At 59.1% G+C, this 112,773-nt stretch carries 105 protein-coding genes, 2 tRNA genes and 2 pseudogenes; 58 read left to right on the top strand and 51 right to left on the bottom strand.

All coding sequences use genetic code 11. The features are described from left to right. Positions 1-92: 92 nt before the first annotated feature. From MMG91_RS10535 to MMG91_RS10520, 4 genes are all read right to left on the bottom strand, one after another. Entirely contained in the window at positions 93-446 is a 354-nt protein-coding gene (locus tag MMG91_RS10535; protein WP_310659539.1) for a DUF1493 family protein, read from the bottom strand. Next, positions 443-676, bottom strand: coding sequence for a hypothetical protein (locus MMG91_RS10530; protein ID WP_310659538.1), 234 nt, complete (start codon positions 674-676; stop codon positions 443-445). The genes MMG91_RS10535 and MMG91_RS10530 overlap by 4 nt, the downstream gene beginning before the upstream one ends. Before the next feature lie 113 nt (positions 677-789). Next, on the bottom strand, positions 790-1,089 hold the full coding sequence (locus tag MMG91_RS10525; protein WP_310659537.1) for a hypothetical protein: 300 nt from the start codon (positions 1,087-1,089) through the stop codon (positions 790-792). 399 nt (positions 1,090-1,488) lie between these two features. After that, positions 1,489-1,782 (bottom strand): hypothetical protein, encoded by a 294-nt coding sequence (locus tag MMG91_RS10520; protein WP_007939527.1) that lies wholly within the window; start codon positions 1,780-1,782, stop codon positions 1,489-1,491. A gap of 310 nt (positions 1,783-2,092) precedes the next feature. On the opposite strand from MMG91_RS10520, the gene MMG91_RS10515 reads away from it, so the two are divergent. The 4 genes from MMG91_RS10515 (at position 2,093) to MMG91_RS10500 (ending at position 6,679) form a co-directional block, all read left to right on the top strand. Continuing rightward, positions 2,093-2,596 carry a polysaccharide deacetylase gene (locus MMG91_RS10515; RefSeq protein WP_310659536.1) on the top strand — a complete coding sequence of 168 codons (504 nt, stop codon included), beginning with the start codon at positions 2,093-2,095 and terminating at the stop codon, positions 2,594-2,596. A 249-nt stretch (positions 2,597-2,845) separates the two neighbouring features. Then, complete coding sequence (locus tag MMG91_RS10510; protein ID WP_305447785.1) at positions 2,846-4,780, top strand: ATP-dependent DNA helicase RecQ; 1,935 nt, start codon at positions 2,846-2,848, stop codon at positions 4,778-4,780. 166 nt (positions 4,781-4,946) lie between these two features. Then, the gene (locus tag MMG91_RS10505; protein ID WP_310659535.1) at positions 4,947-6,173 is read left to right on the top strand and encodes a 3-hydroxyacyl-CoA dehydrogenase NAD-binding domain-containing protein; all 1,227 of its coding nucleotides are present in this window, start codon (positions 4,947-4,949) and stop codon (positions 6,171-6,173) included. A 74-nt stretch (positions 6,174-6,247) separates the two neighbouring features. Next, positions 6,248-6,679 (top strand): thioesterase family protein, encoded by a 432-nt coding sequence (locus tag MMG91_RS10500; protein WP_310659534.1) that lies wholly within the window; start codon positions 6,248-6,250, stop codon positions 6,677-6,679. A 69-nt stretch (positions 6,680-6,748) separates the two neighbouring features. Here the strand turns inward: MMG91_RS10500 and MMG91_RS10495 are convergent, their stop codons facing one another. The 4 genes from MMG91_RS10495 to MMG91_RS10480 all read right to left on the bottom strand — a co-directional run bounded on the left by MMG91_RS10495 (position 6,749) and on the right by MMG91_RS10480 (position 11,616). Further along, positions 6,749-7,231, bottom strand: coding sequence for a glycine zipper domain-containing protein (locus MMG91_RS10495; protein ID WP_123721694.1), 483 nt, complete (start codon positions 7,229-7,231; stop codon positions 6,749-6,751). 219 nt (positions 7,232-7,450) lie between these two features. Then, the gene (locus MMG91_RS10490; protein ID WP_310659533.1) at positions 7,451-9,799 is read right to left on the bottom strand and encodes an FdhF/YdeP family oxidoreductase; all 2,349 of its coding nucleotides are present in this window, start codon (positions 9,797-9,799) and stop codon (positions 7,451-7,453) included. Then, on the bottom strand, positions 9,796-10,635 hold the full coding sequence (gene fdhD / locus MMG91_RS10485; protein ID WP_310659532.1) for a formate dehydrogenase accessory sulfurtransferase FdhD: 840 nt from the start codon (positions 10,633-10,635) through the stop codon (positions 9,796-9,798). Before fdhD ends, MMG91_RS10490 begins: the two co-directional genes overlap by 4 nt. Before the next feature lie 93 nt (positions 10,636-10,728). Further along, positions 10,729-11,616: a LysR family transcriptional regulator gene (locus MMG91_RS10480; RefSeq protein WP_305447789.1), complete on the bottom strand. Its 888-nt coding sequence runs from the start codon at positions 11,614-11,616 to the stop codon at positions 10,729-10,731. Positions 11,617-11,753: 137 nt separating this feature from the next. On the opposite strand from MMG91_RS10480, the gene lysM reads away from it, so the two are divergent. Then, positions 11,754-12,194, top strand: coding sequence for a peptidoglycan-binding protein LysM (gene lysM / locus MMG91_RS10475; RefSeq protein WP_310659531.1), 441 nt, complete (start codon positions 11,754-11,756; stop codon positions 12,192-12,194). Between the two features lie 125 nt (positions 12,195-12,319). On the opposite strand, the gene yrfG is transcribed toward lysM, so the two are convergent. Further along, complete coding sequence (gene yrfG / locus MMG91_RS10470; protein WP_305504113.1) at positions 12,320-12,982, bottom strand: GMP/IMP nucleotidase; 663 nt, start codon at positions 12,980-12,982, stop codon at positions 12,320-12,322. 90 nt (positions 12,983-13,072) lie between these two features. Between yrfG and nudE the strand changes: the two genes are divergently transcribed. Together nudE and cysQ are read left to right on the top strand one after the other, a co-directional pair. After that, positions 13,073-13,639 (top strand): ADP compounds hydrolase NudE, encoded by a 567-nt coding sequence (gene nudE / locus MMG91_RS10465; protein WP_310659530.1) that lies wholly within the window; start codon positions 13,073-13,075, stop codon positions 13,637-13,639. Beyond that, positions 13,636-14,469, top strand: coding sequence for a 3'(2'),5'-bisphosphate nucleotidase CysQ (cysQ, locus tag MMG91_RS10460; RefSeq protein WP_310659529.1), 834 nt, complete (start codon positions 13,636-13,638; stop codon positions 14,467-14,469). Before nudE ends, cysQ begins: the two co-directional genes overlap by 4 nt. Positions 14,470-14,573: 104 nt before the next feature. Here cysQ and MMG91_RS10455 read toward each other — a convergent pair whose 3' ends face one another. The 5 genes from MMG91_RS10455 to MMG91_RS10435 form a co-directional block, all read right to left on the bottom strand. Beyond that, positions 14,574-15,029, bottom strand: a complete 456-nt coding sequence (locus MMG91_RS10455) for a thioesterase domain-containing protein (protein ID WP_310659528.1) — start codon at positions 15,027-15,029, stop codon at positions 14,574-14,576. 40 nt (positions 15,030-15,069) lie between these two features. Further along, positions 15,070-16,464, bottom strand: coding sequence for a sigma-54 dependent transcriptional regulator (locus MMG91_RS10450; RefSeq protein WP_305504115.1), 1,395 nt, complete (start codon positions 16,462-16,464; stop codon positions 15,070-15,072). Further along, positions 16,461-18,269, bottom strand: a complete 1,809-nt coding sequence (locus tag MMG91_RS10445; protein ID WP_310659527.1) for an ATP-binding protein — start codon at positions 18,267-18,269, stop codon at positions 16,461-16,463. Before MMG91_RS10445 ends, MMG91_RS10450 begins: the two co-directional genes overlap by 4 nt. 106 nt (positions 18,270-18,375) lie before the next feature. Further along, positions 18,376-18,921, bottom strand: coding sequence for a dTDP-4-dehydrorhamnose 3,5-epimerase (rfbC, locus tag MMG91_RS10440; RefSeq protein ID WP_007895246.1), 546 nt, complete (start codon positions 18,919-18,921; stop codon positions 18,376-18,378). 134 nt (positions 18,922-19,055) lie between these two features. Further along, positions 19,056-19,580, bottom strand: a complete 525-nt coding sequence (locus tag MMG91_RS10435) for a DUF3916 domain-containing protein (RefSeq protein WP_310659526.1) — start codon at positions 19,578-19,580, stop codon at positions 19,056-19,058. A gap of 220 nt (positions 19,581-19,800) precedes the next feature. Here MMG91_RS10435 and MMG91_RS10430 point away from each other — a divergent pair, with 220 nt between their 5' ends. From MMG91_RS10430 to MMG91_RS10415, 4 genes are all read left to right on the top strand, one after another. Then, positions 19,801-22,713, top strand: a complete 2,913-nt coding sequence (locus tag MMG91_RS10430; RefSeq protein ID WP_310659525.1) for an aminotransferase — start codon at positions 19,801-19,803, stop codon at positions 22,711-22,713. Positions 22,714-23,018: 305 nt separating this feature from the next. Further along, positions 23,019-23,897, top strand: a complete 879-nt coding sequence (gene aguB, locus MMG91_RS10425) for an N-carbamoylputrescine amidase (RefSeq protein WP_008068730.1) — start codon at positions 23,019-23,021, stop codon at positions 23,895-23,897. A 3-nt stretch (positions 23,898-23,900) separates the two neighbouring features. Next, positions 23,901-25,007, top strand: coding sequence for an agmatine deiminase (aguA, locus tag MMG91_RS10420; protein WP_310659524.1), 1,107 nt, complete (start codon positions 23,901-23,903; stop codon positions 25,005-25,007). Between the two features lie 245 nt (positions 25,008-25,252). Continuing rightward, positions 25,253-25,465 carry a hypothetical protein gene (locus tag MMG91_RS10415; protein WP_030129326.1) on the top strand — a complete coding sequence of 71 codons (213 nt, stop codon included), beginning with the start codon at positions 25,253-25,255 and terminating at the stop codon, positions 25,463-25,465. 194 nt (positions 25,466-25,659) lie between these two features. Here MMG91_RS10415 and MMG91_RS10410 read toward each other — a convergent pair whose 3' ends face one another. Further along, positions 25,660-27,753: a TonB-dependent siderophore receptor gene (locus tag MMG91_RS10410; RefSeq protein WP_310659523.1), complete on the bottom strand. Its 2,094-nt coding sequence runs from the start codon at positions 27,751-27,753 to the stop codon at positions 25,660-25,662. Positions 27,754-28,007: 254 nt separating this feature from the next. On the opposite strand from MMG91_RS10410, the gene MMG91_RS10405 reads away from it, so the two are divergent. The 7 genes from MMG91_RS10405 to MMG91_RS10375 all read left to right on the top strand — a co-directional run bounded on the left by MMG91_RS10405 (position 28,008) and on the right by MMG91_RS10375 (position 33,064). Further along, on the top strand, positions 28,008-28,679 hold the full coding sequence (locus MMG91_RS10405; protein ID WP_310659522.1) for a DsbA family protein: 672 nt from the start codon (positions 28,008-28,010) through the stop codon (positions 28,677-28,679). A gap of 17 nt (positions 28,680-28,696) precedes the next feature. Beyond that, positions 28,697-29,092, top strand: a complete 396-nt coding sequence (locus MMG91_RS10400; RefSeq protein ID WP_305447802.1) for a nuclear transport factor 2 family protein — start codon at positions 28,697-28,699, stop codon at positions 29,090-29,092. A 236-nt stretch (positions 29,093-29,328) separates the two neighbouring features. Further along, positions 29,329-30,615 carry an OprD family porin gene (locus MMG91_RS10395; protein WP_223569486.1) on the top strand — a complete coding sequence of 429 codons (1,287 nt, stop codon included), beginning with the start codon at positions 29,329-29,331 and terminating at the stop codon, positions 30,613-30,615. 233 nt (positions 30,616-30,848) lie between these two features. Then, complete coding sequence (locus MMG91_RS10390; protein WP_008005252.1) at positions 30,849-31,595, top strand: 2OG-Fe dioxygenase family protein; 747 nt, start codon at positions 30,849-30,851, stop codon at positions 31,593-31,595. Between the two features lie 46 nt (positions 31,596-31,641). Beyond that, the gene (locus MMG91_RS10385) at positions 31,642-32,055 is read left to right on the top strand and encodes a GNAT family N-acetyltransferase (protein WP_185047222.1); all 414 of its coding nucleotides are present in this window, start codon (positions 31,642-31,644) and stop codon (positions 32,053-32,055) included. Beyond that, complete coding sequence (locus tag MMG91_RS10380) at positions 32,052-32,768, top strand: AzlC family ABC transporter permease (RefSeq protein ID WP_310659521.1); 717 nt, start codon at positions 32,052-32,054, stop codon at positions 32,766-32,768. Before MMG91_RS10385 ends, MMG91_RS10380 begins: the two co-directional genes overlap by 4 nt. After that, positions 32,747-33,064 (top strand): AzlD domain-containing protein, encoded by a 318-nt coding sequence (locus MMG91_RS10375; RefSeq protein ID WP_253547140.1) that lies wholly within the window; start codon positions 32,747-32,749, stop codon positions 33,062-33,064. The genes MMG91_RS10380 and MMG91_RS10375 overlap by 22 nt, the downstream gene beginning before the upstream one ends. Here MMG91_RS10375 and MMG91_RS10370 read toward each other — a convergent pair. After that, positions 32,981-33,907, bottom strand: coding sequence for a LysR family transcriptional regulator (locus MMG91_RS10370; RefSeq protein WP_305447805.1), 927 nt, complete (start codon positions 33,905-33,907; stop codon positions 32,981-32,983). The genes MMG91_RS10375 and MMG91_RS10370 overlap by 84 nt on opposite strands. A 615-nt stretch (positions 33,908-34,522) precedes the next feature. On the opposite strand from MMG91_RS10370, the gene MMG91_RS10365 reads away from it, so the two are divergent. The 4 genes from MMG91_RS10365 to MMG91_RS10350 all read left to right on the top strand — a co-directional run bounded on the left by MMG91_RS10365 (position 34,523) and on the right by MMG91_RS10350 (position 36,801). Then, entirely contained in the window at positions 34,523-34,933 is a 411-nt protein-coding gene (locus MMG91_RS10365) for an MbcA/ParS/Xre antitoxin family protein (RefSeq protein ID WP_123361087.1), read from the top strand. Continuing rightward, on the top strand, positions 34,933-35,610 hold the full coding sequence (locus MMG91_RS10360; protein WP_310659520.1) for an RES family NAD+ phosphorylase: 678 nt from the start codon (positions 34,933-34,935) through the stop codon (positions 35,608-35,610). Before MMG91_RS10365 ends, MMG91_RS10360 begins: the two co-directional genes overlap by 1 nt. A gap of 158 nt (positions 35,611-35,768) precedes the next feature. After that, complete coding sequence (locus tag MMG91_RS10355) at positions 35,769-35,990, top strand: 4-oxalocrotonate tautomerase family protein (RefSeq protein ID WP_305447807.1); 222 nt, start codon at positions 35,769-35,771, stop codon at positions 35,988-35,990. Between the two features lie 100 nt (positions 35,991-36,090). Next, positions 36,091-36,801, top strand: a complete 711-nt coding sequence (locus tag MMG91_RS10350) for an SDR family oxidoreductase (RefSeq protein ID WP_310659519.1) — start codon at positions 36,091-36,093, stop codon at positions 36,799-36,801. Positions 36,802-36,867: 66 nt separating this feature from the next. Here the strand turns inward: MMG91_RS10350 and MMG91_RS10345 are convergent, their stop codons facing one another. From MMG91_RS10345 to MMG91_RS10310, 8 genes are all read right to left on the bottom strand, one after another. Beyond that, entirely contained in the window at positions 36,868-37,191 is a 324-nt protein-coding gene (locus MMG91_RS10345) for a hypothetical protein (protein ID WP_305447809.1), read from the bottom strand. 225 nt (positions 37,192-37,416) lie between these two features. Next, positions 37,417-37,492: transfer RNA gene (locus tag MMG91_RS10340), tRNA-Thr, on the bottom strand. A 78-nt stretch (positions 37,493-37,570) separates the two neighbouring features. Next, a complete protein-coding gene (locus MMG91_RS10335) occupies positions 37,571-38,395 on the bottom strand; it encodes an FkbM family methyltransferase (protein WP_310659518.1) in 825 nt (274 codons plus the stop codon). 343 nt (positions 38,396-38,738) lie between these two features. Further along, positions 38,739-39,968 carry a methyltransferase gene (locus MMG91_RS10330; protein WP_310659517.1) on the bottom strand — a complete coding sequence of 410 codons (1,230 nt, stop codon included), beginning with the start codon at positions 39,966-39,968 and terminating at the stop codon, positions 38,739-38,741. After that, on the bottom strand, positions 39,949-40,638 hold the full coding sequence (locus tag MMG91_RS10325) for an ABC transporter permease (protein ID WP_123498398.1): 690 nt from the start codon (positions 40,636-40,638) through the stop codon (positions 39,949-39,951). Before MMG91_RS10325 ends, MMG91_RS10330 begins: the two co-directional genes overlap by 20 nt. After that, a complete protein-coding gene (locus tag MMG91_RS10320) occupies positions 40,635-41,330 on the bottom strand; it encodes an ABC transporter permease (RefSeq protein ID WP_305424152.1) in 696 nt (231 codons plus the stop codon). Before MMG91_RS10320 ends, MMG91_RS10325 begins: the two co-directional genes overlap by 4 nt. 78 nt (positions 41,331-41,408) lie before the next feature. Further along, positions 41,409-42,155: an ABC transporter substrate-binding protein gene (locus tag MMG91_RS10315; RefSeq protein ID WP_305447812.1), complete on the bottom strand. Its 747-nt coding sequence runs from the start codon at positions 42,153-42,155 to the stop codon at positions 41,409-41,411. Between the two features lie 13 nt (positions 42,156-42,168). Next, the gene (locus MMG91_RS10310; RefSeq protein ID WP_007897462.1) at positions 42,169-42,942 is read right to left on the bottom strand and encodes an ABC transporter ATP-binding protein; all 774 of its coding nucleotides are present in this window, start codon (positions 42,940-42,942) and stop codon (positions 42,169-42,171) included. A gap of 553 nt (positions 42,943-43,495) precedes the next feature. Here MMG91_RS10310 and gabP point away from each other — a divergent pair. Next, positions 43,496-44,890: a GABA permease gene (gabP, locus tag MMG91_RS10305; protein WP_310659516.1), complete on the top strand. Its 1,395-nt coding sequence runs from the start codon at positions 43,496-43,498 to the stop codon at positions 44,888-44,890. 70 nt (positions 44,891-44,960) lie between these two features. Here gabP and MMG91_RS10300 read toward each other — a convergent pair whose 3' ends face one another. The 4 genes and pseudogenes from MMG91_RS10300 to MMG91_RS10285 all read right to left on the bottom strand — a co-directional run. Next, the gene (locus tag MMG91_RS10300; RefSeq protein ID WP_310659515.1) at positions 44,961-45,413 is read right to left on the bottom strand and encodes a hypothetical protein; all 453 of its coding nucleotides are present in this window, start codon (positions 45,411-45,413) and stop codon (positions 44,961-44,963) included. 6 nt (positions 45,414-45,419) lie between these two features. After that, a complete protein-coding gene (locus MMG91_RS10295; protein ID WP_305447815.1) occupies positions 45,420-45,836 on the bottom strand; it encodes a hypothetical protein in 417 nt (138 codons plus the stop codon). A 37-nt stretch (positions 45,837-45,873) separates the two neighbouring features. Beyond that, on the bottom strand, positions 45,874-46,848 hold the full coding sequence (locus tag MMG91_RS10290) for an alpha/beta fold hydrolase (protein ID WP_310659514.1): 975 nt from the start codon (positions 46,846-46,848) through the stop codon (positions 45,874-45,876). A gap of 69 nt (positions 46,849-46,917) precedes the next feature. Continuing rightward, a pseudogene (locus MMG91_RS10285) lies at positions 46,918-47,328 on the bottom strand (PDDEXK nuclease domain-containing protein); the annotation flags it as partial. Between the two features lie 168 nt (positions 47,329-47,496). Between MMG91_RS10285 and MMG91_RS10280 the strand changes: the two are divergent. After that, a complete protein-coding gene (locus MMG91_RS10280; protein ID WP_310659513.1) occupies positions 47,497-47,940 on the top strand; it encodes a carboxypeptidase regulatory-like domain-containing protein in 444 nt (147 codons plus the stop codon). A 370-nt stretch (positions 47,941-48,310) separates the two neighbouring features. On the opposite strand, the gene MMG91_RS10275 is transcribed toward MMG91_RS10280, so the two are convergent. The 7 genes from MMG91_RS10275 to MMG91_RS10245 form a co-directional block, all read right to left on the bottom strand. Further along, the gene (locus MMG91_RS10275; RefSeq protein ID WP_305447818.1) at positions 48,311-49,102 is read right to left on the bottom strand and encodes a TSUP family transporter; all 792 of its coding nucleotides are present in this window, start codon (positions 49,100-49,102) and stop codon (positions 48,311-48,313) included. A gap of 72 nt (positions 49,103-49,174) precedes the next feature. Further along, positions 49,175-50,254 (bottom strand): hypothetical protein, encoded by a 1,080-nt coding sequence (locus tag MMG91_RS10270; RefSeq protein WP_310659512.1) that lies wholly within the window; start codon positions 50,252-50,254, stop codon positions 49,175-49,177. Positions 50,255-50,585: 331 nt separating this feature from the next. Beyond that, positions 50,586-50,661: transfer RNA gene (locus tag MMG91_RS10265), tRNA-Phe, on the bottom strand. Between the two features lie 103 nt (positions 50,662-50,764). After that, positions 50,765-51,037: an oxidative damage protection protein gene (locus tag MMG91_RS10260; protein ID WP_007939458.1), complete on the bottom strand. Its 273-nt coding sequence runs from the start codon at positions 51,035-51,037 to the stop codon at positions 50,765-50,767. Beyond that, on the bottom strand, positions 51,034-52,101 hold the full coding sequence (gene mutY / locus MMG91_RS10255) for an A/G-specific adenine glycosylase (protein WP_310659511.1): 1,068 nt from the start codon (positions 52,099-52,101) through the stop codon (positions 51,034-51,036). The genes MMG91_RS10260 and mutY overlap by 4 nt, the downstream gene beginning before the upstream one ends. Next, on the bottom strand, positions 52,098-54,308 hold the full coding sequence (locus tag MMG91_RS10250) for an AsmA family protein (RefSeq protein ID WP_310659510.1): 2,211 nt from the start codon (positions 54,306-54,308) through the stop codon (positions 52,098-52,100). The genes mutY and MMG91_RS10250 overlap by 4 nt, the downstream gene beginning before the upstream one ends. 77 nt (positions 54,309-54,385) lie before the next feature. Beyond that, positions 54,386-54,790, bottom strand: a complete 405-nt coding sequence (locus MMG91_RS10245; RefSeq protein WP_310659509.1) for an acetyl-CoA sensor PanZ family protein — start codon at positions 54,788-54,790, stop codon at positions 54,386-54,388. A gap of 258 nt (positions 54,791-55,048) precedes the next feature. Here MMG91_RS10245 and MMG91_RS10240 point away from each other — a divergent pair, with 258 nt between their 5' ends. The 7 genes from MMG91_RS10240 (at position 55,049) to MMG91_RS10210 (ending at position 60,782) form a co-directional block, all read left to right on the top strand. Further along, positions 55,049-56,710, top strand: coding sequence for an OFA family MFS transporter (locus tag MMG91_RS10240; protein ID WP_310659508.1), 1,662 nt, complete (start codon positions 55,049-55,051; stop codon positions 56,708-56,710). 193 nt (positions 56,711-56,903) lie between these two features. Continuing rightward, entirely contained in the window at positions 56,904-57,497 is a 594-nt protein-coding gene (gene hisB, locus MMG91_RS10235; RefSeq protein ID WP_007939452.1) for an imidazoleglycerol-phosphate dehydratase HisB, read from the top strand. Continuing rightward, positions 57,497-58,135, top strand: a complete 639-nt coding sequence (gene hisH / locus MMG91_RS10230) for an imidazole glycerol phosphate synthase subunit HisH (RefSeq protein WP_008068774.1) — start codon at positions 57,497-57,499, stop codon at positions 58,133-58,135. The genes hisB and hisH overlap by 1 nt, the downstream gene beginning before the upstream one ends. Further along, positions 58,136-58,393, top strand: a complete 258-nt coding sequence (locus MMG91_RS10225; protein ID WP_046045558.1) for a DUF2164 domain-containing protein — start codon at positions 58,136-58,138, stop codon at positions 58,391-58,393. It abuts the gene before it with no gap. A gap of 42 nt (positions 58,394-58,435) precedes the next feature. Beyond that, positions 58,436-59,173, top strand: a complete 738-nt coding sequence (gene hisA / locus MMG91_RS10220) for a 1-(5-phosphoribosyl)-5-[(5-phosphoribosylamino)methylideneamino]imidazole-4-carboxamide isomerase (RefSeq protein ID WP_305447824.1) — start codon at positions 58,436-58,438, stop codon at positions 59,171-59,173. 9 nt (positions 59,174-59,182) lie between these two features. After that, entirely contained in the window at positions 59,183-59,953 is a 771-nt protein-coding gene (hisF, locus tag MMG91_RS10215) for an imidazole glycerol phosphate synthase subunit HisF (RefSeq protein WP_084318197.1), read from the top strand. Between the two features lie 73 nt (positions 59,954-60,026). Further along, complete coding sequence (locus tag MMG91_RS10210; RefSeq protein WP_310659507.1) at positions 60,027-60,782, top strand: ABC transporter substrate-binding protein; 756 nt, start codon at positions 60,027-60,029, stop codon at positions 60,780-60,782. A gap of 38 nt (positions 60,783-60,820) precedes the next feature. Here MMG91_RS10210 and MMG91_RS10205 read toward each other — a convergent pair whose 3' ends face one another. From MMG91_RS10205 to gpmI, 5 genes are all read right to left on the bottom strand, one after another. Next, positions 60,821-62,239, bottom strand: coding sequence for a trypsin-like serine protease (locus MMG91_RS10205; protein ID WP_310659506.1), 1,419 nt, complete (start codon positions 62,237-62,239; stop codon positions 60,821-60,823). A gap of 186 nt (positions 62,240-62,425) precedes the next feature. Next, complete coding sequence (locus MMG91_RS10200; RefSeq protein ID WP_310659505.1) at positions 62,426-63,223, bottom strand: divergent polysaccharide deacetylase family protein; 798 nt, start codon at positions 63,221-63,223, stop codon at positions 62,426-62,428. A gap of 1 nt (position 63,224) precedes the next feature. Beyond that, positions 63,225-64,544 carry a S41 family peptidase gene (locus tag MMG91_RS10195; RefSeq protein WP_310659504.1) on the bottom strand — a complete coding sequence of 440 codons (1,320 nt, stop codon included), beginning with the start codon at positions 64,542-64,544 and terminating at the stop codon, positions 63,225-63,227. A 34-nt stretch (positions 64,545-64,578) separates the two neighbouring features. Beyond that, positions 64,579-65,877, bottom strand: coding sequence for a murein hydrolase activator EnvC (locus tag MMG91_RS10190; RefSeq protein WP_310659503.1), 1,299 nt, complete (start codon positions 65,875-65,877; stop codon positions 64,579-64,581). Between the two features lie 228 nt (positions 65,878-66,105). After that, positions 66,106-67,635, bottom strand: a complete 1,530-nt coding sequence (gpmI, locus tag MMG91_RS10185) for a 2,3-bisphosphoglycerate-independent phosphoglycerate mutase (RefSeq protein ID WP_310659502.1) — start codon at positions 67,633-67,635, stop codon at positions 66,106-66,108. Between the two features lie 154 nt (positions 67,636-67,789). Here gpmI and MMG91_RS10180 point away from each other — a divergent pair, with 154 nt between their 5' ends. From MMG91_RS10180 to secB, 3 genes are read left to right on the top strand one after another with little or no spacing between them, the layout of a single operon-like run. Next, positions 67,790-68,203 (top strand): rhodanese-like domain-containing protein, encoded by a 414-nt coding sequence (locus MMG91_RS10180; RefSeq protein WP_123361124.1) that lies wholly within the window; start codon positions 67,790-67,792, stop codon positions 68,201-68,203. 1 nt (position 68,204) lies between these two features. Next, a complete protein-coding gene (grxC, locus tag MMG91_RS10175) occupies positions 68,205-68,459 on the top strand; it encodes a glutaredoxin 3 (RefSeq protein WP_007939440.1) in 255 nt (84 codons plus the stop codon). A 55-nt stretch (positions 68,460-68,514) separates the two neighbouring features. Then, a complete protein-coding gene (secB, locus tag MMG91_RS10170) occupies positions 68,515-69,000 on the top strand; it encodes a protein-export chaperone SecB (RefSeq protein ID WP_007897410.1) in 486 nt (161 codons plus the stop codon). Between the two features lie 143 nt (positions 69,001-69,143). Here the strand turns inward: secB and MMG91_RS10165 are convergent, their stop codons facing one another. Beyond that, on the bottom strand, positions 69,144-69,599 hold the full coding sequence (locus MMG91_RS10165; RefSeq protein ID WP_008068783.1) for a tRNA (cytidine(34)-2'-O)-methyltransferase: 456 nt from the start codon (positions 69,597-69,599) through the stop codon (positions 69,144-69,146). Here MMG91_RS10165 and MMG91_RS10160 point away from each other — a divergent pair. Continuing rightward, positions 69,598-70,038 carry a hypothetical protein gene (locus MMG91_RS10160; protein WP_310659501.1) on the top strand — a complete coding sequence of 147 codons (441 nt, stop codon included), beginning with the start codon at positions 69,598-69,600 and terminating at the stop codon, positions 70,036-70,038. The two genes, MMG91_RS10165 and MMG91_RS10160, sit on opposite strands and share 2 nt — an antisense overlap. Positions 70,039-70,582: 544 nt before the next feature. Here the strand turns inward: MMG91_RS10160 and ntrC are convergent. The 6 genes from ntrC to glnA all read right to left on the bottom strand — a co-directional run bounded on the left by ntrC (position 70,583) and on the right by glnA (position 76,742). Then, a complete protein-coding gene (ntrC, locus tag MMG91_RS10155; RefSeq protein ID WP_305447832.1) occupies positions 70,583-72,019 on the bottom strand; it encodes a nitrogen regulation protein NR(I) in 1,437 nt (478 codons plus the stop codon). Then, positions 72,016-73,101, bottom strand: a complete 1,086-nt coding sequence (gene glnL, locus MMG91_RS10150; protein WP_310659500.1) for a nitrogen regulation protein NR(II) — start codon at positions 73,099-73,101, stop codon at positions 72,016-72,018. The genes ntrC and glnL overlap by 4 nt, the downstream gene beginning before the upstream one ends. A 326-nt stretch (positions 73,102-73,427) precedes the next feature. Then, a complete protein-coding gene (locus MMG91_RS10145; protein WP_310659499.1) occupies positions 73,428-74,039 on the bottom strand; it encodes a DUF4124 domain-containing protein in 612 nt (203 codons plus the stop codon). Next, a complete protein-coding gene (locus MMG91_RS10140) occupies positions 74,036-74,551 on the bottom strand; it encodes a DUF4124 domain-containing protein (protein ID WP_310659498.1) in 516 nt (171 codons plus the stop codon). The genes MMG91_RS10145 and MMG91_RS10140 overlap by 4 nt, the downstream gene beginning before the upstream one ends. 101 nt (positions 74,552-74,652) lie before the next feature. Further along, positions 74,653-75,201: a chorismate mutase gene (locus MMG91_RS10135; protein WP_310659497.1), complete on the bottom strand. Its 549-nt coding sequence runs from the start codon at positions 75,199-75,201 to the stop codon at positions 74,653-74,655. A 134-nt stretch (positions 75,202-75,335) separates the two neighbouring features. After that, positions 75,336-76,742 (bottom strand): glutamate--ammonia ligase, encoded by a 1,407-nt coding sequence (glnA, locus tag MMG91_RS10130; RefSeq protein ID WP_310659496.1) that lies wholly within the window; start codon positions 76,740-76,742, stop codon positions 75,336-75,338. 330 nt (positions 76,743-77,072) lie between these two features. On the opposite strand from glnA, the gene thiI reads away from it, so the two are divergent. Further along, positions 77,073-78,527 (top strand): tRNA uracil 4-sulfurtransferase ThiI, encoded by a 1,455-nt coding sequence (gene thiI / locus MMG91_RS10125; RefSeq protein WP_310659495.1) that lies wholly within the window; start codon positions 77,073-77,075, stop codon positions 78,525-78,527. A gap of 139 nt (positions 78,528-78,666) precedes the next feature. Next, positions 78,667-80,487 carry a translational GTPase TypA gene (typA, locus tag MMG91_RS10120; RefSeq protein ID WP_007907857.1) on the top strand — a complete coding sequence of 607 codons (1,821 nt, stop codon included), beginning with the start codon at positions 78,667-78,669 and terminating at the stop codon, positions 80,485-80,487. A 231-nt stretch (positions 80,488-80,718) separates the two neighbouring features. Here typA and MMG91_RS10115 read toward each other — a convergent pair whose 3' ends face one another. Next, positions 80,719-81,159, bottom strand: coding sequence for a YkgJ family cysteine cluster protein (locus tag MMG91_RS10115; protein WP_305449735.1), 441 nt, complete (start codon positions 81,157-81,159; stop codon positions 80,719-80,721). A 259-nt stretch (positions 81,160-81,418) separates the two neighbouring features. Here MMG91_RS10115 and MMG91_RS10110 point away from each other — a divergent pair, with 259 nt between their 5' ends. The 5 genes from MMG91_RS10110 to MMG91_RS10090 all read left to right on the top strand — a co-directional run bounded on the left by MMG91_RS10110 (position 81,419) and on the right by MMG91_RS10090 (position 90,933). Then, complete coding sequence (locus tag MMG91_RS10110; RefSeq protein WP_310659494.1) at positions 81,419-83,869, top strand: glycogen/starch/alpha-glucan phosphorylase; 2,451 nt, start codon at positions 81,419-81,421, stop codon at positions 83,867-83,869. Positions 83,870-84,103: 234 nt separating this feature from the next. Beyond that, positions 84,104-87,691 (top strand): DUF2339 domain-containing protein, encoded by a 3,588-nt coding sequence (locus MMG91_RS10105; RefSeq protein WP_310659493.1) that lies wholly within the window; start codon positions 84,104-84,106, stop codon positions 87,689-87,691. Beyond that, positions 87,688-89,055, top strand: a complete 1,368-nt coding sequence (locus MMG91_RS10100; protein ID WP_310659492.1) for a DUF3999 domain-containing protein — start codon at positions 87,688-87,690, stop codon at positions 89,053-89,055. The genes MMG91_RS10105 and MMG91_RS10100 overlap by 4 nt, the downstream gene beginning before the upstream one ends. A gap of 261 nt (positions 89,056-89,316) precedes the next feature. Further along, the gene (locus tag MMG91_RS10095) at positions 89,317-90,327 is read left to right on the top strand and encodes a class 1 fructose-bisphosphatase (protein ID WP_007933966.1); all 1,011 of its coding nucleotides are present in this window, start codon (positions 89,317-89,319) and stop codon (positions 90,325-90,327) included. Between the two features lie 3 nt (positions 90,328-90,330). After that, positions 90,331-90,933 (top strand): DUF924 family protein, encoded by a 603-nt coding sequence (locus MMG91_RS10090; RefSeq protein ID WP_310659491.1) that lies wholly within the window; start codon positions 90,331-90,333, stop codon positions 90,931-90,933. Between the two features lie 121 nt (positions 90,934-91,054). On the opposite strand, the gene MMG91_RS28965 is transcribed toward MMG91_RS10090, so the two are convergent. Together MMG91_RS28965 and MMG91_RS28960 are read right to left on the bottom strand one after the other, a co-directional pair. After that, on the bottom strand, positions 91,055-91,819 hold the full coding sequence (locus MMG91_RS28965; RefSeq protein ID WP_405046532.1) for a methyl-accepting chemotaxis protein: 765 nt from the start codon (positions 91,817-91,819) through the stop codon (positions 91,055-91,057). Positions 91,820-91,912: 93 nt separating this feature from the next. After that, positions 91,913-92,935, bottom strand: a pseudogene (locus MMG91_RS28960) (cache domain-containing protein); the annotation flags it as partial. A 291-nt stretch (positions 92,936-93,226) separates the two neighbouring features. On the opposite strand from MMG91_RS28960, the gene MMG91_RS10080 reads away from it, so the two are divergent. Both MMG91_RS10080 and MMG91_RS10075 read left to right on the top strand, forming a co-directional pair. Further along, positions 93,227-93,481, top strand: coding sequence for a hypothetical protein (locus tag MMG91_RS10080; RefSeq protein WP_007907841.1), 255 nt, complete (start codon positions 93,227-93,229; stop codon positions 93,479-93,481). A gap of 33 nt (positions 93,482-93,514) precedes the next feature. Next, positions 93,515-94,084 carry a lipocalin family protein gene (locus MMG91_RS10075; protein ID WP_305424101.1) on the top strand — a complete coding sequence of 190 codons (570 nt, stop codon included), beginning with the start codon at positions 93,515-93,517 and terminating at the stop codon, positions 94,082-94,084. Between the two features lie 120 nt (positions 94,085-94,204). Here the strand turns inward: MMG91_RS10075 and MMG91_RS10070 are convergent, their stop codons facing one another. Next, positions 94,205-95,569, bottom strand: coding sequence for a formimidoylglutamate deiminase (locus MMG91_RS10070; protein WP_310659489.1), 1,365 nt, complete (start codon positions 95,567-95,569; stop codon positions 94,205-94,207). 200 nt (positions 95,570-95,769) lie between these two features. On the opposite strand from MMG91_RS10070, the gene hutC reads away from it, so the two are divergent. The 14 genes from hutC to MMG91_RS10000 all read left to right on the top strand — a co-directional run bounded on the left by hutC (position 95,770) and on the right by MMG91_RS10000 (position 112,759). Next, positions 95,770-96,438: a histidine utilization repressor gene (hutC, locus tag MMG91_RS10065; RefSeq protein ID WP_244858324.1), complete on the top strand. Its 669-nt coding sequence runs from the start codon at positions 95,770-95,772 to the stop codon at positions 96,436-96,438. Positions 96,439-96,448: 10 nt separating this feature from the next. Next, a complete protein-coding gene (locus tag MMG91_RS10060; RefSeq protein WP_310659488.1) occupies positions 96,449-97,018 on the top strand; it encodes a HutD family protein in 570 nt (189 codons plus the stop codon). 450 nt (positions 97,019-97,468) lie between these two features. Beyond that, positions 97,469-99,157: a urocanate hydratase gene (gene hutU, locus MMG91_RS10055; protein WP_305447845.1), complete on the top strand. Its 1,689-nt coding sequence runs from the start codon at positions 97,469-97,471 to the stop codon at positions 99,155-99,157. Positions 99,158-99,313: 156 nt separating this feature from the next. Then, positions 99,314-100,786 (top strand): cytosine permease, encoded by a 1,473-nt coding sequence (locus MMG91_RS10050; protein ID WP_305504153.1) that lies wholly within the window; start codon positions 99,314-99,316, stop codon positions 100,784-100,786. Positions 100,787-100,854: 68 nt separating this feature from the next. Next, positions 100,855-101,823 (top strand): ABC transporter substrate-binding protein, encoded by a 969-nt coding sequence (locus MMG91_RS10045; RefSeq protein ID WP_310659487.1) that lies wholly within the window; start codon positions 100,855-100,857, stop codon positions 101,821-101,823. Between the two features lie 70 nt (positions 101,824-101,893). Next, the gene (locus MMG91_RS10040) at positions 101,894-102,745 is read left to right on the top strand and encodes a proline/glycine betaine ABC transporter permease (RefSeq protein ID WP_123499998.1); all 852 of its coding nucleotides are present in this window, start codon (positions 101,894-101,896) and stop codon (positions 102,743-102,745) included. Next, the gene (locus tag MMG91_RS10035; RefSeq protein ID WP_008005095.1) at positions 102,742-103,572 is read left to right on the top strand and encodes a glycine betaine/L-proline ABC transporter ATP-binding protein; all 831 of its coding nucleotides are present in this window, start codon (positions 102,742-102,744) and stop codon (positions 103,570-103,572) included. The genes MMG91_RS10040 and MMG91_RS10035 overlap by 4 nt, the downstream gene beginning before the upstream one ends. A gap of 135 nt (positions 103,573-103,707) precedes the next feature. Beyond that, positions 103,708-105,231: a histidine ammonia-lyase gene (hutH, locus tag MMG91_RS10030; protein ID WP_310659486.1), complete on the top strand. Its 1,524-nt coding sequence runs from the start codon at positions 103,708-103,710 to the stop codon at positions 105,229-105,231. Between the two features lie 111 nt (positions 105,232-105,342). Next, complete coding sequence (gene hutH, locus MMG91_RS10025) at positions 105,343-106,881, top strand: histidine ammonia-lyase (protein WP_305447848.1); 1,539 nt, start codon at positions 105,343-105,345, stop codon at positions 106,879-106,881. Between the two features lie 149 nt (positions 106,882-107,030). Continuing rightward, entirely contained in the window at positions 107,031-108,440 is a 1,410-nt protein-coding gene (locus MMG91_RS10020) for an amino acid permease (RefSeq protein ID WP_305447849.1), read from the top strand. A 17-nt stretch (positions 108,441-108,457) separates the two neighbouring features. Then, a complete protein-coding gene (hutI, locus tag MMG91_RS10015; protein WP_310659485.1) occupies positions 108,458-109,663 on the top strand; it encodes an imidazolonepropionase in 1,206 nt (401 codons plus the stop codon). A gap of 10 nt (positions 109,664-109,673) precedes the next feature. Continuing rightward, a complete protein-coding gene (gene hutG, locus MMG91_RS10010) occupies positions 109,674-110,477 on the top strand; it encodes an N-formylglutamate deformylase (RefSeq protein WP_305447851.1) in 804 nt (267 codons plus the stop codon). Positions 110,478-110,721: 244 nt separating this feature from the next. Next, positions 110,722-111,669 (top strand): choline ABC transporter substrate-binding protein, encoded by a 948-nt coding sequence (locus MMG91_RS10005; protein WP_305447852.1) that lies wholly within the window; start codon positions 110,722-110,724, stop codon positions 111,667-111,669. 169 nt (positions 111,670-111,838) lie between these two features. Continuing rightward, the gene (locus MMG91_RS10000) at positions 111,839-112,759 is read left to right on the top strand and encodes an alpha/beta hydrolase (protein ID WP_305447853.1); all 921 of its coding nucleotides are present in this window, start codon (positions 111,839-111,841) and stop codon (positions 112,757-112,759) included. Positions 112,760-112,773: the final 14 nt, after the last annotated feature.

The following is a 112,773-nucleotide window of genomic DNA, read 5'->3' as shown; positions in this document are numbered from 1 at the left end:
CTGATTCAGTTCCCTTGAGGCGTAACTGGCAATATTCCCGCAGTAAACACGCAAAACAGCCAGAATAATGCCACTTCTGTTGCGCTGATCTGCTAGACCTCTTCCACTCCCTGCGTGTCCCACCGTTGCTTCTTGACTGCTTGGTAGAGCATGCCAATGGTCAGCGGGACTTTGTCGCCACGACCCTTCGCGCGGCGTTTGAGAAACACATCAAACCCTTCCGGTTGAAAATACCGATACGCGTCGTAGTCGACGAAATCGATGGCGAACTGTTCCTCCAGTGCTTCCATCAGCTGCCGCGCATCGGCGCCATCGCAACCCAGGTCGAAGTTGATCGAGGTGGTGAGGCTGATGGTTTTTCGTTCAGGCAGGCCGAGTTCTTCGTGCAGCAGCTGCATGAGCAGGTGCATAGCGTGGTCGTCGGGGAAGTTGGGGGCGAGGTTCATGGTGCATCTACCGTTGGGTGTATATCGGTGAGACTGATTAAGCCTGACTTTACGTCGAGTTGGACGTCGATCAACGCTGCGAACTTGGCCTGAGTCAGATCGGTAGTCTTACGAATTTCCTGGACTTGCAACGCATCAACATGAAATTCGCGGGAAGGCTCCCGCCCACCGCGGATGATTTCGTTCATCTGTTGCACGCCTTCCATTAGCTCATCAAAAAACTTGCTCATGATTATCTCCAGTGTTCGATGACGGCTTTCGGCGCTCGGTGTCCCAAGAGCCGAACGCGGAGCGTCCGTAGAGGCATTCCCACGCGGAGCGTGGGAACGATCTTCACTCAGCATCAGGCAGGTGCTTTCCAGCCCATCATGCGTTGCTGGGCGACTTGCAGCAGGTCGCAGCCGTCCTGGGTCAGCAAGAAGAGCGCGTGGGTGATGTGGGGGATGTCTTCTATGTCGCCGTGTTTGAAGCAAATGCAGTGCAGGGTTTTGAGGAGGTCGCTGGAGGCTCGGATGCGCTGTAGGGCGGCTTCGAGGATGTCTTGCGGGTTGGCCTCTGTGTCGATGATTAGGGGTAGGGAGTCGGTGAGGTTGGTTTGCAGCGGAAGGTAACGATCGTTGGTGAGCGGATTCCATGTCTTCATTGGTTTTAGCCTCAAATGCATCAGGAAGAACCGCCGCCACCGTGACCAAGCGATGGGAGGCGGACTGTGTTCGGGTTGGTCAACCGATGAGGCTCACATCCCGGCACGCCCGAAGGCGTCCCAAACACAGCCACCATATAGCGTGCAGGCACTTGAAGTGTCGGCAGCATACAACGGACGCGTAGATATGAGCCATTCGGGTGACCAAGCCCGAGCCGCTGATTTGGCAGCGACAATCCGACTATAGGTGTGAGCTGCCGGGTTGCGATAGGCGACAAGGTGTCTGTGCTTGTAGGACCGGGATGAAGCTTTGATAGGTCGTTACCTACGGACTTATCTCTTTTGCAACTTGTCTCGTTTGATTGCCATCAGACGTTTGGCTCCCACAGGGATTTCCATTCAAACCGCTGTGGTACTCGGCAGACGTTGCCGGGCGATTTCGAGCAGTTCGTTGCCGTCCTGGGTCAGCAGGTACAACGCGGTGACGATGTTGGGGATGTCTTTCACGTCGGCCTGTTTGAAGCACAGGCAATAAAGCGTTTCGAGCAGGTCGCTGGCGGCGCGGAGGCGTTGTCGGGCGGCGTCGAGAATCTCGTAAGGATTGGCTTCGGTGTCGATCAGCAGCACGGGGGTATCGCTGTAGCTGGTTTTGAGGGGGCGATAGCGGTCTGTTAACGAGTGGAACGTGTTCATCAAAGTCAGTCCTGTGGGAAGTCGTGCAGTTTCACCGGCAGGCCGACACAGTGTTTTCAGCCGCGCCGAAAACTATAGAGGGCCACGGCGAGGCGTCGCAAGGTGGCGCAAATGGACAGGTTTTGTAGGGGGTTTACCGTCGATGTCGCCCTTTGCCTACGCATACTCCGACTATTTTTTAAGCTTTTCCTTTGGCGGTCGATATTCCTACGGGCCTGTCAGGCTTAACGCATCAAAGCTCTGTATGGTGCGCGCCAGAATTTGTAGGACGTTTCGAAGCGTCTGAGTCGACTCTTAAAGGGAATTAGGTATGCAATGGCTACGTATAGCCTCGATTTTATTGTTGTGGGCGGGTGTTTGTCGGGTGGTGGGCGCTGCCGACGTCGTTCATTCGCTAGCCCTCGCCAACATGGACCGCACCGGTTGGCCACAGGCGTTGACCACTCAGGCAGACGTCGACACTGCGTCCCGCGCCGAGGTGTTGATGGTGGGCAAGGCGCTGTTGGCCAGCGAAGCGCTGGATGAACAGGGTCTGAAACAGCGACTGGGTGTGCAGGCTGTGAAGCTCAAGTCGGTCAGGCAAGTGCGTGAGGGGTTGTGGGATCGGTTGCTGATTACCTACCGCAACGCCAGTCAGAACTGTGACGGTGAACCCTTTTGCCCCCGTGTGCGAAGTGTCGCGGATTTGCGTCAGTTGGCGGCGGCGTTCACTGGCGAAATCAGCCCGGCTTACGCGGTTTGGGCGAGCAAGAGCCAGGTGTTTCATGAGCAGGCGCTGGATGAGCAGTTGCGGGTGGCGGTGTTGAGGCCTTGAGTTCGCTGGTGGTTGATTGATCGTTCCCACGCTCCTGCGTGGGAATGCAGCCCGTGACGCTCTGCGTCGCATTCAACGGCTGGAACGCGGAGCGTCCCTTGAGGCATTCCCACGCAGAGCATGGGAACGATCATCCTCCCGACTATCCGCTGTATCATCCCGTATCGTTTTTGCCCCCGACCTTTTCTCGACTCGCTGCGTTCGCCGGCTAGGCTTTGGGCTTCGCAGCGGTCAACGGAGTGACAGCTTATGCACAACACCCTGGAACAGGTTTTCGGTTATCCACAGTTTCGGCCGGGTCAGGAGGCGGCGGTCAGTGCTGTGTTGGCCGGGCGCTCGGCGGCGGCGATTTTCCCGACCGGTTCGGGCAAGTCTCTTTGCTATCAACTGCCGGCCTTGCTGCTGCCGCACCTGACGTTGGTGGTCTCGCCTTTGCTGGCGTTGATGCAGGATCAGTTGGCGTTTTTGCAGCGCCACGGCATTGCGGCGGGCAGTATCGATTCGGCCCAGAGCCGCGATGACGCCAGCGATGTGATGGCGCGGGCAAAGTCCGGCGAGCTGAAGATTTTGATGATTTCCGTGGAGCGTCTGAAGAACGAGCGCTTTCGCCATTTCTTGCAGCAGGTGCCGATCTCGTTGTTGGTGGTGGACGAGGCCCACTGCATCTCCGAGTGGGGCCACAACTTCCGCCCCGACTACCTCAAGCTGCCGGACTATCAGCGCCAGTTCAACATCCCTCAGGCCCTGCTGCTGACCGCCACCGCGACACCTAAGGTGATCGCCGACATGGAGGCCAAATTCGCCATCGCCCCCGAGGACGTGGTGACCACCGGTTTCTACCGGCCCAACCTCAATCTGTTGGTGGAACCGGTGCGTGGCCAGGACAAGCGCCGCCGCCTGGTCGAGTGGATGAGCCAGCGTCCCGGCCAGCCGAGTATCGTCTACGTCACCCTGCAGAAAACCGCCGAGCATATCGCCGAACATCTGGGGCGCAATGGCATTCAGGCCGAGGCCTATCACGCCGGTTTGCCCCACGAGCAACGGGAAGCGATTCAGCGCCGGTTCATGGGCGGGCAGTCCAATTGCATCGTCGCCACCATCGCCTTCGGCATGGGCATCGACAAAAGCGATATCCGCAACGTGGTGCATTTCGACCTGCCCAAATCCATCGAAAACTACAGCCAGGAAATCGGTCGCGCCGGGCGTGACGGGCAGCCGTCCGATTGCCTGGTGCTGGCCAACCGCGACAGCCTCAACGTGCTGGAGAACTTCGTCTACGGCGACACGCCGGAACGGGACGGCATTCGTTGTGTGCTCGACGAGTTGCAAGCCGCCGCGCCTGAGGGGCAGTGGGAGTTTCTGCTGGGGCCTTTGGCCGATCAGAGCAACATTCGCCAGTTACCGCTCAAGACCTTGCTGGTACAGCTGGAGTTGCGTGGGCTGATCGCTCCGCGCTATGCCTATTACGCCGAATACCGCTTCAAGTATCTGCAGGAGCCGGAAGCGTTGCTGGCCCGTTTCGAGGGTGAGCGCAGGGACTTCGTCTCGGCGATCATCCAGACTTCCAGTCGCGCACGGACCTGGGCCACGGTGAATTTCGACGCACTGTATGAACAGCATTCCGCCGAGCGCAGTCGGGTGGTCAAGGCACTGGATTACTTCCAGGAAAAGGGCTGGGTCGAGGTCGAAAGCAAGCAGATGACCGAGGTCTACAGCCTGCTGCAAGCGGACTTTGATTCCCAAACCCTGAGCGCTGAATTGCACGCCTATTTCACCCAACACGAGCGCACCGAGATCGCACGGATTCACGCCATGCTCGATCTGTTCGCTACCGACCACTGCCTGGGCTATCGCCTGGCGGAATACTTCGGCGACGAAAACGCGCCCCGGCAGTGTGGGCATTGTTCGGTGTGTCACGGTCAGGTGGCACGATTGCCGGCACCGCCGGAATTGCCTGCGCTTGTGGATAAAAATTTCGAGGCGCTGTGTGATGATTTTATCCACAGGCACGAACAGCACACGGGTAACGTCCCTTCGGCTGAACGCGTAACAAGATTTCTTTGTGGAATCAGCGTGCCGCTGTTCACCAAGCTCAAGGCGCGATCGATTTCGGGGTTCGCGGCGTTGGAGGATTATCCGTATGGCGACGTGCGCGACTGGGCTCAAGCGCACCTGCCAAGTTGAAACACCGTCAATGTGGGAGCAGGCTTGCCCGCTCCCACAGGGATATCAGTGCTTTTGAACGCACATCCATCCGCTGAATGTCGCTCATCACAGGAATAAATTTCAAAAAAGCCCGGCGCCTGACTATGGTGAGGACTGTCTTTGGATCGCTAAAAAGAGAACAACCATGAGCCAGACACCGTTCGATATTCAGCGCGCCGCCGTGATCGGCGCGGGAACCATGGGCCGCGGCATTGTCATGTGCCTGGCCAACGCCGGGGTGCCGGTGCAATGGGTCGAGAACAATCCGCAGATGCTTGAGCAGGCGCTGACCAGTGTGGCTGAGACTTACGCCCACAACGTGCGTCAGGGGCGGATTGATCAGGCCGAGGCGGATGCGCGCATTGCACGGGTGACGGCTGCTGCTGATTACGCAGCGATCCGCGATGTCGATCTGGTCATCGAAGCGGTCTACGAAAACCTCGAGTTGAAACAGAAAATCTTCCGCGAGCTCGACGGCCTGATGAAACCTGAAGCGATTCTGGCCAGCAATACCTCGGCGCTGGACATCGACGCGATTGCTGCTGCCACTCGTCGCCCGCAGCAGGTCCTGGGCCTGCATTTCTTCAGCCCGGCGCACATCATGAAATTGCTGGAGATTGTGCGTGGCGCCCAGACGGCGCCGGCGGTGCTTGATGCGGCTCTGGAGCTGGGCAAGCGCATGGGCAAGGTCAGCGTGGTGTCGGGCAACTGCCACGGCTTCATTGGCAACCGCATGCTGCATCCGTACGTGCTCGAAGCGCGCAAGATGCTGCTGGAGGGTGCTTTGCCTTATCAGGTGGATGCGGCGCTGCAAGGTTTCGGTTTCGCCATGGGGCCGTTCCGCATGTACGACGTGGTCGGCATCGACCTGGAATGGCGCGCTCGGGAGCTGTCTGGCAAGGGCCAGGATGCGCCGGAGGTTCAAGTGGACAACCGCTTGTGCGAGCTGGGGCGTTTCGGTCAGAAGAGTGGCGATGGGTATTACCACTACGAACCGGGCAGTCGTCAGGCTGAGCACGATCTGGAAGTCGACGCGCTGGTACTGGAAGTCAGCAAAGGATTGGGGTTCCAGCGTCGCCAGATCGGCCCTGAAGAGGTTCTGGAGCGTTGCTTGCTGGCGCTGGTCAACGAAGGGGCGAAGATTCTTCAGGAAGGTATTGCGACGTCGGCGCATGATATCGACCTGGTGTACCTCAATGGTTATGGCTTCCCGGCAGAGAAGGGCGGGCCGATGGCCTGGGCGGATCAGCAAGGGTTGGAAGATATTCATCAGCGGTTGATGGCACTGGAGACCCGGCAGGGTGATCACTGGGCGCCGGCGCGGTTGATTGGTGAACTGGCGGCAGAGGGTAGAGGCTTTGCTGATGTGTGATTTTATATGGTGTCTGAAGGGGGATGACGCGGTTTCACCTTAAACTAGCCGTTCAACCCCAGGAACCAACACTGATGTCCAGCCCGATGCCCCAACGCACCGACTACCCTCACTTCCAGCCCATCACCACTCGCTGGCACGACAATGACGTCTACGGGCACGTCAACAACGTCACCTACTACAGCTTCTTCGACACAGCGGTGAACACCTACCTGATTGAAGTCGGCGGCCTGGATATCCATGACGGCGAGGTGGTGGGTTTTGTGGTGAGTTCGGCCTGCGACTACTTTACCTCGATCGCTTTCCCGGACCGGATCGAGATCGGCTTGCGGGTCGGCAAGTTGGGCAATAGCTCGGTGCAATACGAGCTGGCGGTGTTCAAGTCAGGCGAAGATGACGCCTGTGCGGCCGGGCGCTTCGTGCATGTGTTCGTGGATCGGGCGTCGAATCAGCCGGTGGCGATTCCTGCCGGATTGCGCGGTGCGTTGGAGCGACTGGCGATCTGAAGGGCAAAAAAAAACGCAGCCCGAAGGCTGCGATTTTTTGATCTACCGGTAAGCGAGGCGATTCAAGCCTCAGTCGCGATAGCGATGTTTATGCTTGCGATGGCCATAGGCATGGCCACGACCTGGATGGCCGTCACGGTAGTAGCGACGATCATCACGGTCACGATAGGAACGACGATCATCGTCGCGATCGCTCTCTCTGCCCATGTAGTTACCCAGCGCTCCACCGGCGCCGCCGCCTGCTGCGGAGCCGATCAGGCTGCCGGTGGTGCCGCCCATGCTGCGGCCGACCACGTTACCGCCTGCTGCGCCCAACGCACCGCCAATGGCGGCTTCGCCACGGCTGCGTTTGTCTGCGCCGACCGCGCTACCACCCGCGCCGCCCAGGGCCGCGCCAATGGTTGAACCTGTATTGCCGCCTAGCGATTGACCGACGACCGAGCCAAGAACCCCGCCCAATGCGCCGCCCACACCCGCTTCGGTGGTGCCGCCTGCAGAAGCGAAGCCACTGACCAGGCCAAGGGACAACAAGAGAATCGAGGAGAACTTCATAGAGGAACCTCAAGGGGATGACGGCGCGATCCTGAGGCTGTGTCATGGTTGTGACAACCGAAATCCGACGAGTAACACGACTTGAACACAATTCTATAAGTTACTGTTTTTTGGGCGGAACTTAAGTGTTTTTCGCCGGTCTTTAATTACTTCGCAAAGGCCGTTTCCATACAGAAACGGCCTTTTTTGTGGGCGATTGGAAAGTGTTCGCGATCAGGGTCAAGCCGACTTGGCCATGATCAGCCCGGTCTCACTGGCGGCTTCCAAACGGATCGCCACAAACTTCGACGTCGGCGTATGGCTGCCATCCCCGGTGCTTTCCAGCGGCACCAGCGGGTTCACTTCCGGATAGTAAGCAGCCGCTTGCCCGGCAGGAATATCAAACGCCAGCAGCGTAAAGCCCTTCACCCGCCGTACACGGCCATCATCCCAGATCGACACGATGTCAGCCTTCTGCCCTGGTTTGAAGCCCAGGCGAATGATGTCGGCCTCATTGACGAACAACACATCCCGCTGACCTTTCACCCCGCGATAACGGTCATCAAGACCATAAATCGTGGTGTTGTACTGATCGTGGGAGCGCATCGACTGCATGATCAGGTCCGGCAATATGCCGGTGGCGCGGGTGCGTTCGTGCACCAGATCTTTGGGCAGCCTGTTCGCACGGAAGTTGGCTCGACCCGATGGGGTATTCCAGCGACGTGCGCGGGCGCTGTTACCCAGGTGAAAACCACCCGGGTTCTGGATTTTCTCGTTGAAGTCCCGGAAGCCCGGGATGGTGTCGGCGATCAGATCGCGGATGCGGCTGTAATCGGCCACCAGCCAGTTCCAGTCCACCGGTTTGCTGCCCAGGGTCGCGGCGGCGATGCCGGCGATGATTGCAGGCTCCGAGCGCATCTGGTTCGACAGCGGCTGCAGCTGACCGTTGGAGGCGTGGACCATGCTGAACGAGTCTTCCACGGTCACCGCTTGGGCGCCTTCGGTCTGGATGTCGATGTCGGTACGGCCCAGGCACGGCAGGATCAGCGCGTCTTTACCATGGGCCAGATGGCTGCGGTTGAGCTTGGTGCTGATCTGCACGGTCAGGTCGCAGTTGCTCAAGGCCTGGAAGGTCCGTGGGCTGTCCGGGGTGGCTTGGGCGAAGTTGCCACCCAGGCCGATGAAGACTTTTGAGCGGCCGTCGGCCATGGCGTGAATCGCCTCGACCACGTTGTGGCCGTTTTCACGCGGCACCTTGAACTGGAAGCGGCGCTCCAGAGAATCGAGGAACGCCACCGGCGGACGTTCGTTGATGCCCATCGTCCGGTCGCCCTGCACATTGCTGTGGCCACGCACCGGGCACAGACCGGCGCCCGGCCGGCCGATGTTGCCGCGCAACAGCATCAGGTTGGCGATTTCCTGGATGGTCGGCACCGAATGACGATGCTGGGTGATGCCCATGGCCCAGCACATGATCACGTTCTTGCCTTTGGCGTACATGCGCGCCGCTTGCTCGATCTCCACCAGAGTCAGGCCGGATTGCTCGACGATCTGCTCCCATGGGGTGTCGTCGATGACGCCCATGTATTCCAGCACGTTGACCGCATGTTCATTGAGGAAATCGTGATCGAACACCGCCGGGGCGCCAGCTTTCTGCGCGTCGCGTTCCCATTGCAGCAGGAATTTCGCCATGCCGCGCAGCACCGCCATGTCGCCACCCAGTGCCGGGCGGAAGTACGCGGTGTTGGTTGGCTTGTCGCCGTTGGTGAGCATTTCCAGCGGATGCTGCGGGTGCTGGAAGCGTTCCAGGCCGCGTTCTTTCAGCGGGTTGACGCACACCACCTGAGCGCCGCGTTTTACTGCTTCGCGCAGAGGTTCGAGCATCCGCGGGTGGTTGGTGCCGGGGTTCTGGCCCCAGACGAAAATCGCATCGGCGTGTTCGAAGTCATTGAAGGTCACGGTGCCTTTGCCGACGCCGACACTTTGCGCCAGAGCCACACCGCTGGCCTCGTGGCACATGTTCGAGCAGTCGGGAAAGTTATTGGTGCCGTAGGCGCGCACGAACAACTGGTAGAGGTATGCCGCTTCGTTGCTGGCGCGGCCCGAGGTGTAGAACTCGGCCTGATCCGGGTTCGGCAGGTCGCGCAGATGCTTGGCGACCAGGGTGAAGGCATCATCCCAGCTGATAGGTTGGTAGCGATCGGTTTCGGCGTTGTAGCTCATCGGCTCGGTCAGACGACCTTGATATTCAAGCCAGTAGTCGCTCTGTTCCAGCAGCGAGGTGACGCTATGTTTGGCAAAGAATGCAGCGTCGACACGGCGTTTGGTCGCTTCCCAGTTCACCGCTTTGGCGCCGTTCTCGCAGAACATCACCATGCCCTTTTCCGGAGAATCGCCCCAAGCGCAACCCGGGCAGTCGAAGCCGCCGTTCTGGTTGGTCTTGAGCATTATGCGCAGGTTTTTCAGCGCGTTATCGCTGGTCAACCAGGCCTGGGCGACGCTGATCAGCGCGCCCCAGCCACCGGCTGGGCCTTTGTAGGGCTTGTAGCGGGGGACGGGTTTCTGGTCGGCTTGACGGTGTTGACTCACGCTTGATTCTCCAACGCTGGGCTGTAGACCCGCGGTGCACTTTTCTGCGGCAGGTGGATGAGGTTGAGGTTGTGGCGACGGGCCCATTGCACGGCAAGGCTCGTGGGCGACGACAAGCTGACCAGGGTCTGGATGCCGGCGCGTAAAACTTTCTGGATCAATTCAAGACTGCAACGACTGGTGACAATCGCCAGGCCGCCAGTGGTCGGGATCTTCTGGCGGACCAACGCGCCGATCAGCTTGTCGAGGGCGTTGTGCCGGCCGATGTCTTCGCGGCCCAACAGCAATTCGCCGTTGCCGTTCATGAACACCGCCGCATGCACTGCGCCGCAATACTGGCCCAGGGGCTGGAATTCGCCGATGCGCTGGCGCAGACCGTCCAGCCATTCAGCCGGGGGCAGCGGGGTGCCGGGCAGTACTTTGAGATCGGGCAGTGCTTGCTCCACCGCTTCCACGCCACAGAGCCCGCAACCGCTGGTGCCGGCCAGTTGCCGACGCTGCTGCTTGAGGTTCCAGAAGGCGCGGTTGGCGATGGTCACTTGCGCGTACTGCGCCGACCCCGAGCCGCTGAGTTGCAAATCGTAGATATCTGAAGCGTCTTCGATAATACCGCTGCCAAGGCTGAAGCCGACGATGAAGTCTTCCAGATCCGTTGGCGTCACCAACATGACCGCCTGGCTGATGCCGTTATAGGCGATCGCCAAGGCGACTTCCTCGGCCAGCGCGGCGCTGGCCGATTCGGTGTATTCAAGGTTGCAGTAACTGTATGTCTGGCTTGCGGCGGGCGCGGGCGTTTCAATAGCAGGCGCCGCGCGGACAGGGCGCTTGGCGTTCATTAGGGTCACCAACGGTTTGGTCAGCTTTAAGCCTAGGCGCGTCAACTTGTCGCGTCTAATTGCTATTACTGATCTGCTGATAGATGACGTCGATCAAGAGCCTGTCGGTGATTTCTGATAGATCGCGAAACAGGCTTCTGCAAGCGCCGAACGCGGAGCGCTGCGACGCATGATCAGCCCTAGCCGGGCGAGGGTCTGGGCGCTTTCTATGGGTTGCAGGCGCAAGTGATCGGTGAGGTTTTCCAGGCCTCCGTCCAGCGGCATTACCGCGCAACACAGGCCGCCGTGTACCGCTTGTAACAATTGGTGGACTGAATCGGTTTGCAGTAATGGCTGTGGCATCAGGCCGCGGCTATGGAAGTTATGGTCGATGGACTGGCGAAAATGCATGCCACTGGTGAGCATGCCCATGGGGAGTTCGATCAGCGAATCCCAGCTCAGTGGCGCCTCGCCGAAACTGAAAAAGCGCTGATCGTAGAGCAGGCCCATGTGGGTTTCGCTGAAAGCCAGGGAGTCAAAACGCTCGCCGTCCAGGCGTTCCAGGTAGGAAACGCCGAGGTCGAGGCGATTGTTCGCCAGTTGTTCGAGGATCTGTTCAGAACTCAGTGCCGAGAGTTCGAAACGCAGGTTCGGGTGTTCGGCGTGCAGACGCTGCATCAGCGGTACCGGGTCGAAACTCGACAGCGGCACCACGCCCAGACGCAACGTCCCCACGAGGTTGCCGCGACAGGCTGCCGCTTCGGCCTGCAAACCGTCGTAGGCCGCCAGCACCGTACGTGCCCACGCCAGCACCCGCTCACCCGGTGCGGTGAAACCTTCGAAGCGTTGGCCACGGTTGACCAGCGGAAGCTCGAGCTCTTCTTCGAGGCTGCGCAGGCGCATGGACAGGGTCGGTTGGGTGATGTGACAACGCGCGGCGGCCTGGCCAAAGTGCCGGGTTTCGTCGAGAGCGATGAGGAATTTGAGCTGCTTGATGTCCATCTTCGCTCCAGGGCGCTGGCAAGGTTTGCGATTCTACCGCCTGTGCGGGGTTGGGTCATTGGTCGGCTGGGAACCGGGCTTCGCTTGGCTGGTCTAGTCTTTGGCGTCTGGAACCTAAACCCCAAGGAGAGTGCACCATGAGTATTTTTAGCTTTGTGAAAGAAGCAGGCGAAAAAATTATCGATCTGCTGACACCTGGCAATGCGAATGCCAGCGAGCAGTTGAAGGAACACATCAGCAAGGTCGGCTTGGGTAATCCGAATGTTCAGGCGACCATCGAGGGCGACAAAGTCATCATCACCGGTGAAGTGGCGAGTCAGGAAGAGAAGGAAAAAATTCTGTTGGCCGTGGGCAATATTGCCGGTGTCGGCAGTGTTGATGACCAGATTACTGTGACCGGGCCGGTGGCAAAGGCCGCTCGTTTCGTTACCGTAAAAAAAGGCGATACCCTCAGCGCGATTTCCAAGGCCGAATACGGCGACGCGAACAAGTACAACAAAATATTCGAGGCCAATAAACCAATGCTTTCGCACCCGGACAAGATTTATCCGGGGCAGGTGTTGCGGATTCCAGAGTAAGGTTCGAGACCGTGTGATGGCCTTCGCGAGCAAGCCTCGCTCCTACAGGTCTCTGTCGTGCGCATATTCCGCGAACGACCAGGACGTGTAGGAGCGAGGCTTGCTCGCGAAGCAGACGACTCGGTCTAAAGCCCGGCAATCAACTCCCGATAATCCTCCACCGCCGCAAACTCGGCCGTGTCCTTCGGCCCTTTGCGGCTGTCCGGCTCGCTCACGGCCAGCAGATGTGCCACGCCAAAATTGCGTGCACTGCGCAGAATCGGCAACGTATCGTCGATAAACAGACTGCGTGTCGGGTCGAAGCCGATGTCGGTCTGCAAGGCATCCCAGAACTGCGGGTTTTCCTTGGGGAAACCGTAATCGTGAGAGCTGATCAACCGCTCGAAATACGGCGCCAGTTCAATTCGCTCCAGCTTCAATGACAGCGAGTCGCGGTGGGCGTTGGTGATCAGTACCACGCGTTTGCCGGCCCGTTTGATCGCCGCTAGAAAAGTGTCCGCATCCGGACGCAGCGCTATCAAGTGCGCAGTTTCGAGTTTCAGCTCACGCACCGACAGCTTCAGCTCGGCGCTCCAGAAGTCCAGGCAGTACCATTGCAACTGACCGGCATTGCGTTCGAACAGTGGCTGCAACTCCAGCTCCGCCATGGCCCGGCTCACCCCATGCAGCTCGGCATAACGCTGGGGCAGGTGTTCCATCCAGAAATGGTTGTCGTAGTGCAGGTCGAGCAGCGTGCCGTCCATATCCAGCAGTACGGTATCGATGTCGCGCCAGGGCAGCAGGGACATAAAAAACTTCTCCAGCGGTAAAAAAGATATCCGAGATAAACAATCAGGATAGGCCGGGTATAGTAACGCGTTCACGCCAAGGAGCTTCCCATGCGCCAGAAACCCACCGTACTCGCCCGCGAGATCGTCGCCACCAGCCGTTTGTTCTGCGTCGAAGAGCTGAAGTTGCGCTTTTCCAATGGCGTAGAGCGCACTTACGAGCGTCTGGTCAGCAAAGGCACTGGTCATGGCGCGGTGATGATCGTGGCGATGCTCGACGCGGATCACGCGGTGTTGGTAGAGGAATACTGCGGTGGCACCGATGAATATGAACTGTCCCTGCCCAAAGGTTTGATCGAGCCGGGCGAAGACGTGTTGGCGGCGGCCGAGCGGGAGCTCATGGAAGAGGCCGGGTATGGCGCGCGGCAGCTGGAACATCTGACCGAGTTGTCGTTGTCGCCCGGCTATATGAGCCAGAAGATCCAGGTGGTGCTGGCCACCGATTTGTACGAGGAACGCCTGGAAGGTGACGAACCTGAGCCGATGGGGGTGGACAAGATTAGCCTGCGTGAATTGTCGTCTTTGGCGCAAAACCCGCGATTCACCGAGGGCCGTGCCTTGGCGGCGCTGTATCTGGCCCGTGACTTACTGACTCAACGTGGGGTGTTTTTGCCGTGAACTTGAATTTTCCCCATCCGTTGATGGCGCCGGTCGTTGAACTGGCTTTGAAGGCTGGCGAGGCGATCCTGCCGTTCTGGCGCGTCAACGTTGCCGTGACTGCAAAGTCCGATGATTCCCCGGTCACAGCCGCTGACATGGCCGCTCATCATGTGATTCTGGCCGGGCTGACAGCGCTGGATCCGAGCATTCCGGTGCTGTCCGAAGAGGACGCCAATATCCCCCAGAGCGTGCGCGCCGGCTGGCAGCGCTGGTGGCTGGTCGATCCGTTGGACGGAACCAAGGAGTTCATCTCCGGCAGCGAAGAGTTCACCGTCAACATTGCGTTGATTGAGCAGGGGCGTGTGGTGTTTGGCGTGGTGTCGATGCCGACCAACGGGCGCTTTTATGTCGGCGGTGCCGGAATGGGTGCCTGGCGTGGCGATAAAGATGCCGAGCCGTTACCGATTCAGGTTCGCGAGGTTCCGGCGGCGGGCGAAGCCTTCACGGTGGTCGCCAGTCGTCGACATTCAAGCCCTGAGCAGGAGCGGTTACTCGCGGGGTTGAGCGACAGTCTGGGTGAACTGCAACTGGCGAATATCGGCAGCTCGCTGAAATTTTGCCTGCTGGCGGAAGGGGCGGCGGATTGTTATCCGCGGTTGGCGCCGACGTCGCAGTGGGACACGGCGGCTGCGCAAGGTGTGCTGGAAGGCGCGGGGGGGGAGGTGCTGAATTTGAATGGTGAGCCGTTCTGTTATCCGGCGCGGGAGTCTTTGCTGAATGAATTCTTTCTGGCGCTGCCGGCAAAGGCTGCGTGGCGGGAGAAGTTGCTGGCTTTGGCTCGCAACTAAGATCGTTCTCATGCTCCGCGTGGGAATGCCTCTAGGGACGCTCCCGGTCCAGTGACGCGGAGCGTCACGGGCTGCATTCCCACGCAGAGCGTGGGAACGATCTGTCATCGGTGGAGGACGTACTGCCCGGTAAATCGCACCGCATCCTCTTCACTTCCGGTATTGACGATCCGTGAGTGCAGCGTCAACCGCGCCCGCCCATACCGCTCATACATTGCCAGAAACTTCTTCCATACCGCCGCACTCGGTGCCTGGCAAATCGCCGTCGCATCCATGGTGACCGGCAGCGGGTAGCTGATCTGCCCTTCCTGAATCACGATGTGCCCGTCTTCGATGCCTTCTTCACGCAACCGCAAATGCAGCCAGCCCCAGCCGGCCAGTACTGCGCCGCAATACAGGCTGCCACCGAACATGGTGCTCTTGTGATTGACGTTGGCCTCCAGCGGCAGATGCAGGCGCAGTTGTTGATCGTGCCAGTCGAGCACTTTGAGGCCCATGTCCCGCGTGAGGGGGATGTCGTGGTGGAGGATCGATTCCAGGTGACGACAGTCGCGGTTCATTCAAAAGCCTCTTGTTTGAAGATGATGAGTTGACGGTAGCTCAATCGATATCGTCAGTGGGGTTGCCGGCACCGCCGTCGGCGAAGTTCAGACCATGCTTGCGCAGTTTGTCATGCAAGGTTTTGCGTGGAATGCCGAGCGCTTCGGCGAGGCTGCGCACGGAGCTGTGCGAGCGCGCCAGTTCGGCGGCAATCAGGCTCTTCTCGAAGTTCTCCACTTGCTCGCTCAGACCGCCGCTGACCACTTCAATCGTACTGCCTACGCCGCCATTCGGCGCGCTATTGTCCAGCGCCAGTTCCAGGCCCAGGGCAAAGCGTTCGGCGGCGTTCTGCAGTTCACGCACATTGCCAGGCCAAGTGTGGCGTAGCAGCAGTGCCCGGTGCCCCGGTTGCAATTCATGGGGCGGCAAACCGTGGCGGGCGCTGGCTTCGTCGGCGAAATGCTGGAACAGCATTAGCGCATCTTCGCCCCGCTCACGCAGCGGCGGAATGCGCAGCGGCGCGACGTTCAGGCGGTAATACAAGTCGGCACGGAAACGGCCTTGATCAGCGGATTGACGCAGGTCTTCCTTGGTCGCGGCGATGATGCGGATGTCCAGCGGGATCAGCTGGTTGCCACCCAAGCGCTCGACCACCCGCTCTTGCAGCAAGCGCAGCAGTTTCACCTGCACGTCCAGGCTCATGCTTTCGATTTCATCGAGGAACAACGTGCCACCGTTGGCGAATTCGAACTTGCCGATGCGACGCTTCTGCGCGCCGGTGAAGGCGCCGGGCTCGTGACCGAACAGCTCGCTTTCCACCACTGACTCGGCAAGAGCCCCGGCGTTGATCGCCACGAACGGGCCGTTACGCCGACTCGACAGATCGTGCAGCGCGCGGGCCACCACTTCCTTGCCCGCACCGGTTTCGCCAAGGATCAGTACATCGGCCTTGGTTGCCGCCAGTGCACCGATCTGCTCGCGCAGGCGCAGCATTGGCGCCGATTGCCCGACCAGTCGAGCGCTCAGTTCGTTGCGATCGCTCAGGGCCAGACGCAGGCTGCGGTTGTCCAGCACCAGCCGGCGCAGGTCCAGGGCACGACGTACGCTGTCGAGCAGGGCGTCGCTGGCGAAAGGTTTTTCCAGAAAGTCATAGGCCCCTGCGCGCATGGCTTGTACCGCCAGCGGCACATCGCCGTGGCCGGTGATCAGCAGCACCGGCAGCTCCGGGTCCTGGGCGTGGAGTTCGGTCAGCAGTTCGAGACCGTCCATGCCCGGCATGCGGATGTCACTGACCACTACCCCCGACCAGTCGCGTTCGAGTTGCCCGGCCAAGCCCTTGGCTTCAGCCAGCGGCAGGATCTTCAGGCCGGCCAGGTCCAGGGTCTGGCTCAGGGCCTGGCGCAGATGGGGATCGTCGTCGATCAACACGACCTGGATGCGGTTGTCGATGGTCATGCACTTCGGTCCTCGGACGGTTGCAGGCTCACGCCTGGTGCGCCTGCGCGCAATTTCAGGGTAATCAGGGCGCCGCCTTCCTTGTGATTGGAGAACGACAGTTCACCACCGAAGGCGCGCATCAGGGTGTCGCAAATCGCCAGCCCCAGCCCAAGCCCCTGAGTGCGGGTCTTGGTGGTGTAAAAGGGTTCGCCGGCACGACCCAGCGCTTCCAGGCAGAACCCGGGGCCGTTGTCGCGAATGTACAGATTGACGCCGTCGGTGGTGGACTCGGCACTCAACCAGAGTTTACGCGGCGGGCCTTTTTCCGTCAGGGCATCGAGGGCATTGGCCAGCAGGTTGCCGAGTACCTGACGCAGACGGGTTTCACCAGCCTCGACCCACAGGGTGGCGGCTGGCAGGTCTCGGATCAGCTCGACCTCCATGCTGCGCCGACGCTTGGCCAATAACGCCAGGGCGTCGTCCAGCGCAGGTTGCAGGGCCACGCTTTCCGGAGCGTGGCGATCACGCCGGGCGAAGGCGCGCAGGTGGGCGATGATCGAGGCCATGCGCTCAGTCAGTTCGCTGATCAGCTTGAGGTTGCCGCGAGCATCCTCGGTGCGCTGATGATCGAGCAGCACTTCGGCATTTTCTGCGTAACTGCGGATGGCCGCCAGCGGTTGGTTGAGTTCATGGCTGATGCTTGCCGACATCGTTCCCAGCGCTGAGAGCTTGCCGGCCTGCACCAGGTCATCCTGAGCGCGTACCAGTTCCTGCTGAGCGTGTTCGCGCTCCAGCACTTCCTGCTTCAGTCGACGGTTGAGACCTTCGAGGTCACTGGTCCGTTCAGCGACTCGACCTTCCAGTTCCTGGCGGGCCTTGCCTTCGAAGGCGATCCGTTCCAGGTAATGGCGTCGGCGTTGCATCATCAGGCCGAGCAGCAGCATCAATACCAGCAGCGTTGCGCCACCGATGGCCACGACCGTGCGCACCGGGCGGTCGATCAGGGTACGCGGTGCAAGGATGCTGACGCTCCAGCCGGTTTCTTCGATCTGCCGGGTTTGAGTCAGCCAGGCGTTGGCGTCGAGATTCAACGGCTTGGGATCTCGGGTCGGGTAGGGTTGAATCGCGGTGATGGCCTCGCGCTCTGCGTCGCTCAATGGACGTGTCGAGCGGAAACGCCACTCGGGTCGCGACGTGAGGATGACCACGCCATTGTGGTCGGTGACCAACAGTTGTTCCGGGGTTTTGCCCCAGAGACTTTCGGTGTGGTCGAGGTCGACCTTGACCACCAGGACGCCGATGATTTTTTCGCGATCACGTATCGCTGCCGCAAAGAAGTAACCGCGCTTGGCCGAGGTGGTGCCCAGGCCGAAGAAGCGCCCCAGCCGCCCGGCCATGGCTTCACTGAAATAAGGGCGGAAAGCGAAATTGCGGCCGACGAAGCTGTCGTGTTTGTCCCAATTGGAGGCCGCCAGCGTCTTGCCGGTGGTGTCCATCAGGTACATGACTTCGGCGCCGGTCTGGGCACTGATGTTTTTCAACAGGCGATTGGCATTGCCCTGAATCACGCCCTCGTCGGGGGCGGCCAATGTCGCGCGCAGGGCGGGCAGCTCGCCGAGAATCTGCGGCAACACTTCATACCGATGCAGGGTGCCCAGCAGGTTGGCGACGTAGAGATCGAGGGTCTGACGGTTCTGCCCGGCCAGTTCGCTGCGGTAGTAACGCTCGGCCAGATGCTCCAGCGGCCACAGCAAGGGCGCCAGGCACAACGCGAGCAGCGCCAGGCTGCGCCAGCGAGGTCTGCGGGGAAGGGTCGGAGTCATGAGCATCAAGCGCCTGGGGGTACAGACGCATTATGCCTAGGCTTGCAGGCGCAGTCTGCGCACCTGGGATCAAGTGCGCGCTGGCGGTGAAAATTCACACAGCAATTCAGGAAAAGACTTCAGCGTCCTTGAAGAACGCGGCGGACTGATCCTTGGCGGACAGTTTCGGTGCTTCGTCCAGCTGCCAGTCGATGCCCAGGTCCGGATCGTCCCAGCGAATGCTGCGCTCGGCCGACGGGGTGTAGTAGTCGGTGGTCTTGTAGAGGAACTCGGCGAAATCGCTCAACACCACGAAACCATGGGCAAAACCTTCCGGCACCCAGAGTTGGCGATGGTTGTCGGCGGACAGGCGCACCGCGACCCATTTGCCGAAATGCGGCGAGCTGCGGCGAATATCCACCGCCACGTCCAACACTTCACCGGCGGTGACGCGGACCAGTTTGCCCTGAGTGTTCTCCAACTGGTAATGCAAGCCGCGCAGAACGCCTTTTTGCGAGCGGGAATGGTTGTCCTGAACGAACTGGGTGTTCAGGCCGGTTGCCTCTTCGAAAGCCTTGGCGTTGAAGCTCTCATAGAAGAAACCGCGCTCGTCACCAAATACCTTGGGTTCGATGATCAGAACACCGGGCAGGTCGGTGGTGACTACATTCATAGCGTTTCTCCAGCAATAGGCGTGATGGCCGACATTCTTACGCAAAGTGGTGGTTGGTGCGAGTGGTGTGGTGGTTCAGGCGATAAAATTCGTTTAGTCGCTGTGTTCCATCAGTAAAAAACTGGTGATCTCTGTTAATCGACCTCACCGAAATACCACTGCTCGGCCTCATAGGGTTGCCCGTCACAATCTTCAGCGGTATAGCGCAATCCTCTTTCCTTCATCCCGTCTGGAAGGACGAGACCCCATTCTGTTGCGAGGCTTTTGTCCGTTCGGCAGTGCTCACTGTCAATTGCCGGGATATGTCCTCGGTGGTAGTCCAGATTGGTGTAAATGCAGATTTCGCTGGTGAACATGTCCGGTAGGCAAATGACCGTGACTATTCGACAGTCGATGGCATTTTCAGGCCTGGCCTGGCGTATGTGGTGCGCTGCATTGATCATTTGTTGGGCGCATTCTTTGCGTATGGCAGTGGTCGCTTGTTTACCCTCTACCAGTGTCGTGAGAACCGGGATTTTCCAATTGCTGTATTTCTGTTCGAGAGTCAGATCGTCCGGAAAATAGCCCTCGAAGCGAGAGGACCAGGTTGCAAGCGCTTTCAATCGACGTGGGATGTTGCGGACTTTTTTGTTGGAGAGTGCAAGGCGGCGCATCGTCATGGTGTCGACTTTATCCTGGTTGGTTGATGGATCCCTTGAGGCTATAGGTTGGAATCAGGAACAGTGAAAGGCAATCCGAGATTGCTGTAGGAAAGTTCATCTGAGCAATCGCTATCTGAAAACCATCCCCAACGCCGACCCCCTGACCGGTATAAGAGGGTTGCGTATCGCCCCAAGCAGTGGCGATATAAGCGCCTAATAACATTTCAGGGGTCGTTGTATGCCGCTCGTCACGTTGATTCATCGCGTCAGTCTGCCCAGCCCGAAGGTATCTGCGGCGCAAGCGCTTGAGCTGTTGAAAGAGCATTACGAGCTGAGCGGGCGGTTGCAGGCTCTTGGTAGCCAGCAGGATCTCAACTATCGGGTCGACAGTGATCAGGGGCGTTTCGTCCTGAAAATCTGCCGCGGCGATTACTCGGTCCTGGAGCTGCAAGCCCAGCACGCAGGGCTCAAGCATCTGGCTGAACATTCCGGCGTGCCGGTGCCTGGAGTGATTGCTGCCAAAAACGGCGCAGACCTGCTCTCCCTTGAGGTTGGGGGGCAGGCGGTGCACGTGCGCCTGCTTGATTACATCGACGGCCAGTCCCTGACGCACCTTGATCATCTAAGCCATTCAGTGGTTGCCGGTTTCGGTCGACTCTGCGGCGAAATGGATCTGGCGCTGGCCGAGTTCGATCATCCGGGTCTTGAGCGCACCCTTCAATGGGACGCCCGCCACGCCAACGCGTTGATCGCGCATTTGCTGCCGGTGATCAAGGATGACCAGCAACGAACGTTGATTGCTGAAGCGGCCGAACAGGCCGAGCGCCATTTGCGGCCGCTGGTGGATAAGCTGCCGGTACAAGCGATTCACATGGACATCACCGACGACAACGTGGTCTGGCAGCGGGATTCGCAGCGCCAATGGCAGTTGCAGGGCGTCATTGATTTCGGCGATCTGGTCCGTACCTGGAGGATCACCGACCTGTCGGTGACTTGCGCCGCGCTGCTGCACCATGCCGATGGCGATCCGTTCTACATTTTGCCGGCGGTTCGGGCTTATCACGCGGTCAACCCGTTGCAGCATGAAGAGTTGCTGGCGCTCTGGCCGCTGATTGTTGCGCGCTCGGTGGTGCTGGTGCTGAGTGGCGAACAGCAGGTCAGCATCGATCCGGACAACGAATACAGTGGCGGCAACCTGACCCACGAGTGGGAAATTTTCCGCGTGGCCACATCGGTACCACTGGAGTTGATGGAGGCGGCGATTCTTACCGCGGTTGGTCAAAGCCTGCCGAGTATTGGCAGTGAAGGTTTCGCGCCATTGTTGCCGAGTCTGGTGGGGCGTGAATTTGCGTTGATCGATCTGGGCGTGCTCAGTCCGCATTTCGAGGCGGGTAACTGGGAACAGCAAGGGATCGATCTGCGTTTGTTGACAGAAGCCGCCGAGGCTCACGGTCTGGCGGCCAGTCGATATGGCCAGTATCGTCTGTCCCGCACTCGGCCGGACAGCGCCAGCGAACCGGATACTTTTCCGTTGCACGTTGCATTGCGAGTGCCGGACGGCACGGCGGTCGAAGCGCCGTTTGCCGGCGTTATCCATATCGAAGGGGAGAACCTGCTGCAACTGGACGGCCCAGAACTCAGCGTCCGGTTGTGGGGTGTGGCCCCGTCGGTGCGCAGTGGCGCGGCGCTGGTCAAAGGCCAGGTGCTGGGTTCGGTCAGCGGGCCATTGATCGTGCAGTTGTGTCGAAGTGCTCAGCTCGACGCGCCGTTGTTTTGCACGCCTTCGCGCGCGGCAGCCTGGCAGGCGTTGTGTCCTTCACCTGCCGCGCTGCTGGGCCTGGCCTGTGATGCGGAAGAAGAACTCGACCCGCAGACATTGCTGGCCCGCCGTGACGCGAGTTTCGCTCGTTCCCAGAAACACTATTACGTCGACCCGCCGCGTATCGAGCGTGGCTGGCGCAATCACCTGATCGATATGCAGGGTCGTTCCTACCTCGACATGCTCAACAATGTCGCGGTGCTCGGTCATGGGCATCCGCGCATGGCCGCCGTCGCCAGCCGGCAGTGGTCGTTGCTCAACACCAACTCGCGTTTTCACTATGCGGCGATTGCCGAGTTTTCCGAGCGCTTGCTGAAACTGGCACCGGACAACATGGACCGTGTATTTCTGGTCAACAGCGGCACCGAGGCCAATGACCTGGCGATTCGTCTGGCCTGGGCCTACAGCGGCGGTCGCGACATGCTCAGCGTGCTGGAGGCGTATCACGGTTGGTCGGTGGCGGCGGATGCGGTCTCGACCTCGATTGCCGACAACCCCAAGGCCTTGAGCAGCCGTCCGGACTGGGTGCATCCGGTGACTGCGCCGAACACCTATCGCGGTGAATTTCGTGGTGTCGACAGCGCACCGGACTACGTGCGCAGCGTCGAACACAATCTGGCGAAAATCGCCGAGCAAAAGCGCCAATTGGCCGGTTTCATCTGCGAGCCGGTATACGGCAATGCCGGCGGTATATCGCTGCCGCCGGGCTATTTGAAGCAGGTCTATGCGCTGGTCCGCGCTCAGGGCGGGGTGTGCATCGCCGATGAGGTGCAGGTCGGTTACGGCCGCATGGGCAAATTCTTCTGGGGCTTCGAGGAGCAGGGCGTGGTGCCGGACATCATCACCATGGCCAAAGGCATGGGTAACGGCCAGCCGTTGGGCGCGGTCATTACCCGTCGGGAAATTGCTGAAGCGCTGGAGGCCGAGGGTTACTTCTTCTCGTCGGCCGGTGGCAGCCCGGTCAGTTGCCGGATCGGCATGGCAGTGCTGGATGTGATGGAAGAAGAAAAACTCTGGGAAAACGCCCAGGTCGTGGGCGGGTATTTCAAGGAACGTCTTGAAGCCTTGATCGAGCGGCATCCGTTGGTGGGGGCGGTGCATGGTTCCGGCTTCTATCTGGGCGTGGAGTTGATCCGCAATCGCGAAACCCTCGAGCCCGCGACTGAAGAAACCACGGCGTTGTGCGATCGCCTTCGTGAGTTGGGGATCTTCATGCAGCCGACGGGCGATTACCTGAACATTCTCAAGATCAAACCGCCGATGGTTACGTCGCGTCAGAGCGTGGATTTCTTTGTCGACATGCTGTCGAAGGTGTTGAACGAAGGGTTGTAAGACTTGATATCGCCTTCGCGGGCAAGCCTCGCTCCTACGGGTGTATGTCGTTCACGGAATACGCACGACACGGACCTGTAGAAGCGAGGCTTGCCCGTCATAAAGACATACATGAATATCGATTATTATCGGATTTAAGTGAGTAATTTTCGATAGAAGGAATATTTATAGCTTTAAAAGCCGATTTTTATCGGTTATAAAGTCGCCACTGCCCACGGTGTGGACGAGCCACGCCCGGTGCTGCCTCTTTCTGTCATCGGTCGATGCCACCCTCGACCCTCAAGCACTTGCCCAGGAGATGATTCATGAGCCGTATCGTTACCGTCGCCGCTACCCAGATGGCCTGTTCCTGGGACCTTGAAGCCAACATTGAGACCGCTGAGAAGCTGGTCCGTGAGGCTGCGGCGAAAGGCGCGCAAATCATCCTGATCCAGGAGCTGTTCGAGGCGCCGTACTTCTGCCAGAAGCCAAACCCGGACTACCTGCAACTGGCAACGACGGTCGAAGACAACGTCGCCATCAAGCATTTCCAGAAAGTCGCCAAAGAACTGCAGGTTGTTCTGCCGATCAGCTTCTACGAACTGGCCGGCCGCGCACGTTTCAACAGCATCGCGATCATCGATGCCGATGGCAGCAACCTCGGGATTTATCGTAAAAGTCACATCCCGGATGGCCCTGGCTACCACGAGAAGTATTACTTCAATCCGGGGGATACCGGTTTCAAAGTCTGGAACACCCGTTACGCAAAAATCGGCGTGGGCATCTGCTGGGACCAGTGGTTCCCTGAGTGCGCCCGCAGCATGGCGCTGCAAGGCGCGGAGATCCTTTTCTACCCGACCGCCATCGGCAGCGAGCCACACGACAAGACCATTTCGTCCCGCGACCACTGGCAGCGCGTGCAACAAGGCCATGCCGGCGCCAACCTGATGCCGCTGATCGCCAGCAACCGCATAGGCAACGAAGAGCAGGACGGCTACGACATTACCTTCTACGGCTCATCGTTCATTGCCAACCAGTTTGGCGAGAAAGTCCAAGAGCTGAACGAAACAGAAGAAGGCATTCTGGTTCACAGTTTCGACCTCGATGAGCTGGAGCACATTCGCAGCGCATGGGGCTCGTTCCGTGACCGTCGCCCGAACCTGTACGGCGCGATCAAAACCCTCGACGGTTCCCTGGAGTCCTGAACCATGACCACTTTGAACAGCACCCCTCGCGCCGACGGCTTTTACATGCCAGCCGAATGGGCACCACAGACCCAAACCTGGATGGTCTGGCCCGAGCGCCCGGATAACTGGCGCCTGGGTGGCAAACCGGCGCAAGCGGCGCACGTTGCGGTGGCCAAAGCCATCGCGCGTTTCGAGCCAGTGACCGTGGCGGTATCCGCTGGCCAGTATGAAAATGCCCGTGCCCGTCTCGACGTGCCGAATATTCGTGTAGTGGAAATGTCCAGCGATGACGCCTGGGTCCGGGATACCGGCCCGACGTTCGTCATCAACAACCGCGGCGAAGTCCGTGGTGTAGATTGGGATTTCAATGCCTGGGGCGGTTTCGACGGAGGTCTGTATTCGCCGTGGAACCGTGACTCGCAGGTGGCAGGCAAAATCCTCGAAATCGAGCGCAGCCCGCGCTATCGCACTGAAGGTTTTGTGCTCGAAGGCGGCTCGATCCATGTCGACGGCGAAGGCACCCTGATCACCACTGAGGAATGCCTGCTCAACCGCAATCGCAACCCACACATGGACCGTGCGCAAATCGAAGCGGTGCTCAGCGCAAACCTGGCTGTGGATAAAATCATTTGGCTGCCGGACGGTTTGTTCAACGACGAAACCGACGGCCATGTGGATAACTTCTGCTGCTACGTGCGCCCGGGCGAAGTACTGCTGGCCTGGACTGACAACCCGCAGGATCCGAACTACCCGCGCTGCCAGGCGGCAATGAACGTGTTGCAAAACAGCACCGACGCCAAGGGTCGCCCATTCACAGTGCACAAGATGCCGATTCCGGGGCCGCTTTACGCGACCGAAGAAGAGTGCGCAGGTGTCGATCCGGTGGATGGCTCTCAGGAACGCAATCCGACCGTTCGTCTGGCTGGTTCGTATGTGAACTTTCTGATCGTCAACGGCGGCATCATTGCACCGAGCTTCGATGACCCGCTGGATGGCCCGGCCAAAGAGATATTGCAGAGCTTGTTCCCGCAACACGAAGTGGTCATGGTGCCGGGCCGCGAACTGTTACTGGGGGGCGGTAATATCCACTGCCTTACCCAACAACAGCCCGCGCCGCACAAGGAGTGAGTGAGGTCGTAACAGCTTGAGTTGATTGAAGAATTGATTTAGCAGCGATTTAGTCTCGTCGTTTCATAGAAAGCCCGCAGCCCGTCAGGACTGCGGGCTTTTTTGTATCCACTTGTCGACACTTAGAAAACATTGGCACAGCTCTTGTATCTACGATGGTGCAACACGGGGAGGGAGAGAACTTCGATGTTCTGTCATAAACCTTGGATAAGTTAGCCGCTCACAAACCAGGAGAGAGCGCTGAGATGAACGCCGAAATGAATGTCGTGAGCGAGCGGGCACTGCATCCCCTGGCAGTTAACAGCGAATCGCTACAGGTCCTGGCGCAATGGTTGAAGTCCAATGGAACGCGTCAGATCAGGGAACCTGATCCGCGCCGGATGATGATCGAGCGCTACCCCGCTGGTTTATTCAGCGAGGCGGAACTGGAAGCACTGTGGGATGTGATGGAAGGATAAGAAGAAAAACAACGGATTGATAAAAGCGCTGCCGGGGAGGCGGCGCTTTTTTTTTGGGCGAAGGTCTTTATGGTTGATCGTTCCCACGCTCTGCGTGGGAATGCCTCACCGGACGCTCCGCGTCCATAGGGGACGCAGAGCGTCCCTGGCTGCATTCCCACGCAGAGCGTGGGAATGATCAACCGGTGGTAGCTTTAGAAGCTGTAAGTTCCGGTCACGACCAGGCTCCGCGGTGCGCCCGGTTGAATCTGCGCCGCACTGGTGGCCGAGGAGTAATACTCGCGATCGGTGATGTTGTTCAGTGCCGCTCGCAAATCCCAATCCTTCTGCCGGAACCCGGCCAATGCATCCCAACGGCCATAACCCGGCAGCACGGTGGTGTTGAGGTTGTCGGCGTAACGCTGACCCACCAGGGTCAAACCGGTTTCGGCGTACCAGCCCATTTCCGGTTTCCAGGTCAAGAACAGGCTGCCGTTGTGCTTGGCCACGTTGCTGATGCGTTTGCCTTCGAAGCCATTGTTGTCTTTCTCCACAGTTGCGTCCTGCACACCCACGCCGCCGCGCATGTACCAGTTACCAGCGATCTTGCCAGTGCCGGTCAGCTCGATTCCGCGGGAACGTTGCACGCCGGTGAGCAAGGTCACGGTCGGATCGTTCGGGTCGCTGGTGCGACGGTTGTAGAGTTCCAGTTCGTAGATCGCCAGCGTAGTGCTCAGGCGATCGTCGAGCCAGTCGCTCTTCAGGCCGATTTCTTTCTGCTTGGTCAGCTCGGGGCTCAGGTCGTTGCTGTTGCCGGCCGCGCCTGGGGTGATGCCGATCAAGCCGCCACCGACCGGGGAAAAGGTCTTGGTCCAGGACGCGTAGAAGGAGTGATTCTGCAGCGGCGTCCAGACCACGCCTACCCGCGGGCTGGTGCTGTGGCTGTCACGATCTTCGGAAATGCCCCGCAGCTTGTTGGTCGATTCGATATCAAAGGTGTCATAGCGCAAACCGGCGAGCAGTTGCCATTGATCATTCAGGCGCAGTTGATCTTGCACGTACACCGCACGGCTTTCGACTTCGGTGTGGGTGCTGCTCGACACCTGCATGCGTCCGGTATGGCGCAAGTCGCGATTCGGGTTGTACAGATCCAGCGCCGGTACCGGCGAACTACCGCGCCCGGAGGTTGCTGCGTTATACAACGTCGGATCGCGACGCTGGCTGCCGATCTCGATGCCGGTCAGCAGGCGATGCTCCAGGCCGAATGTGTCGAAGCCGCCTTCCAGTTCGACGTTGTTATAGACGTTGCGGGTGGTCAGATGCTGCTGCCAGTGCTGACGGGTGACCTTGTTGGTCGCCGGGGTGTAACCGGTCAGGTAGGTGTTGTCGAAATCGCTGTTGAGCTTGAACACACCCAAGGTATGACGCAGCTGCCAGTTGTCGCTGAGTTCATAGCTGAGTTTCGAGCGTAGGGATTGTGACTTGTCGTCGATGAAATCGTGCTCGCTGCCGTAGGTTGTGTCCCGTCCTACGTCCGCCGGGCGCCCGTTGACCCCGGGAATGCCGCGATCCGGCGTACGGTTGTAGCGGCTGTATTCGTACTGCACCAGCCAATTGAGGTCGGGCGTCAATTGCCAGCTCATGGACGGCGCGAACAGTTGGCGATTGCCACTGACGCCATCGCGAAAGCTGTTCTGGTCCATGTTGCCCATGTTCAGGCGCAGGCTGATGTTCTCGCTCGGGTCGGTGCTGAGGTCGGCATACAGGCTGCGCAGATCGTCGCTGCCGCCTTGGGCTTCAAGGGTCGAACGGCGGCCGAACTCCGGCAGCTTGCTGACCCGGTTGACGATCCCGCCCTGGCTGCCACGACCATACAACACAGCGGCGGGGCCTTTAAGGACTTCGATGCGTTCGATGTTGTGCAAGTCGCGCACGTACTGACTGTCGTCACGGATGCCATCGAGGTAGAAGTCGTTGCTGGCGTCGAAACCACGGATGCGCAGGCTGTCGAAGCGGGTATCGGCGCCACTGCTGACGTTGGGAGTGCCGCTGAGTGCCGTGCCCAGATCGTTGGTGCCGTAATCTACGACGTTCGCTGTTTTTACCGAGTCGATGGCCTGCGGCACGTAACGCACCGGTGTAGCCGTGCGAGTGGCAGTGCTGGTTTCCTTTATGCGCGGATCGTCAGCTTGTGCTTCGGCGCTGATCGAGGTCTCGGGTAAAACGGTTGTGGCGGCGCAGGTAAAACCCGCAGACAGGAAAGCAGAAAGCCCAAGGGTGACGGGCGTAAGGCGGAAGGGGGCAGGCATCTGAAGCGCATCCGGAAGGGTAGAGAAAATCGAGGGCGCGAATGGTAATGCTTGTTATTTACTTCCGTTAATTATTCTTGAACGGTTCCTGCGTTTGATTGTTTCAAGTTGTGTCGTGATTGGTACAAAAGTACTAGAGGGTTATTCGACCGATTCATGAAACAGACTGGAAGCCATTCCAGCGTTTTTCCGAAACTGTCTGGGGATTAATCTGCCGGCATTGAGTTTTCCTAGTTTGTTGCCGGAGTCTTCCCATGATCTTTCACTACATTTACGACCCTTTGTGCGGCTGGTGTTACGGCGCCAAAGCACTGGTCCAGGCTGCCAAAGCCGTGTTGCCGGTGATCGCCCACGGTGGCGGCATGATGACTGGCGCCAACCGCCAGACCGTTTCGCCACAACTGCGCAATTACGTCATGCCCCATGACCGACGCATAGCCGAGTACACCGGCCAGCCGTTTGGCGAGGCGTATTTTGAGGGGCTGCTGCGCGATGAGACGGCGGTTTTCGATTCCGCGCCGCCGATTGCCGCCGTGCTGGCAGCCGAGCAGATCGCAGAACGCGGTCTTGAATTGCTGGGGCGTCTGCAGACGGCTCATTACGTGGAAGGTCGACGCATTGCTGATAACACCGTGCTGCTGGAACTCGCCACACAAATAGGTCTTGAGCCCGAAGCCTTCCAACAGGCGTTTAATGAAGCTGACACTGATCGCCATATCAAAGACAGCCGCGCACTCTTGGCCAAGGTCGGCGGTCAGGGTTTCCCGACCTTCGTGCTGGAACACGATGGCCAGTTCACCTTGGTCGACATCGGCCCTTGGCTCGGCAAGCCGCAAGCCTTCGCCCAATGGTTGAGCCAGTCACTTGCGGCAAAAGAGTCTTCATACGCGTTCCAAGCCTGTGGCCTCGACGGCTGCGCCCATTGAATTCACCTGGAGTCACCATGGATAACCTGAGCCTGATCAAAAGCACCTACGAAGGCGCCAACGCCCAGGAGAACGCTCGCAACACCGCCGCGGCGCTGGCCGATGACGCTCGCTGGACTGAAGCCGCTGGTTTTCCGTACGCAGGGACTTATGTCGGTTTCGACGCTATCGTCGAAAACGTCTTCAAGCGCCTGGCCACCGAGTGGGAAGATTTTCAGTTCAAGGTTGAGAACTATGTCGCACAGGGCGACAAGGTGTTTGCCTACGGCAATTACAGAGCAATTTACAAAGCCACCGGCCGCCCGATGAATGCTCGGGTCGCTCACTTGTGGACCTTGGCCGACGGCAAGGTCACGCATTTCGAACAATTCGTCGACAGCCACACCGTGCAATTGGCTATCGCTGACAAGTGATTTCTTAGACGATTTTCGCCTATTTACAGACGATTCCTGAAATTGACACCTTATTAAGGGCGCAGATAGGATGCGCCCAACGCCTGTGGCTAACCGCCATGACTCACAAAACAAATAAAAGGCCCGCCGCGAATTTTCGTGGGCGGGCCTTTTTGTTTTGGGGTGAAAAAAGAGCGCGATAGCGCCGTTTCAGTGGTTCGACACAGCGCGTATCAACCCGTAATAAGGAAAATAACATGTTGAACAAGCGAATCAGCCTGATCGCACTGGGGATGTTGAGTGCCACTCAGGCCATGGCTAACGACCAGGCCGAGTCCAAGGGTTTTGTTGAAGACAGCAGCCTCAAAGTGCTGCTGCGCAATGCCTATATCAATCGTGACTATAAAGACGGCAACCCGGACAAAGCGGAATGGGGCCAAGCGGCCATCGGTACTTTCTCGTCCGGCTTCACCCAAGGCACCGTCGGTGTCGGTGTGGATGCCTTCGGTCTGTACGCGCTGCGTCTGGATGGCGGCAAGGGCCGCAGCGGCGCCGGTGGTATCGACTTCTTCAAACAGGGCGATAGCGGCAACGCGGCTGACGACCTGTCGAAGGGTGGCGCGGCAGTCAAGTTCCGTCTCTCCAGCACCACGCTGACCTACGGCGACCAGATGCCGGCCTTGCCGGTGCTTAACTACGACAACTCGCGCCTGCTGCCGGAAAGCTACACCGGCACCCTGATCACCTCCAAGGAGATCAAAGGCCTGGAGCTGAACGCCGGTCGCTTCACCGCCGAATCGCGCAAAAGTGCTGAAGGCCGTGACAGCGGTGGCTTGAAGTCGATCAACGTGTTGGGTGGTAGCTACCAGTTCACCGAACAGTTCAAGGCCGCGTTGTACGCGTCCGACGTCGAAGACGTGCTGAAGAAGCAATACGTGAACGCCAACTACGTGTTCCCGATCGACAAGGATCAGTCCCTGACCCTGGACTTCAACGGCTACCGCACCAAGCTGGACGATTCCTACGTCCGCGAAAGCGGTGCTACCGGCGACGACAACAAGATCTGGAGCCTGGCAGCGACCTTCGCCACCGGCCCACACTCGTTCACTCTCGCTCACCAACGCAGCACCGGCGACAGCAACCTGGGCTACGCATACGGCGGCTATCAGAAGGATCAAGGTCGCGTCGGCGACGGCGGTAACACCATCTACCTGGCGAACTCTTACTGGTCCGACTTCAACGCCGAAGACGAACGCAGCTGGCAGTTGGGCTACGGTCTTGACTTCCGCGCTTTCGGCATTCCTGGCCTGAGCTACAACTTTGCCTACGTGCGCGGTGACAACATCACCACCTCCACCAGCGAAGGCGGCACCGAGCGCGAAATCTTCAACCAGTTCAAGTACGTCGTGCAAAGTGGCCCGGCCAAAGACCTGAGCGTTAAGGTACGCAGCTCGATCCTGCGCGTGTCGCAGAAATCCAGCGAGTACAACGTCAGCGGCAACGAACTGCGCGTATTCGTGGATTACCCGATCAACATCTTCTGATGATCGGCTGAGTTTATCCAGACTCGATAAAAACCCCGACTGGTTCGGGGTTTTTTTTTGTCTCATGACCGTAGGGAAATACCAAAAATGTGTGTTTTCGATCGTAAAAAGTCGAATTAAAGCAACTTCATACCGCGTTTCAATCAACGCTTGATATGCCTGAAATTCTTTCTCATGGGCCGCAAATCCCGCACCTACTAGATTAAGCCGCTAAATGCAGTGGAGACCTAGTAATGATCGTTTTGAACAGAGAAGTTGGCGAATCGCTACGGCGCGACAAATATGTCAACGTCCAGGGAGCCGACTTCAATCTCTTCGGTCATTTTTCCGACTTCGTCAGATTGACCAAAAGTTGGGAAAGCATGGAGCCGGACAGTTATTACGGCCAAGCCGATGCGGGCATGCGTTTCCGTCGTTACAGCGACTTCGAATACAACCCGGTCACCCGAGACTTGACGCAGCTGGAACACCGCGCCTACGTGCAATCGAAGGCCAACAACAGCTATGTCGGCGGACTGGAGCGGCACTTCCAGGACTTCTCCAATGAAGTCATCAATTCGCCGGTGATGCGCAGCCTCATCGATGCGGATTTCGAGGTGTACAAAAACGTATTGCCGCCGGAGTTGCACGACGAAATCTGGCAATGCCAGATCCATCAGATCCGCATCGAGATCAAGCCGGGCAAGCAACTGGAAATTACCCCGGAAGGTATTCACTGCGACGGTTATCCGTTCAGCGGTGTGCATTTCTGGGGCCGCAACAACGTGGATGGGGCGGAGAGCCGTTTATATTCGGCCCAAGAGGAACAATTGGCGGCGACGACCTATCTGGAAATCCTCGACACTACCTACTTCCTCGATCGCGACATGCGTCACTACGTGACCCCGGCACGCAACACCCACGCTCACGAAATGGCCTATCGGCAGATTCTGGCCATTTCCTTCTCGCGGCCCGGGACCGCTTTCGACATTGTTCGCTGAACAGCTAGATCCCATGATGCACATCGCCGAGTGCGCTGCACCGGTGATGTTGCAGCGCGCGACGGCCAAGGATGCCCAACGCCTGGAGCGCTTCTTTCGCCAGTTCGAAGAAGTGTCGTTCTGTGAATGGCAGGACGCCAAATGCCTGCGCGGTGTGTTGGTGCAAAAAACCACCGCTGCGTTCCTCGCGCTCGATATCCGTGGCGAAGTGGTCGGTGCGGTGTTGGGCGGCATGCTCGGCAGCCGTGGCACCATCAATCACCTGGCGGTGAGCCCGGTGTATCGCAGCCAGGGCGTCGGTCAGCGCCTGGTGGAAGCGGCGTCGGCAGACATGAAACGAGTCGGTGTGCTGCGGATGTTCCTGTTCGTCGACGATGCTAACCTTGCCGGCAAACGTTTTTGGAGTGCCCAGGGCTTTTGCGAGCCGCGCGGCGAAACGACCTTTGAGAGGGACTTATGAATGAGACGTCCAGCAGCCAGCCGCTGATGGTCGAGCCCCAGCCCTCGCGCACGTTCGCTGAAGCCAGCCCGGTGATTGCGGGCTACTTCACGGTGTCGTTTGTGTTCGGTTTGATGGCCGTCAATGCCGGGTTGCCCGTGTGGCTGCCGGTCGCGATGTGCCTGTTTGTCTACGCCGGTGCCTCGCAGTTCGCCGCCCTGGCGCTGATTTCCAGCGGCGCGTCGCTGACCACCATCATCCTCACCACGTTTCTGATCAATGCACGGCACATGCTGATGTCGGTCTACATGGCCAAGGCCTTGCAGGCCATGGGGCTCAGTCGTCTCGAGCGCTGGTGTTATGCCGGCGGGCTGACCGATGAATCGTTTGCCTTCCACAGCGTCAAGCTGGGCAAGGGCACGCCGGTCAATGTGCGATACCTGATCGGCTTCAATCTGTATTGCCACACGTCGTGGGTGCTGGGCGGTTTGCTGGGCGCAATCTGCGCGCAGTACGCGGCGCACCTGATCAAGTACCAGCTCGACTATGCACTGACCGCGATGATGCTCTACGTCCTGGTATCGCTGTGCAACACCCGCAACAAACTGATCGCCGCACTGGCCGCGGTCGTCTGCATGGGTGTCCTGAGCCTGATCGGCAATTCACCCTTTAACGTGTTCATTGCCACATTCGTGGGCTGCGGGGTGGGTGTATGCCTGACCAAACGTTCCTGATCCTGGTCGTCGCACTGATGATGGCCGTGACTTTCCTGCCGCGTGCGTTGCCGCTGCAGGTGAGCACCGATCATTGGCCACCCCTGGTCGCCCGGGCGCTGGAATACCTGCCGGTGGCGATCGTCGCTGCCATCAGCCTTACGCCGCTGTTGATCAAGGATCAGCAGGTGCAGCTCGATCGCCCGGAATTTTATGCAGCCATTCCGACGTTGTTATGTGCGTATTTCAGCAAAAACCTCTTTCTCAGCGTAGCGGTGGGAACGGCTGCGTACATCGCGCTCGGATCGTTCATGTAGCGACAGAGCGACCACGTCGTTCAAGGCCTGTCCCGACAACTCGGGATTATTGACCGCCAACCGCACTTCGAGCGAATCCTCGAAACCCGGAAAAATGGTCAGGCCGTTACGCAGGGCCGCCTCACGGGAAACCATGCCGAGGCCGTCCATTTGCGTGATCAACGAGAGGGTCAGGGTCTCGCTGCAGGAATAGATCATCCGCTTGCCTGACTCGTAATTACCAAGGCCGGCGTCGAGAAAACGCAAGAAGCTGTGGGAATACGGACAATCGTCGGCAGGACGAACCTGAAACTTATTGCCGAGCAGCATCAGCGGATCGTTTTCCTGACCGCAATGAGCACCGACCACCTGCACCTGTATATGGGGCAGGGCAATGCTGGGTAACCCCGGCTGCTGCGGGCCGATAAGTACGGCAAGGTCGAAGTCCTCGTTCTTCAACTTGCTGAGGTTTTCCATCGACTCGGCGTAGCTGAACTCCAGCTGATAATCAGGAAACACCTCAATGAGGCGTCCGATCATGCGCCGGTTGAAGTCGGCCGAGAGCGTGGTGTTAAGTGCAACCTTGAGCGTGCGCTGACTAGGCACTTTGAGCGCGGCGACCTTCTCTTCCAGTTGCCGCGTAGCGACCAACACTTTGTCCATGTAGGGCGTGAGCTCCGTGCCCTGTGTTGTCAGAGTCAACCCCTTGTTGGAGCGACGAAACAACCGAAAACCGAACTGCTCTTCGACCTTGTTCAACTGCGCGGCCAATGCCTGCACGGTCAAACAGGAACGCTCTGCCGCCGCCGACAATGAGCCGGTCTGCACGATGCGCATGAGATTGCGTAAGGTTCTGCTATCCATTTGGGTAATGCCCTCTAAAGTGGGCTGGCTATTGTTGTGTACCTGGCCGCCCCGGTGGGCGTCGGTCGCGTGCTGGCTATGATCCTGCACCTGAGCATGCTTGTCCCGAGTTTAGTAGCGAATTGATTCCGCGTCCGATGGCTGGAGGCTTACACAGGATCGGGGTTTTTGGTGGGGGGGAGGTGATCGAGGTCAAAAAATGGCCCGGATGGGGAGGTGTGGGCGTTTTTTTGGATATCAGCGAAAACCTTTTTCCAAGGCAAAAAAAAGCAGCCTGATCAGGCTGCTTTCATAAATAGGTGCTTGATATTGTGCTCCCTCAAGCAGGGGAGGAGAGGTTTACCCGAGCGCTGATTTTCAGGTCATCAACGGGGTTCCTACATCGACTATCGCCACCTGAAGGCAGTCGGTTTCGCGCTCTCGATTAAATTCTCTGCCCGGGTGAGGCGGGTGTCAACGGGTGTTTTTGACCGTGTGTCGGCGTCTTTTTCGGGCTGCGAAAAATCTCTTTTCGATGGGGAAACAGATCAATACGCTTGCGAATTAAAATTTCATATCTATTCGTATCTGTATTAGTCTGAATTCAAGACATCGCACATCCAAGGAGGGCTACCCATGCCTGCCTCAACCACCGCCCTCAGCCCACAGCAACAACTCGAGACTCCCGAAGCCGGTCGAGTCGCGCTGAAGTTCTTTTTCAACCTCATGGAACGCTGGGGCTGCACCGCCGAGCAGCAACGCACCCTTTTGGGCAAAGTCGGTAATACAACGTTTTACAAGTACAAACACCTGCCACCGAACGTGCGCCTGCCCCACGACACCCTGGAACGCATCTCGTATTTGATGGGCATCCACAAAGCGCTGAGCATCATCTTCAGCAACAGCCGCGAGCGCGCCTACACCTGGGTCAGCAGCCCGAACACCGCCGCGCCGTTCAATGGCCAGTCGGCGCTGTCCTACATGCTGGCCGGCCGCGTAGTCGACATCGCTGACGTGCGCCGCTACCTCGATGGAGTGCGCGGTTGATGGCGCCGGAGCTGGCCGACCCGCAATGGCCGCAGGCCTATCGGATCGTCAACAGCTGCTTCCCGCCGATCTCGTTGTTCGAAGACGTACTCGATCCCGAAGACCTGCCCACCGCCTACGCGCTGGAAGCCCTGACCAACGATCGGTTGATGGAAGAAGCCGGCGTGCTCTCCCGCGTGCGCCCCGAAGACCACATCTCCGGCCCCGGCTCCACACCCGTTATGGCCGCCTTTACCCATATTGGCAAAACCAGCCGCTTCACCGACGGCACCTTCGGCGTCTACTACGCCGCCAGCAGCCAGACTGCCGCCATCGCCGAGACGAGTTATCACCAGGAACGCTTCCTCGCTGCGACCAACGAACCCGACCTCGAGTTGACCATGCGCACCTACGTCAACCAGGTCGTCAAACCCCTGCATGACATCCGCCAAGACTACCCCCACCTCCACGATCCGGACCCCAACGCCTACGGCCCTTCCCAGGCCTTTGCCCGCCAACTGCGCGAAACATTGTCATGGGGTTTGCTCTACAACAGCGTTCGTTTGCCGGGTCACGAATGTGTTGCCGCGTTTCGGCCGCCGGCCGTTTCTATTCCGAAGCAAGGGAAGCACATTCGTTATGTGTGGAGTGCGAGCAGTCGCAAGATTTCGTTTGTGTTTGAGGTCAGCGAGATGTGAATGAAGCCAACGAAACGCAAAAAAACATCGACGTAGTCATTACACCACGTAACGAATGATGTTCCCGCTCCCACCTTTATCCCCCTAAACCAACCCCCTACATTGATCTCCACACCACCTCCCCATCCTCTCGAAGGGAAGGTCACTGGAGATTCCTCATGCCTTTCGTAAGCGTACGCATCACCCGCGATGGTGTTACCTCAGAGCAAAAAGCTCAGGTGATCGCCGAAATCACGGAAACACTGGAACGTGTCCTCAACAAGCGCCCGGACCTGACCCACATCGTGATCGAAGAAGTCGACACCGATAACTGGGGCTATGCCGGGATGACCACCACTCAGTATCGAAAACAACAGGCTGAGGCGCAGGGGCAGTCATGACTGCGTCCGTCACCATCGATTTCATTTCCGATGGCGCAGGCCCTCGCCGAAGCCTGATTGATCATTTTTTTCAAACCATCACTATGAGTAGAGGTTCATCATGAGCAATTCGAAAAAAGTCATCGTTATTACTGGCGCCTCCCAAGGTCTTGGCGCTGGCATGGTCAAGGCCTTCCGTGATCTCGATTACTGGGTAGTCGCCACTTCGCGTTCGATCCAGCCATCCACCGATCCAGACATCCACACCGTTGCCGGCGATATCGGCGACCCGGCGATCGCCCAGCGAGTCATCCGTGAAACGATCGAACGCTTCGGCCGTATCGACACCCTGGTCAACAACGCCGGGATCTTCGTCGCCAAGCCGTTCACTGCCTACACCCAGGAAGACTACGCCGCAGTGCTGTCGGTGAACCTGAATGGCTTCTTCTACATCACCCAACTCGCGATCACCGAGATGGAAAAACAAGGCAGCGGCCACGTCGTCAACATCACCACCAGCCTGACGGACCACGCCATCGACGGTGTGCCGTCGGTACTGGCGTCGTTGACCAAGGGTGGTCTGAACGCGGCGACCAAATCCCTGGCCATTGAGTACGCCAAACGCGGGATTCGGGTGAACGCGGTTTCCCCGGGCATCATCAAAACGCCGATGCATGGTGAGGAAACTCACGAAGCACTGGGGAATTTGCACCCGGTTGGACGCATGGGGGAGACCAGCGATATTGCCCAGGCTGTTGTTTATCTGGACAGCGCCAACTTTGTCACCGGCGAGATCTTGCATGTCGATGGTGGGCAGAGTGCAGGGCACTAAGAGCTGTTCAGGAGTAGGGCGCTGTTCACAGCAGTGACGACGACCAGCGCTCTCATCCTTGAATCATTAACCTCCGAACGGCGCTACCTTGATCTGTTCACCTTTCTTCGCGCATGAGGGCGGATTGGTCATACCTAGCGTCAACAGGTTGCCGCCGTTAATGATGCAGTTGAATTGCTGATTATCGTTGGTTTTCAACGCGACATAAGTATTAGTACCTTCGGTACGACGGCTGACAATACTCAAGTCAGAAGGTGAATAGCCCAACGCACCGGCACTCTGAGATTTGATCTGCTCATCGGTTAGCGTGTTGGTACTGCTGGCGATGGAGTTGCAGCCGGCCAGCGTGAATAACAGCGCGCCAGCCAGGGTTATTTTATGGAGAGTCATGGGAGTGTTCCTTACTCGTTTGTGTTTCTTTCGGTCGTGTGGTGCCACGTACTTGCCGGAAATCACAACTGAGGAAAGCAGTGGCTTGTGAAGCGTAGCAGAGGGAAATCGGCTCATTGATGGCTGAGAGGTTTCCTGTGCCTACTGTTCAGGCCGGTGCTATCAGTCCCACCAAACCCCAGAAACAACAAAGCCCCCACATTTCTGTGGAGGCTTCGTTTTGTATGGTGCCGGCACCAGGAGTCGAACCCGGGACCTACTGATTACAAGTCAGTTGCTCTACCAACTGAGCTATACCGGCGTGTTAGGGCGACGATTATAGCGATTGGGTTGGTTCTGTAAACCCCTGAATTCAGACTATTTTTGCGCAGGCGTCTGGTCAGCCGCGAACCAGTACTTTCTTGAGTTTCTGCAGGGCACGCCAGGCTCGGCTATTTTGCATCGCCCGCAGTTGCGCTTCGGCGTATTCAGCGCGTTGCAGGGCGGCGGCGAGGTGGTTTTCGGCGTCGGTGACGGGGTGGCTGAAGTTGTGGCCGCGGCAGAACTGGAATTCGTCCAGATTGCACGGTGGGATGTCGAAGGCGGTTTTGAGGGCCAAGTGTTCTTCGGCCAGGTAGTAGGTGTTGATGCCGTCGAACAGGATGGAGTGGTAACCGGCGCCGGTGACGAGGGTTTCCCAGGTCTGGTCGCGTTCCCATGGGGTTTCGATGAGTATGATCCACGGCCGCCATTGGGTGAAGTCCATGCCGCGCAGGACGGTTTCTTCGTGGCCTTCGACGTCGATTTTCAGAAAGTGGATCGGGCGGTTCCGTGCGTGCTGTTCGCAGATGGAGGCCAGGGTGCGGGATTTGACGGTTTGGCTGCGCACGTCCATGCCGGCGTCTTTGTGTTGCTGCGCCAGGGCCGGGTCGAGGGTCGACAGGCCGGTGCCGGGGATGCCGTAGAAGATCAGGTCATCGGCGCTTTCGCCGGCCACGCATTGCAGGTTGGTGTCTTTTGGGCGTTGCTGGCACAGGGCATCGTAGTAGTTCGGCATGGGCTCGACGTTGATGCCGGTCCAGCCACGGTCATAAAAGGCTTTGGTGACGGAGTCCTGGGTGGGGTCGTTGGCCCCGATGTCGATGTAAAAGCCGTTTTCGACATTTTTGAGGGCGCGCCACAGGCGGATGTCTTCGAAATTCTGTGCGTAAGAAATGAACGTCACGGTCGCATCCTGTCGGTCAGGTTTTTCTTGTTCATGGCCGCACGCTCGGCGTCCTTGTATGCGTGTATAGCAAGGGGCGTAGCAAGGCGCAATTTTCCGCTACGGATGTCCGGTGTTCGGCGGTTATGTCGTTTTGATGAAATGCTTATGCACAATGGATCGGGGACGACTAACTGTTCATTACGATTTTGTAGACTCGTTCTCATTTGTCTGCAAATGCCTGTTTTACGGGTTTTTTATTGGTATGAACAAAAAATGACCAGCAGTGTTTCAGGCGTAAAACAGCGTGGATATTGGATCCACGATAATTCCATCAACAGAGTTATCCACAGGCTGTGGTTGTTTAAGAGCGTTCTGCCAGGAGGAGGAAATTGCGCGGTGTGAGTGGGGTTTCACAGAAGGTGCCGAGGCGAACGGAGTAACCCTGCTCAATGAGGAAAAGTACTCGATCAAGTACCAGCCACAGCTCCAGAGGCCGTCGGAAAAGGCCTCGCAGCAGCTCCAGGTTGCGCACTTCGGCCAGTCGCTGCCAACCGGCGGCTTCCAGCGCGGCCCAATCTGGCGCTCCAACTGTGGATAAGTCTTTGAGCGCTGCCAGATCGCGGCAATAATCGGCGAGAGGTTTGTCCAGCCAGGCACTTGGCAGAGAAGGGGTCGGCAGGTATTCGTCGACGCCGCGCAGTTGCCGTTGCAGCAAGTCGAACGCCAAGCGCCTGGCCATGGAGGTGTCGCGCTGGCGTCGGACGCGAGCGCCGGCGGTGACGGTTTCGCTCATCGGCAGCGCAAGATCATTGAGGGAAAGGTGTAGATCGGAGCGCTCGGCCGCGCAGGAAAGCGGCTGATAGGTGTCTAGACTGATCCGGTTGTAGCAGCAAGGCGCAATGGCCAGTTGTTTGCAACCGGCGGCGCTGGCGAGTTGGATCAGTCGCACATGCAGATCACCGCAGGCGTGCAGCGCGACTGGCGTGTGAGCGGCGTTCAATAAAGAGGCTGCGCCGGGCGCGAGTACATCCTGCTCGACATGCAGTGCATGCAATTGATGACGCTGGCTGAGTGCCTGGCCGCTGGCGACCAGCGCCGGATCGAATTCCAGGCAAGTCAGTTGTTGACCGGTTTGCAGTAGGCGCCGCCCCAAATGGCCCTTGCCCGAGCACCAATCCAGCCAATGCGTCGGTGCATGAGCAAACTGCAGGCGACCGGCGAACGCTTCAATCTGCTGCCATTTGCGTCCCGGCACATCCACATTCAAGCGATGGCCTGCCGCTTCAAGTGCACGAGCCGGCAATTCACCCACCGCGCTCAGTTCAGCAGACATCGCCGCCAATGAAGCAAACGGCTCCGGCGCATCGAGCAAGCAAGGTTGGTTATGACTGTTTTCCGCATCCTCCAGCGACCGCCCGCGTAGCCAAAACGCCAACTCCGGGTAGGACGCTTCCCAAGGCAGTTGCAGATGGGTAAACGGCCGAGGCTTCCACAGCGCCTGATGCTCGATCAGAAAAGCATCCAGCGCGGTGAAACGGGCGAGCAGGGCCTCGCCCGTCAGTACGCAGGAATCAACGCCCTTGGCAGGCATCGACGCGCAACCAGCGCTCCAGCAGCTTGAAGCCGCGAACCAGCACGTAAGCCATCAGCAGATAGAACATGCCCGCGGCGAAGAAAATCTCCACCGGCAGGTAGGTGCGGGCAATGATGGTTCGGGCCATGCCGGTCAGTTCCAGCAACGTCACGGTACTGGCCAGGGCGCTGGCCTTGAGCATCAGGATCACTTCGTTGCTGTACGCCGGCAGGCCGATGCGCGCGGCACGGGGCAGCATGATGTAGAACAGCGCTTTGGCCCGGGACATGCCCAGCGCCCGCGCCGCTTCGATCTCGCCCGGTGGAATCGCCTGGATCGCACCACGCAGGATCTCGGCGATGTAGGCCGCGGTGTGCAGGGTCATGGTCGCGGTGGCGCACCAGAACGGACTGCGCAGATAGGGCCACATCGAGCTGTTACGCACCGCGTCGAACTGCGCCAGGCCGTAGTAGACCAGGAACAGCTGAACCAGCAACGGCGTACCACGGAAAAAGAAGATGTAACCGTAGGGGAATGCCCGCACGTACCAGAGTCGTGACGAACGAGCGATGCCCAGCGGAATCGCCAGCAGCAACCCTGCGATCACGGCGATAGCCACCAGTTCCAGGGTCAGCGTCGCGCCCTGAGCCAGTTTCGGCAGCCACTTGATGATGACTTCCCAGTTCATTGGGTGCTCCTCGCGAAGCCGCGAGCGGCGCGTCGTTCCATAAAGTGCATGCCGGTCATGGCCAGAATGGTCAGGCCCAGATACATGAAGGCGGCCACCATATAGAAGGTGAACGGTTGCTTGGATATGGTCACGCCGATTTGCGCGTGACGCATGATTTCTTCCAGGCCGATGACGGATACCAGCGCAGTGTCTTTCATCAGAATCATGAACAGGTTGCCCAGGCCCGGCAGGGCGATGCGCCACATCTGCGGCATGATCAGCCGGGTGAAGATGCGAAATTTCGACAGGCCCAGGGCCACGCCGGCTTCACGGTGACCTTTGGGGATCGCCAGAATCGCGCCGCGAAACACTTCCGTGGCGTAGGCGCCGAAGCATAGCCCCAGCGCAATCACGCCGGCAGCGAAGGCGTTGAGTTCGAGGTCGGGGTTGCCGAAGAACTCGCCCAGTGCGCGCATCAGGTTGACCGTGCCGAAGTAGATCAACAGCACCCAGAGCAATTCCGGGATGCCGCGCACCAGCGTCGAATAAGTACCGCCAAGCCATTGCAGCGGCTTGTATGGGGAAGTCTTGGCCAAGGCGCCGAGCAGACCGAGCACCAGCCCCAGGCACAAGGCCGAGAGTGCCAGTTTCACAGTCATCAGCGCACCAGCGGCGAGCGCCGGGCCGAATCCGTAGAGGTCGATAATCATGGATTTCTTTTCAAATCGCGGCAGGCAATGCGAAGGACCGGCACCGTCAGAGAACGGCGCCGGTCAGGCAGGTCAGAATCAATAGATGCTGAACGGGAAGTACTTGTCGTTGATCTTCTTGTAAGTGCCGTCTTCGACGATTTCTTTCAGGGCAAGGTTCAGCCTGGCGCGCAGGGGGTCGTCTTTACGCACGGCGATACCGATCTTGTCGCTTTCTTCCACCGGGTCGCCCTTGAATTCATACGAGCGACCGGCGTCGCTTTTCAGCCACTCGTAGTTGACGTACTTGTCCGCCAGGATGCCGTCCAGACGTCCGGAAGTCAGATCCAGATAAGCGTTTTCCTGGGTGTCATAGAGTTTGACTTCAACGCCGGGCATGTTGTCTTCCATCCAGGTACCGGCGAGGGTCGCGCGTTGTGCGCCGATCACTTTCCCCTGCAGGGAATCCTTGTCGGTTTTGAACTCTTTGTCTTTCGGTGCGATGAACTGCAGTTTGTTGGAGTAGTACGGTTCGGTGAAGTCCACCGCTTGCTTGCGTTCGTCAGTGATCGACATCGAGGAGATCAGGAAGTCGAACTTCTTGGCGTTCAGAGCCGGGATGATGCCGTCCCAGTCGGACGTGACCACGGTGCACTCGACTTTCATCTTGGCGCACAGGGCATCGCCGATTTCTCTGTCGAAGCCGACGACATTGCCACTGGCATCTTTGTTGTTGAACGGCGGATAGGCCGCTTCGATGCCCATCTTCAAGGTCTCGGCGGCGGCACCGGCGCTGAAGGCCAGGGTGACAGCAGCGGCCAGGAAGATTTTTTTGTAGTTCTGCATGCGGGTAGCTCCGTTAGCGGTTGCTGGACATGAATTGTTTGCAGCGCGCCGAAAGCGGGTTTTCAAACACCTGCTGCGGCGATCCTTGTTCTTCTACCAAGCCCTGGTGGAGGAACACCACTTCGCTGGAAACCTGACGGGCAAAGCCCATCTCATGGGTCACGAGCAGCATGGTGCGGCCTTCTTCGGCCAATGCGCGGATGACATTAAGTACTTCCTGGACCATTTCCGGGTCAAGGGCGGAGGTGGGTTCGTCGAACAGAATGACCTTGGGCTGCATCGCCAAGGTACGGGCGATGGCCGCGCGTTGCTGCTGGCCGCCGGAAAGTTGCGCCGGGTAGGCGTGACGCTTGTCAGCGATGCCGACCTTGGCCAGCAAGGCTTCGGCGACTTCAATGGCTTCGGCTTTGCTTTGGCCGAGCACGCGGCGCGGGGCTTCGATGATGTTGTCGAGCACGCTCATGTGCGGCCAGAGATTAAAGTTTTGAAATACAAAACCGATCTCGCTACGCAGGCGATTGATCTGCTTGCCGTCGGCAGCGACCAGTTCGCCGTTCTTGGCGGCTTTGAGCTTGAGTTCTTCGCCGGCTACCAGGATCTGGCCCTGGTGCGGGTTTTCCAGCAGGTTGATGCAACGCAGGAACGTGGACTTGCCGGAACCGGAGGAACCCAGGATCGAGATCACGTCGCCGTCGCGGGCGGTCAGCGAGATGCCTTTGAGCACCTCAAGCTGTCCGTAGCGTTTGTGCAAGTTGCGGATTTCAAGCGCGGGCGTGGCCTCAGCCATGTGCGTTCCTCATAGTGTTTTGCGCTCCTGCTGTTGGCGGCCTTCCTGGCGAGGCGGCCAAGCTAGCATAGCGTTCGAATGGCAGCCAACAGCGCTACGGACGGTAAACGGGTGGCATGTGGCAGGTTGTCGCATCGGCACAGCAGACTGTCGCCCCATCAACAACCGAACAGCCGTTTGAACACGCGTGGGCGTGGCTGTCGCGTAAAAAAAGGCGCGATGTTGCCAGCTTTGACGGGGTGTTGGAAGCGCTAACCGGACAAACGTTCCTGATCTGCACTTTTATTGTGCGAGCACGAATTTTTTGGTGTGTTTCCGGTGCGCTGATTCGTTCCTTGAAGTGGGTGGCAGGGTAGCACTCTGGCGAAATGCCATTAATCTCAATGACTTGTGATGAATGCTCGATCGGCGGGCAGGCCCCGTATAGCGGGAGCATGAAACATTTTGGCGCAATTATTGCGTGCAGAATAAGAAACGCCCTGTTGGATTCTTTTTACGAGCAGGAATGTCAGACCGGGCCGACGTCATCGCTTTACTTGCAAAGGTAGTCTTAATGAGTAGTAGCCAAAGCTCCTCCAACGGCCTCGAGCAGGGGCTAAAACCGCGTCACGTGACCATGCTCTCGATCGCCGGGGTTATCGGCGCCGGGCTGTTTGTCGGCTCCGGCCATGCCATCGCCGCTGCAGGCCCGGCCGTGCTGTTGGCCTACGCGGCCGCCGGTGCTCTGGTGGTTCTGGTAATGCGAATGCTCGGCGAGATGGCCGTTGCATCGCCAGACACAGGCTCCTTCTCAACGTACGCCGATCGCGCGATCGGTCACTGGGCCGGTTTCACCATCGGCTGGCTCTACTGGTGGTTCTGGGTGTTGGTCATCCCGCTGGAGGCTAACGCTGCCGCGACCATTCTGCATGCCTGGTTCCCGAATGTGGCGATCTGGGCCTTCACGCTGGTTATCACGTTGCTGCTAACGGTGACCAATCTGTTCAGTGTGAAGAACTACGGAGAGTTCGAGTTCTGGTTCGCCCTGGTCAAAGTCATCGCGATCATCGGTTTTATCGGTCTTGGCATTCTGGCAATCTTCGGCTTCCTGCCTACCAGCCAGGTCAGCGGCGTGTCGCACCTGTTTGATACTCAAGGCTTCCTGCCAAATGGCATGGGCGCGGTGCTGGGGGCCATTCTGACCACCATGTTTTCCTTCATGGGTACCGAGATCGTGACCATCGCGGCCGCGGAGTCGAAGAACCCTGGCCAGCAGATTTCCAAGGCTACCAACTCGGTCATCTGGCGGATTGGCTTGTTCTACCTTGTGTCCATCTTCATCGTTGTGGCCTTGGTGCCATGGAACGACCCGATTCTGGCCAGCGTCGGTTCCTACCAGACCGTGCTGGAGCGCATGGGTATCCCGAATGCCAAGCTGATCGTCGATATCGTGGTTCTGGTTGCGGTAACCAGCTGCCTGAACTCGGCGCTCTACACCGCTTCGCGCATGATGTTCTCTCTGGGCAAACGCGGTGATGCGCCGGCTGTTTCCCAACGCACCAACAAGAGCGGCACGCCGTACTGGGCCGTCATGTTGTCCACCGCTGCTGCATTCATCGCGGTTTTCGCTAACTACGTGGCCCCGGCCGCCGTGTTCGAGTTCCTGCTGGCCAGCTCCGGCGCCATCGCGCTGCTGGTGTACCTGGTGATCGCGATTTCGCAACTGCGTATGCGCAAGCTGCGTATGGCTCGCGGTGAAAAAATTGCCTTCAGCATGTGGCTGTTCCCGGGCCTGACCTACGCAGTGATCGTATTCATTGTCGCGGCCCTGACCATCATGCTGTTCCAGGAAGCCCATCGCGTGGAGATCCTCGCGACCGGCCTGCTGAGCTTGTTGGTAGTGGCTGCCGGGTTGTTTGTGGCTCGCCGTCGCAAGCTGCAGAAAGTGGGCGCGGTGGTGCTGAACTGATTCGTACCGCATAACGCAAAACGGCCGCTGTCAGTGATGACAAGCGGCCGTTTTTGCTTGCAGGGTAGCCTTACTCGGCTTTTTCCACCGGCAGGTCCAGCGACTGACGATAACTGTCCAGTGCATCGCCAAAGTCAGTGATGAATTGCGGGTCGGTCAGCCAGGCCTGGGCGGCGTCGCGGTCCATGCCATCGGCCCACATGCGGTAGTCGATCAGCATGTCGGCGGCCAGATGCGTGGCGGCCATGGCTTCGTTGTCGGCGTTTTCCATGTCCAGCAGTTCTGGATGGTCGCTGATGATTTCGGCGAGGTTCGACAGCAGGGTCAGCAGCATGTCGTTGCGGCTGATGGCCTCGGCGTCACGCATTTTGCTGAACATCGCCAGGGTGTATTCCGGGATCGGCTCGCCGAGTTCGCCCAAGTCGTCGTCCAGCTCGGCGGGTTTTCTGCCGACCATGCGGATTTGCTTGGCTTTGGCCTTTGCGCGTTTGGCGCGTTTGTGTTGCTTGTTCAGGGATGCCATGGGAACTCAGTTTGGTTTCTGTTGGGTTTGGGCCGCGATGGCGTCGGACGCCGCCACGTAGTCAGCCTGGAAGGCCGCAGACTCGATCCACGCCAGGGCGCCGGCTTCGTCTGTCTCGGTGGACCATTGGCGGTATTCGATCAATGCCGCGAGGATGAAGTCCATCGCGCCTTCTTCGCCTTCCTGCTCGTACACCAGTTCCAGCAGCGGGTCTTCGAGGAAGGTTGCGCACATCGTTTGTTGGCTGGTTTTTTCGGCGTCGATCATTTTCTTGAACAGTTCGGTCAGGTCTACCGATTCGAAGTCGATGCGATCGTCGTTCGGGTCCAGCTCGACCGGCGCGGCGGCCCGCTGGGTGCGGTTCTGCTTGGCCTTGGCTTTGGCGCGGGAGGCGCGTTTGTTCTGCTTGTTGGCGGAGGCCATGGGCGTCGTTCCGTAATTCATTGAGGGGGCGCATCCATCAACTGCGTGGCACTCGCCGCCCGGGTGTATCGGGGGCCAGCTCGCCGGTCTGCAGCCAGGACAATGCAATGGGCCATAGTGTGGCTTGGTATGCGCTGTGAAAAAAGGCGAAATGTCCGACTTTTTCTTCGCCGATATCTGCGGGGGTGATTCGCAGGTGGGTGTTTGTACTGCCAGTGAAGTAATCGAGCAGGCGTTCGATCGCCGGAATCGTGCCGTAGGGGTCGTCGCTGAGGCTGATCGCCAGGGTTTTGGCAGTGACGTTGGCGAAGGGGAGCTGACTATTTTTAGTGTGGATGACACGACCGCTGGGGCGTTTCTCGTATCGGGCGGTGGGCATGCTCCAGTCGCGAACTACACCGGCCGGGGTGTCTTCGAGCCAGCCGAGGCGTTTGCCGGGAAAGTAGCCGTAAAGCATGGTCATCAATGGCATCACCACATGCCACTTGCCAAACATTCGCCAGCGATGAGCAGGGGCGTAGTCGCGCCAGTAAGCGAACTGAGCCCCCACCGTCACCAGCCGTCGGATCACATGCCCGGAGGTTCCCAGCCCGGCCGCGCAACCGCCGAAGCTGTGGCCGACGACATTGATGGGTTGCTCCGCAAATTCGCGTTGCGCCCTTTGCAGCATCGCCTCGAAATCCAGCGCGCCCCAGTCGGACCAAGAGGCCTCAAGCCCTTTCAACGACGCGGGGCGCGACTCACCGATGCCGCGGTAGTCATAGGTGATCACGTCGCAGCCGTTGGCGAACAGGTAATCGGCGAAGCGCGAGTAATGTCGGCAACGGACTGAAGTAGCGGCGTTGATGATCACCACTGGGCGCGTTGGGTCTTGATTGGCATGCCGCCAGGTGAAGCCGCCAAGGATGAAACCGTCGGCGGCGGGTTCCTTGAAAGATTCACCAGGTGTGCCGGTGGGTAACGGCAATTCAAGTTGCGTCGGGGCCAGTGAGGGCATGTCCTGCAAATTCATCGGCGTTGAACCTTTGCGGTTAACCAACCACCATAGTCTTCACGCTGTTTATGAACAATCCACCGGTGCTTATCGGGGCCTCTGCTTGAGTAACCGCTCCTCAAGCACCGCCCATTCCCGATCCAGTTCTGTGCGAAGTTCCTCCTCGCTCGGCAGCACCAGTCTGTAGGTACTGGCGAACAGTTGTTCGTTGCCTTGCAGTACTGAATAGCGCACCACCGATTCATCTTTTTGCGCGCAGAGAATGAGGCCGACGGTGGGGCTATCCTCCGGTCCGCGCTTGAGGTCGTCGTACATGCGCACGTACATATCCATCTGGCCGACATCCTGGTGGGTCAGTACGCCGCGCTTGAGGTCGAAGGCGAGCAGGAAGCCCTGGAGTTGATCGATCAGTGCTTGTTCAAGTTCGTTTTCCTGGATCAAGCCTGCATTGGGCAGGCCGAGAAATTCCAGTAGCGCTGGGTCGCGGATGAAATCCCGGCGAATTCGTTTTGCAGGACCACGCCGATGACAGAGGCTCCTTGAGGAGCCCATCACGTAGTCCGATTCGCAGTGAGCCCAAGTGCTAATTGATCTAAAACTTGAACATCCGGTAACAAATCTAAAAAGAGTAACGATTGGGTTCTGAGCAACCCGGGAGTCGCCATCATGAAGAACGTCCATTCATTCATGCTGCCCATCGCCGCCGTCGGCGTACTGATGTTTCCAGTCGTGCTTAACGCCGCCAGTCTTGAACCGATCGACAGCGTGCAAGTCCAGCAGCAACAGCAAAACGGAATTACTTACCTGTCCGGGGGGATTGGAGTGGATGAGGCTCGAGCCATTCAACAAGCGCAGGGCTACAACCTGCACATGACTTTCTCCATCGGGGCAGAGGGCAAATATGTTCCGGATGTAAATCTGGTCATTCAAAAAGACTCGGGGCAACCCGTGCTGACGCTGAGCGAAGCCGGCCCGTTGGTTTATGTTCAGCTGCCACCTGGCAAGTACACCGTCGTCGCGACACGCAATGGTGAGGAACGGCGTGATACGGCGGAGGTAGGAAGTGGTGCCGCTCGCAATCTTGTCTTCCATTGGGGGAGTGAAAACTAACGGAGGCAGCTTTTGCGCCTTGGCTTGGGCTGAATTCCCGATTTGAATCAGTCGTAACGCCCCTACAGGGGGGGCAATGCCAAGGCTCAGAAGCTGAGCGGGCGATGCACATTACTTCTGGCTCAGAGCTCACATCCCTTGTCATCCAGATCGGTGAGTGTTGCGCCACCGTTTTCGGGTGTTCCTCTCAATGCATTGCGAGGCGGGTCTGACGGCAAGGAGGGATGTGAGTCGAGGTTGTCCCGAATGCAGAACGATCATCCCTGTGTACAAGCGCAACGTGCCGCTGTTTAAGCCCTCTGCGTGTAGGAGCAAGTCGTAGAAGATAGCCGGAAACCGAGCCCGCAAAATCCCAGCGCCGCGCCGGTACTCACAGCGAAGCCAACGATTCAAGGACCGCGACGCGCAAGGGATTGCTTTCTACGCTCAGCAGCTTGATGGCTAAGGCGCAGCAGACCACGATCAACATGGGTTTAATCAACCGTGGACCGACGCGAACAGCGGCTCGTGCACCCAATTGAGCGCCGATGAAGGCCGCCAGAGCCATGGCTATGGCAATCGGCCAAATAATCACACCCTTGGTAATGAAGACCGACAAAGAACCCAGGTTGCATGAGGCGTTGGCAAGTTTGGTAAAACTCATGGCCCGCATCATGCCCAAGCCGCAGAGAAGTACAAAACCGACAATAAAGAAAGAGCCCACACCGGGGCCAAATATACCGTCGTAAAAGCCCAGGATCGGCGCCACGGTAAACGAAAAAAGCAGAATACCAATTCTCTTGCGTCGATCTTCATTGGCCAGCTTTGGTGAGAGCGCAAAATAGATAGCCACCAGAATCAGCATGATAGGCACGCAAACTTCCAGATAGCGCTTATCAATAGAGCTGACCAGCAAGGCACCACTGGCGCCACCCATAAATCCGCAGATCACCAGGAAACGGCCTTCGCGCCACTCGATCATTCCTTTGCGAGCAAAGGTTACAGTGGCCGAAACAGTTGCCGAAGCGGCCTGAAACTTGTTCGTTGCAATTGCACTGATCGGATCTACACCGGCCAGAAACAATGCAGGTAAGGTGATCAAGCCTCCACCACCGGCAATCGCATCAAAAAAACCGGCGAAAAAAGCGACAAGCGCCAACATGCCTATTAAATCCCAAGACATTGCATTCCCTCTTTCTAGTTATTGGCCAGTAATCACATGATTGGTCCTTCCGCAGCTTGAACGCTTAAAAAATCAGCCCTGCAGCAGTAGCGGGTCCTCTGAAATAACGACGGGGGAAGAAAATTTTGAAAGCCCGAAAATACGTACCAGGACTCGTCTGTTGTCTTTAATGACATCGCGACAGTGCAGAGAGCGGACGTTATTGATGACCATGGCTGACGCTTGAGTCAGTGTGTACTCGACTGGAGTTGCTTCGCTTACCCCCTGGCAAAGGGCGGCATAGGCCGTTTTGACAAAATTCGAGGCTTTGTCATTGACCGAAAAGCGATACGAGTTGAAGCGGGCTGCGACCCCGACCTTGTCGTCAAACTCCAGAATCGAAACGTTGCGACCATCTTCCCCTTTGCCACTGACAAAGGAGTCGCTACGAGTGAATTGAAAGTTGCCCGTGGTCAGTGCGAGGCAGTGGCTAACGCCAATTTTTTCCAGCAGGGGAGGCAGCGGAATAACCCGCGTAGGTTCCAGGCTCGGGTTCCACAAGGCGGAAAGAATGAGCGACGACGGAGAGGGCGAGTGCCCGTCTTTTGCGTTCACGGCGCACCAGTAAGGCGCCTCGGTATGCGGGCCAAGCGCGAGGCCGGAATGGGAGCTCAGTTCGTTGATGTCAGGCTCGGCATTGATTTTGACGAGTCCGCCACCCTTGAAGTTGGCTACCAATCGAACCAGCTTTCCTTCGTTGTCCATGTCATAGGCAAAGGAACTGTTATCCACCAGTTTCAACAAGATCTGATTACGTGCGGCCAGGCAAAGGACGTCGTATCGATTTTCCAGGGATGGCAGGTCTGGTAGTTCATTTGGAGGGCTGCCATCGGTGATTTTTTGCAGCCCTTCAAAGATCAACGCGCAAACAAGGCCATTAGAGTACGCCGCCAGCAGTTGGCATTGGTCTTTCGAAAACGAGGACTTTAATTCTGTGGCTGCCAGAGAGGCTTTGGACTTGGCTCCTGGTGCCTGCGGCCCGCCGATGGCGGCCAGTTCTTCGGCGAACGTGTGAAGCCGTGTTGATTGCCGGGTATCAAAGCTGAAAATTCTGATGTCCTGTTCAGTAAGAAACTCAGCGTTTTCGACATCTCGTTTGATGGCGTCAGTCATTACCCTACATCCCTGTTGTGTATCTGCTCTCGGTTATGCGGCAGCTTCTCTCACGATTCTGCCCAATCCGATGATCAGCGTATGTCATCCATTTCCGTTAAAGCATACGGAGCGTTCCGACAAGCCCGAGAGACTGCGAGAGGGGTCGTTCACCAATGCTTGACGCTACTCGGGGCTCGGCTTCGGAAGGCGTTGGAGGCGCTTGCTGGCGTAGCGCCAGGAGGTGGGGGTTGATGCTTCGTTCGGCGCTTCGAGGGTGACTGGAACAGTGTCTCATCAAATTCCAGGCATAAAAAAACCCTGAATCTTGCGATTCAGGGTTTTCGGTATTTGGTGCCCAGAGACGGAATCGAACCGCCGACACGGGGATTTTCAATCCCCTGCTCTACCGACTGAGCTATCTGGGCAACGGGGCGCATTAAACTGGTTTTTCAGGGGGTCGTCAAGAAAGTTTTCAAAAAAATTTTAATTATTACCGTCGCTTACGTGCCGACCCCGGATTTTGATCAATTATTGAGCAGGCGGAACGTAGCCTTCAGCCTTGGCGTATTCCTCGCCGGAAAAGAACTTGTCCATCTCGCCTTGAAGATATTTGCGGTCTTCGGCGTTCATCATGTTCAGGCGTTTTTCGTTGATCAGCAGGGTCTGGTGTTTCTGCCAGTCGGCCCAGGCCTTGGCCGAGACGTGGTCAAAAATGTCCTGACCTTTTGCACCCGGAAATGGAGCGCGCTCCAGGGCGGGCAATTCTTCTTTGTACTTGCGGCACATGATGGTGCGGGTCATGACGACTCTCCTGCGTTCAATACGGCGGCCGCGCGTTCGAGCAAGGTTTTGACCGGGGCGGCAAGGCCCAGGCGCGGCGGGGTGGCGAGGTTATACCAGAGCCAGTCGGCCTCGGCCACGTGATGGCCGGCCTCCTGGACCTGAACCAGCCAGGGTTCGATGGATAATTGAAAGTGGCTGAACGTGTGCACCAGGCTCGGCAGTGCCTGTTGGCTGCCCAGTTCCAGCGAGTGCTGCGAAGCCAGATGCTGAAGGTCGTCGAGGTCGTCGAGTTCCGGCAGGCTCCAGAGACCGCCCCACAGGCCCGTGGAAGGGCGACGGTAAAGCAGAATCGCCCCTTCGCCGTTGGCGAGCATCGGCATCAGCGTGCGCTTCTGTGGCACGGCTTTACGCGGTTTGGGGATCGGGTAACGGGTTTCCAGACCAAGCATGTGCGCCTCGCAACCCTTTTCCAGCGGGCAGAGCAGGCAGCTCGGTTTGCTGCGGGTGCAGAGCGTGGCGCCCAGGTCCATCATCGCCTGGGTGTAGGCGTTGACCCGATCATGTGGCGTGAAGCTTTCAGCGTTGGCCCACAGCTGTTTGGCAACCTTGGGCTCGCCCGGATACCCCTCTTGCGCGGTAAAACGCGCCAGCACGCGTTTGACGTTGCCATCGAGGATCGGCGCCCGCAGGCCCATGCTCAGGCTGGCAATCGCGCCGGCGGTGGACAGGCCGATACCCGGCAGGTCGGTGAGCTTTTCCACATCACGGGGAAACTCGCCGCCATATTCGGCAACGACAATCTTCGCGGTCTTCTGCAAGTTGCGCGCGCGGGTGTAGTAACCGAGGCCGGTCCACAGGTGCAGCACTTCGTCTTCCGGCGCGGCGGCCAGAGCTTCGACCGTCGGCAGCGAGGCCATGAAACGGTCGAAGTAGTTCAGCACAGTGCTGACCTGGGTTTGCTGCAACATGATTTCCGAGACCCACACCCGGTAAGGGGTGATGCCCTGTTGCCAAGGCAAATCGTGGCGGCCGTGGCGGTCGTACCAGTCCAGCACCGCCGTTGAAAACTGCTCGGCTCTCATCGCTTGAACAGCCCCTTGAGCGCGTTTTTCAGTTCCGGGCTGACTTTATCGCCAAGCTTCTCGTCGATTTTTTCGCTGATCCGCTCGCCAGCCAGTTTGCTCGCGACTTGTCCCATGCGTTCGTTATCGACGCGGCAAGCCTTGGCGCCCAGTTCCAGCGGGCCACGGCAGCGCAGCGGCCACTCGATGCCGACGAAGCGTTCGCTGACTTGGCAGGCAGGGTCCGGCATGTCGCTCTTGTCGCCTTCGACGATCACGCCGACGCGGTAATCCATGCCCAGCACCCGCAGGTCGATGTCGCCGTTACCGTTGACGGTCATGCCCGGAATGCGCACTTTCAGATCGGGGTTATTGGCCACGCCGTTGTGGAAGGTCAGGTTGCCCTTGAGCTCTTCAAACGGTGTGTCCTTGCCCCGTGGCTCGCCCGTGAGGGTTTTGCGATTCAGGGTGGCGATGCCTTTGCACAGTTGCTGCTCAAGGTTGGCATTGAGCAGCACGCCGTTGTTGATGACGAAACTGGCCTTGCCGTTGAGGTTATCGATCAGCACGCTCTGGCTATTGCCGCTGCTGGTCAGCGCGCTATCGAGCGTCACCAGCCCTTGGACCGGTGGATTTTTCCCTTGGCTTTCGAGGATTTTTTCGACGGGGACTTTGTTGATGCGCGTCTGCATGTTCAGTGCCGGTACTTGCTGGCGGACATCCAGGGTACCTTTGGCTTCGAAGTCGCCGTCGTACAGATTGCCGCGCAGACTCTCCAGCGTCAGCAGGCCGCCTTGGCCTGTGGCCTTGAGTGCAGCATTCTGAATCGGCAGTTTGTCGAGGGTCAGCTGGCCGAAGGTCAGGTCGGCGTTCACGTCGAGTTTGCTCAGACGCTCCACCGGCAACAGACGCTCGGTGCTCCACGGGCCTTTGGTCGGTGAGGGTGGCAGCGGTGAACTGCCCGCGCCAGCCATCGCCTCACTCTCGGTGCTGGCCACTTCGGCCTGACGCACCTGCTTCGCGCTGTTGGCTTCGGCGGATTTTGGCGGCAAGTAACGATCGACGTTGAAGGTGTCAGCCTTGAGGTTCACTCGTAGAGATTGCCTGGCGAAGTCCTCGACAGCGATGCGGCCGCTGAACGTGCTGTCGTCGAGTTTCAGGGTGAGACTATCGAGGGACAGACTGGTCGGCGTGGCGGCAACTTGGCTCACCAGCTCAACTTTGCTCAGGCTGCCCTCGGCCATCGCCGGGAGTTTCTGGCCGATGCTGTCGACGAATTTCGCCAGATCGAATTGAGCAATCGACAGGCCGCCGCTGATTTGCGGGGTCTTGTCGAGGTCGTTGGCCTTCAGTTCACCCAAGGCGCGCAGCTGGTTGGCGGAGATTTTGATGCCGGTCCATTCGGCAACGTTGGCGGCCTTGTCCAGCAGCAGCTGGCCTTGAGCGGCGAAGGTCATGGTCTTGCCTTGCAGCGGATCACCAGCGACTTCGCCGGAGAGTTTCATGTCTTCGAATTTGTAGCGCTGCAGCGCACGCTCGAAACGCAACTCGCCGGCCAGCTCGGTGCGCACCCGCAGAACCGGTTGGTTGGTACCGAGGAACGCGGTGAGTTTGACCGGGATGTTGGTCGAGTCATGTACCGGGCCAGTGCTCAGCTGGATGCTTTCGGCGCTGAACTGCTTGCCGGTTTTCTCGTCGCTGTATTCAACGCGGGCGTTGTTGACGGTCAGGCTGTCGATGTCCAGGCGGATCGGCTGGGACGGTTTTTCTGCCTGCGCGGTAGTCGTTGGCGCAGGTTCGCCGGTAGCGGCGGGCGGCGTGGCCGGGGCCTTGCCGATGTCTTCCCAGTTGCCGTGGCCGTTCTTGTCGCGATTCAGGCGCAGGTTCAGGCCTTCGACGCGAACATCGCTCATCTGCACTTCGCGGCGCAGCAACGGAATCACGCGGACTGACAGGCCGAGCATCTGCAAGTCAGCAAACGGCTCGGTTGGCTTGGCCAGGGTCGCAACACTGGCTTCGTGCAATTCAAGGCCCAGCCAGGGAAACAGGCTCCAGCCGATATCGCCATTGAGCGTCAGCTCGATGTGGGCCTTGTCGCGGGCAATCTGGCGAATCTCGTCTTTGTAGTCGTTGGGATCGAAGAGGTGGGTCAGGGCAAAGCCCAGCGCCACAATGATCAGCAACAGCCCGAGAAGTACCAGACCCAGGATTTTGCCGAACGCTTTCATGGGCGAGTCCTTGTATTAGTCGAATTCGAAATTTAGCCGGGGAGTATAGCGCTCCGAAGTGGCTGACCGGTCAGCGATCACATCGGGAGCTCATCCAGCGCTACCTTCAGCTTAGCCGCCAGCGCTTGAGCTTCTAGGTGCCCGGCAGGCGCCAACAGCCGCAATGTCGCGCCTGATTGCGACGCCATTTTCTGCGCTTCGTTCACCAGACGCTCGGCGACGCCGCGACGACGGGTGATTTTTCGTACGCATAAGTGGGACAAATGCCAGACGTCCTGGTGCTGTTGCAAACGTGCCGCACCCAACAGCCGATCGTTGAAGCGTCCTGCGATCAGCGAACCGTCCTGCAGGCAGTCTTCGATCAGCTGCATCTCCCCAGTGAATGGCGAAAACAGCCAGTCCGGGGCGTCGCGGTAGATCTTCTGCAGATCTTGCTGATCCTGATATGTGGCTTGGTTCAGCAGTTCGACAATGATCGGCATGGTGCTTCCTTTGAAAAGTTAATCCGCGTGAAAACATTTTGTTGCGGTTGTACGAGAACAGACGACATACAAAAAGGTGATATCAGTTTGGTTTTTCTGTCACGTGCAAATGGTAACCTCTGCCCGTTCGTCCGTCCCTTCTGCGGCGTGATGTCGCACCAAAATGGAGCTTCACCTAAAAAACAGTCATGCCTGCGTGCATTAAGGCTGGGGGTGAAGAACGGCTGGCGAACAATACTAATAATTGGGGGAAACACCATGACCACGAGCATCACGGCGGACGGCTTTGCCGACCAGCCCGCGTTCCTGTCCAAGGAACGCATCATCGCCAAGCCCGGTTTTAACCGTTGGCTGGTACCACCGGCCGCGCTGGCCATCCACCTGTGCATCGGCATGGCTTACGGCTTTTCGGTGTTCTGGTTGCCGTTGTCCAAAGCCCTGGGCGTCACCAAAGCCGTGACTTGCGCGCCGGACATGAGCTTCATCGCTCAGGTCTTTTCATCGCAATGCGACTGGCCGATCTCGATGCTTGGCTGGATCTACACCCTGTTCTTCATCTTCCTCGGCTGCTCGGCAGCAATCTGGGGCGGCTGGCTGGAACACGCAGGTCCTCGCAAGGCCGGTGTTGTGTCGGCACTGTGCTGGTGTGGCGGTCTGCTGATTTCGGCGCTGGGGGTCTATACCCACCAGATCTGGCTGATGTGGATAGGCTCCGGGGTCATTGGCGGTATTGGCCTGGGCCTGGGTTACATCTCGCCGGTCTCGACCCTGATCAAGTGGTTCCCGGACAAACGCGGCATGGCCACAGGCATGGCGATCATGGGCTTCGGTGGCGGCGCGATGGTTGGTGCTCCACTGGCTGCAGCGCTGATGGGCCACTTCGCTTCGCCGACCAGCGTGGGCGTATGGCAGAGCTTCCTGGTAATGGCTGCGATCTACTTCGTGTTCATGATCGGTGGAGCGCTGTCTTACCGCGTTCCGCCAACCGGCTGGAAGCCTGAAGGCTGGACTGCTCCGGCGAAAAAAGCCTCGAACGCGATGATCACTCACCGTCACGTCCATGTGAACGTGGCGTGGAAAACCCCGCAATTCCGTCTGGTGTGGCTGGTGCTGTGCCTGAACGTTTCGGCGGGTATCGGCATCCTCGGTATGGCTTCGCCGCTGTTGCAGGAGGTCTTCGCCGGTAAATTGCTGGGCACCGACCAGACGTTTGGTCAGCTGGATGCCGGGCAACTGGCCTCGATCGCAGCGATTGCGGCCGGTTTCACCGGTTTGCTGAGCCTGTTCAACATCGGGGGCCGGTTCTTCTGGGCTTCGTTCTCGGACTACCTGGGCCGCAAAAACACTTATTTCGTGTTCTTCGCCCTCGGTTTCGCGCTGTACGCGCTGATCCCGAACCTCGGTCATCTGGGTAGCGTTGCGCTGTTCGTGGCGGCGTTCTGCATCATCCTGTCGATGTACGGCGGTGGTTTTGCGACGGTTCCTGCGTATCTCGCGGACCTGTTCGGTACGCAAATGGTCGGCGCGATCCACGGTCGTCTGCTGACGGCGTGGGCGGCGGCGGGTGTGTTGGGGCCGGTGCTGGTGAACTACCTGCGTGAATATCAGCTGAGCATCGGCGTTGAACGTGCCGCGGCTTACGACATCACGCTGTACATTCTCGCGGGCCTGCTGGTGCTGGGCTTCCTGTGCAACCTGATGGTTCGCCCGGTGGCCGACAAGTATTTCATGACCGACGCCGAACTGGCGGCCGAACAGGCGTTGGGCCACGACAAGGGTGCTGACGCCAGCACCGTGCTGGAGTGGAAAGCGGATGCGGGCACCAAGCCGTTGGCGGTGGCTGCGTGGTTGGTGGTGGGCATTCCGTTGGCCTGGGGTGTTTGGGTGACGCTGCAGAAAACGGCTGTCCTTTTCCACTAAGTTCCCCGTAACGGATCGCTCCCACGCTCTGCGTAGGAGCGATCAGTGGTCCCGGGATGCTTGTACTGACATGTCTATCCCCGACAGCAGGGGATTCACTCCGTCAGTCATATCACCTCCCGTGTTTCTGTTTCCCGCCCGCGACCCTATAATGGCTGCCTTTTTCGCCCCAATGATTTTTGCGGAGCTGGTGATGGCCGAACGTATGGCGTCTGTCGAGCGCGACACTCTGGAAACCCAGATCAAAGCCTCGATCAACCTGGATGGCACCGGAAAGGCCCGATTTGATATCGGTGTACCTTTTCTTGAGCACATGCTGGACCAGATCGCCCGTCACGGGCTGATCGACCTGGATATTGTCAGCAAGGGCGACCTGCATATCGACGACCACCACACGGTGGAAGACGTTGGTATCACCCTGGGTCAGGCCTTCACCAAAGCCATCGGCGACAAGAAAGGCATCCGTCGCTACGGCCACGCCTACGTGCCGCTCGATGAAGCGCTGTCGCGTGTGGTGATCGACTTCTCCGGCCGCCCTGGCCTGCAAATGCATGTTCCTTATACCCGCGCGACCGTCGGCGGTTTCGACGTTGACCTGTTCCAGGAATTTTTCCAGGGCTTCGTCAACCACGCGAACGTCACCCTGCACATCGACAATCTGCGTGGGCACAACACCCACCACCAGATCGAAACCGTGTTCAAGGCTTTCGGCCGTGCCCTGCGCATGGCCGTGGAGCTGGATGACCGCATGGCCGGGCAAATGCCGTCGACCAAAGGCGTTCTGTAATGCAGACGGTCGCGGTTATCGATTACGGCATGGGCAACCTGCACTCGGTGGCCAAGGCCCTCGAGCACGTCGGTGCCGGCAAGGTCTTGATCACCAGCGATGCCGACGTGATTCGCGAAGCCGACCGGGTGGTATTCCCCGGCGTCGGCGCGATTCGTGATTGCATGGCGGAGATCCGTCGCCTGGGCTTCGACTCGCTGGTGCGTGAAGTCAGCCAGGACCGCCCGTTCCTCGGCATCTGCGTGGGCATGCAAGCCTTGCTCGACAGCAGTGAAGAGAACAACGGCGTGGACTGCATTGGCCTGTTCCCGGGCCAGGTGAAGTTCTTCGGCAAAGATCTGCACGAAGACGGCGAACACCTGAAAGTCCCGCACATGGGCTGGAACGAAGTGAAGCAAACGGTAGAACACCCGCTGTGGCACAACATTCCGGACCTGGCGCGTTTCTACTTCGTGCACAGCTACTACATCGCTGCCGGCAATGCGCGGCAGGTGGTGGGTAGCGGTCACTACGGTGTTGATTTCGCCGCTGCGCTGGCCGACGGCTCGCGTTTCGCCGTGCAGTTTCACCCGGAGAAGAGCCATACCCATGGCCTGCAATTGCTGCAGAACTTCGCCGCGTGGGATGGTCGCTGGTAAATGGCTGCCAAAAAGAAGCCGCCGATCCTGACCCTCACTCCCGAGCAGGAGAACGAGGCCAATCACAAGATCAAACGCTTCATGGAGGATCGCTTCGAGCTGGACCTGGGTTCGTTCGAAGCGGCTGAAATCCTTGAGCTGTTTACCCGCGAAATTGCTCCGCACTATTACAACAGGGCGATTTTCGATGTGCAGACGCACCTCAAAGAGAGGTTCGAAAGCATCGAAAGCGACCTGTGGGCGCTCGAGAAAAACTGATTTCCGAGCGAAGCTGAATACTCGAATTTGAAGGTTTGCCAGATGCTGATTATTCCCGCTATCGATCTCAAAGACGGTGCCTGTGTTCGTCTGCGCCAGGGCCGCATGGAAGATTCCACGGTGTTCTCCGATGACCCGGTGAGCATGGCTGCCAAGTGGGTGGAAGGCGGTTGCCGCCGTCTGCATCTGGTCGACCTGAACGGTGCTTTCGAAGGTCAGCCGGTCAACGGCGAAGTAGTTACCGCCATCGCCAAGCGCTACCCGAATCTGCCGATTCAGATCGGCGGCGGTATCCGTTCCCTGGAAACCATTGAACACTACGTGAAAGCGGGCGTGAGCTACGTGATCATCGGCACCAAAGCCGTGAAAGATCCGGCTTTCGTTGCTGAAGCCTGCCGCGCGTTCCCGGGCAAAGTGATCGTCGGTCTGGACGCCAAGGACGGTTTTGTCGCCACCGACGGCTGGGCTGAAATCAGCACCATTCAGGTGATTGACCTGGCCAGGCAATTCGAAGCCGACGGCGTATCCGCGATCGTTTATACCGACATCGCCAAAGACGGCATGATGCAGGGCTGCAACGTTTCATACACTGCCGCCCTGGCCGCGGCGACGAAGATTCCGGTGATCGCGTCCGGCGGTATTCACAACCTGGGTGACATCAAGTCGCTGCTCGACGCCAAGGCGCCAGGCATCATCGGCGCCATCACCGGCCGGGCGATTTACGAAGGCACCCTCGATGTCGCGCAAGCGCAAGCTTTCTGCGATTCGTACAAAGGCTGAGGACTCACCATGGCGCTGGCCAAACGCATCATCCCTTGCCTGGACGTGGATAACGGCCGGGTGGTCAAGGGCGTCAAGTTCGAGAACATTCGCGATGCCGGTGATCCGGTGGAAATCGCCCGTCGCTACGATGAGCAGGGTGCCGACGAGATTACCTTTCTCGACATCACCGCCAGCGTCGACGGTCGCGACACCACGCTGCATACCGTCGAACGCATGGCCAGCCAGGTGTTCATCCCGCTGACCGTGGGTGGCGGCGTGCGTACCGTGCAGGACATTCGCAACTTGCTCAATGCCGGTGCGGACAAGGTTTCGATCAACACCGCTGCGGTGTTCAACCCGGAATTCGTCGGCGAAGCGGCTCAGCATTTCGGCTCGCAATGCATTGTCGTCGCCATCGACGCGAAGAAAGTTTCGGGTCCGGGCGAAATCCCGCGCTGGGAAATCTTCACCCACGGTGGTCGCAAGCCAACCGGCCTCGACGCCGTTGAGTGGGCGAAGAAGATGGAAGGCCTCGGTGCCGGTGAAATCCTGCTGACCAGCATGGATCAGGACGGCATGAAAAACGGCTTTGACCTGGGCGTCACCCGCGCCATCAGCGATGCGCTGGGGATTCCGGTGATCGCGTCCGGCGGTGTCGGCAACTTGCAGCACTTGGCCGACGGCATCCTCGAGGGCCACGCCAGCGCGGTGCTGGCAGCGAGTATTTTCCACTTCGGCGAATACACCGTGCAGGAAGCCAAGGCCTACATGGCTCATCGCGGCATCGTGATGCGCTAAACACTACAGGCCAGTGGACAGTATGGCGGGCTCAAGGCACTCTTGAGCACGCCATGGATTCCGGTAGCCCGACATGCTTAAACGTCTTCTGCTTGTCCTCGCCAGCGCCTCTTTGTTGTTTATCAACGGAGCCCGCGCCGAAGAAAGTCCCGCCACCAACCTGGTGCTGCTGACTGAAAACTTCCCGCCATACAACATGGCGAAGAACGGCAAAAATTTCGCTCAGGACGAGAACATCAACGGCATCGCCGTGGACATCATTCGTGAGATGTTCAAGCGCGCGGGCATGACCTACAGCCTGACGCTGCGTTTTCCGTGGGAGCGCATCTACAAGCTTGCTCTGGAGAAACCGGGTTATGGCGTGTTCGTGATGGCGCGTTTGCCGGACCGCGAAAAGCTGTTCAAATGGGTCGGTCCGATTGGTCCGGATGACTGGATCATGCTGGCCAAGGCTGACAGCAAGATCAGTCTTGAAACGCTGGATGACGCCCGCAAGTTCAAGATCGGCGCGTACAAGGGCGACGCGATCGCCGAGACACTGACCAAACAGGGTCTCAAGCCCATTGTCGTGCTACGTGATCAAGATAACGCGAAGAAGCTTGCCAGCGGCCAGATCGACCTGTGGGCAACGGGTGATCCGGCCGGACGCTATCTGGCCCGTCAGGACGGTGTGGTCGGACTTAAAACCGTGCTGCGTTTCAACAGCGCCGAGCTTTACCTGGCGCTGAACAAGGAGGTGCCAGATGAAGTGGTGGCCAGACTTCAGGCGGCGTTGGATCAACTGCGCAAGGAAGGCGTGGTGGACGACATCATGGCACGATATCTCTGATACGCCGGTTGGTGAAATTTTGTTCCCTATAGAAAGTCTTATCGAGCTCTAGTGGGGGGCGTTACCAAATCAAATCGCGTTGCCGAGGGTTGCAGCTCTGATTCATTGCTGGCGTAGCTACATACTTTCAAAGGACTGTCTGGAGGCAGCATTTCGAACTCCGCTGCTTTCTTGTACCGTTCGTCACGGACGTCGGCACAGGGCGTGCTATCGATGCTCGTTGAATAGAAAAAATGCGAGCTGAAATCAGGATATGCACCTTCCCATTGCATCGATGTAAAGTTTTTAGTATGGCCAAACGCTGGTTCAGGAGCAGGCTCTGCAAGATGGGCAGCGTGGGTGAAAGTATTTTTCAGCAATAGAGTTGTCAATTTTTGTTCTTTCGAGCGTACACCTATTATGCACAGTACATGCATGCGCGTTTCGGGACCTACAGAATCGTTAATATGGCCATTTGTAGCGCTGATGGCGGCGCTATAGTTTTCTGGTTTCTCGCAATTGAGGGCGTCTCGCACAGCCTTGTATCGGTAATATGGAGTATCGATATTGAATGAAAAATTCCATGTTGGCATTGTTTCACTGCCCAAATAGTCCATTTCAGGCCGAAGTTTGGTTCTTAGAAATAAGCTCTCGAAGTCGACGTTCACGTTGATTTGTTGTAAGTCGCAGGTTGCAGTGCCATTGCTGAATATTCCATTTATGAAACAGCTTGATAAAAACGCGGGTGAAAAACCGTAATGGCGTTCGGAAACAATACTCGTTATTTGGTTTGTTCGCCGATCAACCATTGGGCTACCGGAGCTCCCGTAATCCAAATCCTTGCACTCGTTCACTAACCCTCCGGGAAATGCGGGCGGTATGCCAGAGATAGTCCTGGACACTTCCTGGGTACAGGCACTCAAGCGTAAGGTCTTGGTGGTGAAGGTGCCGGGTGCACCGACATTGAGCACGTCATGAGAGAAGAAGGGGGGCGTGGGTGAAATTTTGAGAGGCATGATCTGGTCTTGCAATAATGCCGACAGAGGCTTCTCAAGCTCGAGTACCGCTAGATCTGTTCCTAGCATGCTTGTCCAGATTGCCGTGCGGACTTTGTATGTTTTGTGATTGGATACCGTGTCCTGAAAATAATTGAAAGTTACGTTTGCATTGAACTTGTGATTCAGCTTTGAAGTACCGTATTCAGCTAGTACGCAATGGCCGGCAGTGATTACATAGGCGGGCGCAGTATTCGTCCAGCCGGAATCTCTGGTGTCAATAAGAGCTGCGGTGCAAGTACCGTTAGGCATATTCAAGAGGCCAATTCCAGTCCAGCGTGAATACCGGTTGTCACTGTTTGTTAACGGTTTGGCAGGGGAACCGTTTTTTAAGTTGTCTCCGATATCAGTTTGTGCGGCTTCGGCGAACAAAAAGAAGTGACTGATCAGGTTAATTATCAAAGTGATATGTTTGAATTTCATTTGCCATCCTTGGCGATAGATGTTTGTGGTTGCAGGGGGGGCAGACGCGAATGTCTGCTGTGTGATTTATAGCATCGAGCTAGGGTGATGATTTATTCGCAGGGGCAGGTGGTACATATTTATATAGTCGGCCGCAGCGCAATGGCGGACTCCAATCGCGCACGCGATGACGCGGTAAATAATTGGTTAATTAGCGAGCGGTGTGCGGTAAATGCCGTCTTTCCCATGCCCAGCCATCGCCCGATTGCTGCGCACGCTGATCATCTGTTGGATATCGATCCAGTCAATGCCCTGAGCCTTGAGCTTGGGCAATTCACGTTCAAGTACCGTCAGCGTCTGTGAATACGGATGCCCGATCATCACCGCAGAACCCTGCTTGCGTGCCAAGCTGATAGCTGTCTGTAGCTGAGTAAAGATCGCGGCTTCAGTGGGCTCGTCATCCAGGAACACATCCCGCGAAACGCTCGCCAACCCGATCTTCTGCGCTTCGGCGGCCGCCACGGTTTGCGCACTGGTGCGGCTGTCGACGAAGAACTTGTGTCGACGCTGCAAGTTCGCCATCAGCCAGGCCATGGCTGGTTGCTGAACGGTCATGCGGCTGCCCATGTGGTTGTTGATGCCAGCGGTATACGGCACAGCCTTGAACGCCGCGTTCAAGCGCTTCTCGAGTTCTTCGATGGGTAACTCGGGATGCCAGGCAAACGGCCCGGTGGCAGGGTCCATGGGCATGTGCAGGATAACGATCTTGCCGGCACGATGGGCTTCGCGGGCGAATTCGGTGGCGTGGGGGGTGTCGGGCATGATTGCCGCGGTGACCGGGCCGGGCAGGGCCAGCACACGGCGGTCCCGGGGCAGGTTCTGCCCCAGGTCATCGATGATCAGGCTCAGATAAGCCTTGTGAGGTGTGGCCGCTGTTGTGGCAGGCGCCGCGTGAGCGACACCCGCCAGACAACACAGCAGGCCGAGGAGCAACCGCAGGCGCATCTCAGTGGCCGCGGGTGATGCTCAGTCCTTTGAGTAGGCTCAGGGCCTGGGCCAATTGGTAATCGTCATCCTGCGGCATGGCCTTGGCTTTGCCGCCGGAGCCGGTCGGTTTGTCGGCGCCGCCGTTGCCATTGCCCAGGTGGCCTTGCAGATCGGCTTCCTTGAAGTATTCGCCGTCCTGCTCGTTGGTGATTTTGGCCTTGCGCACTTCGATGTCCGGGACGATGCCCTGCGCCTGAATCGAGCGGCCGTTCGGCGTGTAGTACAGCGCCGTGGTGATTTTCAGTGCGCGTTCGTTGTTCAGCGGCAACACGGTCTGGACCGAGCCTTTGCCGAAACTGGTGGTGCCCATGACCACTGCGCGTTTCTGATCCTGCAGGGCCCCGGCAACAATTTCCGAGGCCGAGGCGCTGCCGCCGTTGATCAGCACGACCATTGGCACGGCTTCACTTTCGTCCTTGCCGGTGGCGGAGAAGCGCAATTCGGAGTTGGCGATACGGCCCTTGGTGTAGACGATCAGGCCCTTGGTGATGAAGTGGTCGACCACTTCCACCGCCGATTGCAGTACGCCGCCCGGGTTGTTACGCAGGTCGAGGACGATACCGCTGAGCTTCTTGCCGTTGTCCTTGCGCAACTTGGCGAGGGCCTTGGAGACCTCTTCACCGGTCTTGACCTGGAACTGGGTGATGCGGATGTAGCCGTAGCCGGACTCCAGTAGCTGGCTCTTCACGCTCTTCACTTGAATGATGGCGCGGACCAGCGTCACGTCGAACGGCGCGCCGCCGTCGCGCACCAGGGTCAGAGTGATCTTCTGGCCGATCTTGCCGCGCATCTTGTCGATGGCTTCGGTCATGCTCTGGCCGCGAGTCGGCTGGCCGTTGATCTTGACGATGAAGTCGCCGGCCTGAATGCCTGCCTTGGAGGCCGGAGTGTCATCAATGGGCGAAACCACTTTGATGAAGCCGTCTTCAGCGCCGACTTCGATGCCCAGGCCACCGAATTCGCCGCTGGTGCTTTCCTGCAATTCGGCGAAGTCTTCCGGGCCCAGGTACGCGGAGTGCGGGTCGAGGTTGCTGAGCATGCCTTTGATGGCGTTTTCCAGCAGGGTCTTGTCGTCGACCGGTTCTACATAGGCTGCCTTGATCCGGTCCATGACTTCGGCAAAGGTGCGCAACTCGTCCAGCGGCAATGGCGCCTTGGTGGTCGCAGCAGTGCCTGCAGGTGCGACCGCCGGGGCCGGTTGAGCGGCAAACGCCAACGGCGCGCCGATCACCAGGGCAATCGTCAGGGCCAGCGAGGTAAGGCGGGACAAATACAGCATGTCGAACGAACTCCTAATGTAGGTGACTCAACGCCTATCCTTGCGCGCGGCACCATTGCGCCGGATCACTCGGGTGACCCTGCTGACGAATAGCGAAATACAGCGCTGGTGTGTCCTGCCCGCCACTGTTGCCGACAGTGGAGATGGACTCACCGGCTTTTACCACGTCACCCGCAGACTTGAGCAGCGTCTGGTTGTGACCGTAAAGACTCAAAAAACCGTTGCCGTGGTCGAGGATCACCAGCAACCCGGCGCCTCGCAACCAATCGGCAAACACCACGCGGCCGCCGTGAACGGCATGCACCTGGCTGCCGGCGGAGGCGCTGATCATCACGCCGTCCCATTTGGTGCGGGCATCGTCGCCACGGCTTTCACCGAAGCGCGCCAGCAGTCGACCATCAACCGGCCATGGAAGTTTGCCGCGGGTGGAAGCAAAGGGGCCGCCAAAGGTTTCGCCTGAACTTGAAACCAGTGCGCCGGGTGTCGATTTAGCGGGTTTGCGTGGGGCGTCGGTTGTCTCTGCATCTGCTGCAGCCTGAGCCTCACGTAAACGCTTTTTTTCGGCTTCCTGCTGGGCGATCAGCGCTTTTTGCCGCGCCTCTTCTGCCTCTCGGGCCTGACGGGCCAGGGTTTCTTCGATGGTTTTAAGGACTTTAGACAGGTCCGCCTGATCCTGCTCGCGCGCCGCCAGTTTCTGATCGCGAGCCTTCACGTCGTCATTCAGCTTGGCCAGGACTTGCTGACGCTCCTTGCGGACCTTGTCGAGTTCGTCGCGCTGGGTGTCGAGGCTGCTTTTCTGCACCAGCAATTGCGCCTGCTGCAGGCCGATGTCTTTTTCGACATTGGCCAGTTGGCGCAGGGTTTCGTTGAAATTCTTCAGCTGCTCCAGGCGGGCCTGGCTCAGGTAGTCGTAATAGGTAAGGGTGCGGGCGAATTTTTCCGGGTTCTGCTGGTTGAGCAGCAGCTTGAGGTACTCCTGGCGGCCATTCTGATAGGCCGCTCGGGCCTGGATGGCGATCAGTCGTTGCTGTTCAATGCGCGCGCTCTGGAGTTTTTTTTTCTCGGCATCGAGTCGCTGCAGCTCGGATTCGCTTTTCTTCAGCTCTTTTTGCAGGGCTTCAACCTGCTTTTCGAGCTTGCCCATCTCGGTTTCGGTGCCTTTGAGGTCTTTCTGCACTCCGGATTTTTCTTCCTGGAGTTTACCCAGCAGTTTCTTCAGCTCGGCAATGTCCTGACGCGTGGCGTCCAACTGTTGTTGGGTTTGCGTGCGCTCGTCGGCAAAGGCCGGTTGAAGCAGGCAAGTCAGGGCAAGGGCTATCAGGACGCGAAGCATAGAGGCGGGCGACACCAGGGAAAGGGACGGCCTAGTATGCCCGCCAAGCGCAGCAAAAAAAATGCCCAATTGGGGTTGTGTGATAACTGGACAGAAAAACACCGAAAACCAATGTGGGAGCGAGCCTGCTCGCGATGGCATCAGTACATTCAACAAAGATGTTGGCTGTCAGATTGCTATCGCGAGCAGGCTGGCTCCCACAGGTTTTTGCTGCGTTTGACTGTTGGATTACACCAGAATCGAAGTCCCGGTCATCTCGGCTGGTTTCTCAAGCCCCAGCAACATCAGCATGGTCGGTGCCACGTCAGCCAGCACGCCGCCGTCGCGGACCTTGAAGTCACGCTTGCCGACATAGATGAACGGCACCGGCTCGGTGGTATGCGCAGTATGCGCCTGGCCGGTGGATGCATCGGACATTTGCTCGACGTTGCCGTGGTCGGCGGTAATCAGGGCTTCGCCGCCGACTTTTTCCAGGGCATCGACGATACGGCCGACGCAGGTGTCCAGGCATTCCACGGCTTTCACCGCCGCCTCGAACACTCCGCTATGGCCGACCATGTCGCCGTTGGCGTAGTTAACGACGATCACGTCGTAACGCTGGTTTTCGATGGCGTCGACGATGCGGTCGGTGACTTCCGGGGCACTCATCTCGGGCTGCAAGTCATAGGTGGCGACTTTTGGCGACGGGATCAGGATGCGTTCTTCGCCCGGGAACGGTTCTTCGCGACCGCCAGAGAAGAAGAACGTCACGTGGGCGTATTTCTCGGTTTCGGCGATACGCAGCTGCGTCTTGCCGTTTTTCGCCAGGTAGTCGCCCAGCACGTTGTCCAGGCTGCTCGCGGCGAAGGCCGACGGCGCGGGGATGCTGGCAGCGTATTGGGTCAGCATGACGAAACCGGCCAGTTTTGGCTGGCGAGCGCGTTCGAATTCCTTGAAATCGTCTTCGACGAACACGCGGGTCAGCTCGCGAGCGCGGTCGGCGCGGAAGTTCATGAACACCACGGCGTCGCCGTCTTCGACCTTGACCGGCTCACCAATCGAAGTGGCCTTGACGAATTCATCACTCTCGCCACGCTCATAAGCGGCTTGCAGGCCTTCCTGGGCGGTGGCGGCGTTGAATTCGCTGGCGCCATCGACAATCAGGTTGTAGGCCTGGGACACGCGATCCCAACGGTTGTCGCGGTCCATGGCGTAGTAACGGCCAATGATGCTGGCGATCCGGCCTTTGCCGAGGGCTTCGAAGGTCGCGTCCAGCAACTCGATCGACGACTGGGCGCTTTTCGGTGGCGTATCACGGCCATCAAGGAAGGCGTGCAGGTAAATTTTCTCGGCGCCGCGCTTGTAGGCCAGTTCAGCCATGGCGACCAAGTGATCCTGGTGGCTGTGAACGCCGCCATCGGACAGCAGCCCCATGAAGTGCACGGCTTTGCCGGCAGCAACGGCTTTATCCACCGCGGCGCAGATGGTCGGGTTCTCGAAGAACTCGCCGTCGCGGATTGCTTTGGTCACACGCGTGAAGTCCTGGTACACCACGCGGCCGGCGCCAAGGTTCATGTGACCAACTTCAGAGTTGCCCATCTGGCCGTCCGGCAAGCCGACGTCCATGCCGCTGCCCGAGATCAGACCGTTCGGCACGGTGGCCCACAAGCGGTCCAGTACGGGCTTCTTCGCCGCATAGATGGCGTTGGATTCCTGGCTGTCACTGTGACCGAAGCCGTCGAGAATCATCAGGACCAAAGGTTTAGGCGTCGTAGTCATAGATTCCACTCGTGGCTGAGTTATAAAGAGGGCGATGGAAAAGGGAGTGGCAGTTTAAAGCGAAGTTCCAACCGCGTCACCGCCGGACGGGGTTTGGCCCACCATAGTGGCTGTGTATACTGGCCGACATTTTAACGCCCTGGAACCTCCTTCGATGGTTGCTCACCTGATTGAATTTGCCACTAACCACTATTTGCTCGTCGGTATCTTCGTCGTACTGCTGGCGTTGCTGATCGCTTATCAGATGCAGGGCGGCGGCCGCAGCCTGAGCACCGGTGAACTGACCGGGCTGGTCAACAAGGACGCAGGCGTGGTGATCGACATCCGTCCGATCAAGGATTTCACCGCTGGTCACATTGTTGGTGCGTTGAACATTCCCCACGACAAACTGACCGCTCGCGTCGGCGAACTGGAAAAACACAAGGCCAAGACCATTATCCTGGTCGATGCCATGGGCCAGACTGCCGGCACTCATGCCCGGGAACTGATGAAAGCCGGCTTCACCGCCGCCAAGCTGTCCGGCGGTATTTCCAGCTGGAAAGCCGACAATCTGCCGCTGGTGAAGTGATATGAACAACGTCGTCGTCTATTCCAGCGATTACTGCCCTTATTGCTCGCGAGCCAAGTACTTGCTCGAGAACAAAGGCGTAGCCTTCGAAGAGATCAAGGTCGATGGCAAGCCGCAGGTGCGTGCCGCGATGGCCCAGAAGGCCGGACGAACGTCCGTGCCGCAGATCTGGATCGGCAGCACCCACGTTGGCGGCTGTGATGATTTGTTTGCCCTGGAGCGCGCCGGTAAGCTCGACGCCATGCTCAAGGCCTGACTGCCTTACTTGAAATAGCCAACCCTACAAGACCCGAGATCAGAAAGGATCTGAGATGACTGACCAACAGAACACTGCAGCTAGCGAAGAAGAAACCGCACCGCAATTCTCCTTGCAGCGCATCTACGTACGTGACTTGTCCTTCGAGGCCCCGAAAAGCCCGGCGATCTTCCGCCAGCAGTGGGAGCCAAGCGTTGGTCTGGATCTGAACACCCGTCAGAAGGCTCTGGAAGGCGACTTCCACGAAGTCGTGCTGACCCTGTCGGTTACCGTGAAAAACGGTGAAGAAGTGGCGTTCATTGCTGAAGTGCAACAGGCCGGGATCTTCCTGATCAAGAACCTGGACGATGCTTCGATGAGCCACACCCTGGGCGCGTTCTGCCCGAACATCCTGTTCCCGTACGCTCGCGAAACCCTGGACAGCCTGGTGACCCGCGGTTCGTTCCCGGCCCTGATGCTGGCCCCGGTGAACTTCGACGCACTGTACGCACAAGAGCTGCAACGCATGCAGGCGGCTGGCGAGACTCCGACCGTTCAATAAGCGTTCGATGCAGTAACGAAAAAAGCGCCATAACAGGCGCTTTTTTCTTGGGCGGGAGATGATCGTTTCCACGCTCTGCGTGGGAATGCCTCTAGTCACGGGCTGCATTCCCACGCGGAGCGTGGGAATGATCAGTCGCAGGGTTACTTGAACCCAAGCTGGCGCCAGCCTTCATACACGGCGACGGCCACGGTGTTGGACAGGTTCAGGCTGCGGCAGCCTTCACGCATCGGCAAACGCAGACGTTGTTCGCTGGGCAGGGCGTCGAGCACCTCGGCCGGCAAGCCACGGCTTTCCGGGCCGAACAGGAAGGCATCGCCCTCGGCGAAGCTGGCGTCGTGAAATGGCCGCGAGCCTTTGGTGGTAAAGGCGAACAACCGTGGATGACCGAGGCTTTCCAGACAGCTGGCGAGGTCTGCGTGGCGTTGCAGGGTGGCATACTCGTGGTAATCGAGGCCGGCCCGGCGCAGACGCTTGTCGTCCATCTCGAAGCCCAGCGGTTCGATCAAATGCAGGTGGCAGCCACTGTTGGCGCACAGCCTGATAACGTTGCCGGTATTCGGCGGAATTTCTGGTTGGAAAAGGATGACGTGAAACATGCACGGCTCCGAAGGTAAAGATGACGGGCATTCTACGCCGCCAAAGGACCCTCGTTCGAAACTATTCCCGCGAGTGATGGCTTCGCTGGCGATTGTCGGGGTGATGGTGGGCCTGATGATCGGTCGCCTGACCGCGCCCGACCCCAGCGTTTTGCAGCAGGTCGAGGTGACGAACGATGGGCTGGTGGTGTGGTTCAACAACGAACCCAAAACCCACGGCGAGCTCGTCGATGGCAGCGTGGCGCTGTTGTTCGAGGCTGAAGGCAAGGCGCAGAAAGGTCAGCTCAAACTCAATGGCAAGGACGTGAACTGGCGAACGCGGTTGAGTGATGGGGGATTGTTGCTGACGGTGGTGGCGGCCCGGCCGCTGCAGGGCGAGTGGGCCGGTAGCGAGGTCGATGACCGCTGGCGGCTGGAGATCCATCTCCGAGAGCAATAAAAGAGGGAATCCCCGGCCTGCCTGTACCAAGGTTCCCAAAACGGGAGGGCTCGCGCATTGCGGCGTGAGCCCGGTGTAAAGAGGGAATCCCCGGCCTGCCTGTACCAAGGACCCCAAAACGGGATGGACTCGTCGCAGTTGCGGTATGAGCCCGGTGTAAAGAGGGGAATCCCCGGCCTGCCTGTACCAAGGTCCCCGAAACTGGGTAGTGAATCGAATCACTGATTGGACTATTGCAGGGGGCGTGCCAGGTTTTAACAAGGTGATACAAAATGTCGCGCTGAAACGTCGAAAGCCCCGTATTCCGGGGCTTTCGTGTTTTTTCGATAGGGGTTCGATTGCGAACGCCGGCGGGATTTCGGATCTGTTGCCGTGCGCGATTGCGGTTCACGGTGCATTGCGGCGGTGCACAGAGGGTCTAGTTGATCGTTCCCACGCTCTGCGTGGGAATGCAGCCCGGGGCGCTCCGCGTCCCTGCCGAAGCGGACGCGGAGCGTCCATTGAGGCATTCCCACGCGGGAGCGTGGGAATGATCAAGTCGAACCTAGCTCTCTTCCCCCTCATCATCATCCCCACCATCAACCTTCATCCCCAATTCCTTGATCTTGCGCGTCAGGGTATTACGGCCCCAACCCAGCAAAACGGCAGCATCGCGGCGGCGGCCGGCGGTGTGTTTGAGGGCGGTTTCGATCATGATCCGCTCGAAAGCCGGCACGGCGCTGTCGAGCAGGCTCGACTGACCGCGAGCCAGCGCCTGATCAGCCCACTGACGCAACGCTTGCTCCCAGTTAGTCACCGGCGCCGAGTCCTGCGGCAGGCTCAGCAGCTCTGGCGGCAGATCGCTGATGTGCACTTCGCGACCCGAAGCCATCACAGTGATCCAGCGGCAGGTGTTTTCCAGCTGGCGCACGTTGCCTGGCCACGGCAGATTCTTCAGGTATTCCTCGGTTTCGCTTTTCAGCAGCTTCGGTTCCACCGCCAGTTCTTGCGCGGCGCGGCTAAGGAAGTGCTTGGCCAGGGTCGGGATGTCTTCGCGACGGTCCGACAGCCGTGGAATGTGGATGCGGATCACGTTGAGGCGGTGGAACAAGTCCTCACGGAATTTTCCGGCATGCACCAGGGTTTCCAGGTTCTGGTGAGTCGCGGCGATGATTCGCACATCGACCTTCACCGGTACATGACCGCCGACGCGGTAGAACTCACCGTCCGCCAATACCCGCAGCAAGCGAGTCTGGGTATCCGCCGGCATGTCGCCGATTTCATCGAGGAACAGCGTGCCGCCGTCAGCCTGCTCAAAACGCCCGCGACGCAGGTTAGCTGCGCCAGTGAACGCACCTTTTTCATGGCCGAACAGCTCGGATTCCATCAGGTCCTTGGGGATCGCCGCCATGTTCAGCGCAATGAACGGCGAGGCCGCTCGTGGGCTGTGACGGTGCAGGGCGTGGGCCACCAGTTCTTTACCGGTACCGGATTCGCCATTGATCAGCACAGTGATATTGGAGTGGCTCAAGCGCCCGATGGCGCGAAACACTTCCTGCATCGCCGGTGCTTCGCCGATGATTTCTGGCGTACGGGTCAGGGCGACCGGGACTTCCAGGCCTTGCTGTTCTTGAGCGTGCTGATTGGCGCGCTTGACCAGCGACACCGCTTCGTCGACGTCGAACGGCTTGGGCAGATATTCAAATGCGCCGCCCTGATAGGACGCGACAGCGCTGTCCAGATCGGAGTGAGCGGTCATGATGATCACTGGCAGCCGTGGGTGCTGTTCGCGAATCCGCGCCAGAAGGTCCAGACCGCTGGCACCCGGCATGCGGATGTCGGAGATGATCACGTCCGGCTGCTGGCGCGCCAGGCGGCTCATCACGCCATCGGCGCTGTCGAAGCTTTGCGTGGTCATGCCTTCCTGCTGCAAGGCTTTTTCCAGGACCCAACGGATAGAACGGTCGTCATCGACGATCCACACGGTTTCACTACGGCTCATGTCGATGTGGCTCCTTGTTCCAGTGGCAGAAAGATCGAGAACGTGGTGTGGCCTGGATGGCTGTCACATTCGATCAGGCCCTGGTGCTGGCTGATGATGTTCTGGGTAATGGCCAGGCCGAGCCCGGTACCGTCCGGGCGGCCGCTGACCATGGGGAAGAAGATGGTTTCCTGCAGCTCGGCGGGGATCCCCGGGCCGTTGTCGATGATTTCGATTTTGGTCACCAGGCGATGGCGCACGTGACCGATGGTGAACTGGCGCATGGCGCGGGTCCGCAAGCTGATGCGGCCAAGGCGCAGTTCGTTCTGGCTGCTGATGGCCTGCATCGCGTTGCGCACAATGTTCAGGACGGCCTGAATCATCTGTTCGCGATCTATCAAGACATCCGGAATGCTTGGGTCGTAGTCGCGCACCAAAGTGATGCAGCCCTGACTTTCGGCTTCCACCAACTGACCCACGCGTTCCAGCACTTCATGGACGTTGCACATGGCCAATGACGGCAATTTGTTGGAGCCGAGCATGCGATCCACCAGATTGCGCAGGCGATCGGCTTCTTCAATGATGACGTTGGTGTAATCGCGCAGGTTTTCTTCCGGCAATTCACGGGCGAGCAACTGAGCCGCACCGCGAATCCCTCCGAGAGGGTTTTTGATTTCGTGGGCGAGGCCGCGTACCAGCATCTTGCTGGTTTCCTGCTTCGACAACTGCGCCTCTTCCTTGGTGATCCGCAGCAAGCGGTCACGCGGGTGAACCTCCAGCAACAGCAGCGTTTCGCCATTGCTCAGGATCGGTGTCACGGCGTAGTCGACGGTCAGGGTCTGGCCGGTGAGGGCGGTGAGCATCGCTTCGCGCTTGGTGAAGGGGTGCGCCTGCTCGACTGCCTGGCGCAGGGAGTTCAGCGCCTCGGTGGATTCGGTGAACAACTCACTGATGAACTGCCCATGGCTACGCTGGCCGCTGATGGCCAGCAGCATCTCCGCCGCCGGGTTCATGTACTCAAGGCGCAGTTCGGCGTCGAGCAGAATGGTTGCGGTGGTCAGGTTGTCGAGTAGCAAGCGGTGTAGTGCGTCGCTAATGGTCATCAGGACCTCTTTTGGAGCAGGGCATGCGCATGAATAACGCGCCGATACGGGGAAAATGCAAAAACCAAACCAAGGCTCCGAAAAGAAGCGTTTAGAGCCTGAAACAGACGTTTGACGCTCATTTGCGTGGCGTTCTGCCAGCTTTCGCGGGTACTTTTGAACCAAAATGGGTTGTGATGTGAGTACTGTGCACTCTATTGCACCAATATAGTGCGCAAAGCTGAACGAAGTAAAAGAAGCACAGGAAGGCAATGTCAGTCGTAGCAGCTGCCTCGCGGGCTCGGCAGCTGCTACAAAGAGTGCGTCGCGGCTTTGCCCGACTGGCATCAGCGCCAGAAGAAGCTTTTTTCTTCTTCGGGTTTGTCTTTGAGAGGGCATTCCGGCCGTTGGCCGTAGTCGGTTAGGGCGCAGGGTTTGACCTGGCGTTTCTGCGCGAGGGAAATGCGCAGCATATGGAAGGGTTGATTGGCCGTGCGTTCGACGGTACGGCCCTGTTCGTCGAGGATCTCCACCGACAGATTGTGGCTGCCGCGGTCGATGTTGCTCAGGGCGAACACCGGGCTCGGGCCGGGTTCGGCGGTGGGTTGGCCATCCAGCAGCAGACGATAGCGATGGCCCTGTTGCAGGCCGGGTTCGCTGGTAACGCTGACGATCAATTCACCGGCAGTGCTACGGATCGTGGCATCCGGGTCCGGCACCAGCACACGAAGCATGTCGTAATGAAACAGTGGTTTGATCCGGTTCTTCGCGTCCGTCATGGGCGCGGCGCCGCTCGGGTTGGCCGACATTCGATTGCTGGTCGCCAGTGGTACACGCTTGGCGTTGCGGGTACCCGGCTGATCGGTGAAGACCCGATTGCCCTGGGCGTCGATGTAAGTAAAGACCTCGGCCAATGCCGGCAGGCTGATCAGGCAGGCGACCAACAGCCAGAACCTCAAGGCTTATGCACCCGTTGTACGGTGAAGGTCACAGTGGGGCTCTGCTGCACGACGTTTTGCCCATCGATCACTTGAACCGCGAGGCGGTGTTCGCCACGGTCGATGTTCACCAGTTGCAGAGTCGGGACGTTGCTCGGTTGGCCGTAGGGTTGATCGTCCAGTAACAGCCTCAATCGGTGAGAGCCTTGCAGGCGCGGTTGGATCAATACACCGACAGTGAACGTGCCGTTATTGGCGCGCAGGGCTTCTTCGGTGGGCAAGCCGGTCAGCTCCAGCACCTGATAGGCGCTGCCGGGCTGTTCGCGGCTACTGGCTTGCGCAGGCGCTACAGGCTCGCTCGGGGGTTGAAGCTCGACGCTGTTGAGCGGTGGCAACTCCACGGGCTGAGCCTTTACGCCATCGGGCGGTTGATTGCTGTAGGCGGTGTTGCCGTTGGCGTCGGTGTATTTGTAGATCTGCGCGGCGGCGGGCAGGGCGATCAGCGCAAGCAGGCATAACAACAATGAGCGCATTGCAGGCTTCCATTGGCCGTTGGGCAAGTGTCCGGCCCTGTTCCGTTCATGGCGACTAAGCGCTGAGCATAGAGCACTTCAGCGCACATCGGCACGTCGGCTCAGCGGCTGGCGCTGCACAACTCAGCGGTGGCGCGTACCTGGGCAAGCTCGCGCAATGGCGCTTGGGTGCCGGTTTTATTGGCCTTGGCCAGCCAGGACGGGCACTGCGGGTCGTTGCGATAAGGGCTGAAATCGGCCAGTTGTTGCAGCAGGCGTTTTTGTAACTGATCAAGTTGTGGGCGGATCTGCCCGACGAGATCGGGGCGAGGGTCGTTGGGCGCCTTGCCTTGGGCATGCCAGTCAGACAGGTGCGCGTATTGCACCAGTTTGTTGGCCTCGATTTGCGCCGAGAAAAACTGTTCGACGGCTTCGTTGCTCAATTTATAGGTAGGTGCCAAGGCGACGGCGCCGTCAATGACTTCGCGCTCGCGCTGACGGTCTTCGACCGGTTTGCCGCTGTCCCATTTGCTCAGCGCAACCTGATCGGCAATCGCCAGGCGTTCTTCAATGGTGCCAAGCAGTGGGGCGAGGGCGGCAGGTGCCGGGCTGGCAAAAGCGCTGTTGGTCAGCAGGGCGGTGAGCAGGGCAAGGCATGGGCGTAGGCGCATGGGGCATCTCGGCTTTATCGGATAAAGGCCATGATGCACGCAACCGGGCATCCGATGACAGACGGTCGCCCATAAAAAAGGCCTCCCGAAGGAGGCCTCTTTTTTGTCACGCCGCTTGCGCAGGCGCTACTGGATCAGCAGCTGTAGTACAGCTCATATTCCAGTGGGTGTACGAAGGTACGAACCTTGATTTCTTCTTCGCTTTTCAGAGCGATGTAAGCGTCGATGAAGTCGTCGCTGAAAACGCCGCCTTTGGTCAGGAACGCACGACCTTTGTCCAGCTCTTCCAGGGCTTCTTTCAGGCTGCCGCAAACTTGTGGGATCTCTTTCGCCTCTTCAGGCGGCAGGTCGTACAGGTTTTTGTCAGCAGCGTCGCCAGGGTGGATCTTGTTCTGGATGCCGTCCAGGCCAGCCATCAACAGTGCAGCGAAGCCCAGGTACGGGTTGGCTGCTGGATCCGGGAAGCGAGCTTCGATACGGCGAGCGCGAGGGCTGGACACGTAAGGAATGCGGATCGAAGCCGAACGGTTGCGAGCCGAGTAAGCCAGCATCACTGGAGCTTCGAAACCTGGGACCAGACGCTTGTAGGAGTTGGTCGACGGGTTGGTGAAGCCGTTCAGGGCCTTGCCGTGCTTGATGATGCCGCCGATGAAGTACAGAGCGGTGTCGGACAGACCGGCATAGCCTTCGCCTGCGAAGGTGTTCTTGCCATCTTTGGCGATGGACAGGTGAACGTGCATACCCGAACCGTTATCGCCGTACAGAGGTTTAGGCATGAAGGTCGCGGTGCGGCCGTATGCGTCAGCAACGTTGTGTACGCAGTACTTCAGGGTTTGAACTTCGTCAGCCTTGGCAACCAGGGTGTTGAACTTCACGCCGATTTCGTTCTGGCCGGCAGTCGCCACTTCGTGGTGGTGAACTTCGATGACCAGGCCCATTTCTTCCATGGCGTTGCACATGGAGGTACGGATTTCGTGGTCGTGGTCGAACGGTGGAACAGGGAAGTAGCCACCTTTGATGCCTGGACGGTGGCCTTTGTTGCCGCCTTCCACGTCCTGGTCGGACATCCACGAACCTTGTTCAGAGTGGATTTTGAACATGGAACCGGAGATGTCGGACTTGAACTTCACTTCGTCGAAGATGAAGAATTCAGGCTCTGGACCCACGAATACGGTGTCGCCGATACCGGTCGATTTCAGGTATTCCTCGGCACGCTTGGCGATCGCACGTGGGTCACGGTCGTAGCCTTGCATGGTCGAAGGCTCGATCACGTCGCAAACCAGGATCAGGGTCGGCTCTTCGGTGAACGGGTCGAGAACGGCAGTGCTGTCGTCCGGCATCAGGATCATGTCGGAAGCTTCGATGCCTTTCCAGCCAGCGATGGAGGAACCGTCGAACATTTTGCCTTCTTCGAAGAAAGCTTCATCCAGCGCATCGCGAGCCGGCATGGTCACGTGGTGCTGAGTGCCTTTGGTGTCCGTGAAGCGCAGATCAATCCACTTGACGTCATGATCTTTGATGAGTTGAACCGACTTCGACATAGTGTCCTCCGGGTGGCTTCGGGCTTAGTAGTGGATGCCCTTAGAATGTGGGTGATGCCGGCGCGAATACTCTGCCAAGGCAACCTGCCTCACAAGGGAGCAAATTGCATGCCAGTGCCCCACCATGGGTTTTTTGCCCCAATATCACGCTTATAAAGGTGCAATGCCTCGAAAAGCGCAAAACATCGCCCTGTAATGTAGCGTCGAAATCCATAAATGACCTGTTTTGGTGCGCGCAAAACCTTCTGCACATTAACTGGTTAAACCTTGAGCAATTTCCGCTATAATCCGCGCCCCCCTTTTTCGGCTGGCCCAGCGCGCGCTGTTTTCATGAAACTAATCGTAAAAGTCTTCCCCGAGATCACCATCAAGAGCCGCCCGGTACGGATGCGTTTCATCCGCCAGTTGGCCAAAAACATCCGTACCGTGCTCCGCGACCTGGACCCGGCTGTGGTGGTGAACGGTGTGTGGGACAATCTCGAGCTGGAAACCCGCGTCAGCGAGCCAAAAGCCCTGAAGGAGATGACCGAGCGCCTGAGCTGCATGCCGGGTATCGCGCATTTCCTGCAGGTCGATGAATACCCGTTGGGCGACTTCGACGACATCGTCGCCAAGTGCAAACAGCATTTTGGTGAAGCCCTGGCCGGGAAGATCTTTTCGGTGCGCTGCAAGCGTGCCGGCAAGCACGAATTCAGCTCCATGGACGTCGAGAAATACGTCGGCAGCCAGTTGCGTCGTCAGTGCGGCGCCGCCGGAATCTCCCTCAAAGAGCCGGAAATCGAAGTTCGCATCGAAATTCGCGACAAACGGTTGTTCGTGATCCACAGCCAGCACAACAGCATCGGCGGTTATCCGCTGGGTGCCCTGGAACAGACGCTTGTACTGATGTCTGGTGGCTTCGATTCCACCGTTGCCGCCTACCAGATCATGCGCCGCGGGCTGATGAGTCATTTCTGCTTCTTCAATCTGGGCGGACGTGCCCACGAACTGGGCGTCATGGAAGTCGCGCACTTCATCTGGAAGAAGTACGGCAGCTCCCAACGCGTGTTATTTGTCAGTGTGCCGTTCGAGGAAGTACTGGGAGAAATTCTCGGGAAAGTCGATAACAGTCATATGGGTGTAGTTTTGAAGCGTATGATGTTGCGCGCTGCTTCCCGTATTGCCGATCGGCTGGAGATCGAAGCGCTGGTCACCGGCGAAGCGATTTCCCAGGTGTCGAGCCAGACGTTACCGAACCTGTCCGTGATCGACTGCGTGACCGACAAGCTGGTCTTGCGTCCACTGATCGCCAGTCACAAGCAGGACATCATCGACCTGGCCAACGAAATCGGCACTGCCGACTTCGCCAAGCACATGCCGGAATACTGCGGGGTCATCTCGGTGAACCCAAAGACCCACGCCAAGCGTCCACGCGTGGAGCATGAAGAGAAAGAATTCGACATGGCGGTCCTTGAGCGTGCGCTCGAGAACGCCAAACTGGTGCCGATCGATCGCGTAATCTACGAATTGGGCCAGGATTTGCAGATCGAAGAAGTCAGCGAAGCACTGGCGGGCCAGATCATCATCGACATCCGTCACCCGGATGCCGCTGAAGACGAGCCGCTGGAACTTGCTGGCATTGAGGTGCAGACGATGCCGTTTTATGCATTGAACGCTCGTTTCAAGGAACTGGACCCTACTCGCCAGTACCTGTTGTATTGCGACAAAGGCGTGATGAGTCGCCTGCATGCCCACCATTTGCTCAGTGAGGGGCATGCCAATGTGCGCGTTTATCGACCGAGCTAAGTGCCCGGGGCTGTTTGCCTGTGGCCTGCGTCACCGGCCCCCCGACGCCGCCGTCAAGCTGTAACGGCTTTGACGGACTCTAAAGTTAATCGCTGCCACGACCTGTCAGCACACCGAATCCTCTGATCGAGATACACAAGTGATCGAAAATCTACGCAACATCGCCATCATTGCTCACGTTGACCATGGTAAAACCACCCTGGTAGACAAACTCTTGCGTCAATCCGGCACCCTGGAGCGCAACGAGCTCAACGACGAGCGCGTGATGGACTCCAACGACCAGGAGAAAGAGCGCGGTATTACCATTCTGGCGAAAAACACCGCCATCAACTGGAACGGCTACCACATCAACATCGTGGACACCCCGGGCCACGCCGACTTCGGCGGCGAAGTTGAACGCGTAATGTCGATGGTTGACTCCGTTCTGCTGCTGGTTGACGCTCAAGACGGCCCTATGCCGCAAACCCGTTTCGTGACCAAGAAGGCTTTCGAAGCCGGCCTGCGTCCAATCGTGGTGATCAACAAGGTTGACCGTCCAGGCGCGCGTCCGGACTGGGTTCTGGACCAGATCTTCGACCTGTTCGACAACCTCGGTGCTACCGAAGAACAGCTGGACTTCAAAGTCGTCTACGCCTCGGCCCTGAACGGCATTGCCGGTCTGGAACACACCGACATGGCTGAAGACATGACCCCGCTGTACCAGTCGATCGTCGACAACGTACCTGCGCCGAAAGTCGACCGTGACGGTCCGTTCCAGATGCAAATCTCCGCTCTGGACTACAACAGCTTCCTGGGTGTTATCGGCGTTGGCCGTATCGCTCGTGGTCGCATCAAGCCGAACACTCCGGTTGTCGCTATCGACGCCGACGGCAAGAAGCGTAACGGTCGTATCCTGAAGCTGATGGGTCACCACGGCCTGCACCGTATCGACGTTGAAGAAGCAGCTGCCGGCGACATCGTCTGCATCAGCGGCTTCGACCAGCTGTTCATCTCCGACACTCTGTGCGACCCACTGAACGTCGAAGCGATGAAGCCGCTGACTGTTGACGAGCCAACCGTTTCCATGACCTTCCAGGTAAACGACTCGCCTTTCTGCGGTAAAGAAGGCAAGTTCGTGACGTCCCGTAACATCAAGGAACGTCTGGACAAGGAACTGCTCTACAACGTTGCTCTGCGCGTTGAAGAAGGCGACACCGCCGACAAGTTCAAAGTCTCCGGCCGTGGTGAGCTGCACCTCTCGGTACTGATCGAAACCATGCGTCGCGAAGGCTTCGAAATGGGTGTTGGTCGTCCGGAAGTGATCATTCGCATGGTTGACGGCGTCAAGCACGAACCGTACGAAAACGTGACCATCGACCTGCCGGAAGAATCGCAAGGTTCGATCATGGAACAGATCGGTATCCGTAAAGGCGACCTGACCAACATGGTTCCGGATGGCAAGGGCCGTGTGCGCCTTGAGTACAACATCCCGGCTCGTGGCTTGATCGGTTTCCGTAACGAGTTCCTGACCCTGACCTCCGGTGCAGGCATCCTGACCTCGATCTTCGACCGTTACGACGTGATGAAGTCCGGCGACATGTCCGGCCGTCAGAACGGCGTGCTGGTTTCGGTTGCTACCGGTAAGGCACTGACTTACTCGCTGGAAACCCTGCAAGCTCGCGGCAAACTGTTCCTGGGCCACGGTGAAGACGTGTACGAAGGTCAAATCGTCGGCATCAACAGCCGCGACAACGACTTGGGCGTCAACCCAACCAAAGGCAAGAAGCTCGACAACATGCGTGCTTCGGGTAAAGACGAAACCATCGCTCTGGTTCCGCCTATCCGCTTCACCCTGGAGCAGGCTCTGGAATTCGTTCAAGAAGACGAATTGTGCGAAGTCACTCCTAAGTCCATCCGTCTTCGTAAGAAGATCCTGGGCGAAAGCGAGCGTACCCGCGCTGCCAAGAAAGCGGGTAACTGAGTTTCGACTTAGTTAGCGCTTAAAAAACGCCCCCGACCGCAAGGTCGGGGGCGTTTTTGTTTGTCTGGCTGTAGCAGCTGCCGAGCCCTGGCGAGGCTGCGTTCGGCTGCGCAGCAGTCGTGAAATCAAACGCTGCGGTGCATCTTTTCGACCTTATTCCCCGGACTGCGGCTCTGCAGCCGAACGCAGCCTCGCCAGGGCTCGACAGCTGCTACGGGGATTGAGGCGTTTTTAAAACTTTTCCAGAGTGCGACGGCTGCTGCTGGTCTCGCGCACCACTTCTTTGGGCTTGTACGCGCAATACCCCGGTCGCGGTCCGATCTTCGGGTGGTTGCGGCAGGTGTCCGGGCGCTTATCATAAATAGTGCACAGACGACTCTTACGATCCAGGTACAGGCAATCGTTGTTGCTCATGCGCTGGAGGGTGAAGATCTCGGACTTCTGGTTATAGCGCTCGACGATCCCTTCTTTTTGCAAACGCTTGGCGATGTTCTTCGGTGGATCGCCACGCTCGAATTCGTCGACGATGCCGATACGGATCAGATCCTTGATCTTGACCTCGACCGGCAAGGTGCAGCAGCTGGACACGCAGGAGCCGCACATCGGGGCAGAGTACTTGGCCCAGGTATCGAGGCGATCGATCTCCGCGGCGGCGATCAGGTTGGGCTTCATCATCGGTTGTTACCAGCGTGTGCATCAGGGCGCGCGATCATACCGGGACTGGTGGATTTTTGAACAACCTTTCGCCAGATTTTTTTGCTTGGCGCAAAATAACCCCTGTGTCCGGCACGCCCCCTGCATTGTTTCTGGCACTCGACAACGTAATGTCGACCTATCTCGCACTAACAGGAAAAACTGCCGAACCAGAGTCTTAATGGTCTGTCAGACCGACTAGGCTCAGACAACTTCACGCTCGCTCGAGGTCTTATCGATGACTCAAGAACCACTTGTTCGCGAAGCAGAGGTGGCCGCATTTCGCGATGCCGTCTTGACCAAACTCACTTACGCAGTGGGCAAAGACCCGGATCACGCCTTTGACCATGACTGGTTCGAAGCCATCGCCCTGGCGGCGCGCGATCACATGGTCGAGCACTGGATGGACCATACCCGGCAGATCTACCGCAAAGGCCAGAAACGGGTTTATTACCTCTCCCTTGAATTTCTCATTGGCCGCTTGCTCTACGACAGCCTGAGCAACCTCGGCCTGCTCGATGTGGCCCGTGAAGCCATGACCGAACTGGGCGTCGACATCGAACGCATCCGCCTGCTGGAGCCCGATGCGGCACTGGGCAACGGAGGCCTCGGGCGTCTGGCGGCGTGCTTCATGGAAAGCATGTCGACCCTGGGCATCGCCGGCCATGGTTACGGCATTCGTTACGAACACGGTTTGTTCCGCCAGGCCATCGTCGACGGCTGGCAGCAGGAGCAGACCGAACACTGGCTGGATTTCGGTAACCCGTGGGAGTTTGAACGGCCGGAAGTCGCCTACCCGATCGGCTTCGGCGGCAGTGTCGAAACCGTGACCGATGAAAGCGGCAAATCCAGGCAAGTCTGGTCCCCGGCGGAAACCGTGCGGGCCATCGCCTATGACACCCCGGTGGTCGGTTGGCGCGGCGCGAGTGTCAATACGCTGCGACTGTGGCGTGCCCGGGCCATGGAAGAGTTGCACCTGGAGCGCTTCAACGCTGGCGACCACTTGGGCGCGGTAGCCGAAGTGGCACGGGCCGAAAGTATCTCCCGCGTGCTCTACCCGGCGGACAGCACCGAGGCCGGCCAGGAACTGCGCCTGCGTCAGGAATACTTCTTCGTCGCCGCCTCCCTGCAGGATTTGCTGCGTCGCCATCGCAACATGCACACCTCGGTGCTGACCCTGGGCGATCACGCGGCCATTCAACTCAACGACACACACCCCTCGATTGCCGTGGCCGAGCTGATGCGTCAGTTGGTCGACGTCTATGACGTGGCGTGGGATGCAGCGTGGCAGGTCACCGTCGACACGCTGTCGTACACCAACCACACGCTGTTGCCGGAGGCGCTGGAAACCTGGCCGGTCGGTTTGATGGAGCGGATGCTGCCACGGCACATGCAGATCATTTATTTGATCAACGCCCAGCACATCGATTCGTTGCGGGCCAAGGGCGTTCACGATTTCGACGTGTTGCGTGCAGTGTCGCTGATCGAGGAGGACAACGGTCGTCGCGTGCGCATGGGCAACCTGGCGTTCCTGGGTTCCCACAGCGTTAACGGCGTGTCTGGCCTGCACACGCAGCTGATGCGCAGCACGGTGTTCTCTGAACTGCATAAACTCTATCCGGAGCGGATCAACAACAAGACCAACGGCATCACCTTCCGCCGCTGGCTCTATCAAGCCAACCCGGAGCTGACCTCAATGATGGTCGACGCCCTCGGCCCGGATCTGCTGGATAACCCCGAAGAAAGCCTGATAGGGCTGGAACCGTTTGCCGAGAAAACTGCATTCTGCAAACAGTTCGCCGAGCAGCGGCTGCACAGCAAGAAAGCCCTGGCATACCTGATTCATGAACGATTGGGGATTGCGATCAACCCGGCGGCGATGTTCGACGTGCAGGTCAAGCGAATCCACGAATACAAACGCCAGTTGCTCAACCTGCTGCACACCGTCGCGCTGTATCAGGCGATTCGTGCCGAACCGGAAATCGACTGGGTGCCACGGGTGAAAATCTTCGCCGGCAAGGCGGCGGCCAGTTATCACCAGGCCAAACTGATCATCAAACTGACTAACGACATCGCCCGGGTGGTCAACAACGACCCGACCGTGCGTGGTTTGCTCAAAGTGGTGTTCTTGCCCAACTACAACGTCAGCTTGGCGGAAAGCATCATTCCGGCGGCGGATTTGTCGGAACAGATCTCCACCGCCGGCTTCGAAGCCTCAGGCACCAGCAACATGAAGTTCGGCCTCAACGGCGCGCTGACCATTGGCACCATGGATGGGGCCAACGTGGAGATGAGCGAGCGCATTGGTGTCGAACACATGTTCATCTTCGGCCTGAGCGCCGAGCAAGTGGAAGCGCGCAAGCTCAACCATGAATTCAACGCGACACCGGACATTGCCGCCTCCCATCGACTCAATGATGTGCTGCAAGCGATTCGCGGCGGGGTGTTCTCACCGGACGATCCGTCCCGCTACACCTCGCTGATCGATTCGCTGGTGGACTATGACCGCTTCCTGGTCTGCGCCGATTTCGATTCATACTGGGACGCTCAGATGCGGGTCGAGGCTCACTGGCACGACTCCAAAGAGTGGTGGCGCTCGGCGGTATTGAGCAGTGCGCGGATGGGTTGGTTCTCGTCCGACCGGACCATTCGCGAGTACGCCACGGATATCTGGAAGGCGTTGGAGTAACTTTTAGCAATAATTGCGAGTCCGGCCCGACGGTTGTTGGGTCGGACCGATATACTAAGCGCCAGGTTCTCCGGATGTTTCGGCGACCGCTGCGCGGTCAATCGCGGGCAAGCCTCGTTCCTACAGGTCATGTGTCGTTCTTGCGGCCTGTGCAAAACCTGTGAGAACGAGGCTTGCCCGCGATGACGTCAGCGCAAACGCCACAAGGCAATGGGCTGCTTAGGGATATCGACCATGCAATGGATGTTCATGCTGATTGGGCTGCTGCTGGGCTGGTTATTTGACGAGTCGTTCAGCGATGCGCTATTGGGTGCTTTGCTCGGGCTGGGTATTGGCCAGGCAATCCGCATCAGTCGCTTGAGTACTCAAACCGCCGAGCAACGGCGCTTGCTCAATCAGGCGCAGGTGGCGCTGCATGCGGTCGAGCAGCGACTGGCATTGCTGGAAGTGTCGGGCGCCAAAACACCTGAAGCCAGTGAACCTGCGGCCAGCGAACCGGTTCCATCCCCTGAAATCATTATCGAGCAAGCCCCTGTCGCAGCCCCGGAGCTGATCTGGGAGCTACCGCCTGAACTCGAACCCATCACGGCGGCCGCCGCCGAAACCAGTCGTCCACTGCCCGATGATCTCTGGAAACCCGAACCAGTCGCCCGCGAACCACAACAACCGACGCCGCCTCGTGGCCCGAACTTTATCGAGCGCGCCATCAGTGGCGCGCGCAACTGGTTGTTCGGTGGCAATACCGTGCTGCGGGTCGGCGTGGTGCTGTTGTTTCTCGGCCTGGCCTTCTTATTGCGCTACGCCACCGAAGGCATGGTGGTGCCGGTCGAGTTGCGTTATGCCGGTGTCGCGGCGGCGGCCTTGAGCTTGCTCGCGCTGGGCTGGTGGTTGCGTCTGCGCAACAGCAATTTCGCGCTGATGCTGCAAGGCACCGGGATTGCGGTGTTGTACCTCACGGTATTTGCCGCGATGCGTCTGCATCCGTTGCTCGACCCCACAGCGGCACTGGGCTTGCTGGTGGTGGTGACGGTGTTCTCGGCGATTCTGGCCATTACCCAGAACGCCTTGGGCCTGGCCGCCGCTGCCGCACTGGGTGGTTTCGCCGCGCCGATCCTGACCTCCACCGGCGCTGGCAACCACGTCGCATTGTTCAGCTACTTTGCTCTGCTCAACGCCGGCATCCTTGCCATCGCGTGGTTCAAGGCCTGGCGATTGCTTAACCTGATCGGTTTTGTCGGCACCTTTGGCATCGGATTGGCTTGGGGCCTGCGTTCCTATACGCCGGAATTGTTGTGGAGTACCGAGCCGTTCTTGATTCTGTTTTTCCTGATGTACCTGGCCATCGGCCTGTTGTTCGCCCGGCGCAAGCTGCTGGAAATGAGCGACGCGCCCGAGGACGACAGCCGCGAGGCACTGCTGCACTGGTCGGCGCGCAAGGGCGATTACGTCGACGGCACCCTGTTGTTCGCACCACCGCTGGTGGGTTTCGGTTTGCAGTTCGCGCTGATGGAGCATCTGGAATTTGCCGCCGCTTTCAGCGCCTTGGCGCTGGGCATGATTTACATGGGGCTGGCCCGGTTGCTGATGGGCGGTCGAGCATTGTTGTTGGCGGAAACCTGTCTGGCGCTGGGTGTGATCTTCGCCAGCTTGGCGATCCCCTTGGGGCTCGACGCGCGTTGGACCGCGGCCGCCTGGGCCGTGGAGGGCGCGGGGATTTTCTGGCTCGGCCTGCGTCAACAGCGACCGCTGGCGCGAGCCTTTGCCTTGCTGCTGCAACTGGGCTCGGCACTGGCGTTTCTCAGTGAGCTGCGCAGCGGCGAGAGCAGCTTGCTTGATGGCGCCCCGCTGGGGGCATTGATGCTCGGCGTGGCGTTGCTGTTCAGCTTTTACCAATTGCGCAAAGCGTTGCCCGAACAGGCCTCAAAGTGGGAGCGCCAAGGGCTGCCGGTGCTGGCCTGTCTGGGGCTGACGTTCCTTTATCTGCTGGCACCGCTGTTTCTCTTCACTCATGGCACGGCGATCAGTTGGGCGCTGGCCGGGTTGGCGACGCTGTTCGTCGGTCTGCGTCTGCAATCGAGAACCTTCCTGTTCACCGCGTTCGCCGTGCAACTGCTCGGCGGTGCGTTGTTCCTGCTGCGGCTGCAAGGGGCGGGTGGTGAGTCGGCTGCGGTGTTCAGCGCCGGTTGGAGCGGTTTGCTCAGTGCGTCCCTGATCGGGTTGGCGTTGATCGCCGGGATGTTGCTGGCGGCCCGCGACGAAATGGTGCGCAGTGATGTGCGTTTGCTGCGCGGCTTGTCAGTGGTGTTGCTGGCCGGTCTGGTGCTGATCAACCTCGCGGTGCTGTTCGTGTTGCCATGGCAAACCGCGAGCGCGGTGTGGGCCGCCAGTGGTTTGTTCATCATCTGGCTGAGCCTGTACCTGCAGCAGCGCGTGAGTTTTGTCTTTGGTCTGCTGTTGCAGGTGATCGGCGGCGCTGCGTTCCTGTTAGCCGGGCCGGACCTGCTCGGTCCGCTGCTCAGCGAGGGGTTGCGACCGTTGGCGCATAGTGCTTTCTGGACGCCGCTAGTGTTGGGGCTGGCCGCATTCGTCGGGGCCTGGCGTTTGCAGCTCGGCAACCATGCTTCGGCCTTCGATGGGTTGAGCCTGCAGCGCTTGTCCGAAGTGTTGCTGGTGTGGGGCGCGGGTTGGTGGGCGCTGGCGTGGGTCAGCGAAGTGCTGCGCTTTGCGCCTTTGAATCTGCAAGCCACCTTGTTGCTAGCCGTTGCCGCCGTAAGTGTCGCGCTGTGGACGGTATTGGCGCTGCGCCTGAAGTGGTCGTCGCTGGGCTTGCTCTGCACCTTGCTGATTCCTGCAGCAGGTCTGGTGCTGCTCGCAGCCTGGCATTCGCGTTATCACCCGGCGGGTAATTTCGGCTGGCTGGTTTGGGCCGCGGTATTCGTCATGCATTTCATCTCCCTGCGACGTCTGGCGCCGACGCTGCCCGCAACAGCCCTGAGCACCGCCCATGTACTCGGCTGCTGGCTGTTGATCGGCGTGTTGGCCCTGGAGCTGCGTTACGGCTTGCTGCTGTTGTCGGAGCAGTACAACGCCTGGCGCTGGCTGGGCTGGGCGATTCTGCCGAGCCTGTATCTGGTGCTGATGGCTGCACCGCGCGCATGGCCATGGCCGGTGTCGGAGTACCCCCGCGAGTACCGGGTTTATGCCGCTGCGCCGTTGGCGTTGTTGATGCTCGGCTGGTTCTGGCTGGCGAACATCGCCAGTGACGGCACCGCTGAGCCGTTGCCGTATGTGCCGCTGATTAACCCGTTGGAGCTGGGTCTGTTGTTTGCCCTGTTCGGCGTTTACGTCTGGTCTCGCAGCGCCGTGACGCAACTGGTGATTCGCAAGGAATACGCCGATAACGCCACGCAAGTGATCGCCGGGGGGTCGCTGTTCGTCTTTTTCACCGCGCTGGTGATGCGCACGGCGCACCATTGGGGTGGCGTGCCGTACGCGCTGGATCTGCTGCTTGGGTCGATGCTGGTACAGGCCGGCCTGTCCATCGTCTGGACCCTGATGGCCCTGAGTCTGATGATCGGTGGGCATCTGCGTCATCGCCGCGAAGTCTGGCTGATTGGCGCGGCACTGATCGCGCTGGTGGTCGCCAAGTTGTTCTTTGTTGAATTGAGTAACCGCGGCGGGCTCGCGCGGATCGTGTCGTTTATCGGCGTTGGCGTGTTGCTGTTGGTGGTGGGCTATTTCGCTCCATTGCCGCCCAAGCGTGCCGAGGCTGTGCCGGATGTTGAAAAACCGGCCCCTGAAACCGAAGGAGTGTCGTCTTGAGTCAGAAGCTGAACCTGGGCTGGTGGGGTGCTGTGGTGCTGGGCGTGACGCTGTCGGCCGGCGCGCAGGAAAAACCGGCGGACTTTGCCGCGCAGGTGCCGTTGTCGGTGAGTGGCGAGGGCCCGTGGTATCGCCTGGAATTGCCCTTGGACGTGCAGCTGAAAGCGCGGCAAACCGATCTCAGCGATCTACGCGTGTTCAATGCCGCCGGTGAGCCTCAGGCGTATGCCCTGGCCCGAGAACCCGCGCAGACCCGCGAAAACCGCACGCTGAACGACGTGAAGTGGTTCCCGTTGTACAACTCGGCGGATGCCACCGAACGTGCACCGAGTGTGCGCGTGCAATCGAACACCAACGGCACGTTGATCGAAGTGCAGCCGTCCAGCCAGTTGGAGGCGGGCGAAGAAGAGCTGCGCGGCTGGTTACTCGATGCCAGTCGAATCAAGGCGCCGTTACAGCAATTGATCCTCGATTGGACCAGCGATCGCGACGGCTTCCAGCGTTTCAGCATTGAAGCCAGTGATGATTTGCAGCATTGGCAGTCGTGGGGCGAAGGGCAGGTGGCGCGCCTGACGTTTGCCGACGAACGGGTCGAGCAACATGAGGTCGGCCTGCCGGGGCAATCGGCGCGTTACCTGCGCTTGCTCTGGATTTCACCGCAATCGGCGCCAGTGCTGACGTCGGCGCAACTGGAAAGCGCCAACCCTCGCACCTTGCCGCTGCCGTTGGTCTGGTCGCAACCGTTGGCTGGCACCAGCGTGAAGGCCGGTGAGTACATCTGGCAATTGCCGATGGGATTGAACGTCCAGCGCTTGCAGATCGAGCTGGATCAACCCAACAGCCTGGCACCGGTGACATTGTCGGGTCGTCGGGAAACCAGCCTGCCATGGCAAACGCTGACCAGCGGTTTGCTCTACCGCTTGACCCAGAATGGCCAGGACGTGGTGCAGAACGAATTGCAGTTGCCGGGCCAGACCATGCAGCAATTGAAGCTGACAGTGGATGAGCGCGGCGGTGGCCTGGGCGCCGAAGCGCCGACCGTCCGATTTGCCGTGCGCTCCACGCAACTGGTGTTCCTGGCGCGCGGGGCCGGGCCTTATACGCTGGCGCTGGGGAGTGCGACGGTGAAGGCGGCGAGCTTGCCGTTGTCGACGCTGATACCGGATTACAGCGCTGCGAAGTTGGCGGCGTTGGGCAAGGCGACGGTGGAAGGTGGAGTCTTGGTGACTCCTGTCACGACTGTGCCAATGGTGGTGGATACGAATTGGAAGAAATTCGGGTTGTGGGCGGTGCTGTTGCTCAGCGTGCTGTTTTTGGGGGCCATGGCGTTCAGCTTGCTGCGCAAGCCTGCTGTTAAACCCTGAGAATGCTGGTGCTGCGCGCCATTCGCGGGCAAGCCTCCGCTCCTACAGTTCATCCCCCCGTAGGAGCGAGGCTTGCCCGCAAAGGCGTCCTTCCGGCCACCAAAAATATTCAAACTGCCGCCAATCACGGCATCATTTCGAACTACGCTCAACCCCGCACATGAACTCTATTGGGTGTATCACGTCTGATAGGAGGAAATGCGCCCCGACTCGCGTTAAACTGCGCGGGTTTTTAGCCCCCCCATTCCACCGGAGCCTTCCATGTCCCGCGTTACCTTGAGTCGCTATTTGATTGAGCAGACCCGCAGCAACAATACTCCTGCCGATCTGCGTTTCCTGATCGAAGTGGTGGCGCGTGCTTGCAAGGAAATCAGCCACGCCGTCTCCAAAGGCGCCCTGGGTGGCGTTCTGGGCAGCATGGGCACTGAAAACGTCCAGGGTGAAGTGCAGAAGAAGCTTGATGTGATGTCCAACGACATCCTGCTCGAAGCCAACGAATGGGGCGGTCACCTGGCCGGCATGGCGTCCGAAGAAATGGACAATGCCTACCAGATCCCGGGCAAATACCCGAAAGGCGCGTACCTGCTGGTATTCGACCCGCTGGACGGTTCGTCGAACATCGACATCAACGCGCCGGTCGGTACGATCTTCTCGGTGCTGCGTTGCCCGAACGAATACCTGACCCAGAACGAGCCTTTGAACGAAAAGGCCTTCCTGCAGCCAGGCACTCAGCAGGTTGCCGCCGGTTACGCGATTTACGGTCCACAGACCATGCTGGTGCTGACCCTGGGCAATGGCGTCAAAGGCTTCACCCTGGATCGTGAAATGGGCAGCTTCGTACTGACCCATGAAGACATCACGATCCCGGAGTCCACGCAGGAATTCGCGATCAATGCGTCCAACAAGCGTCACTGGGAAGCGCCGGTACAACGTTACGTCGACGAATTGCTGGCTGGCGATGAAGGCCCGCTGAAGAAGAATTACAACATGCGTTGGGTCGCCGCGATGGTGGCCGACGTGCACCGTATCCTGACCCGCGGCGGTCTGTTCATGTACCCACGCGACAGCCGCGAGCCGTCGAAGCCGGGCAAACTGCGCCTGATGTACGAAGCCAACCCGATGTCGTTCCTGGTGGAACAAGCGGGTGGCGCATCCACTGACGGCCACCAGCGCATCCTCGACATCCAGCCGGAAGGCCTGCACCAGCGTGTTGCGGTGTTCCTCGGTTCGAAAGAAGAAGTTGCCCGCGTCACGGCTTACCACAAGGAATAAACCATGACCGCGCCCTGGCAGCCGTTGCTCGAATGGTGGTTCGGATCTTTCGAATCACCTAACGAAATAGCGGCTGACAAGGGCAAGTTATGGTTCGGCAAGCGCGATAGCCAGGACCTCGAAGCGCGGATGCGTTTCGGGGGCCAGGTCGAGCAGGCACTGGCCGGCGGATTGACTGAATGGGTGCAATGCCCTGAAGGTTGGCTGGCCTTGGTGCTGCTACTCGATCAACTTCCGCGGATGATCTTTCGCGACACCCCAAAATCCTTTTCAGGCGACCTCAGGGCTCAGGCACTGGTAGCGCAAGGCATTGCTGCGGACTTCGATCGGCAGCTGCGACCGATCCAGCGGGTGTTTATCTATCTGGTATTCGAGCATTGCGAAAATCTGGCGGTGCAGAACGAAGCGGTTTCGCGGTTTCTTGATCTGGTTGAACAGCAACCGGAGGCGGATCGGGCGGTGTTTGCCGACAACCTGGATTATGCCGAGCGGCATCAGAAGATCATTGCGCGATTTGGACGGTTTCCCCATCGCAATGCGGTGTTGGGGCGTGAATCTACGGCTGAGGAAGTTGAGTTTCTTTCAGGGCCCGGGTCGCGGTTCTGATTGTTCCCACGCTCCGCGTGGGTATGCAGCCCGGGACGCTCCGCGTCCCTTCCAGAGCCGAACGCGGAGCGTCCGTTGAGGCATTCCCACGCAGAGCGTGGGAACGATCAGCGCTCGGTAGTTAGATCCTGAAACTGCCTACCAACTGCTTCAACCGCGCCGCCTGCTGCTCAAGATCAGCACATGCACGCAAGGTCGACTGCAAATTCTCCACACCTTCCTGGTTCAGCGTGTTGATCTCGGTGATGTCGACGTTAATCGACTCCACCACAGCGGTTTGCTCTTCCGTCGCGGTGGCCACGGACTGGTTCATCCCGTCGATCTCACCGATGCGCTGCGTCACGCTACCCAGGCGTTCGCCGGCCTGGTTGGCGATGCCGACGCTGCTTTCGCTCTGGCGCTGGCTGTCGGTCATGGTGCTGACCGCTTCCCGGGCGCCGATTTGCAGTTCTTCGATCATCTTTTGCACTTGCTGCGCCGAATCCTGAGTGCGGTGGGCGAGGTTGCGCACCTCGTCCGCGACCACGGCAAAACCACGGCCGGCTTCACCGGCACGGGCTGCTTCGATGGCCGCGTTGAGCGCCAGCAGGTTGGTTTGCTGCGAGATGCTGGTGATCACTTCCAGAATCTGGCCGATGTTCACCGTGTTGCTGTTCAGGGTTTCGATGTTGCCGCAGGAATCGCTGATCTTCGCCGACAGCTGCTGCATGGCTGCGATGGTTTTATCCACCACTTGCTGACCGTCTTCGGCCAAGGCACGGGCGTCGCTTGAATGTTGCGAGGCGAGGGCGGCGTTCTGGGCGATTTCCTGAGCGGCGGCGCCCAGTTCGTTGATTGCTGCAGCCACGCTGCTGGTGCGTGAGGCTTGTTGATCGGAGTTGAACATCGACGAGTTGGAGGCCGCGACGACCCGCAAGGCGACTTCATTGACCTGGCCGGTAGCCGAAGACACTTCGCGGATCGAGGTATGAATACGTTCCACGAAACGGTTGAACGAGGTGCCCAACGCACCGAATTCATCCTGGCCGTGAATGGTCAGGCGTTTGGTCAGGTCGCCTTCGCCCTCGGCGATGTCATGCATGGCGCGGCCCATGGTCAGCAGCGGTTGCATCAGCACGCGGATCAACATGCTCAGCAGCGCGATGATGATCACCACGGCAATGACCATGGCGATGATCGCCGAGGTGCGAAATTCGCTGAGCATCGAGAACGCGGTGTCTTTATCCAGCACCAGCGCCACGTACCAGTCTGCAGACGGCACACCGTTGACGTGAGTGAAGGAGATGAACTGGGTTTTGCCATCCAGCTCGACTTCTTTCAGGCCCGGGCTGATTTTCGGCGCGCCGTTGGGGTAGGCGTCGGCCAGGTTCTTGAGCACCAGTTTGCTGTCCGGGTGGATCAGGATCTTGCCGTCGGCGCTGACGATAAATGCATGCCCATGACCGCCGAAGTTCAGCAAGTTGATGATTGCGCTGACGCTGGACAGATCAATGTCTGCGCCGGCAACGCCAATCATTTGATTCTGGTGCTTCACTGGCGTGGCAACGGTGATCACCAGTTTGCCCGACGATGCCGCAATGTAGGGTTCCGTGACGATGGTCTGTTGCGCGTTGTTGGCCGCCTTGTACCAGCCACGGGCGCGCGGGTCGTAGTCCGCGGCGCGATTGCCGGCCGGGACCGAGAACATCACGCCATCGGTGCCGCCGAAGTAGCTGAGCTGAAAATTGCTGGTGTAGGCCGGCAGGTCGATGGCGCGCTTGAGCTTGGCCTGGGCGCTGCCGTCCACGGCGATCTGCTGGGACAGTGATTGCAGCAATTGAATGCGGCTTTCCAGCCAGGTCTGAATGTTGCTGGTGGTCAGGCTGCCGAGTTCCTGCATCGAGGACTCTGTACTGCTGAGCAGGGTCTGCCGCTGGCGGTAATCGTTGAACAGGATGAAACAGGCGAATGCAACGGCCACCACGAGAGCGGCTGCCAACAGGATTTTGTGGCTGAATTTCATGTTTCTGGTCATTAAATGAGCTACCGCGAAGGGCTGGTCAACAAGGAGCGTCAATTCGCCACAGTGGAAGGCTTTGCACTGCTTTTATGTCGACTGGCCGGCGCCAAAGATTAGGCGGCTGCTGCGAAAACCGACGAAATACTCAGCGGCGCGAAAAAGTGGCTGATCTATCGTAAAAGTCTGACGGGTGGCCGAATAAATAGCCGAATGCTCAGGGAACCAGACAGGTGTTTTCTCTTCTAAGCTTCAGCTTGGCAGCCATGCCATTCCCTTCGCCCCAGGAGTTACACCATGTCGCTGCGATCTATCGCCTTGCTCTCGTTCTGCGTGTTGTTGGCAGCGTGCGGCAAGATCAATCAGGAAAATTACTCGAAGCTGTCGACCGGCATGCCCAAGGCCGAGGTTGAAACCTTGCTGGGCAAACCGACCGATTGCTCGGGCGCGCTCGGCATGTCCAGTTGCACCTGGGGCGACAAAAACAGCTTTATCAGCGTGCAGTACGCCGGTGACAAAGTGCTGATGTTTTCTGGCCAAGGCCTGAAGTAAACCGGGGCTATTCGCCCGCGGGAGAAAAAAATAATGAAGCGGTTACTGATCGTTCTTTTTGCCGGCCTGGTATTGGCCGGCTGCGCCACTTCTGGCGTAGATCCGTTGGCACCCAAGACCGTCAACTCGGTCAACCTCAAGCGCTACCAGGGAACCTGGTACGAACTGGCGCGTCTGCCGGTGTATTTCCAGCGCAACTGCGCGCAATCCGAAGCCCATTACAGCCTCAAGCCTGAAGGTGACATGGCGGTGCTGAACCGCTGCCTGACGTCGGACTGGCAATGGGAAGAGGCCAAAGGCACGGCTTATCCACAGGTGCCCGGCAAGGCCGACAAGCTGTGGGTCGAGTTCGATACCTGGTTCTCGCGACTGATACCCGGTTTGGCGAAGGGAGAGTACTGGGTGTTGTACGTCAGCGATGATTACAAGACCGCGATTGTCGGCGACCCGAGCCGCCGTCACCTCTGGCTGCTGTCACGCACCCCGACAGTCAATGGTGTAGTGCGTGAAGAACTGCTGAGCAAGGCGCGTCAGCAGGGCTATGACACGACACGGCTGATCTGGCGCGCATCGGATAGCAAGATGGCCAAGACTTCGAACTAGCGGTCGCCGAAGATCAAAAAGGTGGGAGCGAGCCTGCTCGCGATAGCGGAATGTCAGTCAACACTTCTGTTGAATTGGACGGCCCTATCGCGAGCAGGCTCGCTCCCACATTTTTTTGTGTCAGCCCAAGAGATCGCGCAAAGCCTGGGTAAACGCCCGATTACTCTCTTCTTCCCCGGCATGCCGCCCATCACGCACAACCCACTGGCCGCTGACCAGCACATCCCGCACCTGGCGATCACCACCGGCAAACAGCCAACGATTGAGAATCCCGTCGCCACTGGCCGTCGCCAGGTACGGATCGTTGCCGTCCAGCACCAGCCAGTCGGCACGCTTGCCGACTTCCAGGGCGCCAATTGGCTGCCCCAATGCCTGGGCGCCACCATCCAGCGCCGCGTCATACAGTGTGCGGCCGACCATCGGCTGATCTGCGCCATACAAGCGATTACGCCGCTGATCGCGCAGACGCTGGCCGTATTCCAGCCAGCGCAACTCTTCCACCACGCTTAACGACACATGGCTGTCGGAACCGATGCCCATGCGCCCGCCCTGCGCCAGGAAATCCACCGCCGGGAAAATTCCGTCGCCGAGGTTGGCTTCGGTGGTCAGACACAGGCCGGCGATGGCGCGGCTCTTGGCCATGAGCGTGACTTCTTCCGGGTTGGCGTGGGTCGCGTGGACCAGGCACCAGCGCTGATCGACTTCGGTGTTTTCGTACAGCCATTGCAGCGGACGGCGACCGCTCCAGCTCAGGCAGTCATCGACTTCCTTCTGCTGCTCGGCAATGTGAATGTGTACCGGGCACTGCTTGTCGCTGGCCGCCAGCACTTCGCTGATCTGCTGCGGGGTGACCGCACGCAACGAGTGGAAACACAAACCCAGGGCCTGGGCCGGTTGCTGCGCCAGGATCGGCTGCAAGCGCGATTGAAGCTTGAGGTAGTTTTCGGTGCTGTTGATAAAGCGGCGCTGACCTTCGTTCGGGGCCTGGCCGCCGAAACCGGAGTGGCTATAGAGCACTGGCAGCAGGGTCAAGCCGATACCCGCGGAGCTGGCGGCCTGGCTGATGCGCAGCGCCAGTTCGGCCGGGTCTGCGTACGGTTGGCCGCTTGTGTCGTGGTGTACGTAATGAAATTCCGCGACCGAGGTGTAACCGGCCTTGAGCATTTCGATGTACAGCTGACGGGCGATGACGCCGAGGTGGTCCGGGCTGATTTTTCCGACGAGCCGGTACATCAGATCGCGCCAGGTCCAGAAACTGTCGTTCGGATTGCCCGCCACTTCCGCCAACCCGGCCATGGCCCGCTGGAAGGCGTGGGAGTGCAAATTCGGCATTCCCGGCAGTAGCGGACCGCTCAGCCGTTCGGCGTCATCTGCGTGAGAATCGGCCTGGATATGGGTCAATACGCCATCGGCGCTGACCTCAAGACGTACATTGTTGGCCCATCCACTAGGCAGCAGCGCGCGTTCGGCAAAGAAGGCGGACATGGTTCAGCACCCCATCGTGTGTTATTTGTATATACATATACAGACGTTTGCCTGCTCGGTAAACTCCGGCAAGCTAGCAACCTCTAACAGATGATCAAGGATTAACCGTGCCGACTCCCTCTGCCACATTGCCGCCGAATGCCAATCTGAGCGCCAATCTGGGCGACAGTCCGGCGCCCTTGTACGCCCGCGTAAAACAGATGATCACCCAGCAAATCGACAGTGGAAACTGGCCGCCGCACTACCGCGTTCCGTCGGAAAGCGAGTTGGTCAGCCAGCTGGGTTTCAGCCGCATGACCATCAACCGCGCGCTGCGCGAGATGACCGCCGACGGCCTGCTGGTGCGCATGCAAGGCGTCGGAACGTTCGTTGCCGAGCCGAAAAGTCAGTCTGCCTTGTTTGAAGTACACAACATCGCCGACGAGATCGCCTCCCGTGGTCATCGCCACACCTGCAAGGTGATCACCCTTGAAGAAGAGGCCGCCGGTTCCGAGCGGGCTCTTGCCCTGGACATGCGCGAGGGCCAGAAAGTGTTCCACTCGCTGATCGTGCATTTCGAAAACGATATTCCGGTGCAAATCGAAGACCGTTTCGTCAACGCGCTGGTGGCGCCGGACTACCTCAAGCAAGACTTCACCCTGCAAACGCCTTACGCCTATCTGAATCAGGTTGCGCCATTGACCGAAGGCGAGCACGTGGTCGAAGCGATTCTCGCCGAGCCGTCCGAATGCAAGTTGCTGCAGATTGAAAAGGGCGAGCCTTGCCTGCTGATTCGCCGCCGCACCTGGTCCGGCCGTCAGCCCGTGACCGCCGCCCGTTTGATCCACCCCGGTTCCCGTCATCGTCTGGAAGGACGGTTCCATAAATAAAGAGCCCTGAATGAGCCAGTTGAAAGTTTTACGCGCAACAGATTACCCGCGCATGCCGTGGAAAAACGGCGGCGGCAGCACCGAAGAAATCACCCGTGATACCGGGGTGGGCCTTGATGGTTTTGGCTGGCGCCTGTCGATTGCCGACATCGGCGAGTCGGGCGGGTTTTCAACCTTTGCCGGCTATGAGCGGGTGATCACCGTGCTGCAAGGCGAGGGCATGAGCTTGCGCGTCGACGGCCAGGACACGCGGCCGTTGTTACCGCTGGACCCATTTGCGTTTAGTGGCGAGAGTCACGTGTCCTGCACATTGCTCGGCGGGCCGATTCGCGATTTCAACCTGATTTATGCGCCGGACCGTTACCGCGCGCGGTTGCAGTGGCTGGAGGGCGAGCAGCGGTTTTTCAGCTCGGCCGGCACCGTGCTGGTGTTCAGCGTGGTTGAACAGCTTGAAGTGACGGTGGGTAACAACGCCTCTCAGCTAGGGCGCCATGATTGTCTGCAGCTAGACGGTAACGTTGGCCTGCTGGATATCTCTATCAAGGGTCAGTGCTGTGTGATCGAGCTGATCGCACGCTGAGCCAGCACCGAGTCGCCTCTATCGCGGGCAAGCCCGCTCCCACAGGGACATCATCGTACTTGTGGGAGCGGGCTTGCCCGCGATGCTTTTCAGGGCTCAAAACCCGTTTCCCATTGCGCACCACTTTGTTACCGAACGCCCCAGTGTGGCGCAAAACCACGCTCAAGTAACAGCCATCGTCCTCGCACAAAATCTCCCCGAAAAATTTCATCTTCCTCAGAACCCTTGATCTACAGGCTTTCCAGCCCTTTCAAAACTTTTCTTGAACGCTCATCCAGCAAGTTGGCCGCTTGATTGCATATGCTTGTATGTACAAGTAAAGACGTATGCGTATGAGTCGATCGAGACTCCTCGCAACGTCCACTGATTCGCTTGTGTCGCTTTGACGCGCACAGGCTGGCTCGCCCACTGCCAGGGTTGGTTTGGATTGATCGCTGAGGAGTCTTTTTCGTGACTGACAATACCCAGAAACCTACTAAATACCGCAATGTCGAAATCCGTGCCGCACGCGGTAACAAGCTGACCGCCAAGAGCTGGCTGACTGAAGCGCCGCTGCGCATGCTGATGAACAACCTCGACCCGGAAGTCGCCGAGAACCCTAAAGAACTGGTGGTTTACGGTGGTATCGGTCGTGCGGCACGCAACTGGGAATGCTACGACAAGATCGTCGAAAGCCTGACCAACCTGAACGACGACGAGACCCTGCTGGTGCAATCCGGCAAGCCGGTCGGCGTGTTCAAGACCCACACCAACGCCCCGCGCGTGCTGATCGCCAACTCCAACCTGGTGCCACACTGGGCGAGCTGGGAACACTTCAACGAACTGGACGCCAAAGGCCTGGCCATGTACGGCCAGATGACCGCCGGCAGCTGGATCTACATCGGTAGCCAAGGCATCGTCCAGGGCACCTACGAAACTTTCGTGGAAGCCGGTCGCCAACACTATAACGATGACCTGAAAGGTCGTTGGGTCCTGACCGCAGGCCTCGGCGGCATGGGCGGCGCTCAACCATTGGCCGCCACCCTGGCCGGCGCTTGCTCGCTGAACATCGAATGCCAGCAGGTCAGCATCGATTTCCGCCTGAACAGCCGTTATGTCGATGAGCAAGCCACCGACCTCGACGACGCGCTGGCCCGCATCGCCAAATACACCAAAGAAGGCAAAGCGATTTCCATCGCCCTGCTGGGTAACGCGGCTGAAATCCTGCCAGAACTGGTCAAGCGCGGCGTGCGCCCAGACATGGTTACCGACCAGACCAGCGCCCACGACCCACTCAACGGTTACCTGCCAGCCGGCTGGACCTGGGAAGAGTACCGCGCTCGCGCCAAGACCGAGCCTGCTGCCGTGGTCAAAGCCGCCAAGCAGTCCATGGCCGTGCACGTTAAAGCGATGCTCGACTTCCAGAAAATGGGTATTCCGACCTTCGACTATGGCAACAACATCCGTCAGATGGCCCAAGAAGAAGGCGTCGAGAACGCGTTCGACTTCCCGGGTTTCGTACCGGCTTATATCCGTCCGCTGTTCTGCCGTGGCATTGGCCCGTTCCGTTGGGCCGCGCTGTCGGGCGACCCGCAGGACATCTACAAGACTGACGCCAAAGTAAAAGAACTGATCCCGGACGACGCCCACCTGCACAACTGGCTGGACATGGCGCGCGAGCGCATCAGCTTCCAGGGTCTGCCGGCACGCATCTGCTGGGTAGGCCTGGGCCTGCGCGCCAAGCTGGGTCTGGCGTTCAACGAAATGGTTCGCAGCGGTGAATTGTCCGCGCCAATCGTGATCGGTCGCGACCACCTGGACTCCGGCTCTGTTGCCAGCCCTAACCGCGAAACCGAGTCGATGCAGGACGGCTCCGACGCCGTGTCCGACTGGCCACTGCTCAACGCTCTGCTCAACACCGCGAGCGGCGCGACCTGGGTTTCCCTGCACCACGGCGGCGGCGTCGGCATGGGCTTCTCCCAGCACTCGGGCATGGTGATTGTCTGCGACGGTACTGACGAAGCGGCCGAGCGCATCGCTCGCGTGCTGCACAACGACCCGGCTACCGGTGTCATGCGTCACGCCGATGCCGGTTACCAGATCGCCATCGACTGCGCCAAGGAGCAGGGCTTGAACCTGCCGATGATTACCGGCAAATAAATCGGGCCTTGGCCTGATGCAAAACCTGTAGGAGCGAGACTTGCCCGCGAACCGCGGTGTGTCAGAAAAGACGCCTTCGCGGGCAAGTCGGATCGCCGCACCGCTCGCTCCTACAGGGATCACCAACACCGACAAACAATCCACAGAGGTTGAACAATGGCTGTTAATGACGATCGTGCAGGCAGTAAACCGTTGATCGAGAAACGTTCGATCGACTACATCCCGGAAGCGGAGAGACACGGTCGTCTGTTGAGCCAGTTCACCCTGTGGATGGGTGCCAACCTGCAAATCACCGCGATTGTCACCGGGGCCCTGGCCGTGGTGCTGGGCGGCGATGTGTTCTGGTCGTTGATCGGTTTGCTGATCGGGCAACTGCTCGGCGGTGGCGTGATGGCGCTGCATGCCGCACAAGGCCCCAAGCTTGGCCTGCCGCAGATGATCTCCAGCCGCGTGCAGTTCGGCGTTTATGGCGCGGCCATCCCGATCGTGCTGGTGTGCCTGATGTACCTCGGATTCACCGCAACGGGAACCGTGCTTTCCGGCCAGGCGCTGGGCCAGTTGTTTGGCGTCAGCGACAGCGTCGGCATCCTGATCTTCGCCAGTGTCATCGTGCTGGTCACGGTGCTCGGTTATCGGGTGATCCATTTCATTGGCCGTGTCGCCAGCGTCATCGGTGTGATTGCCTTTGTTTACCTGTTCAGCCGTCTGATGAGCCAGACTGACGTGGGCGCGCTCCTGCAAATCCGCCACTTCAGCTGGAGCAGCTTCCTGCTCGCGGTGTCGCTCGCGGCGTCCTGGCAGATCGCGTTCGGGCCTTACGTGGCTGACTATTCACGCTACCTGCCGAGCAAGATTTCTTCAGTGAAAACCTTTTTCGCCGCTGGCGCGGGTTCGGTCATTGGTGCGCAGGTGGCGATGGTCCTCGGTGTGTTTGCCGCCGCCTCGGCCAACGGTCAATTTGCCGGTCACGAAGTCGCTTACATCGTCGGTCTGGGCGGAACCGGTGCCACCGCGGCGCTGCTGTACTTCAGCATTGCGTTCGGCAAGGTGACCATCTCCACGCTGAACTCCTACGGTAGCTTCATGTGCATTGCGACCATCATCAGCGGTTTCCGTGGTGAGCTGAAGGTCACGCGCTTGCAGCGTCTGGCCTTCGTGCTGGTCATCGTCGGTACGGCGACCCTCATCGCGTTGCTCGGTCAGCACTCGTTCCTCGGTGCGTTCAAGTCCTTCATCCTGTTTCTGCTGGCGTTCTTCACGCCATGGAGCGCGATCAACCTGGTGGACTACTACTGCATCACTCGCGAGCGCTATGACGTGCCGGCGCTGGCCGATCCGAACGGTCGCTACGGCCGTTGGAACCCTCTCGGTATCAGCGTCTATGTCTTCGGTGTACTGGTGCAGTTGCCCTTCATCGCCACCAAGTTTTATACCGGTCCGCTGGTGGACGCTCTGGGTGGCGTGGATATTTCCTGGATCATCGGTCTGGTGCTTCCCGCAGGCCTGTATTACGTGTGCGCGAAAAAATGGCACAGCGCAGTACCCGGTCAACTGATCCTGCCGCTCGAGCAGGACAACGATGCAGCACCTATAACAAGCGGGGCCGGTCGCGCTGCGGCGCAGGCCTGATTGGACGTGGACAGGGCTGGATGCCTCTTGACTGCCGTAAGCCAACTCATGATTAGGAGCGTCAAACAATGAAATCGAACAAGACCCTGCTGACCACATTGCTTTCCATGGGCCTGCTGGCCAGCGCCGGCGCCACTCAGGCGGCTGGCTGGTGCGAATCGGGCAAACCGGTGAAGTTTGCCGGCCTGAACTGGGAAAGCGCCATGCTGCTGACCGACGTGATGCAAATCGTGTTGGAGAAGGGCTACGACTGCAAGACCGACAGCCTGCCGGGCAACTCCATCACCATGGAAAACGCCCTGAGCAGCAACGACATTCAAGTGTTCGCCGAAGAATGGGTCGGCCGCAGTGAAGTCTGGAACAAGGCCGAGAAGGCCGGCAAGGTTGTCGGTGTCGGCGCACCTGTCGTGGGTGCTGTCGAAGGCTGGTACGTGCCGCGTTACGTGATCGAAGGTGACGCCAAGCGCAAGCTGGAGCCCAAAGCCCCGGACCTGAAAGCGATCGCCGATCTGGGTAAATACGCTGCAGTGTTCAAGGACCAGGAAGAGCCTTCCAAGGGGCGATTCTATAACTGCCCGGCCGGCTGGACCTGTGAGCTGGACAACAGCGAAATGCTCAAAAGCTACGGCCTGGAAAGCACCTACACCAACTTCCGTCCGGGCACCGGGCCGGCACTGGATGCGGCAGTGCTGTCGAGCTACAAGCGTGGCGAGCCGATCCTGTTCTACTACTGGTCGCCAACCCCGCTGATGGGCCAGGTCGACCTGGTCAAACTCGAAGAGAAACCAGGCGTGAACAAGGAAGTGACCATCAAGGTCGGCCTGTCCAAGACCTTCCACGAGCAAGCCCCGGAACTGGTGGCCGTGCTGGAGAAGGTCAACCTGCCAATCGACCTGCTTAACCAGAACCTCGGGCGCATGGCCAAAGAGCGGATCGAATCGCCAAAACTGGCCAAGATCTTCTTGAAGGAACATCCTGAAGTCTGGCACGCGTGGGTGAGCGAAGACGCAGCCAAAAAGATCGACGCGGCCTTGTAGGTTGAGTCTCTCCGACTGTCGGCAACGGCCGTCGGATGCTTGATCGCAACCCCTTGATTGAGAGTCTTTTATGTTTCCCGAAAGCTTTACCTTTTCCATCGCCGACTGGGTCAACAGTTGGGTCGATTCGCTGGTCACCAACTACGGCGATGTGTTCCGCAGCATCTCCGACACCCTGCTGTGGGCCATCGTCAATCTCGAAGGGCTGCTGCGCGCGGCGCCCTGGTGGCTGATGCTGGCGATCGTGGCGGGCGTTGCCTGGCACGCGACCCGCAAAATCGTGACCACGTCGGTCATCGTCGGTCTGCTGTTCCTGGTGGGGGCGGTCGGCCTCTGGGACAAGCTGATGCAGACCCTGGCGCTGATGATGGTGGCGACGGTCATCTCGGTGCTGATCGGCATTCCGTTGGGCATTCTCTCGGCGCGCAGCAATCGCCTGCGTTCGGTACTGATGCCGCTGCTGGACATCATGCAGACCATGCCGAGCTTCGTGTACCTGATCCCGGTGCTGATGCTGTTCGGCCTGGGCAAGGTCCCGGCGATTTTCGCCACGGTGATCTACGCCGCGCCGCCGCTGATCCGCCTCACCGATCTGGGTATTCGTCAGGTCGACGGTGAAGTGATGGAAGCGATCAACGCCTTCGGTGCCAACCGCTGGCAACAACTGTTTGGCGTGCAACTGCCGCTGGCCCTGCCGAGCATCATGGCCGGGATCAACCAGACCACCATGATGGCCCTGTCGATGGTGGTGATCGCCTCGATGATCGGTGCCCGTGGCCTGGGCGAAGACGTGTTGGTGGGGATTCAGACCCTCAACGTCGGGCGTGGTCTTGAGGCTGGTCTGGCGATCGTGATTCTGGCAGTGGTCATCGACCGCATTACTCAGGCGTATGGTCGGCCACGGCATGAGGTGAGCAAATGAGCAACGAAGCCATCAGCAAGATCGAAGTCAAAAACGTCTTCAAGATTTTCGGCAACCGTTCCAAGGATGCGCTGGGCATGATTGGCCAGGGCAAGACCAAAGACCAGGTGCTGGCCGAAACTGGTTGCGTGGTTGGCGTGAATGACCTGTCGCTAAGCATCGGCACCGGCGAGATCTTCGTGATCATGGGCCTGTCGGGTTCCGGCAAGTCGACCCTGGTGCGCCACTTCAATCGCCTGATCGACCCTACCAGCGGCGCGATCCTGGTGGACGGCGTGGACATCCTGCAATACGACATGGAAGCCCTGCGCGAATTTCGCCGGCACAAGATCAGCATGGTGTTCCAGAGCTTCGGCCTGCTGCCGCACAAGACCGTGCTGGATAACGTCGCCTACGGCCTGAAAGTGCGTGGCGAGAGCAAGCAGATGTGCGCCGAACGCGCGCTGCACTGGATCAACACCGTGGGCCTCAAGGGCTACGAAAACAAATACCCGCATCAGCTTTCCGGCGGTATGCGCCAGCGTGTGGGCCTGGCTCGCGCCTTGGCGGCGGACACTGACATCATCCTGATGGACGAAGCGTTCAGCGCCCTCGACCCGCTGATCCGCGCCGAAATGCAGGACCAGTTGCTGGAACTGCAAAAGACCCTGCACAAGACCATCGTCTTCATCACCCACGACCTCGACGAGGCCGTGCGCATCGGCAACCGCATCGCGATCCTCAAGGATGGCCGGCTGATTCAGGTCGGCACGCCACGAGAGATCCTGCATTCGCCGGCGGATGAGTATGTTGACCGGTTCGTTCAACGTCGGGCAGCGGTGGTTTAACAGTCGATCGTTCCCACGCTCTGCGTGGGAATGCATCCCGTGACGCTCCGCGTCACCCATGACAACGGGACGCGGAGCGTCCCAGGCGGCGTTACCACGCAGAGCGTGGGAACGATCAAGTTCAAGAGGTTAATGATGTCCCAGGCTGAAAAAATCGTTATCGCCGACGCCCCGTTGCGTTGGCAGGATGTGGTCGCCGTTGCCCGCCATGGCGCACAGCTTGAGCTGTCACCGCAGGTCTGGGAGCGGATCGAGAATGCCCAGGCAATCGTCCAGCGCATCGTCGCCTGCGGCGAGCGTGCCTATGGCGTCAATACCGGCCTGGGCGCCTTGTGCAACGTCTCGCTTAAAGGCGAACAACTCAGCCAGTTGTCGCGCAACACCTTGCTCAGTCACGCCTGTGGCGTCGGCGCTCCGCTGAGCGATGAGCAGACCCGCGCGATCATGTGTGCAGCGATCCGCAATTACAGCCACGGCAAATCCGGCATTCACCGCCAGGTGGTCGAAGCGCTGCTGGCGCTGCTCAACCGCGGCATCACCCCGCAAGTGCCGTCCCAGGGTTCGGTGGGCTACCTGACCCACATGGCTCACATCGGAATCACTCTGCTGGGTGTCGGCAATGTCAGCTATCGCGGGCAGATCGTTTCCGCGCAGCAAGCCTTGAGCGAGGAAGGTCTGCAACCGGTTCAGCTCGGCGCCAAAGATGGTTTGTGCCTGGTCAACGGCACGCCGTGCATGACCGGTCTCAGCTGTCTGGCAATTGCCGATGCGACACGCTTGGTGCAGTGGGCCGACGTGATCGGTGCCATGAGCTTCGAAGCCCAGCGCGGCCAGATTGCCGCGTTCGACGCCGAGATCATCGCACTCAAACCTCACCCGGGCATGCAGCAAGTCGGCATCAACCTTCGCGCCTTGCTCGATGGCAGCGAAGTGATTGCCAGCAGCAAAGGCATTCGCACTCAAGATGCATTGAGCATCCGCTCGATCCCGCAAGTCCACGGCGCCGCTCGCGATCAGCTTGAGCACGCGAAAAAGCAGATTGAAACCGAACTCAATTCCGTCACCGACAACCCGATGTTGCTGGGCACACCGGACAATTTCCGGGTGGTGTCCCAGGCTAACCCGCACGGTCAGTCAGTGGCATTGGCGGCGGACTTGCTGGCCATCGCCATGGCGGAAATCGGTTCCATCGCCGAGCGTCGTCTGGACCGCTTGATCAACCCGCACGTCAGCGGTTTGCCGGCATTCCTGGTGGCCAATCCTGGGGTGAATTCCGGGATGATGATCGTCCAGTACGTCGCCGCTTCCCTGTGTGCGGAAAACCGTCAGTTGGCGCAACCGGCGGTGCTCGACAACTACGTCACCTCGGGCTTGCAGGAAGACCACCTGAGCCTGGGCACCAACGCCGCGCTGAAGCTGCATCGCGCGTTGGAAAACTGCACGCAGATCCTCGCCATCGAATACCTGCTGGCGGCCCAGGCTTTCGAATTTTTAAAAGAACAACGCTTTGGCGCCGGCACCGACGCCGCATGGCGCCTGCTGCGCGAGCGGGTTCCGGCCTATGACCAGGACCGTTGGCTGGCGCCGGACATCGCCAGCGCCGCTGCTGTTTTGAAAGACCCGATTTTGCTGCACAAGGCTTTACCGAACCTGAACTGATTTCCACCACACCAGCGTGCCAAGGCGCAGCCCCCCCAAAAGGCGGGAAGCGACGGACAACGGACATCTCCGGAGCGTCTGGTGAGTTAATAAGAAACTCTCAAAAGGAGAATGAATGTGACTGCGCTTAACTTGATTCCCGGCCAACTGAGCCTTGCCCAACTGCGTGATGTCTATCAGCAACCGGTCAAAATCACCCTTGATGAAAGCGCTTCGGCGCAAATCGAAGCCAGCGTTGCCTGCGTGGAACAGATCCTCGCCGAGAACCGCACTGCTTACGGCATCAACACGGGGTTCGGCTTGCTGGCTTCGACCCGTATCGCCAGCGAAGACCTGGAAAACCTGCAGCGTTCGCTGGTGCTGTCCCACGCCGCCGGTGTCGGCGAGCCGATCAGCGACGCACTGGTTCGCTTGGTCATGGTGCTCAAGGTCAACAGCCTGAGCCGTGGCTTCTCCGGCATTCGTCGCGTAGTGATCGACGCGCTGATCGCCCTGATCAACGCCGAGGTTTACCCACACATTCCATTGAAAGGTTCGGTGGGTGCATCCGGTGACTTGGCGCCTTTGGCCCATATGTCCCTGGTGCTGCTGGGCGAAGGTAAGGCTCGCTACAAAGGCGAGTGGATGGAAGCAACCGAAGCGCTGAAAGTCGCCGGTCTGACCCCGTTGACCCTGGCTGCCAAAGAAGGTCTGGCGTTGCTCAACGGCACTCAGGTTTCTACCGCTTATGCATTGCGCGGTTTGTTTGAAGGCGAAGACCTGTTTGCTGGCGCCCTGGCCATTGGTGGTATGACTGTTGAAGCCGTGCTGGGCTCACGCTCGCCGTTCGATGCACGCATTCATGCCGCTCGCGGCCAGAAAGGCCAGATCGACGCCGCTGCCGCGTACCGCGATCTGCTGGGCGAGCGCAGCGAAGTGTCCGACTCGCACCAGAACTGCGAAAAGGTTCAGGACCCGTACTCCCTGCGCTGCCAGCCGCAAGTCATGGGCGCCTGCCTGACCCAGTTCCGTCAGGCCGCCGAGGTGCTTGCCGTCGAAGCCAACGCCGTATCGGACAACCCGTTGGTGTTCGCCGCTGAAGGCGACGTGATCTCTGGCGGTAACTTCCACGCCGAACCGGTGGCCATGGCCGCTGACAACATGGCTTTGGCCATCGCCGAAATCGGCTCCCTGAGCGAACGCCGCATCTCGCTGATGATGGACAAGCACATGTCGCAACTGCCGCCGTTCCTGGTGGCCAATGGCGGTGTGAACTCCGGCTTCATGATCGCCCAGGTGACCGCGGCGGCATTGGCCAGCGAGAACAAGGCGCTGTCCCATCCGCATTCGGTGGACAGTCTGCCGACGTCGGCCAACCAGGAAGACCATGTGTCCATGGCGCCAGCGGCGGGCAAGCGTCTGTGGGAAATGGCGGAAAACACGCGTGGGGTTCTGGCAGTGGAGTGGCTGGCGGCGGCTCAGGGCCTCGACCTGCGTGAAGGTCTGAAAACCTCGGCCAAACTCGAAAAGGTCCGGGCGATTTTGCGGGCTGAAGTGCCGTTTTATGAGAAGGACCGGTTCTTCGCGCCGGACATCAATGCGGCCAGTAAGTTGTTGGCCACGCGTTGCCTGAATGAGCTGGTTACGGCGAAGTTGCTGCCTAGCCTGTAATGGCTCCTTCTCTGATGATCGTTCCCACGCTCCGCGTGGGAATGCCTCTAGGGACGCTCTGCGTCCAGTGACGCGGAGCGTCACGGGCTGCATTCCCACGCGGAGCGTGGGAACGATCAGTCGCCAATAAAAATAATTAAGGACGAGAAATGCAACAGCCAGCAAAAGGTTTGAAACGCGGGCTCTCTGCCCGACATATTCGCTTCATGGCGCTGGGGTCGGCGATCGGCACCGGGCTGTTTTACGGTTCTGCCTCGGCCATCCAAATGGCCGGGCCTGCGGTATTGCTTGCTTACCTGATCGGTGGCGCGGCGGTGTTCATGGTCATGCGCGCCCTCGGCGAGATGGCAGTGCACAACCCGGTGGCCGGCTCTTTCGGCCAATACGCCAGCACCTATCTTGGGCCGATGGCGGGCTTCATCCTCGGTTGGACCTACGCGTTTGAAATGGTCATCGTCGGTATGGCCGACGTGACCGCCTTCGGCATTTACATGGGTTTCTGGTTTCCGGAAGTCTCCCGCTGGATCTGGGTGCTGGGCATCGTTTCGGTGGTCGGCGGCTTGAACCTGTGCAACGTCAAAGTCTTCGGCGAAATGGAGTTCTGGTTGTCGCTGCTCAAGGTCGCGGCCATCGTCGCGATGATCCTCGGCGGTTTCGGCATCATGCTGTTCGGCATCAGCAATGCGCCCGGTGCCCAGGCGACCGATATCAGCAACCTCTGGACCCAGGGCGGCTTCATGCCCAATGGCGTCGGTGGCCTGATCGCCTCGTTTGCGGTGGTGATGTTTGCCTTTGGCGGTATTGAAATCATCGGCGTTACCGCCGGTGAAGCCAAAGACCCGCAGCGTGTGCTGCCCCGGGCGATCAATGCCGTACCGTTGCGCATTTTGCTGTTCTACGTGCTGACGATGCTGGTGCTGATGTCGATCTTTCCGTGGCAGCAGATCGGCAGCCAAGGCAGCCCGTTCGTGCAGATTTTCGACAACCTGGGTATCAGTTCGGCGGCGACCATCCTCAATATCGTGGTGATCTCGGCGGCGGTGTCGGCCATCAACAGTGACATCTTCGGCGCGGGTCGCATGATGTATGGCCTGGCTCAGCAAGGGCATGCACCCAAAGGCTTTGCCCGCTTGTCGCGCAATGGCGTGCCGTGGCTGACAGTGGTGGTGATGAGCAGTGCGCTGCTGCTGGGCGTGTTGCTGAACTACCTGATTCCGGAAAACGTCTTTCTGCTGATCGCCTCCGTCGCGACCTTTGCCACGGTGTGGGTCTGGCTGATGATTCTGTTCACCCAAGTGGCCATGCGTCGTTCCATGAGTGCCGAGCAGGTCGCCCAACTGAAATTCCCGGTGCCGTTCTGGCCCTATGCGCCGATGGCGGCGATCGCCTTCATGCTGTTCATCTTCGGCGTGCTGGGCTATTTCCCGGATACCCAGGCGGCTCTGATCGTTGGTGTGGTCTGGATCGTGCTGCTGGTGCTGGCGTACCTGACGTGGGTGAAACCGGCGGCAGGAAAGACGGTACCGGTGGAGCAGGAACCTTTTTTTTCTCATCGATAACCTAACGGAGGCCAAGGATGAAAACTCTCTGGCAACACTGCCACGTCGCAACCATGGCGCAAGGCGTCTACTCGATCATCGAGGACGCGGCTATCGTGACGTCAGGTGCGCACATTGAGTGGCTGGGGCCGCGTAGCGAACTGCCGTCGGGCGAATACCCGGACGTCAATGACCTTAACGGGGCCTGGGTCACCCCGGGCCTGATCGACTGCCACACCCACACGGTGTTCGGCGGCAACCGCAGCGGCGAGTTCGAGCAACGCCTGCAAGGTGTCAGCTATGCGGAAATTGCCGCGGCCGGCGGCGGCATTGCCAGCACCGTGCGCGCCACCCGCGCTGCCAGCGAAGACGAGCTGTTCGTCAGCGCCGCCAAGCGTCTGAAGAGCTTGATGCGCGACGGCGTGACCACGGTCGAGATGAAGTCCGGTTACGGCCTGGACCTGGCCAGCGAACGCAAAATCCTGCGGGTGATCCGCCGTCTCGGCGCCGAGCTACCGGTCAGCGTGCGCAGCACTTGCCTGGCCGCCCACGCTCTGCCGCCGGAATACGCGGACCGCGCCGACGCTTACATCGATCACATTTGCAGTGAAATGCTCCCGGCCCTGGCGGCCGAAGGGTTGGTGGATGCGGTGGACGCTTTCTGCGAATACCTGGCGTTTTCGCCGGAACAGGTCGAACGGGTTTTCGTCGCGGCGCAGAACCTCGGCTTGCCGGTGAAACTGCATGCCGAGCAATTGTCGTCGCTGCACGGTTCGAGCCTGGCGGCGCGTTACCACGCACTGTCCGCCGATCATCTGGAATTCATGACCGAAGACGACGCCATTGCCATGGCCAAGTCGGGCACCGTCGCGGTATTGCTGCCCGGCGCGTTCTACTTCCTGCGGGAAACCCAATTGCCGCCGATGGAAGCCCTGCGCAAACACGGCGTAAAAATCGCCATCGCCAGCGACCTCAACCCGGGCACTTCGCCGGCGCTGTCGTTGCGCTTGATGCTGAACATGGCCTGCACCTGCTTTCGCATGACACCGGAAGAGGCCTTGGCGGGTGCAACGATTCATGCCGCCACCGCGCTGGGCATGGGCGAGACTCACGGTTCGCTGGAAGCCGGCAAAGTCGCCGACTTCGTCGCCTGGCAGATTGATCGACCGGCCGACCTGTCGTACTGGCTGGGCGGCGATCTGGAAAAACGCGTCGTGCGTCACGGCGTCGAAACGAGCGTTTAGGAGAGCAGTTGTGGATAAGGTTCTGAACTTCAAACAAGGCCGTGTGCCGCTGCTGATCAGCATGCCCCACGCCGGCCTGCGCTTGACCCCTGCGGTGGAAGCGGGATTGATTCCCGACGCGAAAAGCCTGCCGGACACCGACTGGCACATTCCCAGGCTTTACGAATTCGCCGCCGAGCTGGGCGCCAGCACCCTGGCAGCTGAGTACTCGCGGTTTGTCATCGACCTGAACCGGCCGTCCGACGACAAGCCTTTGTATGTCGGCGCCACCACCGGTTTGTATCCGGCGACGCTGTTCGACGGTATTCCGTTGTTCCGCGAAGGGCTGGAGCCATCGGCCGCAGAGCGGGCAACTTATCTGGAGCACATCTGGACGCCGTACCACCGCACCTTGCAGGAGGAATTGGCGCGACTGAAGGCCGAATTTGGCTACGCGCTGCTATTCGATGCGCACTCGATCCGTTCGATCATCCCGCACCTGTTCGATGGCAAACTACCGGACTTCAACCTCGGCACCTTCAATGGCGCCAGTTGCGATCCACAGTTGGCCAGCCAACTGGAAGCCATCTGCGCACGGCATGGTGATTACAGCCATGTGCTGAACGGTCGCTTCAAGGGCGGGCACATCACCCGGCATTACGGCAACCCGGCCGAGAACATCCATGCCGTGCAACTGGAGTTGGGCCAGTGCACGTATATGGAAGAGTTCGAGCCATTCCGCTATCGCCCGGACCTGGCGGCGCCGACGCAAGTGGTGCTCAGGGAATTGCTGCAAGGGCTGTTGGCGTGGGGGCAGCAACACCACGCAGCGTGATCGTTCCCACGCTCCGCGTGGGAATGCCTCCTCGGACGCTCCGCGTCCGCTTTTGGGACGCAGAGCGTCCCTTGCTGCATTCCCACGCAGAGCGTGGGAATGATCCTTGCGGCAAAGCTGTCGCCACCGTGCAAAACACGGTCGCCACAGGGCGCTTTTGCCGTCTCGGCGCTGCGTAATGTTCGGGGCACGGTGCATGAAGACACCGGACCCATAATAATCTGCTGCCGAGCGAGCCTTCCCGATGAAACGACTGTTCAACCGCTGTCTGTTAATCCTCACCGGCACTGCTCTTCTGAGCACCAGCGCTTTCGCCAATGACCCCGCTTCCTGCAAGACCGTGCGCATGGGCGTGGTCAACTGGACCGACGTGATCGCCACCAGCGGCATGGCTGACGTATTACTCAACGGCCTCGGCTACGAAAGCAAGCAAACCAGCGCCGTGCAGCAAATCATCTTCGCCGGCATACGCGACAAACGCCTGGATATCTTCCTCGGTTACTGGGAACCGGCGATGGACAAGAACATCGCGCCGTTCGTGGCCGCCAATCAGGTGAAAGTCATGGGCAAGCCGAGCCTGGCCGACGCCCAGGCGACGCTCGCCGTGCCTGACTACGTGGCTGCCGCCGGCCTGAAAACTTTCGCCGACATCGCCAGATTCAAGGATCAGCTCGGCGGCAAAATCTACGGCATCGAGCCGGGCAGCGGTGCCAACACCACGATCAAAACCATGATTGAGACCAATCACTTTGGCTTGAAGGACTTCAAACTGATCGAGTCCGGTGAGGCCGGGATGCTTGCCGCCGTGCAGCGGGCGGTCAATCGCAAGGAGTTCGTGGTGTTCGTCGGCTGGACCCCGCATCCGATGAACATCAACATGAACATCGCCTACCTGACCGGCAGCGAAGACGTCTACGGACCGAACGAAGGCGCGGCGACCGTTTCCACCGTGACCGCGCCAGACTATGCCGAACGCTGCCCGAACGTGAACCGCCTGCTGGAAAACCTGACCTTTACCGCAGCTCAGGAAAGCCAGTTGATGGTGCCGATCATGGAGCGCAAGACGCCACAGGAGGTCGCCAGACAATGGCTGCGTGATCATCCCGAAGATCTACAGCGCTGGCTGGCGGGTGTGAGCAGTTTTGATGGCAAGGAGGGTGTGGCAACCGTTCAGGCCAGTTTGAAAAACTGACTGGTCGAGCGAGACCGCTCTGGTGAGGGGGATGCAGAGCGTGGCTTGCCCGCGAAGAACGATGACGCGTAATACCTGAAAAACCGCAGCGCATTCTTCGCGGGCAAGCCACGCTCCCACAGGATTTGCGTCGTTCAGATTTTTTGACTTCCTCTAATTGGTTGGCTGCATGGCTTTTTATCCACTCTCCGAACAGATGGCGGCTTTCGTCGAGAAAACCCTCAGCTTCAACAGCACCGATAGCAGCCTCACCGGTTTGCGTCAGGCCTACAGCGAGATGTGCCGGGCGTTCACCCCGCCACATCCGGCGGGGCTTGAGGTGGTCGACTTTCAATTGGCAGGCGTGGCCGTACGCTCCTGGCAACCGTCGGTCACGCCGCCGACCAACGGTTGGCCGTGCATTGTGTACCTGCACGGCGGCGGTTGGGTGGTGGGGGGGCTGGACTCCCACGCCTTCATCTGCGCCGAACTGGCGTCGGTGCTCGGCGTGTTGGTGATCGCCGTCGATTATCGGCTGGCACCGGAGCATCCGTTCCCGGCGGCGTTCGATGACTGCCTGAGTGTCTGGCGCGCGTTGCGCGCGGGACCGTTTCAGCTCGATCCGGCGCGGACCCTGGTGGCCGGCGACAGCGCTGGCGGCAATCTCGCCGCTGCGTTGTGCCTCGCTTTGCGCGATGCCGGCAAGCCAATGCCATGCGCGCAAGTTCTGATCTATCCGGGACTGGGCGGTGATCACCGATTGCCGTCGCGCAGCGAATGCGCCGATGCGCCCTTGCTTGGCAGCAGCGATCTGGATTGTTATCACGCGTTGTATTTAGGCGGAACCCGACAACCGGGTGCCTATGCGATGCCCTTGCTCGCCGACGATTTCGGCGGTCTGCCACCGGCGTTGATCGCTGTGGCGCAGTTCGACCCGCTGCGCGATGACGGCGTGCTTTACGCCGAGCGACTCAACGCCGCAGGCGTGAGCGCAACGCTTTATTACGGGGAGGGGCTGGTTCACGGCTGTTTGCGGGCGCGGGGGCAGGTCGCCGAAGTCGACCGACTCTATGAAACCCTGCTCGGCTATCTGGCTGAGACGACGGGCTGACAAACGCTGACGCT

Source organism: Pseudomonas sp. JL3 (assembly GCF_031570575.1).
GTDB lineage: Bacteria > Pseudomonadota > Gammaproteobacteria > Pseudomonadales > Pseudomonadaceae > Aquipseudomonas > Aquipseudomonas cucumis.
Note: the sequence above shows the minus strand (reverse complement) of the source record. Positions and strands in the feature narration are given on the sequence as shown.

Excerpts from the sequence above, each read along its gene's own strand:
- MMG91_RS10045 (WP_310659487.1), top strand. The coding sequence starts at position 100,855 with ATGAAATCGAACAAGACCCTGCTGACCACATTGCTTTCCATGGGCCTG.
- gpmI (WP_310659502.1), bottom strand. The coding sequence starts at position 67,635 with ATGACTACGACGCCTAAACCTTTGGTCCTGATGATTCTCGACGGCTTC.
- MMG91_RS10160 (WP_310659501.1), top strand. The coding sequence starts at position 69,598 with ATGCACGGCTCCGAAGGTAAAGATGACGGGCATTCTACGCCGCCAAAG.
- MMG91_RS10090 (WP_310659491.1), top strand. The coding sequence starts at position 90,331 with ATGACCGCGCCCTGGCAGCCGTTGCTCGAATGGTGGTTCGGATCTTTC.
- MMG91_RS10035 (WP_008005095.1), top strand. The coding sequence starts at position 102,742 with ATGAGCAACGAAGCCATCAGCAAGATCGAAGTCAAAAACGTCTTCAAG.
- MMG91_RS10060 (WP_310659488.1), top strand. The coding sequence starts at position 96,449 with ATGAGCCAGTTGAAAGTTTTACGCGCAACAGATTACCCGCGCATGCCG.
- MMG91_RS10295 (WP_305447815.1), bottom strand. The coding sequence starts at position 45,836 with ATGGCCTCCGCCAACAAGCAGAACAAACGCGCCTCCCGCGCCAAAGCC.
- MMG91_RS10140 (WP_310659498.1), bottom strand. The coding sequence starts at position 74,551 with ATGCGCTCATTGTTGTTATGCCTGCTTGCGCTGATCGCCCTGCCCGCC.
- secB (WP_007897410.1), top strand. The coding sequence starts at position 68,515 with ATGACTGACCAACAGAACACTGCAGCTAGCGAAGAAGAAACCGCACCG.
- MMG91_RS10360 (WP_310659520.1), top strand. The coding sequence starts at position 34,933 with ATGGCGCCGGAGCTGGCCGACCCGCAATGGCCGCAGGCCTATCGGATC.
- MMG91_RS10410 (WP_310659523.1), bottom strand. The coding sequence starts at position 27,753 with ATGCCTGCCCCCTTCCGCCTTACGCCCGTCACCCTTGGGCTTTCTGCT.
- MMG91_RS10005 (WP_305447852.1), top strand. The coding sequence starts at position 110,722 with ATGAAACGACTGTTCAACCGCTGTCTGTTAATCCTCACCGGCACTGCT.
- MMG91_RS10530 (WP_310659538.1), bottom strand. The coding sequence starts at position 676 with ATGAGCAAGTTTTTTGATGAGCTAATGGAAGGCGTGCAACAGATGAAC.
- MMG91_RS10415 (WP_030129326.1), top strand. The coding sequence starts at position 25,253 with ATGAACGCCGAAATGAATGTCGTGAGCGAGCGGGCACTGCATCCCCTG.
- MMG91_RS10370 (WP_305447805.1), bottom strand. The coding sequence starts at position 33,907 with ATGGATAGCAGAACCTTACGCAATCTCATGCGCATCGTGCAGACCGGC.
- MMG91_RS10240 (WP_310659508.1), top strand. The coding sequence starts at position 55,049 with ATGACCACGAGCATCACGGCGGACGGCTTTGCCGACCAGCCCGCGTTC.
- MMG91_RS10315 (WP_305447812.1), bottom strand. The coding sequence starts at position 42,155 with ATGCAGAACTACAAAAAAATCTTCCTGGCCGCTGCTGTCACCCTGGCC.
- MMG91_RS10105 (WP_310659493.1), top strand. The coding sequence starts at position 84,104 with ATGCAATGGATGTTCATGCTGATTGGGCTGCTGCTGGGCTGGTTATTT.
- MMG91_RS10535 (WP_310659539.1), bottom strand. The coding sequence starts at position 446 with ATGAACCTCGCCCCCAACTTCCCCGACGACCACGCTATGCACCTGCTC.
- MMG91_RS10070 (WP_310659489.1), bottom strand. The coding sequence starts at position 95,569 with ATGTCCGCCTTCTTTGCCGAACGCGCGCTGCTGCCTAGTGGATGGGCC.
- glnA (WP_310659496.1), bottom strand. The coding sequence starts at position 76,742 with ATGTCGAAGTCGGTTCAACTCATCAAAGATCATGACGTCAAGTGGATT.
- MMG91_RS10225 (WP_046045558.1), top strand. The coding sequence starts at position 58,136 with ATGGCTGCCAAAAAGAAGCCGCCGATCCTGACCCTCACTCCCGAGCAG.
- MMG91_RS10165 (WP_008068783.1), bottom strand. The coding sequence starts at position 69,599 with ATGTTTCACGTCATCCTTTTCCAACCAGAAATTCCGCCGAATACCGGC.
- grxC (WP_007939440.1), top strand. The coding sequence starts at position 68,205 with ATGAACAACGTCGTCGTCTATTCCAGCGATTACTGCCCTTATTGCTCG.
- MMG91_RS10040 (WP_123499998.1), top strand. The coding sequence starts at position 101,894 with ATGTTTCCCGAAAGCTTTACCTTTTCCATCGCCGACTGGGTCAACAGT.
- hutC (WP_244858324.1), top strand. The coding sequence starts at position 95,770 with ATGATCACCCAGCAAATCGACAGTGGAAACTGGCCGCCGCACTACCGC.
- hisH (WP_008068774.1), top strand. The coding sequence starts at position 57,497 with ATGCAGACGGTCGCGGTTATCGATTACGGCATGGGCAACCTGCACTCG.
- MMG91_RS10200 (WP_310659505.1), bottom strand. The coding sequence starts at position 63,223 with ATGCGCCTGCGGTTGCTCCTCGGCCTGCTGTGTTGTCTGGCGGGTGTC.
- MMG91_RS10380 (WP_310659521.1), top strand. The coding sequence starts at position 32,052 with ATGAATGAGACGTCCAGCAGCCAGCCGCTGATGGTCGAGCCCCAGCCC.
- hutH (WP_310659486.1), top strand. The coding sequence starts at position 103,708 with ATGTCCCAGGCTGAAAAAATCGTTATCGCCGACGCCCCGTTGCGTTGG.
- ntrC (WP_305447832.1), bottom strand. The coding sequence starts at position 72,019 with ATGAGCCGTAGTGAAACCGTGTGGATCGTCGATGACGACCGTTCTATC.
- MMG91_RS10390 (WP_008005252.1), top strand. The coding sequence starts at position 30,849 with ATGATCGTTTTGAACAGAGAAGTTGGCGAATCGCTACGGCGCGACAAA.
- MMG91_RS10350 (WP_310659519.1), top strand. The coding sequence starts at position 36,091 with ATGAGCAATTCGAAAAAAGTCATCGTTATTACTGGCGCCTCCCAAGGT.
- mutY (WP_310659511.1), bottom strand. The coding sequence starts at position 52,101 with ATGAGAGCCGAGCAGTTTTCAACGGCGGTGCTGGACTGGTACGACCGC.
- MMG91_RS10345 (WP_305447809.1), bottom strand. The coding sequence starts at position 37,191 with ATGACTCTCCATAAAATAACCCTGGCTGGCGCGCTGTTATTCACGCTG.
- MMG91_RS10325 (WP_123498398.1), bottom strand. The coding sequence starts at position 40,638 with ATGAACTGGGAAGTCATCATCAAGTGGCTGCCGAAACTGGCTCAGGGC.
- MMG91_RS10320 (WP_305424152.1), bottom strand. The coding sequence starts at position 41,330 with ATGATTATCGACCTCTACGGATTCGGCCCGGCGCTCGCCGCTGGTGCG.
- yrfG (WP_305504113.1), bottom strand. The coding sequence starts at position 12,982 with ATGTCCCTGCTGCCCTGGCGCGACATCGATACCGTACTGCTGGATATG.
- MMG91_RS10300 (WP_310659515.1), bottom strand. The coding sequence starts at position 45,413 with ATGGCATCCCTGAACAAGCAACACAAACGCGCCAAACGCGCAAAGGCC.
- MMG91_RS10505 (WP_310659535.1), top strand. The coding sequence starts at position 4,947 with ATGAGCCAGACACCGTTCGATATTCAGCGCGCCGCCGTGATCGGCGCG.
- rfbC (WP_007895246.1), bottom strand. The coding sequence starts at position 18,921 with ATGAATGTAGTCACCACCGACCTGCCCGGTGTTCTGATCATCGAACCC.
- MMG91_RS10095 (WP_007933966.1), top strand. The coding sequence starts at position 89,317 with ATGTCCCGCGTTACCTTGAGTCGCTATTTGATTGAGCAGACCCGCAGC.
- MMG91_RS10270 (WP_310659512.1), bottom strand. The coding sequence starts at position 50,254 with ATGACTGACGCCATCAAACGAGATGTCGAAAACGCTGAGTTTCTTACT.
- MMG91_RS10275 (WP_305447818.1), bottom strand. The coding sequence starts at position 49,102 with ATGTCTTGGGATTTAATAGGCATGTTGGCGCTTGTCGCTTTTTTCGCC.
- MMG91_RS10395 (WP_223569486.1), top strand. The coding sequence starts at position 29,329 with ATGTTGAACAAGCGAATCAGCCTGATCGCACTGGGGATGTTGAGTGCC.
- lysM (WP_310659531.1), top strand. The coding sequence starts at position 11,754 with ATGAGTATTTTTAGCTTTGTGAAAGAAGCAGGCGAAAAAATTATCGAT.
- MMG91_RS10385 (WP_185047222.1), top strand. The coding sequence starts at position 31,642 with ATGTTGCAGCGCGCGACGGCCAAGGATGCCCAACGCCTGGAGCGCTTC.
- MMG91_RS10500 (WP_310659534.1), top strand. The coding sequence starts at position 6,248 with ATGTCCAGCCCGATGCCCCAACGCACCGACTACCCTCACTTCCAGCCC.
- MMG91_RS10080 (WP_007907841.1), top strand. The coding sequence starts at position 93,227 with ATGTCGCTGCGATCTATCGCCTTGCTCTCGTTCTGCGTGTTGTTGGCA.
- thiI (WP_310659495.1), top strand. The coding sequence starts at position 77,073 with ATGAAACTAATCGTAAAAGTCTTCCCCGAGATCACCATCAAGAGCCGC.
- MMG91_RS10355 (WP_305447807.1), top strand. The coding sequence starts at position 35,769 with ATGCCTTTCGTAAGCGTACGCATCACCCGCGATGGTGTTACCTCAGAG.
- MMG91_RS10290 (WP_310659514.1), bottom strand. The coding sequence starts at position 46,848 with ATGAATTTGCAGGACATGCCCTCACTGGCCCCGACGCAACTTGAATTG.
- MMG91_RS10430 (WP_310659525.1), top strand. The coding sequence starts at position 19,801 with ATGCCGCTCGTCACGTTGATTCATCGCGTCAGTCTGCCCAGCCCGAAG.
- hutI (WP_310659485.1), top strand. The coding sequence starts at position 108,458 with ATGAAAACTCTCTGGCAACACTGCCACGTCGCAACCATGGCGCAAGGC.
- MMG91_RS10250 (WP_310659510.1), bottom strand. The coding sequence starts at position 54,308 with ATGAAAGCGTTCGGCAAAATCCTGGGTCTGGTACTTCTCGGGCTGTTG.
- MMG91_RS10260 (WP_007939458.1), bottom strand. The coding sequence starts at position 51,037 with ATGACCCGCACCATCATGTGCCGCAAGTACAAAGAAGAATTGCCCGCC.
- MMG91_RS10115 (WP_305449735.1), bottom strand. The coding sequence starts at position 81,159 with ATGAAGCCCAACCTGATCGCCGCCGCGGAGATCGATCGCCTCGATACC.
- MMG91_RS10020 (WP_305447849.1), top strand. The coding sequence starts at position 107,031 with ATGCAACAGCCAGCAAAAGGTTTGAAACGCGGGCTCTCTGCCCGACAT.
- MMG91_RS10435 (WP_310659526.1), bottom strand. The coding sequence starts at position 19,580 with ATGACGATGCGCCGCCTTGCACTCTCCAACAAAAAAGTCCGCAACATC.
- MMG91_RS10515 (WP_310659536.1), top strand. The coding sequence starts at position 2,093 with ATGCAATGGCTACGTATAGCCTCGATTTTATTGTTGTGGGCGGGTGTT.
- hutH (WP_305447848.1), top strand. The coding sequence starts at position 105,343 with ATGAATGTGACTGCGCTTAACTTGATTCCCGGCCAACTGAGCCTTGCC.
- MMG91_RS10405 (WP_310659522.1), top strand. The coding sequence starts at position 28,008 with ATGATCTTTCACTACATTTACGACCCTTTGTGCGGCTGGTGTTACGGC.
- MMG91_RS10310 (WP_007897462.1), bottom strand. The coding sequence starts at position 42,942 with ATGGCTGAGGCCACGCCCGCGCTTGAAATCCGCAACTTGCACAAACGC.
- MMG91_RS10520 (WP_007939527.1), bottom strand. The coding sequence starts at position 1,782 with ATGAACACGTTCCACTCGTTAACAGACCGCTATCGCCCCCTCAAAACC.
- MMG91_RS10525 (WP_310659537.1), bottom strand. The coding sequence starts at position 1,089 with ATGAAGACATGGAATCCGCTCACCAACGATCGTTACCTTCCGCTGCAA.
- MMG91_RS28965 (WP_405046532.1), bottom strand. The coding sequence starts at position 91,819 with ATGTTCAACTCCGATCAACAAGCCTCACGCACCAGCAGCGTGGCTGCA.
- MMG91_RS10075 (WP_305424101.1), top strand. The coding sequence starts at position 93,515 with ATGAAGCGGTTACTGATCGTTCTTTTTGCCGGCCTGGTATTGGCCGGC.
- MMG91_RS10375 (WP_253547140.1), top strand. The coding sequence starts at position 32,747 with ATGCCTGACCAAACGTTCCTGATCCTGGTCGTCGCACTGATGATGGCC.
- MMG91_RS10190 (WP_310659503.1), bottom strand. The coding sequence starts at position 65,877 with ATGCTTCGCGTCCTGATAGCCCTTGCCCTGACTTGCCTGCTTCAACCG.
- MMG91_RS10400 (WP_305447802.1), top strand. The coding sequence starts at position 28,697 with ATGGATAACCTGAGCCTGATCAAAAGCACCTACGAAGGCGCCAACGCC.
- MMG91_RS10110 (WP_310659494.1), top strand. The coding sequence starts at position 81,419 with ATGACTCAAGAACCACTTGTTCGCGAAGCAGAGGTGGCCGCATTTCGC.
- MMG91_RS10050 (WP_305504153.1), top strand. The coding sequence starts at position 99,314 with ATGGCTGTTAATGACGATCGTGCAGGCAGTAAACCGTTGATCGAGAAA.
- aguB (WP_008068730.1), top strand. The coding sequence starts at position 23,019 with ATGAGCCGTATCGTTACCGTCGCCGCTACCCAGATGGCCTGTTCCTGG.
- MMG91_RS10245 (WP_310659509.1), bottom strand. The coding sequence starts at position 54,790 with ATGCCGATCATTGTCGAACTGCTGAACCAAGCCACATATCAGGATCAG.
- hisA (WP_305447824.1), top strand. The coding sequence starts at position 58,436 with ATGCTGATTATTCCCGCTATCGATCTCAAAGACGGTGCCTGTGTTCGT.
- MMG91_RS10210 (WP_310659507.1), top strand. The coding sequence starts at position 60,027 with ATGCTTAAACGTCTTCTGCTTGTCCTCGCCAGCGCCTCTTTGTTGTTT.
- MMG91_RS10180 (WP_123361124.1), top strand. The coding sequence starts at position 67,790 with ATGGTTGCTCACCTGATTGAATTTGCCACTAACCACTATTTGCTCGTC.
- MMG91_RS10280 (WP_310659513.1), top strand. The coding sequence starts at position 47,497 with ATGAAGAACGTCCATTCATTCATGCTGCCCATCGCCGCCGTCGGCGTA.
- MMG91_RS10330 (WP_310659517.1), bottom strand. The coding sequence starts at position 39,968 with ATGCCTGCCAAGGGCGTTGATTCCTGCGTACTGACGGGCGAGGCCCTG.
- MMG91_RS10135 (WP_310659497.1), bottom strand. The coding sequence starts at position 75,201 with ATGCGCCTACGCCCATGCCTTGCCCTGCTCACCGCCCTGCTGACCAAC.
- MMG91_RS10365 (WP_123361087.1), top strand. The coding sequence starts at position 34,523 with ATGCCTGCCTCAACCACCGCCCTCAGCCCACAGCAACAACTCGAGACT.
- glnL (WP_310659500.1), bottom strand. The coding sequence starts at position 73,101 with ATGACCATTAGCGACGCACTACACCGCTTGCTACTCGACAACCTGACC.
- MMG91_RS10195 (WP_310659504.1), bottom strand. The coding sequence starts at position 64,544 with ATGCTGTATTTGTCCCGCCTTACCTCGCTGGCCCTGACGATTGCCCTG.
- fdhD (WP_310659532.1), bottom strand. The coding sequence starts at position 10,635 with ATGAACGCCAAGCGCCCTGTCCGCGCGGCGCCTGCTATTGAAACGCCC.
- aguA (WP_310659524.1), top strand. The coding sequence starts at position 23,901 with ATGACCACTTTGAACAGCACCCCTCGCGCCGACGGCTTTTACATGCCA.
- MMG91_RS10450 (WP_305504115.1), bottom strand. The coding sequence starts at position 16,464 with ATGACCATCGACAACCGCATCCAGGTCGTGTTGATCGACGACGATCCC.
- MMG91_RS10510 (WP_305447785.1), top strand. The coding sequence starts at position 2,846 with ATGCACAACACCCTGGAACAGGTTTTCGGTTATCCACAGTTTCGGCCG.
- nudE (WP_310659530.1), top strand. The coding sequence starts at position 13,073 with ATGCGCCAGAAACCCACCGTACTCGCCCGCGAGATCGTCGCCACCAGC.
- MMG91_RS10455 (WP_310659528.1), bottom strand. The coding sequence starts at position 15,029 with ATGAACCGCGACTGTCGTCACCTGGAATCGATCCTCCACCACGACATC.
- MMG91_RS10000 (WP_305447853.1), top strand. The coding sequence starts at position 111,839 with ATGGCTTTTTATCCACTCTCCGAACAGATGGCGGCTTTCGTCGAGAAA.
- MMG91_RS10445 (WP_310659527.1), bottom strand. The coding sequence starts at position 18,269 with ATGACTCCGACCCTTCCCCGCAGACCTCGCTGGCGCAGCCTGGCGCTG.
- MMG91_RS10205 (WP_310659506.1), bottom strand. The coding sequence starts at position 62,239 with ATGAAATTCAAACATATCACTTTGATAATTAACCTGATCAGTCACTTC.
- MMG91_RS10495 (WP_123721694.1), bottom strand. The coding sequence starts at position 7,231 with ATGAAGTTCTCCTCGATTCTCTTGTTGTCCCTTGGCCTGGTCAGTGGC.
- gabP (WP_310659516.1), top strand. The coding sequence starts at position 43,496 with ATGAGTAGTAGCCAAAGCTCCTCCAACGGCCTCGAGCAGGGGCTAAAA.
- hisB (WP_007939452.1), top strand. The coding sequence starts at position 56,904 with ATGGCCGAACGTATGGCGTCTGTCGAGCGCGACACTCTGGAAACCCAG.
- hisF (WP_084318197.1), top strand. The coding sequence starts at position 59,183 with ATGGCGCTGGCCAAACGCATCATCCCTTGCCTGGACGTGGATAACGGC.
- MMG91_RS10480 (WP_305447789.1), bottom strand. The coding sequence starts at position 11,616 with ATGGACATCAAGCAGCTCAAATTCCTCATCGCTCTCGACGAAACCCGG.